This is a genomic window from Thiothrix nivea DSM 5205, assembly GCF_000260135.1.
Lineage (GTDB): Bacteria > Pseudomonadota > Gammaproteobacteria > Thiotrichales > Thiotrichaceae > Thiothrix > Thiothrix nivea.
Window position 1 is genome coordinate 464734 of the sequence record NZ_JH651384.1, and the last position, 114267, is coordinate 579000.

Consider the following 114267-nt stretch of genomic DNA (forward strand, 5'->3'; position numbering starts at 1 on the left):
GTCAGCAAGCCGATGATTACCCGCAGGCAGTCGCCAAAATCCGCCAGTCCGCCACCAACCCGGACGCCAAATTCTGGACTACCGTCTCTGGCGAAGTCGTCAAACTGCTCAAGGATGACCGCGAAGGTAGCCAACACCAACGCTTCCTGCTGAAAATCGCCCCCGACATTACCCTGTTGGTCGCCCATAACATTGATCTGGCTGAGCGCGTTCCGGTACAGATAGGTGGTGAAGTCATCATCAGCGGGGAATACGTGTGGAATAACCGTGGCGGTGTCATGCACTGGACGCACCATGACCCGCAAGGTCGTCGTGGTGGCTGGATTGAATACCACAACCAGCGTTACGAATAGCCCAAACAAACGGGGCGGCCAAATGACCGCCCCCACACGCCCGTGTCAGACCTGTGTTTATTAGAAGAATGTAAACGGAGCCACGAAGCCACGCACATTATCCATACCTTCCTTGACGCCAGAAGTGTGTACCTGGATCTTGTCACCAGCCATCACCATTGGATCAGGAATCCTCCCTTTGCTGATGTCGTCGAGGCGCACAGTGTAAGGCTTGCCATTGCGGAACAAGGTAATGTTGTCTTTGACCGCCAGACGATCCAGACCCTCGGCCAACGCAATTGCCTGAGTAACGGTTGTATCACCCGCCAGTGGGTATACTCCCGGTTTCCTGACTGAGCCGGAAACAGTCACAGTGCTACCAGTGGACTCTTTCACCAACACGTTGACCTGTGGATTATGCATGTAGTCTTTTTCCAGGCGGGAGGCAATTTGGCGCTCCAGTTGGCTGGCGGTCAGTCCTTTCGCACGGACAGTACCAATCAGGGCCAGGGTAATGTTGCCATTGTCATCTACGCGGACTTCCTTGGACAGGTCTGGTACCTTGAACACGTCGATTTCCAGCAAATCCTGCGGCGCGATGCGGTCACTGCCGGAGGTACCAGTTGGCAGGCTGCCACTGGAAGCTGCTAACGTAGAGCCTGGAAGCTCGGAATAAGTCGGTGCACTACCGCTTGAACAGGCAGTCAATGCAGCAGCAGCCAAGAGGGTAAGCAAAAATTTCCATGTAATTTTCATTGGGGGAGTCTCCCTGATAATAATTTTAACAATTGTGGGATAAGGGGTTAGCCTTGTTTTGTCCAGAATAATACGTTTTCCCGAAAAAGCTTGCGAACCGCTCTTGCCCGAACGTAATCAATCCGCAGACAACAGGATTATAGAGCAAGGCTATTACTAGCACCGGATATTTGTATCACCGAATATCAGGTATAGCCGGATGGGTTCCTGCTCTGCCAGTTCCAAGTATCGCTACACATGTCAGCCAGCGTTTTTTCGGCCTTCCAGTGAATCAGCTTTTCCGCCAATGCAGGGTCAGCATAACAACCGGCAATATCGCCTGCCCGTCTCGCCACGATGCGGTAGGGAATTTCACGTTCGCTGGCTTCCGCAAACGCTTTCACCATATCCAGCACGGAATAGCCTTGCCCGGTACCGAGATTGACCACCAGCAGGTTAGGCACGTCACCACGTTGGAATGCCTGCAAGGCTTTTACATGACCTTTGGCCAGATCGACTACGTGGATATAGTCACGCACGCCAGTGCCGTCATGGGTAGGGTAATCACCACCAAACACCGACAAATATTCATACTGCCCCACCGCCACGCGGGCAATATAAGGCATAAGGTTGTTGGGAATGCCGCGCGGGTCTTCACCGATCCTGCCGCTGGCGTGCGCCCCTACCGGATTGAAGTAGCGCAACAAGGCAACCTTCCACTCCGGGTCAGCCTTGTACAGGTCGCCCAGCATTTCCTCAATCATCAATTTGGAACGCCCGTAAGGGTTGGTGGCTGAGAGCGGAAAATGTTCCTGAATCGGCGTGGTGTGCGGGTCACCGTAGACAGTGGCAGAGGAACTGAAAACGATGTTTTTGACACCATTGCGTTGCATGGCCTGCAACAGGTTTACAGTGCCAGAGACATTGTTGTCGTAATATTCCAGTGGTTTCTCAACCGATTCACCAACAGCTTTCAGGCCAGCGAAATGAATCACGCTGTAAATACTGTTTTCCTGAAATATTTTGTCGAGTAATGCTGCATCGCGGATATCGCCCCGGTAGAAGGGAACCTGCTCCCGCCCGCTGATTTCAGCCACCCGGCGTAGTGACTCATCTGAACTGTTGCACAGATTGTCCAGCACTATCACCTGGAAGCCTGCCTCCAGCAGTTCGATACAGGTATGTGAACCGATATAACCTGCGCCACCTGTGACCAGAATCGTGTTGTCTGTTTTCATGTCAGCCCTCTAAAATTGGCAGGCACAGCCAATCCTGCGCCTGCCCTAGGGTAACAAAAACCGATCAGGATTTGTCTGCTTTTGTTGCCTGTTTCCCGTCAGCTTTTTCAGTTTTTGGGGTTGCGCCTGCTTCTTTGCCCTGCCCACCGGTTTCACCCGCCGCGCCTTTGGCCGTGTCATCGGCTTTCGGCTCAGCCTTGGCAGATTGTTCTTTGGCCGGTTCATCGGATACCGGAGTAGCGCCGTCAGTCAGGGAAATGCCTTGCTCGATCTTCTTGTAGATGCCTTCACCGATGCCCGGGACTTCCATCAGGTCTTCCAGGGTTTTGAACTCACCATGCTCGGAACGGTAGGCGACGATGGCTTCGGCTTTCTTTTCGCCAATACCGTCCAGCGTATCCAGCGTGGCAGCGTCGGCCTTGTTGATGTTAACCATTTCGGCCATAACGGCAGGGGCTGTGAACAGGGAAAAGATGACAGTGGCAGCAAATATGGCTTTTTTCATAATTATTCCTCTTTATTGGAAGTTTTTAGGGGTTTGTTCGAGCAGTGATTTTCCACGTAAGTTCCCTTTTACGCATCTTTTTCCAGACAATTGGCAGTGCCATTTTTCAATCCTTGCTTTGGCGGGGTTAAGTGGATTTTTCTGCCAGCCTTGTTTATCTTGCCGAAAACAGTTTTGAGCGGAGCAATCATGAACAAACCTTACATCAAACAAATCCTTTCCTATTCCATGGTCGGCAGCCTCGGCCTGACCATTGTCAGCAGCCTGCAAGGTTGTGGTGGCGACCAGCCCCCTTCCCCGCCGCCCCAAAACCAGACACCGGGCACGATCTCGGATGCAGCCAAAGGCGAAGGCATGTTTCTGGTCATCCAGCAGACTGGCGCCAACCCGGATACTTACGAACTGAAGGAAAAATACCCTTCCAGCGAAGGCACCCGCGCCATCCTCAAGGACATGAACGGCAACGAGCGTATCCTCAGCGAAGAAGAACTGAAGCAGCTTGCTGAAGCAGAAGCCAAAAAAGTGGAAGAAGGCACTTCCCAGCTAACCCAGCCTGTGGCTGAAAACCAGGGTCTGAGTCTGGGCGAAACCATCCTTGCCTCAGCAGCAGGCGCACTGATCGGTGGCATGATCGCCAACAAACTGATGGGCAACTCCAATTACCAACAGCATCAGCAGCAACAGGCCAGCCGTGCGCAAACCTCCATCAGCCGTCCGGCCAACGGTGGTACGGATACCCGCTCCGTCAATCAGAATCAGAAGCCTAAATCCGGTTTCTTTGGCAACAACAGCGGCTCCTCCAATCCCAGCAACCGCCCGGCTGGCAGTAGCTCCTTTGGCAGCGGCTCTGTAGGTGGCTAACTCATGATTCAACTGGAAAAAGTCAAACCCATCAGCCCAGCGTTGATGGAGGAAGTCGGCATGTCCTGGCACACTGATCCGGACGGCCAACCCTATGTTGCCGATGAAATCGTGCAGGTGACGGAAGCGGAAGTGGATGCTTATTACAACGCCGCCAACGAACTCTACGACATGTTCGTGGAAGCTGCCCAGCACGTCATCGATAACGACCGCTTTCTGGAACTCGACATTCCCTTCAATCTGGTTGACCAGATCAACCGCAGTTGGGAAAACGATCACCGACATCTTTATGGGCGTTTCGACTTTGCAGGCGGTGTGGATGGCCTGCCGATCAAACTGATCGAGTTCAATGCCGACACCCCCACCAGCCTGTTTGAAACCGCAGTGGTGCAATGGGCGCTGCTGAAAGCCAACGGCATGGATGAAGCTGCCCAGTTCAACACGGTATACGACAGCATCCGCAACAACTTCTGCCGCTTGGTCACGGGCGAGGAAGACCCGGAAACGTTCGGCCAGTATTACAACTATCAGAACATCCTGTTCTCCAGCATCCGCGACCTGCCGGAAGACGAACGCACCGTGCGTTTTCTCCAGCAAATGGCCAGCGATGCCGGGTTCCAGACCGATTTCTGCTATCTGGATGAAACGGGTTTTCTGGAAGAACAAGGTATTTTCAGCCCGGAAGACATCCGCTTCGACTACTGGTTCAAGCTGTATCCGTGGGAGGACATTGCCTTGCAAACCGATGGCATCAATGGCATCCTGGACGAAATTACCCGCAATACCGATACCGTTATCCTCAACCCCGCCTACACCCTGCTCTACCAAAGCAAGGGCATCATGAAGGTGTTGTACGAACTGTTCCCGGATTCGCCCTATCTGCTGGAAACCCGCTATGAACCCTTGCAAGGCAAGCAGCAGGTCTCCAAGACCATGTTTGGGCGCGAAGGCGCGAATACCACCATTTACGACGCGGCGGGCAAAATCCTGCACCAAACGCCGGGCGAATATAACCGCTACCGCAGTATCTATCAGGAATTTGCCGCCTACCCAAAGGACTCACAGGGGCGCAGCTATCAGGCCGGCGTATTTTTCGCCTGGGAAGCCTGTGGGCTAGGCTTCCGGCGTGGTGGCGACGTGCTCGACAACCTCAGCAAGTTCGTGGCGCATCGGGTGGTGTAGCGGATTTGGGTGGTTTGTGACGCCACAAGCCACCCTGCCCAAATGCCTGCCAACCCCAACGCAGCCATCCCAACGCCGCCAGCGCCAGCCACAATGCCCACGCCAGCATCAGCAAGCGGTAATACAGCAGAGGCACACTGATGACCACAGGATGTTCCAGCACATTGCCCGACCGATCCTGATACCACAGCAGGTTCTGCGCCGATGAACCATTCCCGGTAATCTGCATCTCCGGCAAACCTAGCAAACCTTTGGCTACTGCCCCAATCAGGGTAGAAAGCGCGAACAGGGTCAGCACCACCAACCCAACCTGCAACAGGTTGAACTGCCAATAAGGCTGCCCATCCAGCGGGGCTTTGCCACGCCATGCCAATACCACCAACCAGCCTGCCACCAGTACCATCAGGTACGGGCTGCTCTGGCTCAGGCCAATACCCAGCAGGAACCATTGCCAGCTTTTCAGCGGCGTCAGTCTGGAATGCCCCAGCAATACAGACAGTGCCAACAGCACCACCAGCATCCCCCAGAACAACACCGCAGGCCCCATTAAAGGCCCGTGCGCCCACAACACCCAGCGATCCTGGGGTAATTGTAGGCTGAATTGACTATTGACGCTTGGTAAGCCCAAATCCAGCATGGGGAAACGGTAACTGAGCGGCATTGTGCCGGTTTCCTGCCATTCCAGCACAGCTTCCTGTTTTTTGGGCAGCAGTGGCAGCACCAGCTTATTGCCCTGTTGCTGGATAGCCTGCTTTACCCCATCCACGGTCAGGCTTTTCAGCTCAATGCCTTCTGGCAAGGTGACAGTGTGCTGGGTTCCCCGGCTACTGTGCAGGTTGAGGCGCAAGTTCATGTCACGGGCGCGCTTGCCAACTTCCACTGCCAACTGGCTGTTCAGGATGGTAATGGTTTGCCCCTCTGCACCTTGCGGACGGTTAATAGCCAGGTTCAGGGTTTCATCTGGCCATGGCTTCCACAGCAATAAACCTTGTTTGGCATCTTCCACGTAAGTGCTGAGCGGCAAACCGCTGGCCTCTACGTGCCACACCGGGCTGGCGACCACCTGCCATTCTTCCAGCCAGGCATTGTTATTGCTGGCAGTGAGCTGGAGTTTTTCAGCCTGCGGCAGGCTCGAAGTCCACTCCAGTGTACCCTGCTGTGGTTTGAGATTGAGCTGAATGGCTTCGCCCTTGACGGTAAACTGTTCGCTGAGGGGTTGTTCACCTTCCAGCAGCGGAACCGTCAGCGTGATGGGCGCTGCACTGTCGGAGACGCGGGTAATGGTCGTGGTCACATACCAATCCAGCCCCAAGTCGAGTTGCCGCCGGATTTTGACGAAAGCAGGCAAGCTCGGCATTTCCTGTGCCGTGACATCTTCCACCGCAGCCGTGCGGTTGAGTTGCAACTGGTCTTCGGGTACACCGTTGTCACGCAAACCATCCACCTGCCAACCTTCGCCTTCCCAGGTCACGCGGTGCGGTTTGAGCTGCAAGGGCAAAGCCACGGTGCTACGGGCTGGCAATTCGCCTTGCAGTACCACATCATGCTGCCCCGGTTCCAGCACCAGCCACAATTGCTGTTCAGCATCACGGCGCAAGGTTTGGGTGACTGAACCATCCAGTAGCACCGTTTGTGGCAACCAGGTGCTTTGGCTGCCGGGCAAGGGCAATGCTACCTGCGTCGCAGCATGAACCCGCAAACGTGCCGATAGGCTGTTGGTTTGCAACTGCATCTCCATCGCATCGATTTGAGCACAGTGTGGCAGGCAGTCAGGCGCACGCAGCAGGCGTTCCTGCAAGGTTTGCAGCATTTCGATGGGGGGTGTGGACGGCTCAGCCGCATCAACAGGCGTAGGTAGCACCGTCAACATCAACAGCGGTAACGCCAGCAGCAAGCTTGCTGCCGCTTGCCCACCACGCCGCAACGGGCGCAGGCGTTGCCACCAACCACCACCGAAGCCGGATAGCAACGCCAGCCGCAGGGCAAACACCAACAACACAACTACCCCCAGCACTTTCAGCAGCGAATGCACCAGCGGTGACAACAACCACAGGTCAGCCCGCTCTTCCGGGATGATAACACCCGACCATCTCAGCACCACGGTATCGCCCTGCCACTGCGGTAGCCCTGGGCCAGTCTGAATCATGCTGTTGGGGTCGATATTGCGCAGGTTGGCTTCACGCTTGGCTCCCAGCCCTGCTTTATCCGCAGATGCAGCGGAACTATACCCATAGCCCTGTACTGGTTTTGCCAGTTTTGATAGGGAATCGGCCATTTTGCGCTCCATCCGTTGCGGGACAGCCTGTTCAACCATGTTCATGGCGTCATCGGCGGCGAATTCAGCTTCTGGCGCGGCGGCTGGCGTTGTTGCCATGGGCGCAGGGGCAGGCATTCCTTCCAGCATTCCACCCCTTTGCATGGCATGGCCATGCTCCAGCTGTGGGTATAGGGCAGTACGTACCGTACTAATGGTAAATGGCAACACCATCAGCACCAGCGCCAGCAAGCTCAGCCAGCGGTAACGTTCCAGCCATGTTCGCAAACTTGCATTCGCAGTCGGCAACGCACGCACCAGGGCAATCACCGCCAGCAGGTTGAGCCAGATGTATTGCGGCGCGGCTGGCAAATGCCAGGTCAACAGCAGGGCTATGCCTGCAACGGCTCCCCATTGCCAACCATACAGATAGCCGCTTGCCACCACAATCAGCAATACCAGGAACAGGTCAAGCAAATTCCACTGCTGTAGCCAGGTCGCGGCAAGATTGTCCGTACCCCAGGCGGCTAACAGCAACCAGCCCGGTGGTAGGTGGAAGGTCGTCGTCACTTGCTGCAACTCCTGCTGCCAGCCACTGACCGGTATGCCATTACTGGCTTCATAGCGGCTGTCGGCTTCCAGATTCAGGGAGCGGCTACGCACTTCCACGCCCTCGGCTTGCCCGTCAGCCTGACGGGTAATCAGTTGCGGTTCGCCATTCAAACTGACACGCCCCAGACGGATGTCGGGCAACGCTTCCAGACGCGATTCCTGCGCCAACGTACCCGTCAACTGGTCTTGCAGGGTGTAACCGCCACCATCGAAATCCAGCCACAACTGACGTTGCAGGCTCAGTTGCGCGGGGCTGGATGCCATACCCCGATGTTGCTCCACCAGCTCCATGTTGCTGCCACTGGTCATCAGGTAGGCGGGCAAACTGGCCCAATCGCCCGGCAGGCGGGTCTGGCTGGGGTCGATGCTGCTGACACCTTCCACCTGCACCTGATGTACGGATGGGTCAGCAGCAAACACCCAAACTTCTTCTGTCGGCCACGGCGCGATGCTGGCAGGCAGGGCTAGAGAGGTGAGGTTGGTAGGCGCGCGCCCGGTCAACTTGAGCATCCATTCACCGGGGCGCAGTTGCACTTGCAGTTTGCCATCCTGCCCCATGCGTGCAGGCAAGGGGCTATCCAGATGTAGGGGAATGAAACCATCCAGCAAGACTGGCGCAAGTTCAGCTTGCCGTTGCTTGCCTGCTACCCGTAGCTGAATGCTGGTGGTCACTTGTAGTGGATGGGTATCTTCAACCTTGCGGAAAACCTGCACATCAAGGTTGTCTTCACTAACTTCCTGGGTATTGCTGCTCAACCACAGGCTGCCAGCTGCGTTGAATTCAGGGGTGGTAACCGCAGTACCGTTCACCGACAGTTTGATTAACCCGGTTTCAGGGGCGGCAAACAGGGCTTCGGGCAGTTTATCCCAGAAGAATCGCCCACTAATGTCATGGCTGCCAGCGGGCAATGTCAATGTTGGATAACTGTTCTGTTCGGTGACGACAAGCGGGGTATTTTCGCCGCTTTGTACCTGTTGCGGCCAATGTTTCGCGTCACCGGGCAAGCGTATGGGTGCTTCGCCGTAAATTTCCCAATGCTGGGTAAAAGTACCACCTGTATCAGTCAGCTGTAATTCCAACGAACCCGGCCAAGCACATTGGCGCTGTTCGGCGTTGTAAAAGTAAGGGCAGTTGCGGTCTTCATGGCCATCGAGCACCCAGCCAACCCAAGGCTTTAACGGCTCGGGAACCTGCTCAGACGACAGTGGGCTGGCGTTAGCTGCTGAGAACAGAACACACAGCAGCAGCGATAGAATGCGCACCATAGTGATGTCCTAATAAGTATTATTATCAGGGCTATTATCGCCTGAAGGGGGCATGGAGTACATGCCCCCATTCGCTAAAATTTCCGTAACCGCCCGGGAATGCTATGCTTTAACACATAACAAATAGGAGGTTTATAGCATGTCGGCAGCATACGAATTATCACTATCATCTGATCACCACATCAGTGAAGCTGATTACCTGGAAGCTGAGAAATCCTCTGAAGAACGTCATGAGTATGTGGACGGGCAGATTTACCTGATGGCAGGCGCGAGCAAACGGCACAACCGCATTGCCAGAAATTTCATTACACAGATGGAAACAGCCGCCCAGGAAAAAAACTGCGAAGTGTTTTTTGGCTCTATGTGGAATACCGTGGGTAACTGAACTCCAGTTTGCCGCACAGGAAGTAAACCATGTTGATGAGGTTGTGGGTATTGCGGAACCCCCGCGCCCGCCGTTTGGCCAACTGTATTTTGTGGTTGATGCCTTCGAGGATGCCGTTGGAGATGTGTGATTCAACGAACCGGATGATCCCCGACCAGTGCGCCCGGACGGTGTTGGCAAACGTCTGGAAGGCCGGGATGCCAGCAGAATCCACCTCATCACACCATTGTTGCAGGAAGGCTTCCGCCGTTTTCCTGTCGGGCATTGTCCACAGGTCGTTGAACAGCACCTTGAGACGGTGGGCAGTACCCAGCGTGGGGTAGAGGGTGATGAACGCTGCCAGTGACTGCTCCTGCTGTTCTGACAGGTTATCGTAGTTTTTCAGGAAGGTGTACTTGTGGCCTTTGAGGTCGGCATGTTCCTTGCGCTCCAGCTTGCGCACCTTGTCCATGGCCTTGTTCAGCAACTGGGTGACGTGGAAATGGTCAAAGGTGATGGCGGCATCCGGGAAGGCTTCCCCTACCCCGGCAATGAATGCAGGCGACAGGTCAATGCTGACATCGGTGATTTGTGACGGTTTCACCTCATGGCTGGCTAGGTGTTTCTGGATCTGGGACAGCGTTTCCTTGCCCTTGCCTTCGGTGGCATGGACGACGCGGCGGGCATCCAGGTCAACCCCCACGGTGATGTAGTTGTGCCCTTTGCGGGTGGAGGTCTCGTCCACCCCCAGCCGGGTGATGCCGGACGGGTCATCCTGCTGGCGGCCTTCACAAACCCAGTGGTTGAACACCGTCCAGATGCGTTGCGGGTTGACCCGCATCAGTTCCGCCACCCGGTTGACCGGCATCTCCCGTTCGATCAGTGCCATGGCCAGCGCCTCAAACAGCAGCGTGAAGCCACTTCCGGGACGCGCCCAGGGGACGGCAACCGTCTCAACCTGACCCGATCCGGTGCGGATGCGCGGGACACGGCAATGCAGGTAACAGGTATGCTCAAAGAAGTTCAGGTGCTGCCAACGCCGCTCCACCGTGTCATGCACCGGGCAAGGTTCCCCGCTTTGGTCGGCAAAACGGCTGCCACGCGCGAAGCTGATACGGATGTGCAATTCCTGGCGTCCTTCCGTCCCGCTGAAGTCGATGCTGTCCACCTGCCAAGGTGAGGTCAGCCCCAAGGCCATTCCAAATAGTGTGTCGCTGTTCATACCCTTAGGATAATCTACCCACTACGATTCACATAGACAATACCTTCGCCACTAAGCCGCCATTTTACGTTCATGAACCCGCCCCAGGATGGGAACATTCCTGATCCAGTCCTCAAAATTAATCACTTTGGCGGTTTCAGGAAGTATTTTAAATGCCTCGCGGGCGTAACAGAGGCCGTGGTAGCGTGCCTTCAGGTCAAGGATGCCCGCCTCATCCGAGGCAGCCAATAATGTCTGGGAGACATTGACCATGAACAGGGACAAATTGGCGGAATTGAAGACCGCCTGTTGTCGTGTCACCATGAAATCTTCCAGCCCCCAGTGTTGTTTGGCGTCGCGGAAGTTGAACTCGATCTGGAATCTCAGGCGGTAGTCATCCACCAGGTCATCTGCTTCCAGTTCCAGGTCAGTGCTGAACAAGATGACCTTGGCCGTTTTGCCGGTTTTGAGGTTTTCCTTGTGGATGATGGCCACATTCAAAGGGTCGGCAAATTTTTTGTGGATGGCCTTGAACGGGTAGGTACGGGTGCGGATGTTGTGATGGGTTTGTTCGGACTTCAGGTGGGTGGCGGGCAGGTTGTCATAATCCACCCGCTCCCCATAGGTGCGCCGCCGCCCCTTGCCGGAATAAACGCCTTCCCATTGGAAGTGCAGCGCAGAGTTGCTGCGCAGCTTGGAAATAAGGTGCAAGCCGGTTTGCCGTGTCATCTGTACGGCGGCAGGGTTGCCAAACGCGCCATCGTAGACGAAGTAAGCCGGTTGCACGGTATCCCCGACCAGCCCAAGCAGTGTTTTCAGCATCGTCTGCACCTGGAGCATTTCTGCATTGGGTTGGACATCACGGCTGTTACGGTTTTTCGAGCCTTTGGGCCGTCCCCTGCGCTGGTGGGTTTTGGCTACCTTGGGTTGGGCTGGCGTTTCCGGTTTGGGTGGGGGTTGGATTTGCTCCATCAGGATGGGCCAGGACTTCCGTGTTGCGGTATCCACCAACGATAGTGTCTGGAACGCAATGCCGGGAACCGCGCGGGAGTAAATGGAAGAGAAAAAGCGTCCCAGGCCAAAGGTCTCCTTCCCGGATTTGGTGACGGTGGTGGCATCACCAGCTATCAGGATGGCTCCGGTTGAGGCTTTCACCGATGCCTTGGCCAACGTCCAGTTCAACTTGCCCCACGGCAGGGGCTTCACGAAAAAGCGCTGGATCGTCCGGTAGCTGCCACCTTTGCCTGTCCAGCGGCTGATCCCCAACAAGGTGATACGCCCTGTCATCGTGAGCAATGCCTCACTGATGGCAGTCAGTTGGCGCAGGGTGCTGCTATCCAGTAGGCAAGACAGGCAGCCAAGAAGCATGGTAAGTTCGTTCATGAGCAGTTGTTGTTATTCTTTGGACTTTGTTGTGATTGCCCATGGTAACAATGACTGCTCTCTTTTTAACCTATGAACTTACCACCGGTTTGGCGAAGGTATTGATAGAGCCTGTTTTTTTCGGATATCAAGATCCGGGCGGCGAAACACAAAACCTATTATTATCCCGACGTGGTAGGTAAGCGTTCAGTAAGCGCCGTTAAATCGCCCTACTTGCCCTTGTCAAAAAAAGGGACTTTTTTCGCACATTTCTCCAGCGGCACATTCCATGGCAGGAGGGCCTCCCATTTTTCCAGGGTGTCGGCCTGGGCGATATGCTCCAGCAGATAGCGGATATAGGCATACGGTTCGAGGCCGTTGGCCTTGGCGGTTTCAATCAGGGAATAACAGGCGGCGCTGGCGCGCGCGCCATGCGGGGTGTCGGCAAACAGCCAGGCTTTGCGGCCCACGGCAAAGGGGCGGATGGCGTTCTCCGCCAGCACATTGCTGATATGCAGGTCGCCGCGTTGGCAGTAGCCACTCAGGTATTCCCACTGGTTGAGGCAGTATTCCATCGCCTTGCGGGTGAGGCCGCCTTTCATCACCTTGCCGACCTGCGTTTCCAGCCAGGTTTTCAGTTCGTTGAGCAGGGGCACGCTCAACTGCTGGCGCAGGCGGTATTTCTCCGCCGTGTCCAGGCCCTTGATGTTGTCCTCGATGCGGTAGAGCCTGCGGATCATGCCCAGGGCAATATCCGCCAGGGTGGGTTTGCCACGGGCCTGTTTGCCGCCCGCCGCCTTGACGGCCTCCACGAACTTGCGGCGGGCATGGTCCCAGCAGCCAATGCGGGTGATGGCGTTGTTGCGGCACACGGCGGCGTAACCGGAATAGCCGTCGGCCTGGAAAATGCCGTGGAAGTCCATCAGTAGGCGTTCGGGGACGCTCCCCGCCCGGCTGGGGTCGTATTCAAACAAGACCGCCACCTGGTTCGGCGGGCCGCCCCGCACCACCCACATCCATTTGTCGGCCTGGGCGGTTTTGCCGTCCTCCTTCAGCACCTGGATGCGGGTTTCATCGCCTTGCAGGTAAGCGCCGCTGTTCTGGGTTTCGCGCAGCAGGTTGAGCAGGGGTTTGAAGCTGTCCTCCAGACGGATGATCCAGTGGGCCATGCTGCTGCGGCTGAGTTCCGCGCCGTGGCGTTTGAAAATGCCCTCCAGGCGGTACAGGGGCAGGCCATCGGCGTATTTGGCGATGATGACCTGCGTCAGCAGGTTGAGGCTGGCATGGCATTTGCCCAACGGATGGGGCGGACGGGCGGCGGCGACCAGCGTTGGCCCGCCATCTGCCGTTGCCGGGGCGGGATCCTGGCTGGCCCCGGCGGCAAACACGGCTTTTTCCTGCCAGTATTCCAGCACCACCAGTTGCGCCGGGATGTAGTCCAGCTCTTCCTTGACCTTGGTGAAAAACGTGCGGGTCGCCCCGGCTTTTTCCGCATCACCCAACAACAGCTCCACCCGTTGGCGCTTCAGCCCGGGCGGGAAGCCGCGCTGGCGTTGGCTGGGGCGGGGCCTGGCGGGTTCCGCCTCCGGCAGTCGTCCGGCGATGTCCTCCAGCGCGGTTGCCAACTCGGCTTCATCAAACAGGTCAATCTGGAAGGGGAGCTTTTCAGACTGGGCGCTAAACCGCTGTATTTTGGCCAGGCGCAGCATTTCTTCCAGGAGCTGGATATGGTGGTCACGCTGTTTCAGGACGGCGGCAAATTCCGCCTCTTGCTGCGCCAGCAACTGGCGCAGGCGGGCAGCGTCCAGGTCGCTATGGGATGTGGTTTTGGGGGCTGGCGGCGGTGCTAAATCCATGGGTTAAATGATGACAAAATCATCAGGATAAGTCGCTAAAACAGCGCCCCGTAGCACAACTTTTTATGCCCTTTGAGCAGGCTGATGTCATAACCGTCCAGCAGCCAGTTGATCTGCTGGGCCGTCAGCGCCATCACCCCGCCATCCCCCGTTTGCGGCCAATGGAACTTCTCTTCCGCCAGGGCTTTGTAATACAGCACAAAGCCATTGTCTTCCCAATACAGGCATTTGATTTTCGTGCGCTGGCGGTTGGTGAAGGCGTACAGCGCCCCGGCAAACGGGTCGTGGCCCAATTCCTGCGCCACGATCGCCGCCAGCCCCTGGGCGGCCTTGCGGAAATCAATGGGCGGGCGGTAAAGGTAAATGTCCGGCATCTCCCCGGCGGGGCGGAAATAACGGGCCATTACAACTGCCCCAGCAACCGGCGCAGCAAGGCCACATTGCCGGGGTGGATATTCCTGATCACCAGGCCATTCGGCAGGGACAGCTCCAGGCCATCGCCCGTCCGGGCGTCTGTCCCCGGCTGCGCCGGGCGGACAGTCACGAAACCGGAAGGCTCTGGCAATACCGGGCGTTTGCCATCCCCGGGCGGCTTGCCCGCCGTACCGCATAATTTGCGCCGCCAGTAGACAAAGCCGTGGTAACTCAACTGTTCCTGTTCACAATACTGGACTCCGGAAAGGCCGGAGGACTGGAAGCGTTGGAGCTGGGCTTGCCAGTACGCCAGACGCCCATCTTGACCTGGATTCATCGTGTTCTCCCATGCAATCTGTTGCTGATGGGCTGAGTGTCCGGGATTACGTGGGGCGCTGAAAGGAGGGGGATTTAGAAGCGCTTACTCTCGAATCGTTAAAGCCCTGAAAAATTGGGTGACACCAATTCTTGGCTTGTTGGGTTTGGCACGGCGCATTGTCAGACTCATGAACCATTGGGCTATCACCAATTCTTGATCTTTTGTTGGGTTGGCACGGTAAATTGTTAAAACCATGAATGATTAGGCATCCACCAATTCTTGATCTTTTATTGAATTAGAACGAAGGATTGTTAAGACCCTGAAAAATTAAATAGCCGCTGATATAAATATATACTCTCCGCTTGTGATTATTAATTTATTTTCTACTTGGTTCATATTCTTTATATTGGGGTAGTTTACCTTCAATATCTTCCCAATTTGCTTTTGAGCCTATAAAAATATGCCCTATTGGTTTCTCGATAATGTCAGTCTCTAATGTACCTAAGCGAATTCTAATATTTTTTGGGGCTAAGGTATTTTTGCTAAAAATTGGTGAGCCACAATATTTGCAGAAATACTTTGTTTCTTTTGGCGTTGATTGATAAGCGGCAAGTTCATGTTCACCTTGAATGAAACGAAATTCATCACTATCTACATTTCCATTTGTAGCATATGCGCTGCCTTGTGCTTTACGGCATTGTGAACAATGACAGCACACTATGTCTTTTATTTCTCCAGTTATTTTGAATTGAACTTTCCCGCAAAGACAACTGCCAATATAGTTTCTATCAGTCATGTTTTTTATCTTTCAATTTAATAGGGTTTTAGGTTTAGGTGGCTAACGCGTCGGAGTTGAGTGGCGCGTTTGTGGCTGCGAAGTGACTCCCGGGGGGAGTCGCTCGCGGGCGCAAATGCGTCCACTCGAACGGGTTGATAGCCAGAGCGCGGAGCGCGGCGGTTATCAAACCGGGCGAGCGAAGCTCAACTCCGACGCGATAGCGCAGGACCGCGCGAGCGGTTCTGCGCTATCGTCATGCATGACGGGCGCGGCTGGGAGTAAATTGTGCGAAGTCGCGGGCTGTCACCGCGTCCGTCGTCGATGTGCTTGTTATGCTTTTTTGTGACTTAGAAGATGGATAAACTTAATTTTAAGCCTTCATCAAGTGCTGATATTTTTTTGTCAGGCAATCTACCCACCTTCTCAACTAGAAAAGATTTATCAAGGGTCAGTATCTGTGACACATTGATAACAGATTCTTTTGAGAGTCCTGAATCTCTTTTAGCTATGGAAATATTGCCTGGGGCATTTGCCAACCGTAAATTTGAGGTCACTATGGCAACAATCACGGTTTGTATTTTGCTTTGGTTGAAAGCGTCAGATGAAATGATCACAACAGGTCTTTTGTAACCCGGCTCTGAGCCTCGGGGTTCTTCAAGAGAAGCCCACCATATTTCTCCTCTTTTCATCACCACTCCTCGTGAGGAATGGATTTGATCTGCATCGAATATAATTCATCATCTACGGTAGATGGCTCATCTTCATAGATTTTGTTGAGCGCCTCTGTAACATTTATGAATCTTCTTGACGCTATGTATTCTTCAATAGCCTTAGTGTAAAGCTCACTTCTTGATATGCCGAAATGATTGGCAAACAGCTCTGCTGCTTGGAATATTGGATCAGGTATTGATATGGCTGTCTTCATGATGCTTAGGGTATGACAATGGTTATACCAAAGTCAAGGAGGGGCTGAATTTTTGTTTTGGGCTCTATGTGAATCGTAGTGGGTAGATTATCCTAAGGGTATGAACAGCGACACACTATTTGGAATGGCCTTGGGGCTGACCTCACCTTGGCAGGTGGACAGCATCGACTTCAGCGGGACGGAAGGACGCCAGGAATTGCACATCCGTATCAGCTTCGCGCGTGGCAGCCGTTTTGCCGACCAAAGCGGGGAACCTTGCCCGGTGCATGACACGGTGGAGCGGCGTTGGCAGCACCTGAACTTCTTTGAGCATACCTGTTACCTGCATTGCCGTGTCCCGCGCATCCGCACCGGATCGGGTCAGGTTGAGACGGTTGCCGTCCCCTGGGCGCGTCCCGGAAGTGGCTTCACGCTGCTGTTTGAGGCGCTGGCCATGGCACTGATCGAACGGGAGATGCCGGTCAACCGGGTGGCGGAACTGATGCGGGTCAACCCGCAACGCATCTGGACGGTGTTCAACCACTGGGTTTGTGAAGGCCGCCAGCAGGATGACCCGTCCGGCATCACCCGGCTGGGGGTGGACGAGACCTCCACCCGCAAAGGGCACAACTACATCACCGTGGGGGTTGACCTGGATGCCCGCCGCGTCGTCCATGCCACCGAAGGCAAGGGCAAGGAAACGCTGTCCCAGATCCAGAAACACCTAGCCAGCCATGAGGTGAAACCGTCACAAATCACCGATGTCAGCATTGACCTGTCGCCTGCATTCATTGCCGGGGTAGGGGAAGCCTTCCCGGATGCCGCCATCACCTTTGACCATTTCCACGTCACCCAGTTGCTGAACAAGGCCATGGACAAGGTGCGCAAGCTGGAGCGCAAGGAACATGCCGACCTCAAAGGCCACAAGTACACCTTCCTGAAAAACTACGATAACCTGTCAGAACAGCAGGAGCAGTCACTGGCAGCGTTCATCACCCTCTACCCCACGCTGGGTACTGCCCACCGTCTCAAGGTGCTGTTCAACGACCTGTGGACAATGCCCGACAGGAAAACGGCGGAAGCCTTCCTGCAACAATGGTGTGATGAGGTGGATTCTGCTGGCATCCCGGCCTTCCAGACGTTTGCCAACACCGTCCGGGCGCACTGGTCGGGGATCATCCGGTTCGTTGAATCACACATCTCCAACGGCATCCTCGAAGGCATCAACCACAAAATACAGTTGGCCAAACGGCGGGCGCGGGGGTTCCGCAATACCCACAACCTCATCAACATGGTTTACTTCCTGTGCGGCAAACTGGAGTTCAGTTACCCACGGTATTCCACATAGAGCTAATTTTGTCACCTATTATCATGACAAAGAGCAAGCTAATATTTAACCATATCCTCTGTCAGCATTTTGCTTTTACAGGCTTGCAGGCCATGAAGAATTTGTTGTCGTGTTCTTGATCTTCTTTTATTTGGAAAGGGGACGATCATTTTTATAGGCATAACGCGTCGGAGTTGAGTGGCGCGTTTGTGGCTGCGAAGTGACTCCCGGGGGGAGTCGCTCGCGGGCGCAAATGCGTCCACTCGAACGGGTTGATAGCCAGAGCGCGGAGCGCGGCGGTTATCAAACCGGGCGAGCGAAGCTCAACTCCGACGCGATAGCGCAGGACCGCGCGAGCGGTTCTGCGCTATAGTCTTTTCATTTTAGTCGGCTACACTTTGTCTGTTGAATGCGTAATCAATCGCGTCGTCCAGGGTGCTACCTTTTCCCATGGCCAGACGCGCATAATGTTTCAAGGTTGCCCAGCATTGCCCCGATGGGGTTGAGATCAGGCGAATAAGCGGGTAACTGAATGATACGAATCTGGTATTTCATGGCAATCGCCTCCAGGTCACCGCCTAAATGGAAGCTCGCGTTGTCCCAGACAAGCACATAAGGTTTGGGCTTTTCCTGACCTTGCTGCAACGATTTTCCCAAGGCTTTCAACCATTGTTCAACAATCATCCGGTTAATGTTGCCGGTCACTACCCACGGCATTTGCCAGCTTTGATCAGAGGCGCGGATAGCGCTGATCCAGTTGCGTTTATGTCCCCGGCCTCCAGGGCTGGGGATGTCACAAGGCTCCCCTTTTTTTGCCCAGCCCCACTCATAGCGTTCGGTACTGTAGAATCCTGCCTCGTCCGCAAACAGGATATGATCCTGACCGTATTTTTTCTCCAGATGCCCAAGTAGCCACAGGAAAACCCAGCGGTCTAGCGGTTTGGCTTGCTGGTAGAAAGAACGTTTTTGGCTCAATATGCGTTTCAGGGTCTTATCCCAACAGCAGCGAAAGCAAGGACTGTAAGGCAGCTTGCCCCCGTTTCCTGATGTTGTGAAGAGACTCGAAGAATGCAAGGTAACACGGTAGCTTTTCTTGTGAGATCCCCCGATGAGGTCGTAACCATGAGCGTAACAGTGACCAAAAACCTTCCATCGTATTGACGTGGACTTCATGGAAACCGTCACCATCTTCGTCACGGGCATATTCGCCTGCGCCATGGTTGACGGTTTTGTGGGCATAGCCCCATTCTTCCAATCGGCTGTAAATGTTGTACTCATCGGTGTAGACCAGCGTGCCTGCTGCCACCGTTTCCACAATCAACGGCTTGATCGTCGTCTGTTTCACATTCGCCAGCATACGGATCACGACCTCCCCGGAACGCTGGATCATGCCGAAAATGGGTGGTTTGTCCTTTTCCAGTGTCCCCACGCCCCCGGCGCACCTTTCAGGGCGCGGCGGCGACCTTCACGCCCAGCATCCGCGACGGCTTCGGGGTTTCCCTTGTGTCCAGCCTTGACATAAACCTCATCAAATTCAACATTCCCAAACAGGTTTACTGGCGTTTTTTTTCTCGACACCACGCCGTAACTGTTCCGTCATCGCCTGAACATCATCCTTGTTCAACCCCAATTCGCGGGCGATTTGTTGGTTGGACAGGTTCAACGACATCAGGTACAGGCACAACACCCACACCTTCAGCGGCTGGTGGTGGCCTTCAAACACCGTTCCCGTCAGGTCATCAAAACGCTTTTGGCAATCCTTACACTGGTAACGCTGGCGTTCCTGCTGGGTGTCATCCTTGCCTCGACGGATAGTGTCCTGTGAACCGCAGTGCGGACAAATCACCCCATTAGGCCAACGCACGGAACGGACTTGCTCGAAACAGGCGGCATCACTGGTCAGGCTGGAAATACTGATGAGCGAGGTCATAAAGCCTCTCCTTGGCTATCGGAAATGACTAACTTTACCGCTATCCATCACGTTTGCAATGCCGGGGAAAACAAGACCCTGAAACGCATATTGAGCCACGTTTTTTTTATGGCTCCAGCCGATCCGTTGCAGCCATTTATGCAGGCCACGATAAGAAATGGCCTTGCCATAATGCGCTTCAAAGCGTGGCAGCAAATCCTCGATGCGTTCAAACGGGGTTTCGCTCTCCACCCATTGCCGAAAGGCTTCAACGTCTTTCACCTTATGGCTGTGCCCAGGGCGGGGATGCGTCCGGGGTTGGAGGCTGCCGGTTTCTGATCCGGCCCAGCACCTCCGGACACAGCAAGAAGTGAGTACACTACGTACTTGACCTTGAGGTGAACGATGAAAACTGCAAAAACCGACAAAAAGCCCTATACCCGCCACAGCGCCAGCTACAAGGCTGAAGCCCTGAAACTGGCAGAGCGGCTTGGTGTACCTGAAGCAGCGCGGCAATTGGGCTTGCGCGAACCGCAACTGTACCAATGGCGCAGCCAGCAACAGCACCAACAGACGGTCAGCCAACGTGAACAGGAACTGTCAACCGAAAACGCCCGCTTGCGCCGTGAACTGGCAGTAGCACAGGAAGAGGTGTCCATCCTAAAAAAAGCCAGCGCGTACTTTGCGAAACAGCTCAAGTGAAGTACGCCTTTATCCGGGAGCACCGCACCCAATTCAGGCTGAAAACCCTCTGCCACCTGTTGGCGGTGTCCCGCAGCGGTTACTACGAATGGCTGGTTCAAGTGGAGCGCAAGCAACGCCGCCAGCAACAAAAAGCTGAGTTTGATCAGGAGGTTGCCCGCTTGTTTACCAAACACAAAAGCCGTTCCGGCGCACGCCGGTTGCAACGTATATTGGTCAAACAAGGCCATGCCTGTAACCGCAAGACCGTTGCTGCCAGCCTGCGCCGCCAAGGGCTGGTTGCCAAGGCTGCCCGTAAGTTCAAGGCCACCACCAACAGTAACCACAACCTGCCGGTATTTGATAACCTGCTGGGGCAAGACTTCACCGCCGCAGCACCCAACCAAAAGTGGGTGGGTGACATCACCTACCTGGGGACGGACGAAGGCTGGCCCTATCTCGCCGTTGTGATTGACCTGTTTTCACGCCAGGTGATTGGCTGGGCTATGGGTGAGCGCATGGCCGCTGATTTGGTGTGTGATGCCCTGCAAATGGCCATTTTCAAGCGCAAACGCCCCAAAGGCGTGGTTGTGCATTCTGACCGTGGCAGCCAATACTGTTCACATGCCTACCGGGATTTGTTACAAAGTATCAACTGCTTGGCAGCATGAGTGCCAAAGGGAACTGTTATGACAATGCCTGTGCTGAAAGCTTCTTCCATTCCCTGAAAGTGGAGGCCATCCAGGGTGAACGCTTTGCCACCCGTGAACATATGAAGCAAACCGTGTTTGAATATATCGAAACGGACTACAACCGCAACCGCCTGCACAGTACACTTGGCTATCTCAGCCCGGTGGACTTTGAGGCTAAAGCCCTCACTTCTTGAGATGTCCGGAATTGCTGGGCCAGATCAAGCCTTGGGGATGCTGGATTGCGGTGCTTGCAACATGGCGTTGAGGATCGTGGCGGCGCGGACTTCGAGACGGCTGTCTCCCAAGTCAAGATCGTTAAGTTCGGTGGATGACCAGTTCATCGGCAAAAATGGCTAAGTTTACAGTAGCTTGGTGACTTGTGTATAAGGAGATGCATTCAAGGTTAAGTATTTCTCTGTCGGCTATCAAAAATAAACCTCCGGGTGTTGACGGCATCATTATATCTAAAACTTCAGGTTCAAGATATGAAGTCACATTGTAACTTTTATTCGCAGCCCCAATAAATAAGTCATCAATGAATAAATTATATGCTCTTGTTTTATGGGGGTAGTTTCGTGATAGCCAACTCTCGAAAAACTCATCATCTTCTGAAAAATTCAAGGAAAAATAAAGCTCTAAGTTATATGGATTGTTATTGATATATAATGCACATCCAGTGAGCTTGCCTGGATCGAAGTTTTTCAAAACATCAGAAACAAACTTTCTTTCTTCTTTTCTATTGCCATAGTCTAATGCAAATAAATAGTATTTTCCTTCCGCTAAACTACTCATTAATTTTACCTGTGGGTGGTGGTGGTTTTTAGCCTAACGTCATGTGTGACGGGCGCGGCGGGGAGTAAATTGTGCGAAGTCGCGGGCTGTCACCGCGTCCGTCGTCGAGAGCCTTGTTGGCTATTGAGCGGAAATCATCAAAGAAACCAATGAGTATAGGACTTACGCATTGACGGCGGCCTGAAATTGTGGGTTGAGGTGCTGCTTGCCTTGCATGAAGCGGCTGACAAAAGCAGCCACAGCATCCGTGTACAAGTCGCGTTGCCATTGGTAGGCGTTGCTGATGATGTCAACAAACTGCATCTGTTGCAGGTGGACATAGCTGCACAAGGCGGCAAAGATATGGTTACGTATCGGGACGTTGCCGCGTACCTGGAATTTCTCGATATGGCAGACCTGCTTGATCATGCGGTGGTATTGCTCAATCTGCCAATGCTGGTCATGCAGGGTCTGGAAATCCGCTTGCTGGAAGGTGTCATAGGCGTCAGCATTCGGGAGGAAAACCACGTAATGGCGCAGTTGGTCTTTTAACTGCGTCCGAAACAGCTTTACCTCGCCAAATTCGCGTAACCAGACCCTCAGCCCGTCAGCAGGGATGTCCAGTTTCTGTACCTGCACCCATGACCCCTTTTCGGTGGATACCCGGCGGTTGCTTTCCACAGCGAACAGGAACCCCATGCGGTGGTTTCTTACCGTTTTGAGGTTGCCCACACAGGAATACCAGCTATCCCCGGTCATGAAGGCGGGTTGCAGCCCCCATGCCAACACGTCCTCCAGCATGTCGAGGAAATAATCATTCTTGGTCTTGCCCTCTGCCTTGTCATACACCCGGTAGTTGACCGGCAGGCTGCGCCCTTGCGGGTCACTGTAATACAACGTGATCAGGTTCAGCCCCTTGACCACCCGGTGGTGCTTGCCTGACCAGAAGTGTCCAACCAGCTCCATATGCTGGCTGTAGGGTTTGTCCAGCGTACTGTCATCCACATTCAATGTCCCGCCCACCAGGTTCAGCAGCCGCGATGCTTCGTTGAACAGGTCTTTTGGCTCATAGGCTTCCCGCAACAGGAAGCGGTTTACACTGTCATGCGAGATGCCCATCACTTCCGACAGGCGGGTGCAGGTGCTTGATTTCGGTTCACTCATCAGAAACCCCATGTACATTGGCAGGGTGCAATTGGCTGTCGGTGGGCGTTTGGGCCTTCTTATCATTGGCTTTTATGTCGCGTGAAAAACTTATTCCTGACACAGACAGGGCTGCTTCGTCAATGCGTAAGTCCTATCATACTCCACCTCACTGTTTTATTTGCGCATCTTTGCCAGCGCTGCTGCCAATGCATCCCCCATTGCCGAGTTTGCCGCAGGCGCAGCTTCCTTGACAGGTTTTTTATTGGGCATGGGTTTGCCACCCATGGGTTTCGACCTGCTGTCCGTTGAGGATTTGACTGGCTTTTTCTCCGCTGGTTCCAGGCGCATGGTCAGGGAAATGCGTTTGCGTTGTACGTCGACCTCTTCCACCCGCACTTTGACCACATCGCCGGTGCGCACGACTTCGCGTGGATCCTTGATGAACTTGTTGGTCAGTTGCGAGATGTGTACCAAGCCATCCTGATGCACGCCAATGTCGACGAATGCACCAAAATTGGCGACGTTGGTTACCACGCCTTCGAGGATCATGCCAGCTTGCAAGTCTGCCAGCTCGTTGACGCCTTCGCGGAAGGTGGCGGTCACGAACTCGGGGCGTGGGTCACGGCCCGGCTTTTCCAGCTCGGCCAAAATGTCACGGATAGTCGGCAAACCGAACTGCTCGGTGACGTAATCAGTAGGTTTGAGCTGGCTGACGAATTCGCTGTTGCCAACCAGTTCCTGCAAGGGCTGGCGGTTGACGGCGGCAATCTGTTCCACCAGCGTGTAGGCTTCCGGATGCACGGCAGAAGCGTCCAGCGGGTGTTCACCATCGCGGATACGTAGGAAACCAGCCGCCTGTTCAAACGTTTTTGCGCCCAGCCGTGACACCTTTTTCAACTGGTTGCGGTTGCGGAAAGCGCCGTTCTCATTGCGAAAAGCGACAATATTCTCGGCAATACCCTGATTCAGGCCGGAAACCCGCGCCAGCAGTGGGGCGGATGCCATGTTCAAATCCACCCCGACCGCGTTCACGCAATCTTCCACCACCGCATCCAGGGAGCGCGCCAGTTCCGGCTGGTTCACGTCATGCTGGTACTGGCCGACGCCAATGGATTTGGGGTCGATTTTCACCAGTTCCGCCAGCGGGTCTTGCAAACGGCGGGCGATGGATACCGCGCCACGGATGGATACGTCCAGCCCCGGAAACTCTTTGGCCGCGAGTTCGGAGGCGGAATAGACCGATGCGCCCGCTTCCGACACCACGATTTTGGACAAGTCCAGTTCCGGGTGGCGCTTGATCAGGTCAGCGGCCAGATGGTCGGTTTCGCGCGAAGCCGTACCATTGCCAATGCTGATCAGGCCAACTTTGTGCTTGGAACAGAGCGCGGCGAGTACGGCAATCGACTGATCCCATTGCTTTTTCGGCACATGCGGGTAAATGGTGGCGAAATCCAGCAGTTTGCCGGTAGCGTCTACTACCGCGACTTTGACGCCGGTGCGCAGGCCGGGGTCAAGCCCCAGGGTGGCCCGCGCGCCTGCCGGGGCGGCCAGCAACAAATCCTTGAGGTTAGCGGCGAACACGCGGATGGCTTCGGCTTCAGCCTGTTCGCGCAGGCGCAGGTTGAGGTCGGTGCTGAGGCGGCTGTGCAGCTTCACTTTCCATGTCCAGCGCACGGTATCTAGCAGCCAGCGATCTGCCGCCCTGCCCTGGTCACAGATATGGAAGGCAGCAGCAATTTTATCTTCGCACGGGTGGCTTGCGCCTTCTGCAGTCGGCACATCCAGCTTGAGGTCAAGGATGCCTTCGTTTCGGCCACGGAACAACGCCAGCGCGCGGTGGGAGGGAATCTTGCCAATCGCTTCGGCATAGGCGAAGTAATCGCTGAACTTCTGCCCTTCCTCTTCCTTACCCGGAACCACATTGGATTCAAAACCGCCCTGCTCCCACAGGTATTCGCGCAATTGGCCGCTGAGTTCTGCGTTTTCGGCGAAATCTTCCATCAGGATTTGGCGTGCCCCATCCAGTACTGCCTTGGCGTCAGCGAATTCCATGTCCGGGTTGAGGTACTTCGTAGCTTCGCTTTCGGGGTTAAGCCGTGGGTCAGCCAGCAGTGCTTCCGCCAGTGGCTGGATGCCAGCTTCGCGCGCAATCATCGCCTTGGTGCGGCGCTTGGGCTTGTAGGGCAGGTAAATGTCTTCGAGTTCGGTACGGGTATCCGCGCCCAGCACTTGCTGTTCCAGCTCCGAGGTCAGCTTGCCCTGCTCACGGATGGAATTGAGCACGGTTTCGCGGCGCTTTTCCAGTTCGCGCAGACTACCCAGGCGTGTTTCGAGGAAACGTAGCTGGGTATCGTCGAGGCCTCCGGTCTTTTCCTTGCGGTAGCGGGCAATGAAGGGGACAGTGGAACCTTCGTCCAGTAACTCAACAGCAGCAGCCACCTGCTTTTCCTGCACCGCCAACTCGGTAGCAATGCGTGAGAGGATACTTTGCATACAAAACTCGTTGTTGTGATGGGTGCGGCGCATAATAGCAAAGCTCCCGATGACCGCAAAACAAAGTTGGCCAATGCAATTCTGACAATTTGCTCATTTTTTATAGATTGTACTTATGATATAGAATAATATAACTGATAGAATTTTATATGCAGTTAATTAAACGGTTTGGTGATTACTATCACAGCAAACCTGCCACCCTGTTGCAATAATGAGCCTACAAAGTGGTCAAATGATACGTAAAGACAACACTTCAGCTCAACCTACTGAATCTACAAAACACGGAACGTTGGGCAGTTCGCATCAATCTGGGCTGACTAACTTGAGTGTTGCTAATCAAAGGCTTGCATAACTTTACCAGTTTATTATAAAGGGTCTACTCATGGGTGTATGTTTACATCTAGCCGCCATTTCTGATGCCAATATCGAATGTTTGGGCGATAATCCGTCCCTCATTTGGACGCTTGTCCAGAATGAGCAGCCCGGCACGTCCAATACAAGCGAGCGTCAGCAGAGCACGCGCAAAACCTTATACCCTGAACCTATCCACTTGCGGGAAACGCTGGGGGAATACTGGCACGGCATCCACTACCTCCTGTGTGGTCAAGCCTGGAACGGGCAATTTCCAACGTCTTTCCTGCTGGATGGCGGCAGTTACGTGGGTGACGTTGACATCGGCTATGGGCCTGCACGCCTGTTTGATTCCTGCGAAACCCGCAAGATTGCCCGCAATATCAACCGTAAAACGCCTGCGGATTTGGCAAAACACTTTGATGCTTTGCAGATGCTGGATGAGGATGTTTATCCCGGCCTGTTGTGGGATGAAGATACAGGCGCACTGAACGCCTGCCTGGAACGCTTTACTGCCATGCAACATTTTCTGCGCCATGCGGCTGAAAACGAGCTGGGTTTTACCCTTTACCTGACAAATGCAGACATCTGAGGCGTAAAACCCCAGTCCGCACACGCGGAGCCGGGGATTACGTCAGATTGAACACGGTTTGTGGCAAAGCCTAGGCGGCCTCACCGATGATCCTACCCAGACGGTTGCGGGCATACATGTAGTACATCAGCGGAATCAGAACCAGCGTCAGCACGGTGGATACCAGAATTCCGAAGATCAGCGACACCGCCAACCCGCCAAAGATCGGGTCATCAATGATGAAGAATGCCCCCACCATGGCAGCTAGCGCTGTCAGCGCAATTGGCTTGGCACGCACCGCGCTGGAATTGATGACGGCATTTTTCAGCGCCATCCCGCCCCTTACCTGCTCATTGATGAAGTCCACCAGCAGAATCGAGTTACGCACAATGATACCCGCCAGCGCAATCATGCCGATCATGGAAGTTGCGGTGAACTGCGCCCCCAACAGCGCGTGACCCGGCATAACACCGATAATGGTCAGCGGAATTGGCGACATTATCACCAGCGGAACCATATACGACCTGAACTGCGCCACGATCAGCAGGAAAATCAGTATCATCCCCACTCCGTAGGCAATACCCATGTCACGGAAGGTTTCGTAAGTGACTTGCCACTCGCCATCCCACTTCATGCCGTACAGGTACGGGTCGTCCGGCTGGGCGATGAAATGCTGGTTGATCGGATTGTCATACACCGACAGTTCCTGGATACCAGAGAAAATGCTGAACATCCCGTACAAGGGGCTATCAGTTGAACCCGCCATGTCACCCATGACATAAACAACCGGCAGCAAGTCCTTGTGATAGATAGAATTCTCGCGGGTGGTTTCCTGCACGCTGACCAGTTCCGACATCGGCACCAGTTCGCCGGATTGGCTGCGCACACGTAAAGCCAGCACGGAATCCATCTTGTCCTTGAGCGCAACCGGGAATTCCACGCGGATAGGCACGGCATACTTGATGCCCTTACCGTGCAGGAATACCACATCCTCGCCCTTCAGCACCGTATCCACGGCAGAGGCAATAGCATCCTGCGACACGCCCAGCAAGGCTGCCTTGCGGCGGTCTACCTGTACCACCAGACGTTTTTGCGGGTATTCCACGCTGTCGTCGATGTCCACGATGTCATCGGTGTTTTCAAACACGCCGCGAATCTGTTTCGCAACACCAATCTGCCCAGCGTAATCCAGACCGTAGACCTCCGCCACAATTGGCGACATCACTGGCGGGCCGGGCGGCACTTCTACCACTTTGACGTTAGCGTTATACTTTTTGGCGATTTCCTGCAAGTGTGGGCGCACAACCAGCGCGATTTCGTGGCTCTGACGCTCACGGCCATGCGCATCTGTCAGGTTGACCTGAATATCACCGACATTGGAGCCTTCCCGCAGATAGTACTGGCGCACCAAACCGTTGAAGTTGATCGGCGCGGCAGTCCCTGCGTAAATCTGGTAATCGGTGACTTCATCCACCTTGCGCAGATAATCCGACATCTCATTGAGAACGCGGGAAGTCTGCTCCAGCGAGGTACCTTCCGGCATGTCCAGCACCACCTGGAATTCCGATTTGTTGTCGAACGGCAGCATTTTCAGCACTACCAGTTTGAACACCGCCAGCGAAGCCGACAGGAAGATCAGCAGGGTAATCACCGCAAACAGCGTAGTACGGCGCTTGCCACCCTTCTTGTCGTCCAGAAACGGCGACATGATGCGGCTGAAAAAGCCATGCAACTTGTTGTTGTCTTCGTGATGATGGCTGAAATCGACCTTACCGAGCATTTTGCCGGTCATCCACGGCGTCACCACGTAGGCAACCGCCAGTGAAATCAGCATCCCCATACTCGCATTGATCGGAATCGGCGACATGTACGGCCCCATGAGGCCGGAAACAAACGCCATCGGCAACAAGGCCGCAATTACGGTAAAGGTCGCGAGGATGGTTGGCCCGCCGACTTCATCCACCGCCAGCGGAATGACTTCCAACAGTTTCTTGCCGCCCTTCTGCATGTGCCGGTGAATGTTTTCCACCACCACGATAGCGTCGTCGACCAAAATCCCAATCGAGAAAATCAGCGCAAACAGCGACACCCGGTTGAGGGTGAAACCGTATGCCCAGGATGCAAACAGCGTGACCGCCAGTGTAATCACCACGGCTGCGCCCACGATCAGCGCTTCCCGCCAACCTAGCGCCAGCCAGATCAGGATCGCAACCGCAATGGTTTCGATGATCAGCTTGTGGATCAGCTTTTCGGATTTGGCCTGCGCCGTTTCGCCGTAGTTGCGGGTAACGGTGACGTTGACGCCTTCCGGCACGAAGGTTCCGCGCAGTTTCTCGAAACGGTCGATCACGTTGTTGGCAATGTCGACCGCGTTGGTTCCCGGCTGCTTGGCGACGGCAATCGTCACCGCTGGCGCATGGATGCCGGTTGTCATTGCCTTGTGTTCCGCCGCCGCGCCAGTACCGAAACTGACGTAGGCTTGCGGCGAATCAGAAGTACGTTTCACCTCGGCCACATCATTGAGAAACACCGGTTTGCCGTCAAACACACCAACCATCAATTCGCCCACTTCGGACGCATCCATCAGGAACGTACCGGCCTGCACCTGGATTTCTTCGTTATTATTGACGAGGGAAACCGCATCACGCGCCGAATTGCTGGCCTGCAAGGCATTGCGCAGGTCGGACAGCGAAATGCCGTGACCCGCCAGTTTTTCCGCATCCAGCAACACATGCACCACCTGTTGCGGGCCACCAATGGTGTAAATGTCGCGCGAACCGGGTACGCGCTTGAGTTCGGATTCAATCGCGTGTGCTACCTGATTGAGTTCGTAAGCGCCGCGCTTGTCATCTTCCGTCCACAACGTCAGCGCCACGATCGGTACATCGTCGATGCCTTTCGGCTTGATCAGCGGCGTGCCGACCCCGAGGTTTTGCGGCAACCAGTCCTGATTCGACGCCACCTTATTATACAGGCGCACCAAAGCAGCAGTCCGGTCTTCACCGACTTTGTACTGCACGGTCAGCACCGACATGCCCGGCATCGAAGTGGAATAGATATGCTCCAGCCCCTCGATTTCCGACAGAACCTGTTCGGCGGGCGTACTGACCAGGCTTTCCACCTGTTCGGCGCTCGCGCCGGGGAACGGGATGAAAACATTGGCGAAGGTTACGTTGATCTGTGGGTCTTCCTCACGCGGCGTCACCATCACCGCAAACAGCCCCAGCAGCAACCCGACCAGCGCCAGCAATGGTGTGATTTCCGTGGTCAGGAATTTTTTTGCAATCCTGCCGGAAATGCCCAGCTTTGGCTCATTCATCGTGCTTGGCCCCCGCCGTTTGCTGCTTCAGGAAAATGGCTGCCTGTACCGGGTCAAGCGCGATGGTTTCACCCGCATCCAACCCCGCCAGCACGCTGATATTCTTGTCATCCAGCTTGCGGCCCAGGCGGATTTGACGCAAGGATGGCAGGCCATCTTTATTAATGACGTAGACGCCAATCACTTCGCTACGGGTAACAACAGCGCTTTCCGGCACGCTGACCACGCCATCCTGCTGGCCAATCACAAACGCGACTTTGACGAACATGCCGGGGAACAGGTCTTGCGCGCCTTCCGCCAGATCAATCCGCACCTTGAAGGCGTTGGTTTTCGGGTCTGCGTAAGGAAAGAACGTCAGGTTTTTGACCGGCAGGGATTTGTTGGTGCCATCCTGGAAGACGAAGGCTTTCTTTTCCTTGCGCACCTGGGCAATCAGGCGTTGTGGCACTTCCACCACGATCCGCATCTGGTCAAGCGAGATACCGGTCATGATTGGTGTGCCGGGGTTGACGGCTTCGCCCCGCTCCACATGGCGTTTGGTGACAATACCGCCATACGGGGCAACCAAGGTGGTGTAACCGAGTTGTTCACCCGCTTGCGTTACCTGTGCCTTGGCGGCATTCAAGCGCGCTTCGGCGGCTTTCAGGCCAGCTTGAGCGGAATCAAAATCAGCCTTGGGAACCAGTTTCTTGGCGTAAATGTCGCTGATGCGCTGGAAATTCGTCTGCGCTTCCTTGTAACGGGCTTCTGCTTCTGCGAATGCAGCTTGCGCCTCTTGCACGCCTGCCTGCTGGCTTTTTGACTTGATGCGGGCAATGACTTTGCCTTGCTCGACAAAATCATCCACATCGTAGAACAGCTCTTCGATGACGCCGCTGGTCTGGGCAGAAATGGTGCTTTGGTTGACCGCTTCCACATGGCCATCCAAATAGTGCAGATCCGGCGAGCCGACCGCGCTGGCCTGGGCTGCCTGAAGCCCGGATTTGACCTGACCGCTGGCTGGTTCGGCTGTCTGCCCTTTGCCACCACAAGCAGCCAGCGTGGATAATCCGACGATCAGTACCCATTGTTGTAACATTTTCATGGCATACTTACCCTAAACAAAACTAGAAGTTGACGCATCCTAACAGAGAATATTAGAAAACACTAATATGTTGTCAAACATTAAGCGTAACAAGGTGACCCATGAAAAAAGCCATGCTAATGCCAGTTGCCGTGCTGATTACTGCATTTTTTGCCCAGAACGTTTCCGCCGAAATGTACAAATGGACGGACAAAGACGGTAAAACCCAGTACACCCAAACCCCCCCACCCGCTGATGTCAAAAGTCAAGACATTGAAGATGACATCCGCCTTTCCACCGGCAAACTGGGTAACACCATCCCGGTAGCGCCGGACAAAGGGAAAGCCAAAGACCCGATGGAACAGGCGCAAGAAGATGGCGCAAAAAGCGAACAAAAACACCGCGATTTTTGCGCCCAGCAAGCAGACGCCCTGAAACAGATGACCGCCAATTCCCTGATCAAGTGGAAGGATCAACAAGGCGAACGCTATCTGACCGCTGATGAAAAAAGCATAAAAATGAAGGAGCTGCAAAAGAATATTGATGCCATGTGCCGTCCGGAAATGTTCAGCCCCCAAGACAAGGGTGATGGCAAGGCCAGCCGCACGGAAAAGGCTGCGGATGCACGCTACGCCACCGATAACAGCGCCATCAAACAGGGCGGCGGCAGCGCAAGCACGCCGACTGGCAAGGATAACAATAGCGCCGCCTCCGGCAGTGGAACAGGCAATGCTCCGGCAGCCTCTGCCCAGCTTCCGGCAGCAAATTGACATAGGTCATGAAATGGTGAGCCGACCTAGCGGCTACCCTTGGAAAAACTCCTGTTTTCCCAGCAAATCGGACTTGGTTTATTAGAAAACTCTTATTAGACTCAATCCCGTACCTCGCAGAAACAACGCGCTTGACGCACAGCTAGGAGAGAAACAGCGGGTACGTTGTGGCACAACGTCGCAAGTCCAGAAGAGACCAAACTAGAAGAAACCTGTACGGGGAGCCAGACTTTTTCTGGCTCCCCAATTTTTTGGACTATTGTATTATTCGGGATAACAATAATCCGGAAAAACTGGGACTATCATGACGAGTGATAACGAACTGACCGAGCTTGCCAAACAAGATGAAGCCCCCCATCTGATCATCGTGGGGATTGGCGCGTCTGCCGGTGGGCTGGAAGCCCTGCGGGCGTTGGTGCCCAACCTGCCCATCAACGACCGGGTCGTTTACATCCTGGCGCAACACCTTGACCCCAAGCACAGCAGCATGTTGGTTCCTATCCTGGCGCGCGACACCAACCTGCCGGTCAAGGAACTGGAACATGACCAGCAGCTGGAAGCCGGGATGTTTTACATCATCCCACCCGCAATGGACGCTTTCTACGCAAAAGGCCGCATCCGCCTGGAAAAAGCCACCGGCATCGGCCCCAAGCCGTCGGTTGACCGCCTGTTTGCCTCGCTGGCTGAAAACCACGGGCGGCATGCCATCGGCATCGTCCTGTCTGGCACTGGTTTTGACGGCTCGCACGGCATCCGTGCCATCAAGGCGGAAGGCGGCATCACCATCGCACAACTGGAATCCACCGCGCGCTTTGAAAGTATGCCCCACGCCGCCATCAGCACCGGCCATGTGGATCTGGCCTTGCCACCCGAAGACATCGCCAAGCAAATCCACGACCTGCTGGAGGAACCGGACAGTTCCTTCCTGCTAGCCCGCAAAGCGGAACCCAGCGAAGATGACATTCAGGAAATCCTGCGCCTGTTGCTGGAACAGACTGGCAGCGACTTCCGTGATTACAAGCGCAATACCTTGCTGCGGCGTATTGAACGGCGCATGACTGTCCACAAGTACAAGCAACTGGGTGAATACTGCAAGTTCCTGAAGGACAAGCCGGAGGAACTGTACGAGCTGCACAATGACATCCTGATTTCGGTCACCAGCTTTTTCCGTGACCCGGACGCTTTCCAGGCATTACGCCGGGTGCTGGAAGATGTCGTGCCACAAAGCGGTAACGATATCCGCGTCTGGGTAGCCGGGTGTGCTACCGGCGAAGAAGCCTACTCCATTGCCATCCTGCTGGCGGAATACCTCGGTAACCGCATTGCCCGTTATAAGGTGATTTACCTCAAAGACATTACCCAAAAACAGGGCGAATCAGAATGTCCCATTTTGGTAAAGCAGCATTTCTTTCCAGCCTCGCCTCAACAGCCTCCATAGCTTTTTTGCTGAGGGTCACACCCTTCTCATAAACCTTGTGGCTGAATTCGACCATGGGGTTGATGCCTTTCCAGGTCATGGTTTTTGCCCATTCCAGCAGGGTTTCGGCATCCTTGAGCTGGGTGCCGTTCCAGTGTTGTTCCAGAATCCCCCAGCAGCGTTCAATCGGGTTGTACTTGCTGTGGTAAGGCGGGTAGTACAGCAGGTGGACTGTCTTACCGGTATGGTTGGCGAATTCCACCATGCGCTTGAGGAATTGCGTCCTGATCCCGCTGCTTTCCGGGCCATTGTCCGCTTTGATCTGGATGCACTGGCAGGCGTCCTTGTCAGCAGAAGGCATCTGTTCCCATACCCGGCACAGGGAATCCACGATGAAGTCACTGGTTTTGCTGGAACTGCCGAAGGTCAGGTAAACCTGCCCACTGTCCTCATCCAGTACGCCAAAAGGGATGTATTTCTCTTTGCAGCCCATCTCATGGTCTGCGGCTTTATTGTCACCCCGAGTTTTCCCGCCCCGTGAGTAGTCACCGATGTTGACGGTCGCCTTGCAGTCCATGCTCAGGCGTTTGACCGCCCCATCGGCAAACTGCCCATCGTTGGCCTGGATATTGGCGAAGATGGCGTCGGTTTCTGGAATTTTTTTTGCGGCTTGGCTTTCTCCACCTTGCGCAGGCGGTAGCCATTCCGGTTGAGTATCCGCGCCATGGTGCTGGGGGCGGGCACTTGTCCACCGCTGAAACCCATGGCCTGTAACTGCCGGATGGCTTCCGCCGCCGTCAGGCGGGTGTAGGCGATGCTGCTGCGGAATGTCGGGTCTTGCTGGCTATGTGCTTCCGCCAGCGCCAGCAAGGCGGCTGCCGCTTCCGGCTGGGTTTCCTCCCAGCGCTTCTGGCCACAATACGCCGCCTGCGCACCCACGCAAACCATGCCGCTGCGCTGTTCCTCCAAACCCAACTGCACCCCCTCCCGACCCCAGCCAAAACACCTTTCAGTCTGGCGGGCGTTGCCTGCACAATATTTCCGGCTCATGTCCGCCTGGAACGCACGGCGGGTGCTGCCAGACATTTTCGAGGCCGCCAGTTTCAGGTCGGCTATCTGGGATTCACTCAGGATCGGGTTAGCTGTTTGGGGTTCGGGGGGCATGGGGATAGGAACTCCGCTTGTCGATAAGACAAGTGTAGCCATTGCGGGGGAATCTTTCAGGGAAATCCCCTAAGGTGCAAATTTTCGGCACTGACCTGTACGACGGTGTACTGGCAATTGCCCGTCAGGCACGCTATTCCAAAGCAGCAGTCACCGGCATCGAGCAGCGCATTCTGGACAAATATTTCATCCAGAAAGACGGTGAATACCAGCTTACCCAGGCCATCCGCAACATGGTGCTATTCGCCCGACATGATCTGGTGCGTGACCCGCCATTTTCTCACCTGAACCTGGTTTCATGCCGCAACGTTCTGATTTACTTCAATCAAAATCTGCAACGCAATGTACTGGAATCCTTCCACTACGGGTTGGAGCAAAACGGCATCATGCTGCTGGGCAAATCCGAAACCATCAGCGGCAGTGACCGCCTGTTTGTCGCCGTCGACCGCAAGGCACGCATTTACCGGCGGCGTGGCGATGTTAAAGGTCACCTACCCTATTTGCTGCACAGCCGCCCGCTACGTGAGCAACGAAACCAGTACAACAATAACAACCGTGACAAACCACGCGCCAAATTAAATGACACCATCGACAAGCTGCTGGTCAATATGTACCAACCTGCTTGCGTCATGCTGGACGACCGGCAGGAAATCATCTTCGTGCGCGGCAATGTCGACCCCTTCCTAGGGTTCTCCGAAGGGCGCGCCGCCCTCAGCGTGCTGGAACTGATCAAGGCAGAACTGCGTCAGGATCTACGCGGTTTATTGTACAAGTCGCGGCGCAGCGATGAGGTGGTCAGCAGTCGCCGCATCAACTTCAAGCTGGATGGCGAAGCCGTGCGGATCGTGATGCGTACTCGCCACTTCTCCGCCGGTAAAATGACCGAACAAGAAGTCAGCGTAGTCATTTTTGACGTTTTGCCCGCCAGTGACATTCCCCTCAGCAGCGAACAGGATGCCATTCAGGTCAGCGACGCCCTGCGCATCAAGGAGCTGGAAGAAGAGTTGCGCGAAGTTCGCGAAAGCCTGCAAACCACTATCGAGGAGCTGGAAACGTCCAACGAGGAACTGCAATCCACCTACGAGGAGGCCCAGTCCACCAACGAAGAGCTGTACACCTCCAGCGAAGAATTGCAGACCTCCAATGAAGAGTTGCAATCCACCAACGAAGAGCTGCGCACCGTCAATCAGGAACTGAACGTCAAAAGCAGCGAGGTTGAGGCCACCAACCAGCAACTCAAGTCCTCTAACGACCGCCTGCTGCACGAAATCGAGGAACGCAAATGGGCGGAAGAGCGCTTGGAAATCGAGCGCGCCAAACTCGACACCATCTTCCAGAGCCAGCCCAACTGGATCAATATCTGCGGGTTGGACGGAACCATCCTGGAAGTCAACCCGGCTGGCCCGGAAATCATGGAGGCCTGCAGCACCCAGCAGTTGGTAGGCCGTTCCATGCGTGATTTTGTGTTCCCCGAATACCTGCCAGTGGTGGAGGAATGCATCAACAGCGTTAATACCACCGGTGAACTCAGCAGCCGCGAAATCAAGGTAAAGACCTTCAAGGGCAATACCCGCTGGCTGGAAAGCCGCCCGGTACTGATTCATCTGGACAACGATGAGCTGCGTATCATGTCGATCATCGTCGACCACACCGACCGTAAACTGGCACAAGAGTTATTGTCGGAACGCCAGCAGGAGCTAGCCCACATCATGCGCCTGAATACCTTGGGGGAAATGGCCTCCGGCATTGCGCACGAACTCAACCAGCCGCTGTCAGCCATTTCCAACTACATCCGTGGCTGCGAGTTGCGCATGAAAAACGATCAGTGCAGCATGGCTGAGATCACCGATGTCATGCAACTGGTCGGCACACAGGTGCGCCGCGCAGGCGAGATCCTCCGTTTCGCCAAGGATTTCACCCGCAAGGATCAGGATACCGAATGGCACGACTACGACATCAACACTATCGTGGAGGAAACCCTGCACCTGCTGGACACCACCGAGCAATTCAAGCAGGTCACGCTGGTCAGGAAACTGAGCCCTCTGCTGCCACCTGTCAATGTAAACAAAATCCAGATTGAACAGGTACTGGTCAACATGATCCTGAACGCGCTGGATGCCATGCAGGAAGCTTCTCCTGATGGGTTGGGTTCATTGCAAATAGTTACCGAAGCAGTTGACAAATATGCCGTCAGGGTATCAGTCATTGATGAAGGCCCTGGCCTTCCGCCTGATTACGCCCAGAACATTTTTCGCCCATTTTATACCAGCAAGAAAAACGGTATGGGCATGGGCTTGCCAATCAGCAGTTCCATTATCGAAGTCCATGGTGGTAAGCTTGAGGCACACAATAACGATACCAAAGGCGCAACGTTCAGTTTCACCTTACCACTCAGAGGAACCGTCCGGAAATGAATTACCAGCCGACTGTATTCATAGTTGATGATGACCCTGCTGTACGCGACTCCCTGCGCTGGCTACTGGAGTCAATGCGCCTGAACGTGGCGACTTTCGGGTCTGCCGAGGAATTCCTCAAGTTTTACACCATGCACATGGTCGGCTGCCTGATCCTGGATGTGCGGATGCCCGGCATGAGCGGCCTGCAACTACAACAGTTCCTGACCAAACAGAAGCACTCCCTGCCCATCATTTTCATCACCGGCCATGGCGACATCCCGATGGCGGTGCGGGCAATGCAGGCAGGCGCGATGTATTTTCTGGAAAAGCCGTTTGAGGATCAGGTGCTGCTCGATTATGTGCATGAAGCGCTGGCACTGGATAATTCCAATCAGCAGGCACGCATCCGTCTGGCGACTATCCAGGCGCGCATTGCCAATCTGACTGACCGTGAGCGTGAAGTCATGAACCTTGTTATTGACAACCATTCCAACAAGGAAATTGCCGCCAGACTCGGGGTCAGTATCAAGACGGTTGAATTCCACCGCAGCCACATGATGGAAAAGATGCACGCCAGTTCCCTGATCGAACTGGTCAGCATGGCAAAAGAAACGCTCGCTAACGGCGAGTAAGCTACCTCCCACCTACTCACCCAGCGCCCGCATTCGCGCCAGATGCCGGGTCAGAGGATACCCCAGTGCGCTGGTGAGCTGAAAGGCGTTTTCCTTCATCTCACTATTGGTATGCCAACTTGGCTTCCTGCCTGCCAATATCACCCAGTTGCGGCTACTGGTCAGGACAGTGCGGATGTCGGCGAAATGTTCCCGCAAGGCATTACGCAACGCAGCATCTTCGCGGTGTTCGTTCCAGCAGTTCAACACCAACCAGCCCTCCTCCTTGAGGCTCGCTGCACAGCGGGCGATGAAATCAGCTTTCAGTTGTACCTCATCCACGCCCGTGCCGTGATACAGGTCGGCAAACACCACATCCTGCGTGTGCGGCTGTTCGGCGCACAGGTACTGGTCTGCGTTTGCACACACCAGTTCTATCCGCTTGCCACGCGGCATCTGGAAGAAGCGGTAGGCGACATCAATTACGCTCTGGCGCAGTTCCACCGCCGTGATGCGGATGCCGGGGATCATGTGGTGCAGCGCGGTGACCAGACTGCCGCCACCTACGCCCAGAATCAGTACCCTTCTTGGCTGGCAGAACAGCAGCACCAGCAACATCGCTTGGGTGTACTCGAATTGCAGCACATACGGTACGGCTTTTAGGCAGCGACTCTGCTCGTCGTTGGGGGCGAACGACAAGATCCGGCACTCCCCATCGTCGGTGACGGTGATGGGGCCGAATTCGTCGGTACTGTCGTACAAGGTCTGGATGTCTGGCATGGGCTGGAATATAGCAGATCGCCTGTCACTTCGGTGCAGGCTGGTCGCTTTGCGGTTGACATATTTGCCATTGGTCTTCATCCTCTGTGGAAAATTATACAAACACATCCAAGCATAAAGGGTTTGGCACGCCTGCATGAGACTGGACACTACCTACACCGTCAATACGCCCGAGGGCATTGCTTTGCAGCTTTCCCCCGCCGGGCCGGTTCCGCGTCTGCTGGCGTGGATGGTGGATTTGCTGCTGCGTTCCCTGATCAGCGCGGGCCTGTTCGCAGCCCTGGGGGGGTTGGGGCGGATGGGCGTCGGCATTGCACTGATCCTCACGTTCCTGCTGGAATGGTTTTACCCGGTGTATTTCGAGCTGCGCCAACAGGGGCAGACGCCGGGCAAGAAGATGCTCGACATCTACGTGGCGCAATCGGATGCCAGCCCGGTAACGCCTTCCGCCTCCATCGTGCGCAACCTGCTGCGGGTGGTGGATTTCCTGCCGCTGTTCTACGGTTTTGGCTTCATCAGTATGTTGCTAAACCGCCGGTTCCAGCGTCTTGGCGATCTGGCAGCCGACACAGTGGTACTGCACAAGACCCGCCACAACGGCCATATCCCTATAGCCGAAGCCAACCCGATACGCCCGGAGGTAACGCTCACCCTGCCCGAGCAACAGGCCATCATGCTGTTTTCCCAGCGTAGCAACACGCTGGCGGCGGCACGGCAGGAAGAACTCGCCCGCATGACCGGCCCCTTGGTGGCGCAACAGGAAAACGCAACCCGCTGGCTGCACGGCATCGCCAGTTGGCTGAGCGGAGGCGGCAAGGCATGAAACAGGAACAGTTCATCCGCCAGTACCAACCGCTGTGGGATCAGCTCGCAGCCTGGCTGGACTATCAGCAAACCCCCAAACAGCAACGCAAACGCGAAGGCTTGCAGGAACCGCCACTGGACTTCCCGCGCACCTACCGCCAGCTCTGCCACCATCTGGCACTGGCACAGTCACGCATGTACAGCCCGCTACTGATCGGGCAACTGAATGAACTGGTGATGCGCGGGCATAACCGGCTGTATACCTCGCGGCTGCATTTTGCGCACCGTTTCGTCACGTTCTATCTGCGCGACCTGCCCCGGTTGGTGCGGCGGGAATGGGTGGCGATGTTGCTGGCCGGGGCGTTGTTCTTCGGTAGTTTCTTCACCATTCTGGCCGCTATCCAGATCGAGCCGGAGCTGGTGTATTCGGTGATCAGCGGCGAACAGGTGGCGGGCATGGAAGACATGTATGACCCGGAGCGTACTTCCCGCTTCGGGCGTGAACGCGAGGCTGACAGCGATGTGATGATGTTCGGGTATTACATCAAGAACAACACCGGAATTGGTTTTCAGGTATTCGCGGGCGGCCTACTATATGGGTTGGGCAGCCTGTTTTTCCTGCTCTACAACGGGCTGGCGATTGGTGCGGTGGCCGGGCATTTGACCCAGATCGGTTATATCGAAACCTTTTGGGGGTTTGTGGCCGGGCATAGTGCTTTCGAGCTGACCGCCATCATGCTATCGGGCGCGGCGGGCTTCAAGCTGGCGCAAGCGCTGATCATGCCGGGGCGCAAGTCACGCCTGCTGGCCTTGCGCGACAATGCGCAACAGGCTATTGGCATTGTCTACGGTTCCGCCACCCTGTTCATCATGGCGGCGTTTGTGGAAGCGTTCTGGTCATCACAGGCATGGATTCCGGTCACGGTGAAATACGTGGTCGGCATCGGCTTGTGGGTGCTGGTAATTGGCTATTTCACCCTGTTGGGGCGTGGTGAGCTGGCCGCTGAGCGGAGCCAAAGCGATGAAGCTTGACGACATCACCGCCAATATCCGCTTGCGTTCGCCGTGGGAAGCCGTCGACCTTGGCTTTGCGCTGGTACAGCATAACGCCCGCTGGATTTTTCCGGCCTGGAGCGTGGTATTGCTCAGCGTTGCCCTGCTGGCCTGGGTGCTGACCCCCGCCGATTACCACAATTTTGCCCCGCTGGTGGTGTGGTGGTTCAAGCCGCTGTATGACAGGGTACTATTACACATTCTCAGCCATCAGATGTTCAACCAGCACCTGGCCACCGCAGAAATTTTCAACGCCATACCGGGGCTGTTGCGTAATAGTGGCCTGTTCAGTGCACTGACCTGGCGGCGTTTTTCCCTGTCGCGCGGCTTCAACCTGCCCATCTGGCAACTGGAACAACTGCGCGGTAAACCGCGCAAGGAACGCCAGAACCTGTTGCACCTGCAAACCCATACGCAAGCGGTATGGCTGATGGTTGCCTGCGTGCATCTGGAATATGTGCTGATGTTCAGCCTGTATGCGCTGATCATTATTTTCGACCCTACCGACGGTGCCTGGAATTACATCCTCAGCAGTTTTATCGACCCCCTGGATCGTGATGCCCAATACTGGGGCAATCTCATTTACCTGCTGCTGTACACCCTGACCGTGTGGGTGGTGGAACCGCTCTATCTCGCGGCCAGTTTCAGCCTGTACCTGAACCGCCGCACCCAACTGGAAGCCTGGGACATCGAGCTCGCTTTCCGCAGCCTGGGGGAACGGCTCGGCAAGCTGGAGCGGACACTGCCCATACTGTTGCTGATCCTGGGACTGGGGATTTTCCTGATACATCCAGCCCCCGCGTTGGCAGTGGCAAAAACGGAGAGCGAATACCTGTCGCCGCAACGCCTGCCTGCCGGTGAATCTGCCAAACAGATCAACGAAGTCATGCAGGTTGAAGAACTTTCCAGCGTATACACGCGCAAGGCGTGGATGCCGCGCCAACAGCCTGAAATGGGGCAGGAACCCACCGCCGAATGGCTCGAATCCCTGCAAGTGCTGTTCGCCGGGTTCCTGAAAATACTGCTGTGGATCGCGCTCGTGGCACTGACATTCAGCGCTTTTTTCCACCGCCAGCGTATCTTTGCCCTGCTGAAACCGGTACGGCGCAAACTGCCAGGCACTGCCCCGCCTGACATCCTGTTTGGTATGGACATCCGCCCCGAATCGCTGCCGGATGACATTGCCGCAACCAGCCGCCACCTGTGGGAAAACGGCCAGCCGCGCGAAGCCCTCAGCCTGCTGTACCGGGGCGCACTGATGCGTCTGACCCGCCATGACCGCTTGCCGGTGCAAGCCAGCCACACCGAAGGTGACATCCTGCAACTGGCACGCGGGCATCTTGGTGGCGAACGCATGGCCTGGCTGGCCACCGTTACCCATGCCTGGCAGGAAATTGCCTACGCCCACCGCCCACCCGCCAATGCCCTGGCAGAATCCCTGTTCGATGGCTGGTCGCAACATTTCACTGCTCCGCCCATGATGGACGAGGTGGCTGCATGAAACTGCAAAACATCCTCCTCAGCGTCTTTACCGTGTTAGCCACCGCAGCAATAGCGCTGTGGTTCCTGCAAACCTTTGAATTGAAGGAGGTCGACGAGCATGTCGGTTTTCGCGGTGAAGCCAAAACCAACCAGCTATTCGCCGCCCGCCTTTTCCTCAAACACATGGGCATCCCTACCGAACGCAAGGATGGCCTACGTGAGCTGCCCACCGATACCGACACCGTGCTGCTCATCGACACCCAGCGCTACACCCTTTCACAGCAGAAAATCGACGAACTGCTGGCCTGGGTAGAACGCGGCGGTCACCTGATCACCCGCGCCCGTACCCCAAACGGCGAAACCCTGTATGACGATAGCAATGATGAAACCGCAGATGACGACGCTATCCCCGAACCCGTCAACGACGCCCTGCAAACCGCCCTGGGCATCACGCTGGGCAAACACATCATCCCGGAAGACGACGACCTGCCACTGGAGGCAGAACTCTCCAGCATGGGATACGCGCTGGAAGTCGAGCCGGAGTTTTTCTACACACTCGTAACCGATACAGACGCCTACCCGCAACGCTACCAGGATTCGGCATGGCTGCTGGAACTGGAACACGGCGCAGGTCTGGTGACACTGGTTGCCAACCTCGACTTCATCGAAAACCCCGCGCTGGAGGATTACGACCACGCCGAATTTCTCTGGCACATGATACACAGCCTACGCGATGCACCCCGCGCGGTGTGGCTGGTACACATGGACGACATGCCGCCGCTATGGCAACTACTCTGGCAACACGCCTGGGCTCTGGTGCTGACGCTGGCGGCTTTCATCCCGCTGACCATCCTCGCCTTCAGCCCGCGTTTTGGCCCCTTGATCCCCACCCCACCTGCAGGACGCCGCCGCATTCTGGAACACATCCACGCCAGCGGCCTGTTCATGTGGCGACGCCAGCAAAAACACGGCGATGCGCAATACGACGCTTTCGCCGCATCCGTCGAACAACTTTACCCCACCACAAGGAAACAACATGACAACCACAAGCCTGACGCTTGAACAGGCCAGCAGCCTGGCTGGCAGCATACGCCACGAAATCGGCAAAGCACTGATCGGGCAGAAACGGGTGGTGAATGAAACCCTGATCGCCCTGCTGGCGGGCGGGCACGTGCTGATCGAAGGCGTTCCCGGCCTCGGCAAGACCTTACTGGTGCGGGCGCTGGCCACAACCATCAGCGGGCAGTTTGCGCGCATCCAGTTCACCCCTGACCTGATGCCCGCCGACATCAGCGGCCATGTGCTGTTTGACATGCAGAACCAGAGTTTCAACGTGCGCAAGGGGCCGGTGTTCACCCACCTGTTGCTGGCGGATGAAATCAACCGCGCCCCGGCCAAAACCCAGTCCGCCCTGCTGGAAGTGATGCAGGAACAGCAGGTGACCATCGAAGGCAAATCCTTCCCGGTTCCCCTGCCCTTCATGACGCTGGCGACCCAGAACCCGATCGAGCAGGAAGGCACTTACCCCTTGCCGGAAGCCCAGCTGGACCGTTTCCTGCTGAAAATTTTCATCGGCTACCCGGAACTGGCGGAAGAGGCGGAAATGGTTACGGTTGTCACCGACCAACAAGTGGGCGACCGCTTCAAACTCGACAAACTGCAAGCGCTGGCATCACCCGAACAGGTACTGGCCATGCAGCAGGTCGCCGCCAGCATTGCTGTGGATGTGGCGGTGCTGGATTATGCCGTGCGCATCACCCGCGCTACCCGCCAGTGGCAAGGCTTGCGCTTCGGCGCGGGGCCACGTGGCAGTATCGCGCTAGTACGTGCTGCCCGCGCCAATGCGCTGCTGGCGGGGCGTGATTTCGTGCAGCCGGATGACATCAAGCAGGTGTGCCTGCCGGTATTGCGCCACCGGGTTTCGCTTGCGCCGGAAATGGAACTGGAAGGCTACACAGCCGACCACCTGCTGGCCAGCGTACTGGAAAAGACCGAAGCGCCACGCACATGATCCTGCCCGCCCGCCGCAGCTTCCAACTGGTTGGCGCGAACGCCGCTGTCGCACTGCTGGCCAGCTTGTTCCCCGACCTGATCGGCCTGTGGTATGTCACGGTCGGGGTAAGCCTGCTGCTGGCGTTCGCGGATATGTTGCTGGTAGCGACGGAACCAGCCCCACGTGCCGAACGTTTCGTGCCACATTCCCTGCCGCTGGGGGTAAAACGCACCGTGCGGCTGCGGCTGCACAATGACGGCAAGCGCCTGTTGAGCGTGCAGGTCTTTGACCATTTCCCGCAGCAATTGAGCGTCAGCGGTTTTCCGCTAAGGTTGGGGCTGGAAGCGGGCAAGTTTGCCGAGCCGCTTTACGAAGTCACCGCTACCGAACGCGGCAGGCTGCATTTCCCCTGCGTGCAAGTGCGGGTGCTGTCACCGTGGCAACTGTGGCTGCATGACCTGAAACTGCCGGTGGCATCTGAAACCCGCGTCTACCCCAATTTTGCCGCTGTAGCCCAGTACGCGCTGATGGCGACAGACCATCACCTCAGCCATATCGGCATCCTGAAAAAACGCCGCCGGGGTGAGGGGCAGGATTTCCACCAGCTACGTGAATACCGCGCGGGCGATAGCTTACGCCAGATCGACTGGAAAGCCACCGCGCGGATGCACAAACCCATTTCGCGCGAATACCAAGACGAACGCGACCAGGAGATTGTGTTCCTGCTGGACTGCGGCCACCGCATGATGGCGAAAGATGATGCGCTTTCCCACTTCGACCACACCCTGAATGCGATGCTGCTGTTGACCTACGTGGCGCTGCGGCAGGGTGACGCGGTAGGCATGGGCAGTTTCGGCGGCGCAAACCGCTGGCTACCGGCACACAAGGGGCAACACAATGTGCAGCACATGCTGAATGCGCTGTATGACTTGCAGCCAACCCCGCAAGCACCTGATTACGCGCAGGCCGCCACCGAATTGCTGGTGCGGCAGAAAAAGCGCGCGCTGGTGATCCTGCTGACCAACCTGCGGGATGAAGACCTCGACGACCTGTTACCCGCCCTGCACCTGTTGCGCAAGCGCCATCTGGTGTTGTTGGCGAGTATGCGGGAGCAAGCGATTGATCAGGCGCTGGAAGAGCCGGTGGATAATTTGGAAGATGCGCTACACAAAGCGGCGGTGCAGCATTATCTGGGAACGCGGGAAGCCACGCTGGAACGGATCAGGGCGGTGGGCATCCGCTGCCTGGACGTGCCACCGCCGGAACTGTCGGTTAACCTGATTAACCACTACCTCGACATCAAGCGCAGCGGCGTATTGTAAAAACCGCATTATAAGAAAATCGTCTACACTCGATAAAACACCGAGGGAGACAAAACAACATGCTAAAACCAACCGATCACAGCCGCCGCAAATTCCTGCTGGAATCCCTACTACTCGCCGCTGGTCTGCCCGCTTGTCAGGCTGACAATGTTTTCACATCTGCGCCAACTGCTACTTCAACACCTGGCACGTCACCTGCAAACAGTACTGTCAACACACCTCTTTCCACCAACAATGTGCACTTCCTGCTGCGTAACGATGCCGAATACGCCAAACACCGGCAGATTTTCAACAAGCGCATCACCGCCATGCCCAAGGTGATCGCGGTTTGCAGCAATGAAAAAGGTGTACAGGAAGCCGTTGCCTACGCCAGCAAAACCAAACTGCCCATCACGGTCAAAAGCGGCGGGCATAGTTTTGAGGGCTTTTCTGTCATGGAAGGCAGCCTGATGGTGGACATGTCGGGCATGAACAAACCGATTTACAACAAGACCAGCAAACTACTAACCATCCAGCCGGGCGCAAAACTGGGTGGGGTGTATGAATACCTCAACCGGTTCGGGCGTCTGATCCCGGCGGGTTCCTGCGCAGGGGTGGGGGTAGCCGGGCTAACGCTGGGCGGCGGTTACGGTTTCTTCGCCCGCCAGTTCGGCCTGACCTGCGACAGCCTGCAACGGGTACGGATGGTGGATGGCAAGGGACAAGTGCACGATTCCAGCAACGAACCTGACCTGCTGTGGGCGTGCAAAGGCGGCGGTAACGGCAATTTCGGCATCATCACCGAGCTGGAGTTCAAGACCCACCCTGCCCCACCGTTTTTCCACAGCGCCCGTTTCAAATACCGTAACCTCAGCCCGGAGCAAGCGACCCAACTGGCGGAACGCTGGTTTGGACTGATGCCGGGTTTGCCGAAAACCGCGTATTCTTCGTGGGTGCTGAACGGTAAACACCTGACAGTACTGGTGACGGATACGGCTCCCGGCACTGCACTGAACACTATCCTCGACAAACTCAAAACTGGCGCAACCGAGGTAACGCCCCTGCGCAAGGATGCCTTCCTGCCCGGTATCCAGCGTTTCCGGGGCGGGACAGACCCAATGTATTTCAAGAACGTTTCCGCCGGTTATTACACAGGGTTCAAGGATCTGAAAGCCATGCTGCCAGCCATTTGCCAAAAAATTGCCAACGCCAAAGTGAATACTATTTTGCAGATCAACACCTTGGGCGGGGAAATCAGCAACCCGGCATTGGAGGCGACAGCGGCCTACCCGCACCGCACCCTGGCTTATCTGGGTGAACTGCAAACCTATTACGACAAACCTGCCCAGACGGCGACTGCCGAGCAAACCGTGCGTGAGATTCAGGGAATGCTTACCAAGGGCGGCATCCGGGCGCACTACCGCAATTACCCGGATGTGGAAATTCCCAACTGGGAGACAGCCTATTACGGCAAAAGCTATGCGCGGTTACAAACGCTCAAGCGCAAGTATGACCCTGACAACCTGATCCGCCACCCACAAAGCGTGCGGGCATAGGCGCGTCAGACCTTGAGGATGTCGGCAAGCTGCCAGATACAGGCATCGGCATTGCGTTGCTGGATTTCCAGCCGTAAACCGGTTTCCTGGGTAGCCAGCAATTCCTCCAGCAGGCGGATATGCCGGACGCGCAGTTTCAGCAGTTCAACACTCTGCGCCATTGGGGAAATCAGTTCCTCGGCCTGCGCGGCATTGTCGTAGATACTACGCCGCACCTGCTCTGCGTAGGAAATGATGCTGCCACAGTCGTCGTGTTGCACGGCAACCTTGCTGGTGTGCAGATCCTGACTGTTGCTGTCGTCTTCCAGCCGGGGTTCACGCTTGGCTTCAGTGGAGAGGTCACGAATTTTCTGGCGGATGTCGGCCAGCTCATGCCTGCGGGTGTTCAGGGTTTGCTTGTTGATTTCGAGCTGGGATACCAGTTCACGATAGACTGTCAGTGCAGAAGAAAGGACGATGCTGTTGGAGGAGGCTGGCTTTTCTACCGGCTGAACAGGGGCATCCTGGGCATGGGCTTCTGCTTCATCATTATCGGGATAATGACTGGACTCTTCAGTCTCGTTAACTTCCGCAGCCACTTCTTCGCTATCGGGCAAGTACATTTCGGTATCGTCTGGCATGGTGGGCTTCCTCAAAAAACGATACTGCCATATTGCAGGGGTACACAGGCGTTGTCCTCTGTCGGCATCATAAGCTTCCATAATCTTCAGATAACCGGCAGCACCCGTAAAAAAAATCCCCCGCCAGGTTGCGTATCCGCTGACGGGGGAAAGGTGCTTGGAGTGTGCCAAGAAAACTTGTTGCGCTTACTATTTAGTGACAGCGAGGAAACGCATATGTTCCTCTTGCATCACCAGCATGGCCAAGGGTTTGTCCGCGGGGGCGGCCTGTACCACCGACTTGAGTTCTTCGGGCGTCCTGATCGCCTGGTTATTGACGGAAACGATGACGTCACCTGCCGCCAACCCGGCTTTTTCCGCCGCGCTACCCGTCAGCACCTCCTGGATCAGCACGCCGTTATCCAGCTTGCGATCTTTGAGGTTGCTGGCCGACAGGGTGCTGACCGCGAGGCCGAGCATCCCGCTTTCACCTTGCGCAGCGGCCAGTTTGGGGCTGTCGCCATCCTTGTCTTCCAGCTTGGCGATGGTGACATCTAGGGACTTTTCCGACCCGGCGCGCAAGACTTTGATTGGAACCTGAGTGCCAACCGGAGTATTGCCGACCAACAACGGCAGATCCGAGGCGGATTTCACTGCGCCGCTGCCAAATCCGGTAATAATGTCACCCGCCTGGACACCGGCCTTGTCCGCCGGGCTTCCCGGCTGCACACTGGCGACCAGCGCGCCATCCGGTTGGCCGAGGTTAAAGGAACTGGCCAACGCCTGATCCATGTCCTGGATTTCCACGCCCAGCCAGCCACGGCTGACCTGGCCGCTAGTCTTGAGCTGGTCGATTACGTTTTTGACCACATTAACCGGAATGGCGAAGGAAATGCCCATGTAGCCGCCGCTGCGGCTGTAAATCTGCGAATTCACGCCCACCACGCGCCCACCGAGGTCGAACAGGGGGCCACCGGAATTGCCGGGGTTAACCGCCACGTCAGTCTGGATGAAGGGTACATATGTGCCGTCCGGCAGGCTGCGCGACAGGGCGCTAACAATGCCTTGGGTAGCGCTGTGGTCGAGGCCGAACGGTGCGCCGATGGCAACTACCCACTGCCCCACTTCCAGCCTGTCGGAATCACCCAATTGCACCACCGGCAAGTTATCAGCCTTGATTTTCAGCAGGGCAATGTCGCTGAGCTTGTCGACGCCAACAACCTCCGCTGGCAGTTCACGCCGGTCATTCAGGCCGACCTTGATGGATTTGGCATCTTCCACTACATGCGCATTGGTGATCACGTAACCGTCAGGGGAAACGATGAAACCGGAACCGCTTGCCTGGGTTTCGTGCTCTTCCATGTCCGGCAGGCCACGGAAAAACCGTTCCAGTTCCGGCGGCAAACCACCCGGCAGACCGCCTAGCCCTTTGCTGCTTTTGCCTTCCACACTGATGTTCACCACTGCTGCGCTATTTTGCTTGATCAGGGTGGTCAATTCCGGCAGGGAACCCGCTGCCACAGCAGGGGCAGGCGCGGTGACCGGAGTAGCCGCTGTGGGCGCAGGCGGGGCTGACGCTGGCGGGGCAGGCGGCACAGGCACTTCAGCCATGGCTGAAAGGCTACCTAGTACCACGACGGAAGACATCAGCAAACCTGCTACCAGAGCCAGTTTCTTTTGACGCATCGGGAATCTCCTATGAAAAAGTTCACTCATGGCTGACATTGTGCCTGCGTTAACCTTACCGGGGGGTTGCAGGGAAGTTACGGAATGTTCATGTTGCGGTTTGCTTTTCAATATTAACAATCCGTCACTTCCCAAATCCGCAGACTGCATTATGCTTGTAAAGCATGAATATCCTGATTGTTGAAGATGACCAGCAAACCGCCAGTTTCATCCAGAAAGGCTTGATAGAAAGCGGCTATGTGGTTGACCATGCCGCCGATGGCGAGACCGGGCTGAACCTGGCGCAAGGCAGCCACTACGACGCCCTGATTGTCGACCGGATGCTGCCCCGGCGTGATGGCCTTTCCATCATCCAGACCCTGCGCCTACAAGGGATGCAGACGCCGGTGCTGATCCTCAGTGCGCTCGGCGATGTGGATAGCAGGGTGGAAGGCTTGCGTGCCGGTGGCGATGACTATCTGGTGAAACCCTACGCCTTCAGTGAACTGCTGGCGCGTTTGCAAGCCCTGTTGCGCCGCGCCCAACCCGCGCAGGAACAAACCACCCTCAAAGTACGCGACCTGGAAATGGATTTGTTGAAACGCCGCGTCACCCGTAACGGTGTCAACATCCCGCTGCAACCGCGCGAATTCAACCTGCTGGAATACCTGATGCGCCATGCCGGTCAGGTCGTGACCCGCACCATGCTGCTGGAAAAAGTCTGGGATTACCATTTCGACCCGCAAACCAACGTCATCGACGTGCATGTCAGCCGCCTGCGCAGCAAGATCGACAAGGACTTCGACACACCGCTGCTACACACCATCCGTGGCGCAGGGTACTTGCTGCATGACCCGGAAGCTGTTTAACACCTCGGCTTTCCGCCTGTCGCTGGTGTACGCGCTGATCTTCAGCATCGTCGCCGCCGGGGCGCTGGGTTTCATTTACCGCATGGCCAAGGGGCAAATGCAGCAGCAGACCGACGACCGCCTGCAACTGGAAACCGACGCCCTGCTCAACCTGTACCGCAACATGGCGGTGGAAGGGCTGATCGACGCCATCCGCGTGCGCAACAGCGAAAACGGTTCCCGCTACCTCATTTCCCGGCTGGTACACCGCAGCCAGCTGGACTTGACCAAGGACATCGACTTTGAAGCCATCAGCCAGAACCCCACCCAGGTGGTGACCACCCTGCCCCTCAGCCATGTCATTGGCGAAAAAGGCCACGACGAACCCGCCCGCCTGATGCTTACCATCCTGCCCGGCGGCTACCAGTTGCTGGTCGTTACTGACCTCAAGGAACAGCATACCCTGCTCGACCGCCTGTTGCAGACCGTGCTGGCAGCTAGCGCCATCATTTTCACCCTGGCGCTGGCGGGCGGCAGTTTCATGGGTTACAACGTGCAGCGCCGTATCAACGCCGTCAGCCAGACCGCCAACGACATCATCAGCGGCGACCTGTCACGGCGGATGCCCGTCACCAGCCGCAACGATGAATTCGACAGCCTCAGCCGTGTGCTCAACACCATGCTGGCACGTACCGAGCAACTGATGCAAAGTATGCGCGAAGTCACCGACAACCTTGCCCACGACCTGCGCAACCCGCTCAACCGCCTGCGCAACCGTCTGGAAGCCACCCAATACCACCCCAATGACCAGAACGACTACCCACAACTGGTGCAGGACACCATCGTGGAAGTGGATGACCTGATCCGCACCTTCAATGCCCTGCTCAGCATTGCGCAAATCGAATCCGCCCAGCAACGCAAGGACTGGGCGGAAGTGGATTTGGGCGCACTGGCAGAAGAGCTTGCCGATTTGTATACAGCGGTGGCGGAAGAAGAAGACATCACCCTGACCTATCACGCCGAACCGGGGCTGCACATCCACGGCCACCGCCAGTTACTGGCGCAAGCCATCACCAACCTGCTGGACAATGCGGTCAAATACACACCGGCAGGCGGCCATATCAACCTCAACGCCAGCGCACTGAACGGGCACATCCTCATCAGCGTCGCCGACAACGGCCCCGGCATCCCGCCAGATAAGCACGGGCAAGTCTTCAAGCGATTCACCCGGCTGGACAACGCCCGCAGCACGCCCGGCAACGGCCTCGGCCTGAGCCTGGTGAAAGCGGTGGCTGACCTGCACGGGGCGGAAGTCCAGTTACAGGACAACCACCCCGGCCTGACAGCCAGCATCACTTTTGCCCGTTGATCTTTTGCAGCACCTCCTGGCCAATTTCCTGCGCAGTGTTGGCCGTCGCGCGGTTGACCGCCTGCACCAGATCGTTGCTGGGGATCGCCTGCCCATTGATCAGCATCTGGTTGGGGGTGTTGGCGTATTCGCCCATCGCGTTGCGGTAATCCATATCCTGGCTGCTTAGGCCATAGATGCAAACCGCTTGGGAAACCTGCCCCTGCGGCTGGTCTGCCAGCGAGAAATCCAGCGTCACCTGTAACCGCACACCCTTCTGCTCGGTCTGCTGCTCGCCGTGCCAGACCACACTTTTATCCCCGGCCAGCACTGCCGTGACCGCCTTGCAGGTCTTGATGGGTGAATCCAGATTATGCCCGCCGGAACAGCCCGTCAGGATACTTACAATCGTTACCGCGACCAGTTTGCGCATTTAGCTTCCCTCCCTTTGCGCTACATCATGCCGGAATTCCGGCAATACGCTATGATAAACTCCTGACTATAGGCGATGAGAACAGAAACATGTACGAAGAAAAGCATCAACAGCTGACAGAACTGGAGAGAGTGTTGTCCAACCGGCTGGAAGGCGTCAGCTCCGACCTCAGCAGCCAGCACAGTGCCGATTCCGCCGAACAAGTAACCGAGCGTGAAAATGAAGACGTGTTACGGAACTTGCAGGAAGAAACCCGCCTCGAACTCAAACAGGTACGCGCTGCCCTCAAGCGCATTGAATCCGGCGAATACAGCGTTTGCGCCCAATGCGGCGAAGACATCAGCCCGGCGCGTCTGGAAGCCTTGCCTTATGCTACCCTATGCATCCGTTGCGCCAGTTGAACCACTTTACGGAGACTTACATGAAATTGACCATGGGCTTCATCATGACCGCCGCCCTGTTGCTGGGAGCCTGCACCAGCACCACCAAAACGCCGATGACTAACGACCCCAACGCCGCCCGCGCCGCCAACCCCGCTTCCCAGAATTGCCTCCAGAATAACGGCAGGCTGGAAGTACGGCAGACGCCCGAAGGGGAAAAGGCCGACTGTATCCTCCCCAGCGGCAAACGCTGTGACGAGTGGGAAATGTTCCGTGGTAACTGCCCTACCCGTACCGTTAACGCCAATCTGAGCATTTTTGGCTTTTAATTGCTGAAAACAACTTTCACAAAACTATTTTCACAGCATAAAATGCCAACATACATACCTGCACAAAAAACAGCGCAGGTGGGTAACAGGATAAATCAACACAGGGGCTAATATGCAGAACGTTACACAGGGGCAATTACGTTTTCCATTCCTGATGGCAGCGATGGCTACCTTGGCCTTGCTGGCAGGTTGTGGCGGTGGTGGCAGTAGCACCGACAATGGAACCAGCAGCAATAGCGGCAACAATACCGGTAATACTTACGCCAACAGTGGCCGTATGCTGTTACTCGACCCTACCCGCAGCAATGCTGAAACCCCCATCAGCGGCTTGCAATATGACGTGGCAGGCAACACCAGCGGCGCGGATGGCAGCTTCAACACTGCTAACGGCAGCCTGTCACTGCTGTTGGGCAGTAATACCCGCCTGGCGCTGGCCGCCAAAACCACCCTGACCCAGCAAGACATGGCCTCCGCCTTGTGCAGTGGCAACGCAGACCCGACCGCTTGCGCCTATAACACCAGCAAAAACCTGGAGCAGTATTTCCTCAGTATGGATAGCGACCGGAACAGCACCAACGCTATCCAGCTTTCCCCCAATGCCTATAACCTGAACCTGCAATGGACAGTTTCGCCCGACCAGTTTGAAAGTGCGCTCGCGCAGCAACTGGCGGCCTATGGGCAAACACCTGCCGCTACCTTCAGCCCCTCACTCGGCATCAACACCGAAGCGCCGCAATCGGAGCAGGACAGCATCTCAACGCCCATCGCTTTCGCGGACATTTTCCGGGTTGCCCGCCCGTTCAAGGAGTTTTCCTGCGTAACCACCACTTACGATGAGCATGGCTGGCCCACTAGCTCACCTTCCAGCACTTGCTTGGTGCGCACCTTTCTGCTGGACAGCGCCGTCAAGGGCAGCGTCCCCGATGGGCAATACACCGTTTTGTACGAAGGCGATGGAACCCTGGAATACTCAGGCTACGTCAACAAACTCGTGAGCCGTGCCCCCGGCAGGGATGTTGTTGATGTGACCCTGCCAGCCAAACTTGACACCTCCGCCAACGCAGCCAACCGCATCGCCTTGCGGGTCGTTTCGGGTACGGTCAAAAACATCCGCATCATCATGCCCGGCGGCATTTGCGAGGGTAACCCATCAGTACGGGTGGAAGATGCCAGCGGCTGCCCGGCAGGCCAGTTCCGCAGTTTTGAGGAAGCCTTGCGCAATGACCGCAACGCCATCGTCTTTAACCCCGACTACCTGCGCTTCATGAAAAATTTCCGGGTGGTGCGGATGATGAACATGATGGGTTCCAGCCCCAGCTACCTGGCCTGCGCCAAACCAGACCCTGCCAACCCCACCAACCCCAACGCTTTTGAGAAAGATGCGTCAGGCAATGTAGTCATCGACCAGGACTGTCTGGTGAGCGATCTGACTTGGGAGCAACGCAGCAAAATGGATGATGCCGTATGGGGCGCATCTGGCCGTGTACACCGGCTGGAACGCTATGCACGCGGCACACCGATCGAAGTGCAGGTAGAACTGGCCAACCAGTTGAATGCCCACCCGTGGTTCAACATCCCACACAACGCCACCGAATACTACAACCGGCAATTTGCCTACTACGTCGCTACTCACCTCAAACCCGGCCTGAAAGCCCATATCGAGTACAGTAACGAAACCTGGAACGGCATTTTCTGGGCTTACCACTACATGCTCAAAAAGGGCGAAGACCTGGGTAGCCCTACCGATGCATGGCGTGGCGCCAATTACTACGCCAAACAGGCCAGCAAGGTTTTCCAGTGGTGGGAAGACGAATTTGGCGGCACACAACGCCTCGTCCGCCTGCTGGGGACATATCAGAACGACGCCAACCGCACCAAAAGGATGCTGGATTACAGCGACACCCGGCAGTATGTGGATGCCATTGCCATGGGAGGATATTTCTATGCCTGTTGGGATCGCGCCCTTGCCGCCTGCCAGGACACCAGCAAAGTGCCCAAGCCCCTGGTTGAAGCCACCTCACTGGATGACATTTTTGCTGCCATGGACAACCCCAATGACCCGTTCGGCCTAGAAGGGGTCAAGAGCCAGTTCGCCAAGCAGGCCGCCGTCGCCCAGGAATACGGCAAGGCGCTGTATGCCTACGAAGGCGGGCAACACCTGACCATCGCTGGGACAATCGCCACTGACCGCAGGCAGAACATGATTGATTTGCTCCACGCCGCCAACCGCGACCCACGCATGGGCGAGCGTTACCAGCAATTGTTGAGCTCATGGAAATCAGCGGGCGGCCAGACCTTCATGCTGTTCAGCGTGCCGCATACCTTCAGCCAGTACGGCAGCTTTGGCATCAAGGAAAACCTTGCCCAGCCGCGCACCAGCGCACCCAAGTTTGATGGCGCGATGAAGTTTCAGGAAAACGTGGGGCAATGTTGGTGGGGCGGGTGTTAATGAACGGAGCCAGTTGTAATACCCATTTCGCGACACGCCCAACACCGACGCCATGCGGCCAAGGGAAAATTCATCCCGGTGCTTGAACATGAACGGGTAGCGTTCTGCTTTTGGTTTGGTGCGAAGTAGGCTACCGCCTTTTTTAAGATGGCCAGCTCCTCAGCCTGTTCGGCCAGTTGGCGTTTCAGGCGGGCATTCTCGGTGGCCAGCGTGGCCTCCCGTTCACTCTGGCTGGCTTTGCGGCTGGCCGCAGCACGCCAGTTGTAGAGTTGCGATTCCTGCAAGCCCAGTTGTTTGGCTGCTGATGGCACGCGGGTTTGTGAGGCCAGTTTCAAGGCTTCTGACTTGAATTCCGGGCTATGATGTCTACGGCTTATGGTTGTCTTCATGGTTCACCTCGATTGTGAGTTTACTCACTTAACCGGGTGTCCGAAATTACTGGGTCAGATCAGGGTACAAACTTTTACCCACAATATACCCTGGCTTCTAGGGGTACTTACCGGACAAACTCAGGCATAAAAAAACCCGCTGTTACGCGGGTTTCAGGATGTTTTGGAACTTCTCAGTTCAAATATATGGCGGAGAGCGAGGGATTCGAACCCCCGGAGGGTTTCCCCTCAACGGTTTTCAAGACCGCCGCTTTCGACCACTCAGCCAGCTCTCCGAAGGCTGCATAGAGTAATCAAAACCCCAATGGATTTCCAGCACTTTTTCAACCGCGGCCCTACCTTGCGTCTGTCAGGCGGGTAGCGGCTATGCTAGAATCCGCCCTTTGATAGCTGCCCAACGAGACAGGCTTTAATGGATTCAAACAAACCCTCCCTGACCTACCGCGATGCCGGTGTGGATATTGATGCTGGCAATACTCTGGTGGAACGCATCAAGCCCCTTGCCCAGCGCACCAAACGCCCGGAAATGCTGGGTGGTCTGGGCGGTTTCGGCGCATTGATGTCGATCCCGTCCCACTACAAGCACCCGATCCTGGTTTCCGGCACCGATGGCGTCGGCACCAAACTGAAACTGGCCATTGACAGCGGCATTTATGACACCATCGGTATCGACCTGGTAGCCATGTGCGTGAATGACATCGTGGTCAGCGGTGCAGAACCGCTGTTTTTCCTCGACTACTACGCCACCGGCAAACTGGATGTGGATATAGCCGAAAAGGTCATCAGCGGCATTGCCGAAGGCTGTTTGCAGGCTGGTGCTTCACTGTCAGGCGGGGAAACCGCCGAAATGCCCGGCATGTACCATGGCAACGATTTCGATTTGGCAGGTTTCTGTGTTGGCGTGGTTGACCGCGACAACATTGTGGATAACGCCCGCGTCCATCGCAATGACGTACTGATTGGCCTGGCTTCAACCGGCCCGCATTCCAACGGCTATTCACTGATCCGCAAAATTCTGGAAGTCAGCGGCGAATCGCTGGATACCCCGTTTGGCGACAACACATTGGGGCGCGCCCTGCTCGAGCCGACCCGCATTTACGTCAAAACCGTCCTCGGCCTGTTGCGCCGTTACAGCATCCACGCCCTCGCGCACATTACCGGCGGCGGCATTACTGAAAACCTGCCGCGTGTCTTGCCCCCGCGCACCAAGGCTAAAGTTACCCGTCACAGCTGGCAACGCCCGGAAATTTTCAACTGGTTACAAACAAACGGCGGCGTATCCGAAGAGGAAATGCTGCGCACCTTCAACTGTGGTATCGGCATGATAGTCGTGGCTCCCGCAGAGCAAGCTGAAGACATTATCGCCACCTGCCGCCTGGAAAACATCAAGGCGTGGCAGATCGGCGTCATGGATATTGCCGATACCGACGTCCCGTTTGTCCAGTATGTCGATTGATGAAAAGGCGGCGCTGCCAACCCTGGTGGTGCTGATTTCTGGCAACGGCAGCAACCTGCAAGCCATTATCGAGGCCATCCGTGCGGGGCGCATTGCTGCCCGCGTTGCTGCTGTCATCAGCAACCGCGTGGACGCCTATGGCCTGCAACGCGCGGCGGATGCGGGCATCCCTACGGAAACCCTAGACCATACCGCCTTTGCAAGCCGTGAAGCTTTCGATCAGGCATTACAGGAGCGGGTCGACAGTTTCCACCCCGACCTGGTAGTACTGGCCGGTTTCATGCGCATCTTCACCCCCGGTTTCGTACAACATTTCGCTGGCCGGATGCTGAACATCCACCCATCCTTGCTCCCCCTGTACAAAGGCATCCACACCCATCGGCGGGTGCTGGAAGATGGTGGCAACGAACACGGCGTCAGCGTACATTTCGTCACCCCAGAACTGGATGGTGGCCCGGTCATCATGCAGGCCAAAGTGCCGGTGTTACCCAGTGACACAGAAGAAAGGCTGGCGCAGCGCGTGCATGTACAGGAACATGTCATCTACCCGCGCGTGGTGAAATGGTTTGTGGAAGGCAGGCTGAAACTGGAAAACGGCCAAGCACTGCTGGACGGCAAGATTTTGCACCAGCCGGTATTGCATTTGGGCAGTTGAGCCACTACCCCAACAATTCCAGTTGCAGTTTCCCTATATCCAGCTCCTTTATCGCTGCCAGACTCGGCAGGTCGTCCAGCGATTTGAGGTTGAAGTAGTCGAGGAAATGCCGGGTAGTACCCAGCATTTCCGGGCGGCCCGGCAGCTCTTTATGGCCGATCACCCGCACCCAGTCACGCTCCAGCAAGGTCTTGATAATATTGGCATTAACCGCCACGCCACGGATTTCTTCGATTTCAGCACGGGTAATCGGCTGCCGCCACGCAATCAGCGCCAGGGTTTCGAGAAAGGCGCGGGAATATTTCTGCGGCTTTTCCTCGCTGTGACGCTGCACCCACTGCTGAAATGCTGCCCTAGTTTGCAAACGGAAGCCACTGGCTGTTTCCGTCAGTTCAAAACTCTGACCTTCACACAGGGCTTGCACGTCTTTCAGGGCTACGCGGATCGCAGTGCGGGAAATTTTTTCTTCCGGCTGGAAATAGCCTTCCAGCTGCTCGGCTGACAACGGTTTGTTGGCGGTCAGCAAAATGGCTTGCAGGATAGTTTTCAGTTCCACGTCACCCCTCCACGGCGATGCCTGCGGGGCGCACGTACAGCGGCGCATACGCTTGATCGCCCTGGGTCACATCGATCAGATGCGCCTTGAGCAACTCCAGGATCGCCATCAGTGTAACCACTGCCCCACGCCGTCCCTCTTCCAGCCGGAACAGGTTTTCAAACGGCACAAACCGGTGGGTCTGCAACACCGCCAGTACATGCGTCATGCGTTCGCGGATGGACAAGTGCTCGCGCTGAATCTGGTGGTTGCTGAACATGTCGGCGCGCTTGAGCACATCCTTAAACGCCAGCAGCAACTCGTGCAGGGCAACCTGCGGCTCCGGTCGTGGCGGTTTGGGGAAATCGGCAGCGGTTTGCGCAACCCAGTGCTCACGTTCCAGGCGAGACAGTTCGTCCAGATCGGATGCGGCCTGTTTGCACTGCTCGTATTCCTGCAACTGGCGCATCAGTTGGGCGCGTGGATCTTCTTCCTCTTCCACTTCGCTGTGACGTGGCAACAGCATCCGTGACTTGATTTCCGCCAGCATCGCCGCCATCAGCAGGTACTCCGCCGCCAGGTCGAGCTTGAAATCCTTCATCAGCTCGACGTAGGCGATGTATTGCTCAGTAATATGTGCAATCGGGATATCACAAATATCGAAGTTCTGCCGCCGGATCAGGTACAACAGCAAATCCAGCGGCCCCTCAAAAGCTTCCAGAAATACTTCCAGTGCATCCGGCGGGATGTACAAATCCTCCGGCATGGTGACGACCTGCTCGCCACGCACGATGGCCAGCGGGATTTCACGCTGTATGACGGTCACGGTTATAAATGGTGAGTGAAACGCATGGCTTCCATCACGTCATCCAGCGTTTCACGCGCCACCTGGCGGGCGGCTTCCGCGCCTTCCCGCAGGATGTCGCGCACCCTGCCCCGGTTTTCCTCAAACTCAGCGGCGCGGCGCTGGATGGGGGCAAGCTCGGCCTGTACCGCGTCGATGACAGGCTGTTTGCACTCCAGGCAACCAATGCCAGCGCTACGGCAACCTTCCTGCACCCACTGTTTGGTGGCATCGTCGGAATAAATTTCATGGAACGGCCATACCGGGCAACGTGCCGGGTCACCAGGGTCAGTTCGGCGCACACGGCTGGTGTCAGTCGGCATAGTGCGGATTTTCTTTTCTACATCCTCTGGCTTTTCTCGCAACGCGATGGTGTTACTGTAGGATTTGGACATTTTCTGTCCATCCAGCCCCGGCATTTTAGAAGCCTTGGTCAACGCTGCCTGCGGTTCGGGCAGGATAATCTTGCCAGATCCTTCCAGATAGCCAAACAGGCGTTCACGGTCACCCAGCGACAGGTTTTGCTGAGATTCCAGCAAGGCACGGCCTACATCCAATGCTTCAGCGTCACCTTGCTCCTGATATTTGCGGCGCAGTTCGCGATAAAGTTTTGCCTGTTTCTTACCCATCTTGTTGGCGGCCTGCTCGGCTTTCTGTTCGAAATCCGGCTCCCGCCCGTAGATGTGGTTGAAGCGGCGCGCCACCTCGCGGGTCAGCTCGATATGCGCGACCTGATCCTCTCCCACTGGCACTCGGTCTGCCTTGTAAATGAGGATGTCCGCCGATTGCAGCAGCGGGTAGCCGAGGAAACCGTAGGTGGAGAGGTCGCGTTCCTTGAGTTTTTCCTGCTGATCCTTGTAGGTAGGAACCCGTTCCAGCCAGCCCAGCGGCGTAATCATGGAAAGCAGCAAGTGCAACTCGGCATGTTCCGGCACATGCGACTGGGTGAAAATGGTGGCGGAACTGGGGCTGATGCCTGCCGCCAGCCAATCGATGGCCATATCTTCCACATGCTGGGCAATACCGCCCGGCGTTTCGTAATGGGTGGTCAGGGCGTGCCAGTCGGCCACGAAAAAGAAGCACTCGTAATTGAGCTGCATTTCCACCCAGTTTTTCAGGACGCCATGATAATGGCCCAAATGCAACAGGCCGGTCGGGCGCATTCCGGAAACGACGCGCTGGGTTTGCGAAGGCGAAGTGTTCACAGGGATACCTTGAGTTGAATAATGTGTTGTGTCGTCAGGATTCTACAGGAAAATATGTCCCAGTATCTGCGCCAGTGTGCTTACCAAAGGCATGACAACCTGGTTCAGTACCCCAAAATATAGCAAACCCAGCACAATAAACAGACCATACGGCTCAATTACGTCGAGATAGCGTGATAATGAGGGCGGTAACAGCCCGGAAAGCACCCTGCCCCCATCCAGTGGTGGAATCGGCAGCAAATTGAACACCAGCAGCACCAGATTGATGATAATGCCATTCTGGCTCATGGCCACGAAACCGCGCGCCACGTTTTCATCCGGAATGACATTGGCGAACAAAACCAGCAGCATGATCCACATCACCGCCATCAGCAGGTTTGCCCCCGGCCCTGCGGCTGCCACCAGTATCATGTCGCGCCGGTAGTTCTTCAGGTTACGAAAATTGACCGGCACCGGTTTCGCCCAACCAAACAGGAAGGGGGAACCAACCACCAGCAGAAAGGCGGGCACAGCCACCGTGCCGATCGGATCCACATGCCTAATCGGGTTAAGGGAAAGCCGCCCCAGCATCCTGGCCGTACTGTCACCCAGTTTGTTGGCAACCCAACCATGCGCCACTTCATGCAAGGTAATGGCGAACAGAACCGGAATAGCCCAGGTCGCCAGCCCATACATAAAGGCATTTATATCAAAATCCATGCTTAGTGCTCCACCAGCCAGTCTACCCCACCCTTGCCCTCACGCAGGATCACAGGCCGGTCTTCCATTAAATCCACTACCGTTGTCGGCTCATGCCCACAGAAACCGCCATCAATGATCAAATCAACTTGATGCTCCAGTGATAAGCGGATCTGGTAAGGGTCTATCATAGGCAAATCTTCACCCGGCAGGATCAGGGTACTCGACATTAACGGCTCGTTCAGCTCCTGTAAAAGTGCCTGGGTAACAATATGGTCAGGAATCCGGATTCCAATAGTCTTGCGCTTGGGGTTTTGCAAACGGCGCGGCACTTCACGGGTTGCGGGGAGGATAAACGTATACGGCCCAGGCGTCAGCGACTTGATCAACCGGTAGTTGATGTTGTCCACCTGCGCATACAGGGAGATCTCCGACAGGTCACGGCACACCAAGGTGAAATTGTGCTTGTTGTCGACCCGGCGGATGCGCTGGATACGTTCCATCGCCGACTTGTCGCCCAGATGACAGCCAATGGCATAGCTGGAATCGGTTGGGAATACAACAACCCCGCCATCCCGGATAATATTGAGGGCCTGGCGAACCAAACGTATCTGAGGGTTGTCTGGGTGAATTTGAAAATACTGACTCATTGTTCAATTATCGTTTAGAATGTTTAACTTTAACGGATTATACCAATACGTATGAAGTTCCTGTTTGATTTTTTCCCGGTCTTGCTGTTCTTCCTGGTCTACAAATTTTTTGGCGACCTGCCAGCATCCTGGATTGAGGCAGCCAACCGGCTTCCCCTGATGTCACTGAACCAAAACGAGTCGAAAGACGCCATCCTGCTGGCGACACTGGTCATCATTCTGGCGACTATCGTACAGAATGCCCTGTATTTCATCATGCATAAGCGCTTTGAGCGGATGCATCTGATCACCTTAGGCATCCTGCTGGTGTTTGGTACACTGACCCTATTCCTGAAAGACCCGGTCTTCATCAAGTGGAAAGTCAGCATCATCAACTGGGGTTTCGCGTTGGCTTTCGTGGTCAGCCAGTATATCGGTGCACGCAAGACCCTGGCCGAACGCATGATGTCGAGCGCCATCCAGGTTCCCACCAACATCTGGCAACAGGCCAATATGATGTGGGCAGCCTTCTTCGCCTTTGTGGGCATCCTTAACCTCATCATCGCCTACAACTTTAGCGAGGAAGTGTGGGTGGATTTCAAACTGTTCGGGGTACTGGGGCTGACCTTCGCCTTCATCATTGCCCAGGTGTTCTACCTGCAAAAACACGCAGTTGAAACCAACTGAGATCGTTACAAAACATTAAGGACACTACTCCCATGTTGTATGTCATTATCGGCGAAGATGTCGAAAACAGCCTCGCGCAACGGCTAGCGGCGCGCCCGGCACATCTGGAACGGCTGCATGCGCTGCGGGATGCAGGCCGCCTGTTCGTGGCAGGCCCCAATCCGGCGATAGATGCGGCTGACCCGGGCGAGGCAGGCTTCAGCGGCAGCATTATCATGGCCGAATTCGACTCACTGGAAGAGGCGCAAAGCTGGGCTAATGCCGACCCGTATGTGGCAGCAGGCGTGTACCAGCGCGTCACCGTCAAACCTTTCAAAAAAGTATTACCTTAAAAAACAAGAGGAACACCTGAAAATGCGATTTACAACCAACAAAATTATCGCAACCGGGCTGGTTGGACTAACACTGATTGCAACTACCCTGTATGCCGATGACAAAAAAGTGGTGGCCACCGTTAATGGCGTGGAAATTACTCAAGAAACGTTGGATGCCGTATCCGGCATGGTCAGCCGCTCCACCCAGGGGGAAAAAGTCGACAGCAAGGCGCTGCTCGACGACCTGATCGTCACAGAACTCGCCCGCCAGGAAGCCAACAAGGCCGGTCTGGCCGAGCGCGATGAGGTGAAAAACAAGGTCAAGGATTTCACCGACAAACTGGTACTGAATCTCTGGACGCAGGAACAGGCCGCCTCCTTCAAACCGTCTGACGACGAGCTGAAAAAAGCCTACGAAGAGCGCACCAGCGGCGACAACAAATATGAATACAAAGCACGCCACATCCTCATGAAAACCCAGGAAGAAGCCGCCGCCGTCATCAAGGAACTGGAAAGTGGCGTCGACTTTGCCGATCTGGCGAAAAAGAAATCCACCGGCCCATCCGGCCCAACGGGTGGCGACCTCGGCTGGTTCAAGGCCGAATCCATGGTCAAGCCATTTTCCGCAGCGGTCGCCAAAATGGAACCTGGCACCATCAGCAAGGAACCGGTACAAACCCAGTTCGGCTGGCACGTCATCAAGCTGGAAGAACGCCGTGATGTCAAACCGCCTTCATTTGACGACATGAAACCGCAATTGGAACGTGAGTTTGAGCAGAAAAAAATGCTCGAATACATGGACGGCCTGCGTTCCAAAGCTGACGTAAAAGTCATGCTGCCGGAAGACAAGGCAAGCGAAGCAAAACCTGCTGAAGAACAGAAAGCTGAAGAACCCAAGGCAGAAGAAAAAAAATAAGCTTCCATCCCCTGCCGCACCCCCGTTCCCACCGCTGGAACGGGGATTTCTCGACACCAATAACAACAATCGTTATCTTTTCATCATACCCACTAACGATCCGGACACAGCCAAGGGAGTCATCATGAAACCAGAATGGAAGAATTTTCTTATTGATTACGGCGCTGAGTTTGCAGGCGACTCACTCATCTCCTTTGGCAACCCTGGCCGTGAACGGCGCATCCCACCGCAAGGCGCAATCCTGTGTGACCTGTCACACTTTGGGCTGGTCGGCGTCAGTGGCGAAGATGCCGCCAGTTTCCTGCAAGGGCAATTAACCAATGACATCCAGCAGGTAACGGATTCTCGTTCCCAGCTCAGCGCCTACTGCACCCCACAGGGACGTGTACTGGCAACTTTTTTCATCACCAAACGGCAAGGCGTCTATTACTTGAGCGTGGCGCGCGATTTGCTGGAGCCGACCCTCAAGCGCCTGCGTATGTATGTCATGCGTTCCAAAGTTGCGCTGGAAGATGCCAGCGCCAGCCTGGTGCATTTCGGTTACGCCGCGCCAGAAGGTGACAGGCGACTGGCCGATATTTTAGGCAAGGTTCCAACTGACCCGTATGACACCGTGCAACTGGGCAACCTCACCATTATGCGCCAGCCTGCGCCTATCCCGCGCTTCAAGATTCTGGGCGAGCTGGATGAAGCCAAAAAACTGTGGCAAAACCTCAACGTCAATGCCGCCTGCGTGGGGCGCAGCAGTTGGGAATACTTCAATGTCATGTCTGGCGTACCGATGGTGACACTGGCCAGCAGCGAAGCCTGGGTTCCACAAATGATAAACATGCACCTGATTGATGGCGTCAGCTTCAACAAGGGCTGTTTCCCCGGCCAGGAAATCGTTGCCCGCCTGAAATACCTAGGCAAAAGCAAGCGTCAGATGTACCGTATCGGCATCCCGCATTGCGTAAAAGCCCCAGCAGTGGGCACGGCCATCAGCAGCGGCAATGACCCCGAGGCAGGCAGCATCCTCAATGCCACCCTGAATCCGGATGGCTATGTCGAAGCACTGGCGGTGATGAAAATTGCTGAAACCCAGCACAAGCTCAGCATGGGTGAATATGCCGTGCAGGTGCTGGATTTACCCTACACACTGGAAACAGGCGGCTAGCCGAACTCCAGCGCCATGCCATGCGCATCAACCCGCAGGAAACTGCCCCGGTCTGCGTGCCAATCCCCCAGCACTGCACGTTGGGCTGGCTGCCCGGCCAGCTGAAAGTCGTGGATTGCCGGGCGGTGGGTGTGCCCGTGGATCATGCGGAATACCCCGGCTTTGTGCATGGTTTTCTCCACCACTTGCTGATTGGCATCCAGAATCATATCTATCCTCCCTGTCGTGCTGGCGCGGCTTTGCGCCCGCATCTGCTCTGCCTGACGGATACGCTCTTCCAGCGGCAAGGCAAGGAACTGCTGCATCCACTGCGGGCTACGCAGCACCTTGCGCACCTGCTGGTATTCCACATCATCCGTGCACAAAGTATCACCATGCAGCAATACAGTCGGCTCCCCGTAGAGGTCGATGACTAGCTGCTCAGGCAACAGCTGGCAACCGGTCGCGGCGGCAAACGCTTCCCCGGCCAGAAAATCACGGTTGCCATGCATGAAATACAGCCGCACTCCGCTGGCACTGACTGCCCGCAGTTGATCAATGGCTGGCTGGAACGCAGCAGTGTAAGCAGTCCCGATAGCGTCATCCCCCACCCAATACTCAAAAAAATCACCCAGGATGTATAAAGCATCCGCCCTACCCTCAATATCTGCCAAAAACGCCAGCAAGCGACAACTGATGCCGCTACTGGACACATCCAGATGCAGATCGGAAATAAACCAGCTAGTCATATAGAAATTTATCCCAAAAACAGGCTTTCCTGTCACAAATTAAAAAACAGCCCCAATTGAACATTGACCTGTAGCACAGAGTCTAATAAGTTATCTTAACCTCAACCAACCCGGATCAACATGACTTACTGTATCGGCGTATCCCTTGACGCAGGGCTTGTCCTGACTTCTGATTCCCGCACCAATGCAGGTATTGATAACGTCAGTACCTACAGCAAAATGCACCGCTGCATTACCAACCAAGATCGTTGCCTGGTGATTATGAGTGCAGGTAACCTCGCCACCACGCAAGGTGTCATCCAGCAAGTCCGCCGCGATATACAGGAAGGCAAGCCCCACAATATTAACACCATGGGTTATCTCGCCGACGTAGCGGATTATCTGGGCGAAATCCTGGTCAACCTGATCCGCAAACACACTGAAACCACCGGCTTTGTCCCTGACGCCACCCTGATACTGGGTGGGCAAATCAGGGGGCGTGACCCTAACATCTACATGGTTTATCCACAGGGCAATTATATTACCACTTCGGAAGAAACCCCCTACCTGCAAATTGGCGAAAGCAAATACGGCAAGCCGGTGCTAGACCGTTTCCTGACCCGCTCCACCTCACTGGAAGATGCCGCCATCTGCTCGCTGATTTCGATGGATTCCACCATGAAGAGTAACGCCAGCGTAGGGCCACCCATTGAAGTGCTGATCTATCAGCGCGACCACTTCGACAGCCCCCGGCATTACAAATTTGAGGCGGAAGACCCATATCTCATCTCCATCCGCCACGAATGGGCTAACCACCTGAACAACGCCTTCCGCGCCATGCCACGCCTGGAAAGCCATGCCCACCCCAACGGCAGCCTGCACATATTCTGACGGTCAGCGCCGGGTACTGGCCGCGATTACTTGGTGGATGAAACGCAGTTTCACCACCACTTGCGGCGTCAGCCAGAAGGGATAGGCATCCGGCATACCCATGCTGCGGTTAAGTGAATTCATCAATACCGTCAGCTGTTCCCACTTCTGCATCAGCACCTGGAAATCGCTGGAATACACATCCGCCTGCGGCAAAACCCCGAAGGCATTGGCGGTTTCCAGCGTGCTCATGATATGCAGGTAATGCGCCCAGGTTTCCGCCCAGTCTTCCCACGGATGGGCGCTGGCGTAGGCGCTGATATGGCGGCTGACCCAGTTGGGGGGCGGGCCATAAGTGTAATAATAATCCAGCGCCTGACGATAGTTTTCCTCACTACCGAACAGACGGCGGAAACGCGGATGCCAGTCTGAATGACGGATCAGCCTGTCCCAGAAATAATGGCCGGATTCGTGCCGCATATGCCCGAGGACAGTACGGTAACGCTCATTCATCTGTTCACGCGCCTGAATGCGGTGGACATCATCCGCCTCGACTGCGTGCAAGGTAATCACGCCCTCCTTGTGGCCAGTAAACACGACCCGCTTTTTCACCAGCGGGTTGGTGCGCTGGTCTTCCAGAAAATCAAACACCAACCCCATGGCAGGATCCTGCTCCCGGTCAACAATCGGCAACCCTAGCCATAGCAGCGAATACACCAACCTGCGTTTGGCAGCTTCGAGAATCTTCCAGCGTTGGACATTGATGGGAACTGTCTGCGTCGGAATGGTACGAGTCAAGCGACAGGAACAGCATTGTTCGTGTTCATCATCTTCCCTAACCAACCAATTACAGGCAATAGGATGGTCACGCAAGGCGCAAGGCAGCCACCCTCCATCATTACCGAATCTGAGCGCCTGTTCGCCATCAGCAAAAACCGCCAGCATTTCCAGACCTTCCGGGTTAAACCCCAGCATCTGCCCGCACGCGGGGCAGACGCTATCCTCAAACATGACCTCTTGGCCGCAGGTGCAATAGAACCGCTTCATCTATCCGCTTTCTCCTCCCGTTCCGGCATGTCCGGCCTAGCTGTTTGCCGGAATGCTCAAGGATTAGTTTAGTGCATCAGCTTCCCCAAGCAATTTCCGGTAAGCGGCAACCACCGTATCCAGACTATAGTACTCTGTGACCCGCTGGCATGCGCGTTCTCCCAGCGCCTGGCGCTGTTCCTCCGTTTGTTGCAGCAAACCCACCCATGCCCCCGCCAAGGCCGGGGCATCGTCAACCGGCACAACCAATCCCGTATCGGCCACAAATTCTGCAATATCCCCCACATCCGTCGCCACGCAAGGTACGCCAACCGCCATTGCTTCGGCCAAAAACAGCGGGAATGCCTCGCGCCGGGATGACAAGGTGGCAATATCCAGCGCAGCGGTCAGGTGGGCGGCATCGGCACGCACCCCCAGCAAATGTACCCTGCCCGGCTCAGGCAGAGCCGCCAGCAAGGTTTGCAAGCCGGGATTCGTGGCCAGCATCCCCTCCCCGGCCAGCAGGAAATGAGCGCTATACCCCGCTGCCTGTAACAGGTGTATGGCTGCCAGCAGATTGGGAATGTCTTTCTCCGGTACGTAACGGGTCAAACTACCGACCAGGAAAGCATCAGCCGGGATACCCAGTTCCTGCCGGACGCCAAGACGGCGTTCCGTCCGATGATTAGCTTTTCCCAAGGGAATACCGTTAGCGATCACCAGCGCCCGACGACTGTCATAACCGAGTTCGTGGTGACGGTGTAAGCTGCGGCGCGATACGTACACAATATGCTGGGGGAAGCGTGACAGCCAGCGGCCAGCCTTGAGGACAACAGCGTGCTGGGCGCGTTCCAGAGTGGCTTTTTCAGGGGTATGGTGTATGCCCCATAGCAGTTTGGGGCGGCAGGCGGCCAGCCACCAGGCCAGGGTGGCGAACAGGTTGCCGTGGTGCATCCAGCCGTGGATGATATCCGGCTTCAGTTTCCACACCAACGCGGCCAAACGTGGCAGTAGCAACGGCAGACAGCGCGGACGGTTTAGCCCCAACACATGCAGCGGGATGCCTGCCTGGGCAAACTGCTGCTGCAAGCCATCCACATCCACCAGTGCCACCACGTGAGGCTCATAACTTGCGCTGAAACCTGATTCCACAAGATTCAGTAGTGCCTTTTGAGCACCGCCAACGCTTAAGGAAGTGATGACATAGAGAATCCTGGACATCCCGGTCTCCCCTTGCACCATTTGCGGACTTCACCAATATCCAGCAGCCAGCCCATACCCGCATAAAGCAATGCGCCCAGCAGGATTTTCATCATCAGCGATAGCGGCGCGGGAACCTCCAGTGGCGGCAATTGCACCAGTACCCCATACATACCTGCCGACGCCAGCAGGATTTTGCCGACATCCCACCAGGGGATGTGCAGCGCAAACTGTTGCCGCCCCAGGTAATAGCCATACATCAGGCAAATCAGGTAAGCTATAATTGAGGCCAGCGCCGCCCCCAATGCACCATACCCGGGAATCAACCACAGGTTAAGCAACAGATTGACAATGGCCGCTACCCCGACCACCTTGACCGAACCTGCCGTATGTTGCGCCAGTTGGAATGCCAGCGACACATGGAACAGGTAGAGGCAGTTGGCAAAAATGGCAATCCCGATCCAGGGCAGCAGGGCGAATACTGTTGGCACAAACTCCGCGCCCACCAGCAGCGGCACAAACACATCCGCAATCCCCAGCAACCCAAAGATGGCCGGAACTGCAACCGCCAACAGCAGTACCAGGTATTGCCTCAAGCGTTCTTCCGCCGCGGGCTTGCCTTCCTTTTCCAAAGTACGGATCACGACCGGGTAAGCCGCCAGATTTAACGAACTGGTCAGCATCATCAATATCTGGAACGGCAGGTTGTAAGCAACTGCATATTCCCCCGCCTCGGCATAACCCCGTAACCAGCCCAGCATGACCCGGTCGGAGGTATGGATAACTTCCAGCAATACCAGCGACAAACTGAGCGGCAAGCCATAAACCAGCAGCACGCGCAGCATTCCCATATCCAGTTCCCGCCAAGCTAGTCGGAAATGCCGCCAAAGTGCACCGGAAAAAACCAGCACCAGCATCACCCCCAATACAACACCAGCAATTGCCCCCAGCCAAGAGTATCCCGCCCACACCAGCAACAGGCCGCTGCCCATGGTCAACAGGGTGCGAGCGACCTCCGCCAGCAAATAGTGGTTGACCCGCAAGGTAATCGAGTTGATGCGTTGGTATGCCTCATAAAATGCCGAACTGAGAAAAACGGCGAAAAAACCTGCCGCTACCGCAACTTGCCCACTCAGCCAGCCGAATACAGCGGCGAACAAGCCCACCACCCCGGCAATGGCCAGCACTGAAGCGGTAATCAGGCGCTCAATGGCATCCACCCCCATTTCCTGCTTGTCCCAAAAACGCATGATACCGACATACAGCCAGCCGAATGCAAACAGGCTAACGCTGGAAGCCACCACCAGGACGGTGGTGAACATGCCATACTCAGCCGTTGTCATCCAGCGGGTATACGCCGCCAGTACCACAAAACTGGCCAGCGCCGGAGCCAGTTTCGCCAACAGATAGATCAGCCCATGTTTAATATACATACGCCACCGTCCTCATGCCGCCAACCAGGCGTCGGCAACCACCGTGATGTCATTGGCGCGCACCGATTCCACTGCCTGCTCACGCATCCGTGCGCGTTTCGGCTCGTCGAAAAACAGCGCGTCAATCCCGGCAGCCAGTGCATCCGGGTCACCTTTTGCCACCAACAGACCGTTTTCACCGTCGCGGACAATTTCACGTGGCCCGGTGGGGCAATCAGTGGAAACAATCGGACACCCCAGGGACAAAGCTTCGATCAGCACCAGAGGGTAACCCTCGTAATCACTGCTCATGACCTGAAACTCGGCTTTTGCCATGTATTTGTAGGGGTTGGGTTCAAAACCGGCCATCAACACCCTGCCTTCTAGGCCAAGCTCACCAATACGTTGTTCCAGTATTGGCTGCTGGCTGCCGCGCCCGAGGAGCACCAGTTTGCAATATGCCTGTGTTTTGCAGCGGGCAAAGGCTTCCAGCAACAGGTCAAACCGCTTCTGCCGCTCCAGCCTGCCGACTGCAAGGATGAACTTATCTTCAATGTCGAGGGTTGCACCTGCTTTTTCGCGGATCAGGGCAGTGTTGACCGGGTTATAAATGCAATTTACATTTTTCAGGCCAGCCCGCTGTTCCAGTACATCCTGCATCTGGCGGGAGACAGCGATGACCCGTTTGGCACGCGGGTACAGCCAGCGGAATGCCAGCCACTCGTTGCGTGTCATGGTGTCGGGGTCAAGGTGTACCGACAGCACGGAATCGGAACAGGCCAGCGCGCATGGCACATTGGCAGCCTCCAGAAAAGAAAATATATGGTCGAACTGTTCACGGTGGAACAAGCGGCGGAATTGCCACGCCCGTTGCAGCAGGATACTGACCTGGGTAAACAAGCCACCCGGACGTTCCGGGATTTGCAGGTTAATCACCCTCACCGGAATATCGTAGCGGGCAATGCCTGGCGGCAGGCAGGCAAACTTGATGACCGTGACATCGTACTGACGGCTTCTGAACTCTTCGGCAAGATCAACAGCCACCTTTTCCGCGCCGCCCGGAGCCGCCAGTTCTGCAATGACAATCGCTATCTTTTTCATGCCGTAATGGACACCTTATTTGGTATATTCCGCGCTGGGCGCGTTATTTTTAATATAAGTATTCAGGACAATCAGGCCATACGCCAACCAGACATACATCCTGTCCTGTAAGGTTAGCGACATCTGGCCTATCAACACGATCAACAGCATCAGCGCCATCAACCAGCGGTCATCGCCACGCAAGCGCCAAGCTGACACTGCTGAAATACAAATCACCGCCAGATACAGGAGTGTCCCGACCATTCCCTGTTCCGCTGTCACCGCCACAAAACTGTTATGGGCGGTATAGTCCACATTGTATGGGTTGATGATGCGCCGGAAAGAACCCAGGCCATGGCCATACAGCGGGCTTTCTTCCCATTCCTCATAAGCTTTCGCCCATATTACGCTACGTTCATTCAGGGTTCCGCTGGAAAGCTCTTTACCGGTTGAAAAGATACGCTCAATGGTTTTTTGCGGAACCACGCTGGCAATCCCGATCAACGCCACCATCAGCGCCACCACGCTGGCAGCCTTACCTAACCAGCCGGAACGCAAAATGGTCGGCAAAAAACCCGCCAACCCCAGCACCATGACGATTGCCCCAGTACGTGAACCGGTAATCAGTATGGTAAAAACAGCCGCCGGAATATAAGCCAGCGCCAGTAAACGCGACCACCACGCCCTGGCCTGGGTCAGGAGCAGGATCGCCAACGGTAACACCATCGCCAGCTTGACCGCCACCTCATTGGCATCAAATTGCTTGATTTCCTGCCTGACCGTGGCCGCTGTCACCTGATAATCCTTCACCATCAAGTACACCAGCCAGAACGACCCCAGGATCAGGGCAATGTACAGTTTCCGCAAATCTCCCGACGTGGCCACCAACTGGAACAACAGCAGGCTGACCATCAGGACATACAGATTGCTCTTGAGCGCCTGCCCACTGCTAACCGCCTGAGTGGTTTCATACGGAACCGGCATTTCCGACCAGGTGTAAGACAGCAGCACCCAGGCAACATACAACAGCACGGCAGTGTGAAACGCAGCAACCCCATGCAGGCCATTCCCCATCACTGCCAATACCACGGTCAGGCCAAAAGCCATCAGCCCGGCAATTTTCACCAGTGACATCCCGGCGACTTCAACCGCGCCATCCGTAGGCATGGCGAACACCAGCAACATCATGAAAACAACAGCAAGGTTACGGATCGTATTCATTTTCCCTGCCCTGCTTGCCGGTCATGCTGTAATTCAGACAGACGCCCACCCAACGCCTGCCGCACCTGCATGAGCAGCGCCGGGTCATTGTCCCAATCGCCAAAGCTACGGACGATGCGCGCAAGCTGCTGCCGGACAAAGACAGCTTCCCCTGCCTGCAACAGCAGGTCGATGTATATGTAATCCTCAACTGACTCGCGTATCCACTTCAGGCGCAGCGACGCCAATGGCCCGTCGAAACCGGTTTGCGCCTTGAAGCCGGGGTAAACCAGCAGGCCATCGCCATTGAAACGGATGCCGGGAGGGTTCTGGCTGACGAAACTGGCAGCATCATTCCAGACATCTGCGCCTTCAAACCACGCCAGCGTGTCCCAATAGCCCAACCCGGTCACGCCATAACGATGGAATAGCCAGGTCGGAATCCGGTAATTGATGGCCGGGAAATCCAGTTGCCAGACTGGCGGGTAGCTGCCTTTCAAGACGTCAGCCTTAGGGTTGAGTTTGCTGTATTCCGGAAAATCCAGCACCAGCGAGGTATAGGCCCAGACCTCCTCGCCCGCAGCCAGACGCTGGCCAGCAACATTCTTGCCGAGAAAATCCACGTCACGCCACAAGTCGTAAAATTTGGGAACCCACACCTCCACCTTACCCACCAGACTACCCAACCCAGGGTCTTCGTTCAGGGGCGGCTCACTAACCTGAAAATGGATGTTTTCCCCTTTGGGTAGAGAAATTTCGTCAAAAAACTCCCCCCAACGGCGGGCGTACTGATAGGCATCGCGGGTATCCGGCTCATCCACGAACGAGGGGTCTGTGTAACAGCGCTCCGCACCAGCATGTTTCCCGCACCAGTCGGCGTATGCGCGCATGAAACGCTGTGCCTGCTGGCGATCCTCGCCCAAGGGGTCGGCAAATGGGTAGCTGTCTGCGAACACATAGGTGTAGGCGGATGCATGTTTTTCCTGTGCGTAATACCGCATGTTGTCCGTCACCGTCCCCAGACCGGCAAACTGGCGTCCAAAATCAGGCAGGCCGTCAGCGTTGGCTTCCGGGGCTGCATCCCAAAAGCTTTCCGGCGACAGGTGGTGGTCAAGCAAGAAATCGTTATAGGCGCGGATCAAGCGGTTATCGGCGGCAGATTTGCCAGTGCGTTCAAAGCCATAAACCTCTGCTACCCGGTAGCCATTGGTGCCAAACACCGTGCGCAGCGGGGAGCGTTCCGGCAAGCTGAAGTCCCACACCGTCAGGGTAACGGGCAGTTCCAGCTGGCCTTCCCCAGTGGCGGTCACGCTTATCTTGCCAGTATAAACCCCCGGTCTGGCATCAGCCGGAATGTGGATATCCACCCACACCGGCAGGTTTTCCCCTGCCGTCAGGTTTTGCGGGAAAGCACGGTAGGCCGCCGCTTCCGCCCCCGCATTGTCGGCTGGCAGCAGGATGTCAGGCCAGTATTGCGGCGCATAGGGGGAATGGGGGGATGGCGTGCTCACCTTGACATAACGCTCACGGAAAACCTTTAAGCCATCAATGACTTGACCTTCCACGCTACGCAATACCGAGATGCTGGCCTGCACATCCACTGCCCCACGCTCACCAGCCGTCACCACAAACTGGAAGCCTTCATACTCATTGCGCGCGGCAAACAACTCCACCTTGTCACTGCCAGTCACCAGCTCAAAACGGCCAAACCGATCCAGCGCCCCAATGGACTTGACCTGTAAACCGGGAGATGGCTGCGGCTCGGGGGAGCACCCGCCCAAACCCAGCAGCATCAAGCCAAGGCATAGCCAGCGTTTCAGATAGCCAGCCATCGTTCCGCCACCTGCTCTATCTCCAGATGCCCGACCGAAGCCAGCGTGTGCTGCTGGAGCCGTGCGTACAATTCTTCATCCAAGCAAACGCGATCCAGCGCCGCTGTCATCGCTTGCCGGTCATTGGTTGGCGTCAGCAGGCCATTTTGCTCCTGCTGGATGATTTCAGTCGGGCCAGTTTCACAATTGGTGGAAATCACCGGACGCCCCAACCCCAGTGCCTCGATCAGGATCACCGGAAAACCCTCATGCAAACTGGACAGCACCAGGCAGCGCGCCTGGGCGATGTAGGGGTAAGGGTTGCGGATGAAACCAGGCAGCATGACCTGTTTTTCCAACCCCAGCTCCCTAACCCGGTTTTCCAGTAAGGGTCGCGCATCCCCCTCCCCCAAGATCAGCAGTTTGAAGTCTTGGCGAGCCTGCGAAGCCGCGTAGGCTTCGAGCAGCATGGTGAAGTTTTTTTCCGGACTAAGTCTGCCAGCTGCCACAATGTAGGAGCCGTCTATCTGGATCGCGGGGCGTTCCCGCGCCAGCTCACGGATTTGGCGCAAATTGACAGGATTATACAGGCAGTCAATGTTTTGCAGCCCCAGACGTTGTTGGAAAATCTTTACCCCTTCCTGCGAAACCGCCACCACCCGCTTGGCGCGGGGGTACAACCAGCGGGCAAACAGCCAGTCAAAGCGTGAGAAATTCCTGTCAGGGTTGCAATGGTTGGCGGCAATCGTTTGGCGGCTGGCCAGAATGGCGGGGAAATTGGCATGTTCCATCACGCTGATAATGGTATCGAAATGCCGCATCCGGAAAATTTGCCGTAACTGGCTGGCCCGATCCAGAAAATTCAGCACACGAGCAATGAAGCCTTGTTTGGAAGGGCACTGTATGTCAATTAATTCTCCCGCATACGGGTAATACATGCGGCTACCGTCAAACAGGATCAGGGTGACATCGTGCTGCTTCGCAAACTGGAAGGAAAGGTCAGACACTACTTTTTCCGCACCCCCCATGCCGAGCGAATAGACAACCAAAGCAATTTTTTTCCGCACAACTGTCATCGCTGCCTGTTAAAGTTCAAGCCAAAAAAGCCACGCCAACGGAATAACCGCCAGCACCACATGCTGGAAACGGACAGGCTGGCTAAAAAAACCTTTTGACTTGACCACCCAGCGATCCAGCACGCCCAAACGCCGCCGCACATGCACTGCATCAGAAACCGCAATGTTTGACCCAATCCCCAGCGTATGCACGCCATGCATGTCATGTTCACCGTCCGGCATACAGCGACTGACGGTTTCCTCCTGATAAACATAGGCATCCAGCCGCTGGATCAGGTTGATGTTCAGTCCCCTGCCGTAAGCACCGGCGCAATTCTGTGAAGGCCGGTACAACTGGCCACCTTCCGAGAAAATCCGCCCCGCCGGACGCGCCTGCGAAGCCCGAGCCACGACAGGGTTTTGGGGATGCGGCTGCCACTCACTGCTCAAAGGGCTATCGGCATGAAACAGGTAGAGCGCTTCGTTGGGGGAACAACTTGGGTGATGGCGCATACTGACAAACATCCACCAGCGCCCATCCTGTTCCAACAGGGTTGCATCATAAGCTTCCACATTTTCCATCAGGTTCTTTTCAAAGACCCAACGGTGCGGAAAAGCCGTGCAACGGTAAAGCTCGATGGTGCGGTTATCCCCTGTCTCCGGAATCAGGTAGTAGTTACCTTGATAATGAAAAATAAAGGGGTAGGACAAATGGTAAGGCTTGCTGAGGATTTTGGCCGGGTTGGAGTGGGTGCCATCCTCATTCAGCCGGATGCAGGCCAGATGTCCCTTGCCGCGCGAGTAAAGAAGCTCCTCAAAAAATACATAAGTCCCTTTCTCATGCTCAACCACAAAGGGGTCAGCCCAGAAACGGTCAGGGGGCGGAATCAATTTGCGAAAACGATCCAGCGTGCAAAGACTGCCGGCACCACCTGCATTCCGGGTCAGCAAAATCCACTGCTCGTTACGGAACAGGGTCTGGTAAAACTTTTTGATAAAATTACCTGCATAACGCCATAACACCAGCAAAACCAGTAATAAACCAGGCTCCGCACGCTCTATTTGCAGATCAGATGAAAACGCCTGCACCCGCACCCTGGCATTCCGGAAAAAATCATTTTCCCCCACTTGCGCCCATTCATTCAGACGCTGGGGAATGAAGTCCGCCATTTTCCACAGGCTGCGTTCGATACCCCGGTTAATGGAAACCGGGTCAGTGCTGGTAGTGGCGCAAAAAATCTGCTCGGGTTCGGCTCGCCCCGGTAAACAACGCTCCAGCCCGGAAAGGATTTCGGCCTGACTGCTGGTGTATGCGCCAACTCCCATATACCGGTCTGAATGAATGCCCAACGCGCCATAAAAATGCCGCCATACACCATAACGGGCCAACGCCATGACGGCTGGCAAGGGTTCCCACCCACTCAAATCAATGGCCAAATCTAAGGGCGACTCTGCCAGCAGCATCTGATAGCGCCTACTACCAACAGTACAGAACACCACATCCCCCAATAAATCGAGGAAGCTGGTTGGTTGCTGGGCACTCACAGGAGCCTTGAACAACTTGCCATCGACAAAATGGAGCATCCCCAACAGCATGGCATTGACCACATGAACCCAGCCCAGGGCAACATGGCGATGGGCAATGACAGCGACCAATTCCACGCTGCCTGAAGCCAACAGGCGCTCCAGCATCAAACGTTGCCAAGCGGATATGTATTCGCCATTAACAACAAGACCCACTCTGAAGACTCTGGTTGACATGTCACGCTCACCTGGTAGTTATTTAGTCATTATTATGGTGTGGCGTTACCCTGCGCGTATGCAGCAGCAGTAGAGTAAACCACCTGGAGGGTTCCCTTGTCCCGTACATCGGACACAATGACCCCGCATCCACTGTCAGCCAATTGATAAATAACGTGTTTGATGCGGCTTGTCTCCGCTTTCCGGATAACAACCGCAGCGATGCCGGGTTTTAACCGCACCAGCACTGGCTTCACTGCCCTCACAAACTTCAACGCCTGCGCCTCATCCGGCAAATGGTCAATTGCCAACCGTACCCTGACAGCCCTGAGTAACTTGATAACTTTCGCAAGCTGCCCAACGTGGGCAAGGCAATCTTCGTAGCGCAAGGCTATAACAACCCTGCTGGCGGCAGCAGGTGACACATTCAACAACCCGATCAATTGCTTCAGTTGGCTTTCATTATTCAGAATCGCCCCACCCACTGACACAAAAACCAGATAACCGGGCTTTTCGTTACCCCGAGATGACAGCTTCCGGATCACCTGCCCCAGGCTCCAGAAATCCAGCCGGAACCGACCTGCCCCTTTCCCCAGTTGCTCCAGCAAGGCGGCATACCCGAGCTTTTTGCCCCCGGGTTGCTGGAATTCGGGTTCAGCGATGTAAAGGGTTGGCTGGTTCTCCCGCAAGCGGTGCAATTTGTGGAGACGCATTTTCATACCACCAGGCAGCGGCATTTGCACGGTTGGCGGCATCCTGCCCGGCGAGGAAGAACGGCTGGCAGCAGTAAGCGCCGATGGGCTGCGTGGTTCCGCTGCCGCCTGAATGCGCTCCGCCGCCTCGCCCCAGGGGTTATCCTTTTTCCACAGCGGCGCGCCCTTGCCGACCCGCCGCTCAATCGGGTGGACGTGCAACTGGGTGCAACGCCTGCCTTTCAGGACGGCGGGAATCAGGCGGATTTCCGCCCGCATGTGTTCCCCGTCCAGCGTCCGCAAGGTCATCAGCAAACGGTTGGAGGGTTTGCTGCTTGTATCCGCCAGCTTGCACATGGCCTCAAAGGTTTTGCGTTCGGATGCATCAACCAGTTGGGGAACCGGCATGGAACGGACTTCGGCGCTGGATTCAAACCCAAGCAGGGTAATGTAGGCGTTATTGGCGTACAGGTGCATCCCCTGGGAAATGTAGGCAATCGCCTCCCATGAATAATCCACCAGCCAGTGACAGCGCAATTCCGCCACCCCCAACAGATTCTTGCACTGGCGAAAATCATGTTTGACACCGGAATAATGCAGCAGGAAATCAATGTACTGCCCGAAATAATCCACATCATTCAACGGCAGGGTGCAAGATTCCACCCCCATCAGCCAAGTGGTCAAACCTTGCCACTCATGGCGGGAAACCCACACCAGCAAGGTGTCTGGCGAATAACGTTGCAGGCTTTCCAGCAATTCCATCGACTCGCCGCCTTGGCGCGGACAGAACAACAGATGCGGCCTGAGTTCCTGCAACACGGGAACCAGCTGCTGCCAGGAGGCAACCTGTTTCAGATCCAACAGCACGCTGGAACTGCGTAGGGCAGCATCCAGCGACGCTGTTACTTCAACGTCCTGATCAAATACCACGCACTGGATCTTCTGCTTTCTCATGCCTCAGAAGATACTCAGTGCGCAAGGACAAACCTACATAAACACCGATTATCGAGTATTAAGGGTTGATGAACTGACAAGCCTTCAGGTTCTGATATGCCCGTCACCCAGCACGATGAACTTTTGAGTTGTCAGCCCTTCCAACCCGACCGGCCCACGCGCATGAATTTTGTCAGTGCTGATGCCAATTTCCGCGCCGAAACCGTACTCGAAACCATCCGCAAACCGGGTGGAGGCATTCACCATCACCGAACTGGAATCCACTTCACGCAGGAAAGCGCGCGCACGGGTGTAATTTTCGGTAATGATGCTGTCGGTATGGTGCGAACCGTAGGTATTGATGTGGGTAATCGCCGCTTCCATATCCGGCACGACGCGGATAGACAAGATGGGGGCCAGGTATTCCGTCGCCCAGTCCTCCTCCGTGGCAGCAATGCAGGCTGGCAGGATAGTGCGGGTCTGCTCGCAACCGCGCAGTTCCACGCCTTTGGCAGTATAGGCTTCCGCCAGGGGGGGCAACACTTCGGCGGCGATGGCTTCCGCCACCAGCAGGGTTTCCATGGCATTGCAGACGCCGTAGCGGTGGGTCTTGGCGTTTACCGCCACGTTGACGGCCTTGTCGATGTCAGCTTGGTCATCGATGTAGACATGGCAGATACCATCCAGATGCTTGATGACTGGAATGCGCGATTCGGCGCTGACCCGCTCGATCAGTCCTTTGCCACCGCGCGGCACGATCACGTCGACGTATTGTGCCATGCGCAGGAGTTCACCCACAGCAGCACGGTCAGTGGTTTCGACCACTTGCACGCATGATGCGGGCAAGCCTGCCGCTTCCAGCCCTTCGCGCACGCAAGCCGCAATCGCCTGGTTGGAATGGATGGCTTCGGAACCGCCGCGCAGGATGGTGGCGTTGCCGGATTTCAGGCACAAAGCCGCCGCATCCACGGTAACATTGGGGCGCGATTCATAAATGATACCGACTACGCCCAGCGGCACGCGCATCCGCCCGACCTGGATGCCGGATGGCCGGTAGTTGAGGTCGGTGATGGTGCCAACCGGATCAGCCAGCGTCGCCACCTGGCGCACGCCTTCCGCCATGCCTGCAATGGTCTTGTCACTCAGGGTCAGGCGATCAAGCATGGCTGCATCCAGCCCTTTTTCACGGCCTGCCGCCAGATCCCTGGCATTTTCGCTTTTGAGCCAATCGGCGCGTTCCAGCAATACATCCGCAATCCGCAGCAGTGCATTGTTTTTGACGTTGGTGTCAGTGTTGGCAAGGGTCTGGGCGGCTTGTTTCGCTTGCTGGCCAATCCCCTGCATGTAGGTGGTTACGTTGTCGATAGTATCCAAAGCAGATTCCTCGCGGTATGCAATTAGGGAATCATAATTCAATACCCACGTATATTGCCAATTGTGAGAAGCGGACAGCGTCCACATGGAACATGTAAGCTATCCCTGCCAATGCTTTCATCATTTACAAACAGTAACTAACCTTATCGTGATTGTTGAACGTAATCAGTTTACGTTGCTCCAGAACCTGAACCAGCCCTAGCACTTCACTTTCCGGCAATTGTTTGGCGAAGACAGCGTTGATGTAAGCAATCAGGCTGGTGCGTTTGGCCGGACGGTTCTTGGCATGTTTGGTAAAATACTCAGTTAATAGCTGAATTTTATCATTGGAAGAAACCGTCCTCTGATCCACGAACAACGGAATTTGCGCAAAGGCGTCGTGCCGCGCGGCAAAGATTTTCTGTTGTTTCAGGTGTGCAACCAGCGGATCAAAGCCCTTGTCTTTGGAAACAATGTGGTAGAACCCTGCCGGATCTTGCTGTGACAATTGCCCCACCTGACAAGCGAGAATGAAATCCAGCGCATTTTTACCTGAACCAGCAGACTCGATCAGGCGCACCTTGTCTGGAAACTCCAGTAGCTGCCTTACCAGCGTTACGGGTAAATGCTTTTGCTTTTCACCGATCAACAATATGACTACGACTGGCTTATTTTTGATCAAGGCAAGATCAATCGCCTGAGTGTTCTCGAAATCGACGAGGATGTAATTGGTGCGTTTTGGGGTTTCCATTGTTGTGCATTATTCCTTGCAACCAGATTACATGGTTGCGAAGGAGGCTAGCTGGGTCAACCAGTTTCCGACCAATGAAATGCACAAGCCCCTTCTTTCACTGAGCGGCAGAAGGGGCAGCAACTAATCTACCGGTATGAATCCACGCTCGGGCAAGAACAAACCAGATTCCGATCCCCATACACATTGTCAATCCGGTTCACAGTCGGCCAGTACTTTGCCGTCGGGCTGACACCTGCCGGGAACACCGCCTCAGCCTGACTATAAGGCCGTTCCCACGCCTGCGTCAGATCGTCCAGCGTATGCGGCGCATTCACCAGCGGATTGTTGTCGGCAGGCCATTCGCCATCCTGCACCTTGCGGATTTCCTCACGGATAGCAATCATCGCGTCACAGAAGCGGTCAAGCTCCTCTTTCGGCTCAGATTCGGTCGGCTCGATCATCAGCGTACCCGCCACCGGGAACGACATGGTAGGCGCATGGAAACCGTAATCCATCAGGCGCTTGGCAATGTCGGACTCGTCAATGCCGGAAGCCGCCTTGAGCGGACGGATGTCGATAATGCACTCGTGCGCCACCCGCCCGTTCGCGCCCCGGAACAACACCGGATAATGCGCCGACAACCGCTGCATCATGTAGTTGGCGTTGAGGATCGCCATCTCGGTCGCACGTTGCAGCCCTTCCGTGCCCATCAGCTTGATGTACGCCCACGAAATCGGCAGGATCGCCCCACTCCCGTAAGGCGCTGCGGAAACCGCGCTATTGCCCGGCGCGATGCCATCCGGCGGACTCACCACATGGCTGGACAGGAACGGAGCCAGATGCGCCTTCACCCCGATCGGCCCCATGCCAGGGCCACCGCCGCCGTGCGGAATCGCAAAGGTCTTGTGCAGGTTCAGGTGCGACACGTCGGAGCCGAACTTGCCCGGCTTGGAAATGCCCACCTGCGCGTTCATGTTCGCGCCATCCATGTACACTTGCCCGCCGAACTGATGCACGATTTCGCAGATTTCCACGATGTCCTGCTCGAACACGCCGTGGGTGGACGGGTAAGTCACCATCAGGCACGACAGGTTGTCTGCGTGCTTTTCCGCCTTCGCGCGCAAATCGGCCACATCCACGTTGCCGTTGTCATCGCACTCAACCACCACCACTTTCAAATTCACCATCGCGGCGGAGGCCGGGTTGGTGCCGTGCGCGGAACTGGGGATCAGGCACACATCGCGATGCCCCTGCCCCAGACTTTCGTGGTAACGGCGGATCGCTACCAGACCGGCGTATTCACCCTGTGCCCCCGAATTCGGCTGCATGGAAATCGCATCATAGCCGGTCACTTCCACCAACCAGTCTTCCAGCTCCTTGATCATCGCGCGGTAGCCCACGGTCTGCTCATTCGGCGCAAACGGGTGCATATTGGCAAACTCATTCCAAGTCACCGGGATCATTTCCGCCGTTGCATTCAGCTTCATGGTGCAGGAACCCAGCGGGATCATGCCGTGCGCCAGCGAGAAATCCTTGTTTTCCAAACGCTTGAGGTAGCGCAGCATCTCGGATTCGGAATGGTGGGTGTTGAATACCGGGTGGGTGAGGAAATCGGTATCGCGGGCGTAGCCAGATGGGATGCCGCCGAAGCCTTCCGCAGTCACAGCAGTATCCAGTTCGGCCATATCCAGCCCATGGCTTTCACCCAGCAATACGTTGAACAACTGGGCAATGTCCGCGCCGGTCTTGCGTTCATCCACGCTGATGCCGAGCTTGTCAGCATCCAGCTTGCGTAGATTGATACCTGCATCCACGGCGTATTGATACAGCACGCCTTGTTGCTGTTCACCGACATTCAGGGTCAGGGTGTCATACCATGTGTCATTCGCCAGTTCCACGCCCTTCTGCTGCAAGCCTTTCGCCAGAATGCTGGTCAGGCGATGAATGCGCCCGGCAATTTTCCTCAAGCCTTCCGGCCCATGGTATACGGCGTAGAAACCGGCCATATTTGCCAGCAGCGCCTGCGCGGTACAGATGTTGGAAGTCGCCTTCTCACGGCGGATGTGCTGCTCACGGGTCTGCATCGCCATACGCAACGCCTGCTTGCTGTGGCTATCGATGGAAACGCCGATTACGCGCCCCGGCATGGTGCGCTTGAAGGCATCCTTGGTGGCGAAGAACGCCGCGTGTGGCCCACCAAAGCCCATCGGCACGCCGAAACGCTGCGAGTTACCGAATACCACGTCCGCACCCAATGTGCCCGGTGCTTTCAGCATCACCAGCGCCATCAGGTCGGAGGCCACGCATACCAGCGCCTTCTTGTCATGCGCCTGCTTGATCAGCGCCGCAATATCGCCCACTGCACCGCTCGTGCCGGGGTATTGCAGCATTACGCCGAACACTTCGTGCTGCGCCAGATCGGTATGCGGGTTGCCAACGATCAGCTCGAAACCGAAATACTGGGCGCGGGTTTTCAGCACATCAATGGTCTGCGGATGCAGCTCGGCATCCACAAAGAATTTATCCGTTTTCAAACGGTTGGAACGCTTACATAAAGCCATTGCTTCGGCAGCAGCGGTGGCTTCGTCCAGCAGCGAAGCATTGGCAATGTCCATCCCGGTCAGGTCGGTAATCATCTGCTGATAATTGAGCAGACCTTCCAGACGCCCCTGGGAAATTTCCGGCTGATATGGCGTGTAAGCGGTGTACCAGCCCGGATTTTCCAGCACATTACGCAGAATGACCGGAGGCACGATGGTGTCGTAGTAACCCATGCCGATGTACGACTTGTTCACCTTGTTCTGCATCGCCAGTTGCTTGAGGTAATCCAGCACCTCGGTTTCGGTGCGGCTGCCATCCATTGCCAGCGGCGCGTTCAGCCGGATACTGGCCGGAACCGTGCTGTTGATCAGTGCATCCAGCGATTCCGCGCCCACGGTTTGCAGCATGGCCTGCGTATCGGCGTCGGATGGGCCGATGTGGCGGGCGATAAAATCGTCATGTTGTTCAAGTTCGTACAAGGTCGTCATTCAAATATCTGCCTGATGTGATTTGTAGGGGCAGACCCCCGTGTCTGCCCTCTTTCTACCAGCGACATGGGCAGACACGGGGGTCTGCCCCTACGGATTACTCTTCCGCTTCCGTCGTGTAGGCTTCGGCATCCATCAGCTCACCCAGCGCATCTTCGTCTTCCACACGCATGGTGAACAACCAGCCGTCACCATAGGGGTCGGAGTTGATCAGTTCGGGAGAATCTAGCACCGCTTCGTTGATTTCGGTAATAACGCCCGGTACTGGTGCGTAAATGTCGGAAGCAGCTTTTACGGATTCAGCCACCGCACAGCCATCTTCTGCGCCGTATTCCGCACCGACTTCCGGCAGGTCAACGTGAACCAGATCGCCCAGCAGCTCCTGGGCGTGGTCAGTAATGCCGACGGTGACCGTACCGTCGCCATTGTCACGCACCCATTCGTGGGATTTTGTGTATTTCAGGTCAGAAGGGATATTGCTCATGAGGGTCACTCCAAAAAAACTTGATTACAAAACAGATTTGCCATTACGTGCGAAGACCGGTTTCACCACCTTGGCCGGATGCAGTTTACCGCGAATATCGACCTCGCAAGTATCGCCGCAATCCGCCGGAACCCGCGCCAGCGCAATCGCTACGCCGAGTGTAGGCGAAAATGTGCCACTGGTGGTTTCGCCTTCGCCACTCTTACAGATAACTTTCATGTGGCTGCGTAAAACGCCCTTGCCCTCCAGCACCAACCCAACAAATTTTTGCGTAATTCCGGCAGCCCTCTGGGCTTCCAGCGCGCCACGACCCATAAAGTCGCGGTCTTCGGGTTGCCACGCAATCGTCCAGCCAAGGCCGGAAACGAGGGGGGAAGTGGTTTCATCCATGTCAATGCCATACAGGTTCATACCGGCTTCCAGACGCAGGGTATCGCGTGCGCCAAGGCCAATGGGCTTGATGTCGGCAGCCAGTAATGCATCCCACACTTTTTCGGCCTGTTGTGAAGGGAACATCATTTCAAAGCCGTCTTCGCCAGTGTAGCCAGTACGGGCAATGAACCAGTTGTTGACGAACGCACCATAGAAGGCTTTCAGCGGCTCAACAATGGCGACTTCGCTGGCGGGCATGATGCCCATGACCTTGGCGCGGGCATTGGGGCCTTGCACTGCGATCATGGAAAGGTCGTCGCGCTCGGTCAATTTGGCGTCGAATGCGGCAATTTGCTGTTGCATCCAGGCGATGTCTTTTTCGCGCGTACCGGCATTGACCACGATGCGCCATTGGGTATCGGTGATGAAATACACAATCAGGTCGTCGATGACTGTGCCTTCCGGCGTCAACATGCAGCTATACAGCGCTTTGCCGGATTCTTTCAGCTTGTCGACGTTGTTGGCCAGCAGGTGTTGCAGGAAGGCTTTGGAGCCAGCGCCCTCCAGATCAAGAATGACCATGTGTGACACATCGAACATGCCCGCGTCATTGCGCACCTGATGGTGTTCCTGCATTTGTGAGCCGTAGTGGATGGGCATTTCCCAACCCGCGAAATCGACCATTTTCGCGCCGGATTCAAGGTGCTTGTGGTAAAAGGCAGTACGTTGCATTGTGTTCTTCCCGGTTCAGACATAAAAAAAGGACGGCAGACCGCTTGATCTGCCGCCCCTCTGTCCTGTTACCTGAGAGATTCCCGGCACGTGTTTTTACTGCCGGTTACTACCCTTCGGTGAGCGCATCCGCGCTGCTCTCCAGAGTCAGATATAGCACTGCCAGTCCTTTTGCCTGAGCGTTTCCGGGCGGAATTGCGCCTTCGGCGGCTGCCACATGGGCAACACTCTTCTGCCAGCTTTTACTGAATCGGGCGATTGTAGCGGATGTGGTGCTGCAACAGAAGAGAATCAGGTGAAAACACGGCCTTTTGTCAAGAAAGGCTTAATAACTTTTATCAGAAGTTCAATTGAGGTGAGTCAAGGCATACAATCCCCCCAACCTAATAAAGTTAATTCCTGCCAGCCTGAAGGAGTCGCCTTGGCACTGGCGCAAAGGAGCATATAATGATGAGCAAGGTTATAAGCGAGGGTAGAAATGTCGCCATTCTGTTTGCGACGCTGATGCTGTTCTGGCTGATGCTGAGCAGCAGGCTGGATGCAGACATCCTCATCGTCGGTAGTATCATTTCCCTCGCTATCGCGCTGCTGTACCGGAATGGCCTGTCTTTCTTCACGGAATTTCACTTTACGCCCGAGGCTATCGTTGCGGGTTTCTGCTACTACGCCTATTTCTTCAAGGAACTGTTCAAGTCCAACGTCAAGCTGGCGGCCATCGTGCTGTCACCTTCCCTTCCGGTCAAACCGGCCATCGTCAAGGTGCGAACCAAACTGAAAACCCGCATGGGTCGCCTGATGCTGGCCAATTCCATCACCCTGACGCCGGGTACGCTGAGCGTGGAACTGGATGGCGAATGGCTGTACGTACACTGGGTGCGTATGGAAGCTGACGATATTGAGGAAGCCACCGCGTGCATTGTCAGCGGGTTCGAGTCTTATCTTGAGGTGATGTATGGTTGATGTGCTGATCATGCTAGCCGCCGGTTTGGCTGGCGCTGCGTTCCTGCTGGCTTTGATACGTTTTATTACCGGCCCGTCACGGCTGGATCGGGTAGTGGCGTTTGATGTGTTGACCGTCATTGCCATCACCTTCATTGTGCTGGCGGCATTACTGGAAGGCCGGGGCGTGTATCTGGATGCAGCTCTGGTGTACGCACTGCTATCGTTCCTTGGGGTGATCTCCGTTGCCCGTTATCTGGAGGGGCGTTTCTGATGGGTTTCATACTCGACATGATCGGCGGCGTGCTGCTGGTGGGTGGCGCAGCCTTCCTGCTGTTCGGAGGGCTGGGGCTGGTGCGGATGCCGGATATTTACAACCGTATTCAAGCCGGGGCGAAAACCACCACGCTGGGCACGTTGCTAACACTGGCTGGTGCGGCCTGTTTACAACCGGCATGGGGATGGAAATTGCTGCTGATCGGCGTGTTCCTGATCTTTACCAACCCGGTTTCCGCGCAGGTGCTAGCCAGAACTGCCCACCGGCATGGCGCGGCGAAATCCCCGTTAACCAAGGTTGACCGTTTGGCCGAAGACCGGGAGGGCGAAGCATGAATACAGTTTTATTTGGCATTGCCGCGCTGTTGATGATAGCGATGATCGGCGCGGCGTGGGTAACAATCCGTGCCAAACGGGTAGCGATTGCCATGCTGGCGGCGGGGTTGGTGAGCTTGTTTGCCTCGGTCATGTTCCTGTTCCTGGCTGCTCCTGATGTGGCGATGACCGAAGCCGCCATCGGCAGCGGCCTGACCACCTTCCTATTCTTCTTTGTACTCGGGCGGGTACGGGGAGGCAGCGATGATTAGGAATTTTGCCGTTATCCTGTTACTGCTGGGGCTGGGGGTCATTTTCCTGCATCTGCTGGATGGCTATGTTCCGGCCACTGAACTTAACCAAACCGCCCGTTATTACGCAGAACATACCGCGCAGGATTTGGGTGCTGCCAATATCGTCACTGCGATTATCGTCACCTACCGGGGTCTGGATACGCTCGGGGAGGTCACCGTTTTGTTTCTGGCCTCCACCATTATCGGCATGGTTTTGGCGCAAGGCGAAAAGCGGCAGCGGGCGCTGCAACGCAAGCTGCCACCCTCCGGCGAACTGCTGACGACCGGCAGCCGTTTGCTGGTGCCACTGATTTTGTTGTTCGGCGCTTACGTATTCGTGAACGGCCATCTGACGCCGGGGGGCGGCTTTCAGGGCGGGGCAATTTTGGCATCGGCGGCACTGTTGCTGCTGCTGACTGACCCGCTCAAGCGTTTCAGCCACGGCCTGATCTCACTGGTGGAATCCATTTCCGGGCTGATATTTGTCGGCATTGGCGCACTGGGGCTACTGCTGGCGGGTGGGTTTCTGGATAACCGTATCCTGCCGACCGGCGAATTCGGCACGTTGTTCTCTGCCGGGGCTATCCCGCTGATCTACAGTTTCGTCGGCCTGAAAGTGGGCGCGGAATTCACCTCAATGCTGTCCAACCTGGCAGAAACGGAGAAATCATAATGGACTGGATTGCAATGACCACCGGCTTCGTCCTGATTTTGATGGGGCTGTATGGCGCACTGACCAACCGTAACATCCTGCGCATCATCGTGTCGTTTACGGTCGCCAATACCGGGGTGAACCTGGTGCTGGTGGCGGTGGGCTACATGCACGGGCGCACCGCACCGATCCTGACCGAAGCTGTGCCAGCTGCCGAAGCGGTTGCCCGTATCATCGACCCGGTTCCGCAAGCGTTGGTGCTGACCGCGATTGTCATCGGCCTGGGCGTTACCGCCATGATGCTGACTTATGCCTACAAGCTGCATGAAGAAAAAGGCACGCTCGACATCTCCAAATGCAGGGATCTGAAATGGTAAGCCCGATCTACATCATTGCTGCCGGGCTGGGCGGTGCGTTCCTGCTCGGTTTGTTGCCGAACCAATGGCGCAAGCTGGCTTATGCCATCACTGTGGCGACCCTCGCGGGCATGGCCTGGATTGCCGGAAGCTGGTTGTATGCATTCGCTGTACAAGACATGGCCAGCGTGGAAATTTTCACTGCTGGAACCCAGCCACCGTTTGCAATCAACTTCCGGGTCGGACTGGCAGAAGCAGCACTGGCTCTGCTAACCAGTCTGATCGGGCTGCATTCCTCGCTTTATATGCAAAACAACCTGCTCAGGGAAGGCCGCAAGGCGATGGCGGTGCTGCTGATTTTCATCATGGCGCTGTGCGGAGTCATTTTTACCCGCGACGTATTCAACCTGTTTGTATTCATGGAACTGACGGTGATTGCCACCGGTGGTCTGGTGCTGCTGTCAGTTGACCGGCGGGCGCTGGGCGCTGGGCTGAAATACCTGATTGTGTCTCAATTGGTGTCCATCCTGATGCTGGTGGGGATTATCTTCCTGTATCACGTGACCGGCTCGCTGAATATCGACGACATGGCGACGGCGCAAATCAATTTGCTGCAAGGCGGCATGATGGCGTTTTTCCTGCTGTTCATTGCGGTGCTGGCTGAGTTGAAACCGTTCCCGGCGAATGGCTGGGCGCTGGATATTTACGAATCGGCGCACCCGGCATTTTCGGCGATTTTCTCAACCGCGACCGGCGGGGCGACCATCTATGCGGCGGACAAGCTGATGCAGATTGGTGGTGAAGCCTGGCTGCCTGCGGCTACCGCCATCGGCCTGATCACCTTTATCGCAGCGAACATTTTTGCGCTGGTGCAGAACAACGACAAACGTCTGCTGGGGTATTCTTCAGTGGCGCAAATTGGCCTGATCCTGACCGTGGTGGGTCAGCGCGATATTCTGGGTGAAGCTTACTACTACATTGTCGGCGGTATTTTGCTGGCACATGCGGTTTCCAAGGCCGGGTTGTTCTGGCTGTCCGGGTTGGTGGCGAAACGGGAACTGACCGACTGGGCGGCACTGCGCAGCCAGCCGGTATTGGTGTTTGCGTTTGCAACCTTCCTTGCGCTGCTGGTGGGATTGCCGCCCTTCCCCGGTTTCTATGCGAAATGGGATCTGGCGCATTATCTGGCGGCGGACGGACGGCTGTGGGTGCTCGGCCTGATCCTGTTCGGGGCGCTGGTGGAAGCGGCTTACCTGTTCCGCTGGTTTGGCTACGTGATCAAACGCGAAGCTGCCGAGGATGGCCTGACGTGGCAATCCATCAAAGCCGATGTGGCGTTCAGCGCGGTGATTGTGGCGTGGCTGCTAGCCTACTTGTGGGGATATTTATCCGGCCACAGTAATCTGTTGCACGCGATCCCGCTGCTGTTTGCGCTGGCGTTCCTGCCGCTGGACTGGCTGCCTGCGAAAATCAAGAACGTGCTGGCAATCGGCGGGCTGCTATACTGGTTTTACCTCAACTACCCGGCTTACGACCCGCTGAAGCTGATCTTTGCGGCGGTGATGCTGCCGGGTGGGGCGCTGATCCTGTTGGCGAGTTTCCAGACGCAGAAACGGCGGATTGGCTTCTATCCGGCAGCGATGTTGATGTTTGCTGGCTTGGCGATGCTGATCAACGCGCAGACTTCCTTTGACTTCTTTGCTGCGTGGGAATTGCTGACGGTGGGTTCCTACTTCCTGATCTTGCGCGGCAAGTATTCCGAACCTCATGCGCTGTCGTACCTGGTGTTTTCACTGGGTGGGGCGTTCCTTATTCTGGCCGGGTTTGCGCTTGCGGCTCAGGGTGCTCCTGAATTCCAGCTAACAGCGTTGGCGAACGTGGCGGCTCCGTATGCACCGTGGGTATTTGCCATGCTGGCGATTGGTTTCATGACCAAGACAGCGGCGGTCGGTGTGCATATCTGGCTGCCCGGCGCTCATGCCGAGGCGGAAACCGATGTGTCGCCGATGGTATCCGGCATCCTGCTGAAAGCGGGTTTGTTCGGCCTGTTCATGCTACTGATTACCATGGGCAAGCAGCAGCTTTACGGGGTGGAACTGACCCATGTGATGCTGTGGATTGGCGCACTGTCGGCATTGATTGGCAACCTGATGGCGATATTCCAGGAAGACGCCAAACGCCTGCTGGCCTATTCCTCCATCGGACAAATGGGCTATGCGGTGTTCGGTCTGGCGCTGATGAACCATCTGGGCTGGCTGATGGCGCTGATGTTCGTCATCAACCACTACATTTACAAATCCATGCTGTTTCTGTCTGTGGGCGGGATTGCCAAACGCACCGGCACGCGCCTGATGTACCGCATGGGTGGGCTGATTACGCTGATGCCGCTGTCCTTCATCGCGGTGATGATTGGCATTATTGCGATGTCGGGCGTGCCACCGCTGTCCGGTTTCGGCGGGCGCTGGATTTTCTACAACGCCATCATGACGGCGGAATACCGTTTGCCACTGGTGATTATTTTCCTCGCCGGGCCGATTGCGTTCCTGTACCTGTTCCGGCTGATCCACACCATTTTCCTCGGCCAGTTGAAGGATGAGATGCGCAAGATCAAGGAAGCGCCGTTCTGGATTGTATTGCCACAGATGATTTTTGTGGTGTTCCTGATAATCTTTGCTCTGGTGCCGGGTCTGGCACTGCGCAAGGTGGATGCCTACATGTCGCAGTTCTTTGCCGGAAATGGGCATCTGAACTGGGAAGGATTGACGATTACCAGCGACTACGGCTACTGGAGTCCGGTGTCGATCATGATCGTGATCGGGGTGATTTTCATGACGCTGTTCCTGTGGCTGCTGTTCGTCAACCGCAAGGCGCAGAAGGTGAAACAGTTCAATATCGTCTTCGCGGGTGAACGACCATACCGCCCGGAAACCACCCATGTTGCGTGGAATTTCTTTGCGCCGTACCGCAAGGCGCTGGGTTTCCTGACTGAGCCGCTGGTCGAGCGGTTCTGGGCAACCGTGACGGAACTGCTGCACTCGGCGGCGGACATCCTGCGGCGTTTCTACACCGGCAATGGCCAGACTTACGCGATTCATTTGTTGGGCTTTGTGATCATTGTCTACGTGCTGTGGATAGGGGGTAAGCCATGATGCAGGCAATCCTGGAATTCAACTGGATGCGTATCCCGTATGCCTTGCTGACGATTTTTATCGTCTTCAACTTCGGCTTTTTGATGAATGCGACGATCCAGAAAATTGCGGCACGGGTCGGGCGGCGGCATGGCATTCCGGTGTGGCAGAACTATGTCGACATGATCAAGAACTATGCTCTGCGCACCTCCATTACGCATGGGGTGATGTTTTATCTGGGGCCGGTGTTCCGGCTGTCGGGTGGGATCGGGCTGCTGATGTTTGTGCCGATCATTTACGGCTCAGATATGTTCAGCAATTTCTCATTTAGCGGCGACCTGATTCTGGCGCTGTACTTCGTGTTCTTCGGCACGCTGGGCATGGCGCTGGGTGCGGCGGAAAGCGGCCACCCCTATTCCGCCATCGGCATTACCCGTGGCCTGTCGCAGATGACGGCGGCGGAACTGCCGTTTGCGCTGGCGGTGTATTCGGTGGCACTGCAATACCAGACGCTTTCCATCACCGACATCGTGGCGGCGCAACAGGGCGGCGTGCTCAACTGGACGGTGTTTACCAACCCGTTCGCGGTGGCGGCGGCGATGTTGTCGTTCCTCGGCTCGATGATGCGCCCGCCGTTTGACGTAGTGCTGGCGCCGCAGGAAATCCCGATCGGCCCGCCGACTGAATACCATTCTTCGTTTCTGGCGCTGATGCAGACCAATCGGGCGCTGTTCCCGGTGGCCAAGATGGCGGTGTATACCAGCCTGTTCTTTGGTGGTGCGGCCAGTTGGCCAGTGTTTTTCCTCAAGGTATTCCTGCTGTATATGTGGTCGGCGTTCGTCGGCGTGGTGTTCCCACGTTTCCGGGTAGAGCAGTCGATCCGCTGGTTTTTAATCTGGGGCGTGCCGTTGGGCATTATCGCCGTGGTATTGGTGTAAGACTATGAAAGAAGAATTACTCAAGCGCGTCGTTAAAACGCCGGATGGTCAGGAGATCGAGGTTGAGCCGCTGCTGGATTATTACTGCCAGGAAGGGCCGACCGTACAGCCACCGGCTTACACTGCGATTATCGAGAAGCTGTTCAACTGGGCGCGTTCCGAATCGCTGTGGATTCTGGGCTTCGGCACCGGCTGCGGGGCGATCGAAATGCGCCCACTGATGACACCGCGTTTCGATGCTTACCGTTTCGGCATCCAGTGGCGACCTACCCCGCGTCAGTCCAATTTGTTCGTGATTTCCGGCTATCTGTCCACCAAAACGCTGAAGCGTGTGATCCGCTCCTACGAGCAGATGCAGGGGCCGAAATACGTGGTGGGACTGGGTTCCTGCACCATCAACGGCGGCATGTACTGGGATTCCTACAACACCATCAAGCGGCTGGACGATTACCTGCCGGTGGATGTGTACATCGCAGGCTGTATGCCGCGCCCGGAAGCTTTACTCGCCGGGTTTGAAGAACTGAAAAAAATCATCCGCGCAGGCAAGGCGGAAGGCGCAAACAAATATGCCGAGAACTTTGAGTGGTACAAGGCAAACCAGAAAAGCGTCATCCACGACTGGGATATGCCGGACTACAACTGGTGATGGGTATGCAGGCACTTTACGACACATTGAAACAACGCTTCCCGCTCGGCGAACTGACGGTGCAGCGTGGTAATCTGGCTTTCATTACGGTGGAAGCCGTGCGCTTGTACCCGTTACTGCGTTACCTGCGCGACCATGAAGGTTTCAGCCATCTGGTATTGCTGACTGCGGTTGACTGGATCGAGGCTGGGCAATTCCAGCTTACTTACCTTCTGAACAACCGCGCCCAATGCAAAGATGTCGGCTTGCGGGTGATGATCCCCCGCGACCAGCCGCAGATGGAAAGCATCCACGACCTCTGGCCTGCTGCCGCCACTTACCAGCGCGAACTGCACGAAATGTTCGGCATCGACTTCCCCGGCAGCCCGCGCCTTACCGAAGAATTCATTCTGGAAGGCTGGAACGACATTCCGCCCTACCGCCGTGATTTCGACACGCTGGAATACGCCCGGCAAGCCTTCCGTGACCGCCCTGGACGTGAAACCCGCGACCCGGCAACGCACATGAAACAGCAGCTATACGGGGACAAAGGCAATGTTTGAGCTAGACCGCAGCCAGTACCCACAAACCAAGCCTGACGGCACACTGGACATTGACCTCAGTTCCGGCAAATACCTGAAGCTGTGGCAAGGCCCGCAACACCCCGGTATTACCGGCAATATGGCAATCGAGCTGACCGTGTGCGGCGACGAAGTGGTGGAAGGCAAGACCCATGTCGGCTACCTGCATCGCGGCTTTGAAAAGCTGATGGAACGCCGCACCTTCATGCAGTGCTTCCCCATCGTCTGCCGTATCTGCGTACCGGAACCGGATTTCAACGAATACTGCTACGCTGCCGCCGTCGAGGAACTGGCCGGGTTGGAAGTACCGGAAATGGCGCACTGGATTCGCACCCTGATCTTGGAAATGGGGCGCGTCAACAGCTACATGATGTACCTCGGCGGGCAGGCAGGCGCACTCGGCCTCGGCGTAATCGGCCAATGGACAACCTACGTGCGCGACCTGATGCTCGACCGTTTCGAGGAACTGACCGGCGCGCGCATCTACCACATGTTCATCCTCCCCGGCGGGGTGCGCGACCGGCTGCCGGAAGGTTTCGCCAAACGCATGGAAGAAACCTTGCAGGAAATGGAAAGCACCCTGGCCGATGTCGAGCGCGTCATGTTCCACAATGCCGTGTTCAAGAAACGTACCGTTGGCGTTGGCGTAATCGAAACCGGTTGGGTGGACAGTTACGGCATCACCGGCCCCAACGCCCGCGCCGCCGGAGTCGCCAAGGATGTACGCAAGGATCAGCCATACCTGGTCTACCCCGAACTTGATTTCGAGATTGCCACCGGCAATGATTCCGACATTTACACCCGCGCCGATGTGCGCCGCCGCGATGCGCAGCTTTCTATCGACCTGATCCGGCAGATTCTGGCGAAAATGCCTAAGGAAGGCGAAGTGATGGCGGCACTGCCCAACGTGCTGCACTGGAAAATTCCGCGTGGTGAAACCTATGTGCGGGGCGAATGTTCGCGCGGCGAATACGGCTATTACCTCGTCACCGATGGCAGCGGCTACCCACGTCGGGTGAATGTGCGCGGGCCATCCTACACCCATTCCATCGCCCTGTTTGAACGCATGGTGGTCAACGCCAACATTGCCGATGTTGCCGCCCTGCTGGTGTCGCTGCACACCTATCCACCGGAGATTGAACGATGAGTATCCGTGACGTGCTTTCCCCATTTACTGCGTGGAAAAACCTGTTCCGCGAACCGGTGACGATCAAAGACCCGCTCAATGACCGCCCCGGTTCCGCCCGCTATCGCGGCTTTCACAAGAACGATCTGGAAAAATGTATCGGCTGCGGGACGTGCGAAACCATCTGCCAGAATGGTGCGATTGACATGCTGCCGGTGGACGGTATTCCAGCTGTGCAGGGCGATTCCGGCCTGCGTCCGCGCATCGACTACGGGCGCTGCTGTTGGTGTGCACTATGCGTGGATGTGTGCATGACCGGCTCACTCACCATGTCCAACGAATACAAATGGATCGAAAGCGACCCGGACAAATACCTGTACATGCCCGGCGTGGACAAGAAGCACTGGGACAATGCCGAACTGGGTTACAAGCGCCACGAAGAGCGCCATCTGTCCCCCGGTGAACGGGTGGAAATGCCGGAGCTAAAACCCTCAGCACGGATGGATTCCTTCGTCGAAATGGTCAAGGGTTACGACATTGCGCAGGCACAACTGGAAGCTGACCGCTGCGTATCCTGCGGGCTGTGTATTGCCACCTGCCCTGCCCACATGTCGATTCCGCAATATATCAAGGCGGTGCGCGACGGCGATTACGATCTTGGCGTGCAATTGCTGTATGAAACCAACCCGTTTTCGCAGGTATGTGGACGGGTTTGTACCCACCGTTGCGAAGATTCCTGCGCGGCACGGCACGAAGGCGACCCGATTGCCATCCGCTGGCTCAAGCGCCACATCATTGATCAGGTTCCGCAGGAACGGGTGCTGGAGCTGATTGGCAAACCGGCTGCGCCAACCGGCAAAAGCGCTGCCATTATTGGTGCCGGCCCGGCTGGTCTGACGGTTGCGTTCGATCTTGCCCGCATGGGACATTCCGTCACGGTATTTGAAGCACAGGCAGCAGGCGGCGGCATGACCCGCTATGGCATCCCCGAATACCGCCTGCCTTACGACGCACTGGATCGGGACATCGCCGTGATCACCGCAATGGGCGTTGACATCAAGTACAACCACCGCGTCGGCGTGGATATTTCCATGCAGCAACTGGAGGCAGACTACGACGCCGTAGTGCTGGCGATTGGCCTGCATCAGGGGCGTTCCACCCGTATCCCCGGTTCCGACCACCCGCAGGTACGCAAGGCAGTTGATTTGCTGCGCCAGATTACCAACGGTGAACAGATCGACGTACCCAAATCCATGGTCGTGATCGGCGGCGGTAACGTGGCAATGGACATTGCCCGCAGCATGGCTCGCCTGCAAACGCAGCAATACGGCAAGGTCAACATCACCCTGACCGCGCTGGAAGACCTCGACCATTTCCTGGCTGACCCGGTGGAAGTGAAGGAATCGTTCGAGGAATACATCAACATCCTCGACAGCCGTGGCCCGCGCGAATGTGTGTTTGACGACAAAGGTAATCTGGTCGGCCTGAAAACCTGGAAAGTGCTGTCAATTTTCGACGAAGAACGCCGCTTCGCCCCAAAATACGACGAGTCCGACGAACAAATCCATGAAGGCGAAATGGTGGTCGAAGCCATCGGCCAAATGGCGGATGTCAGCATCCTTGGCGACGCCCTCACCGAACGGCTGGAATGGAACCGTGGCCGCATCCAAATCGACCCTAACGGACGCACTTCCGAAAACTGGCTGTGGTCAGCAGGCGATTGCGTGAAAGGCCCAGATGTGATCAACGCCGTCGCCGACGGACACCGTGTCGCCAACAGCATCAACAGCGTATTTGCACAACAGGAGGCCAGTGCATGAGCAGCGAAGCCAATATCGAACGCCTGAAAAGCAAAACCACCCTGCAGGAAATTCTGGGAGTCGCCACCGAATTTGAACGTACCGCGCGGGATTTCTACACTGCCCTCACCCCCAAAGTGCGCAAAAATATCCGTTGGCTGGTGCAGGAACTGGCGGAAGAAGAACAGCGTCACTACGACCTGTTTACCGGACTGGCAGTCCGCGATGATATTGATGAGGAACTGAAAGCCGAGATCGAACGTCCGGCCAGTGACCACAAGTTTTCCGACTGCATCCAGACGCCCGATTTGGGAGAAAACCCGGATGATCAAGCCGTATTGCAATACGCGCTGATGCGGGAACATGCGGCGATGGAACAGTACCATTCACTGGCGCAGAGCACGCAGCCGGGGCCAATCCACGACCTGTTCCTTTACCTCGCCAACGAGGAAACCAAGCACAAGAATGAGTTGGAGAAGGTTTATTATGAGGTGGTGCATAGCGGCGGGGTGTAACCGCCATGCCCTGCGTTCATGCTACAAATGATTATGGTCTAGGCGGTGGGAACGTGGCTAATGCCGGTTTGCCGCCCATTCTTGTCATAGCTGTAGAGCAATGAACCTTTTTGAACGCTGATATTGTTCGGCGTATATGCCTTCAACCCATCTGTTGGCCAGCGACTGGGGGCAGAAATGGATGTTATCGCCGTGCCCTCCTGATCGTAGATATAAATCAATGTGCCACGCTGTACTGCTTTGCCAATCGCCATGCTCATACTCCCTATGTGGTAAAAATGCTTAAGTTAAAATTTTCTTTATCTATCGGAACAATTGTAATGTTACCGTGTAAACTTGTCTTGATATTTGACTTACATCAACTAGGGTTACCCCTAAACCAAATTGTCACAAACTTATAGGGGGTTATCCGACAAACGGTAAGGTACTTTCCCTCCACCCACCATTTGCCGGATGTATCATGCCTACTGGTTAGCGAAAGCGATAAACTTTTGCTGCTCCGTAGCCACCGGCCCACCCATGACCTCAGCGACAACCCCGCCAAACATTTTCCCCAACAAACCGGCATTCATAGTGCCAATATAGGTTTTACCGTCATTTTTCTGGTAGACGCTGATGGTACAAGGCATCATGACTGACACAATCTTGCTGTCATCCGGATGCAGGATTTTGAAGGCATGATGGGGTTGGCAAAGGTTTACAAGGCGCACAGGGGGCAAATCACCACCACCGTGTTTTTTCACCGAGTCGTTTAAGGGGGAAACACTCGACACGACCCAGCCTTCGGCAAGCGCATTCTGGCTGATCTTTTCGACAGTTTCTTCCACCCCAAATGGGCTTGGGTGTTCCTTCAACATCAGGCTTGGCATCATTAACCATCCCGCCACGCCGACAGCCACAGCTCCCAGCACAAAACCAGCCAACATGTTTGACACTCTCATGGGCAATTTCCTCCTTTGCCTTTGGTATGGGACTTACATACTTGCAATCAATTGTGGACGTGCCCTTTTACGCCCCGGAATTTTATTGTGATGGGTTGTATATGTCTCCAACTGTGTAAGTTGGGGGCTACTAACGTGACCCTCTGGGTTGCGCCCAAATAGTTATTGTGCAGGCGCTACTGGAGGGGTAGTCGTGGTACTTGCGGCGGTAGCAGGTGTTGCTGCTTCAGCGGGTTTTTCAGCAGGCGTTACGGCGGCTGGCGCTGCCATTGCTTTACGCCGCTCCTCCATCATTTTGAAGAATGCATTTGCCTGAGCAAGCTGGGCGGCCATTTGTTGCTGCATCTGTTCATAACCGGGGGCAGGCATTGTGTAGCCATATCCCGGCATCATCGGGGCTTGCCCTTGCACTGACGGCATTTGAGGTGCCGCCATTTGCTGCATACCGTAACCCCCCCATGGGTTGCCATAACCCCACGGGTTATTCTTGTAGGAATTACCGTAGCCATACAGGTTGTTGTAGCCACTACCGTAACCATCGCCATACCCGTAGAGGTTGGCAGCGGTATCGCCACGGCCACTGCCGTAGACATCTGAATTCATGTCGGTCTTGCCTTTGCCCTTGAAGGTAATGGTGAAATCGACTTCGCCATCAGCATCGCCCTTGCCACGCCCCCAACCACTCAGGTCGCCCGCACCAGTACCGTAGCCTTGGCCATAACCACTAGTAGAGCCTTGGCCGGAACCATACCCCTGACCGAGGCCACTACCATTATCAAAGCCATCAGACCAGTCCGCGACAGCCACGCCGGACAAGGCAAAACCTGCTACCAACAGTGCGATTTTAATCTTTGACATCTAATATTTCCTCTCTCATTTTCAATAACTTAGATTCGTTAGCTTTTCCATGCAACCAAAGCGAAATTACCTTTTTACCAGCTGTTTACGCCTTGATGAATGTCAAGTGGATAACACTCCTGAATTTTTCCAAGCAGGATTTTGATAAACATCAAAAACATGGAAGCTTTTACTACCCGACTGATGTGGTCTACACTGAAACTGCTTTAGGAGAGGAGGAACAAGAATGGCATCCCAATCAGCAGATGCTCCCGTCAAATTAAAAAACCGTGTTATCCAACTTTTACGGAAATCCCCGTTATTACAGGCATTTTCCCTCCAGCAATTCGATACCCTGATCCAGCAGGCCAAAATGCACCAGCTCGCGGAAGGTGAAATGCTGTTCCGGCAGGATCAGCCATTACAGGAAGTTTTCGTTTGTATTTCCGGCTGCATCAAACTGTTCCACCTGACAGCCGATGGACATGAAAAAATTATCAATATTGTCTCCCCCGGCCAAAACTTTGCCGAAGCCATGCTGTTTACCGAGGGCAATGTGTGCCACATGAATGCAGCAGCCCTGAAACAGGCGGAAGTCATTGGCATCAACGCTGACCAGTTCAAGGCATTCCTGGGGGAATCCCCATCCTTGTGTTTCAGTGTCATGAGCCTGCTAAGCAAGCGTATCCAGTGGCTACTGGACGAGGTTGACCGCCTGACCCTACATAATGCCACTTTCCGGTTGGTGTATTTCCTGTTGGAAACCCACCAGCACCCCAACTATTGCAACATCATTTCGCTGGATGTGCCGAAACATGTGATTGCCTCACGCCTGTCCGTCCGGCCTGAAACCCTGTCACGCATCCTGAAAAACCTGATTGAGCAAGGCTTGATTTCTGTCCATGACCACAAGATTGAGCTGGTTGATGTGGACGGGTTGAAAGCGATGCTCAGCCTCGGAATTTAGGCAATAATCAGATCCACCCAACAGAAAAAGGAAGATACGCACATGAAACAACGTTTGAAGCTTGCCGCCCAAATCCTGCTGCCTTTGCTCTTGCTTTCACAAGCGGTGGCTGCTGACTGGGTACTGGACAACGACAAATCCGCCCTGTATTTCGTTTCGATCAAAAAGGAAAACGTGGCGGAAACCCACACTTTCAAAAACCTTTCCGGCCTTATCACCGAAGCGGGTCAGGGTTCCCTGACCATCGATCTCGCCAGCCTCGAAACCAATATCGACATACGCAACACCCGGATGCGCGACCACCTGTTTGAAACCAGTAAATTCGCCACCGCCACTGTCAGCGTTGACCTGACCCAAACCGGCCTCAAACCCGGCATCCAGACCGTCAAGGTGATACTGGATTTGCATGGGGTGAAAAAGGAAATCCCGGCGGTGGTCGCCATTACCGAAGTGGGTAATACCGTGCAGGTTGCCAGCGTCGCCCCCGTCATACTGGACGCAGCAGAATTTGATCTGGCGGGCGGCCTCACCACCCTGCGGGAAATCGGCGCGGTTGCCAGCATCAGCAATGCCGTACCAGTTACCTTCTTCCTCAGCTTTGCGAAGCAGGACTAACGCGCCGCCAGCGCCCGAACCATCTGGTTGGCGAGATCAGCCACCAAGGTACTTTGCGCCTTGACGACACCTTCCACGCCCGCCTGGGTGGTTTTGCGTTCCAGCGCCACTGGTTCAGTGACGAGGATTTTACCGTCACTGCCAGCCTCCAGCTGCCACAAACCACGCAACACCGCCTTGCTGCCGGGCGTGCCGTCAAACTGGTCGAGTTTCACCACTACCTGATACTGGGGGGTCTGGCTGGCCTCCCAGGGAATGGTTTGCACTTGAGTGGCAGGCAAACGCCACTGCAATTGCTGGGAAAGGGCGCTGAGAAATTCGTCCTCCAGTTGCCCGCCCCACAGATGGGTATCAGAAACCTCCACCGTGGTGGCGTCCTGGCGGATGACCATACCTTCACGATCCAGCAGGGTCGGCAATTTGACGGGCCCCACGCCCAGGCTTTTGATGCGCTGGGAAACGGCAGCGGCGGCTTCAGCATTGCCGGTATCAGCCGCCAGGGTGTGGTACAGCGTTGGGGTACTGGAACAGGCGGTTAAAAGTAATGCCAAGAGAAAAGACACCCCTCCTAACCTCCCCTTATCAGGGGGGGAACAAGACACGGTTCCGGTTAAACTCCCTCCCCTGATAAGGGGAGGGTTGGGGAGGGGTTTCTTCATGCTCATTCTCCTGTCTTCCCACGCAACAACGAGGCTGGCTGGCGTTGCAGGGTTTCGGTCAGGCTACGCACCGAACGGGATGCAGCGGTCAGCTCTTCCAGCATTTCCTCCAGCTGGTGCTGGGTAGGTGAATTGCGCGCCGTTAATTGGTCAATATGCGTCATGGAACCCTGGATTTTTTGCAGGGTTTTGCCCAGATCCAGCGTAATCTTGTTCACATCCTGGGTCACGCTGGGCAGGGTAGCCTTGTCCACCTGCTGGATGGCCTGCTTGGCAGCCTTGACGGCCTGTTCCGCTTCGGCCAACACGCCATTCAGGTTATCCACGGCCTTGTCCAGCTTGCCGCTGTTAACCAGTTTGTTGATACCAACGAGGGTATCTTCCAGGCTGATCATCACATCGGTTGCCATCAACGGCAGGTCTTCAAACACGGAACCGGTCGTCGGGAACTCGCTGTAAAACTGGGTCTTGACGATTTGCGCCGGTTCCGGTTCCTTTTCCATGCTCAGCGTGATTAGCTTCTGACCGGTCAGCAAACTGGCGGTCTCCAGCTTGGCGCGCAGACCTTTGTTCACCAGCTTCCGCATCGCCTCTTCCGCTTCCGGCAAGGTGATGGCGCTATCAAAATGCTGCGGCTGGATGGATACCAGCACCGGAACCCGCACATCCAGGGATTCCCGGTTCATGCGGATGTCGATATTTTCCACCTGACCGACCGGGATGCCCTGGTATTCCAGCGGCGAACCTACGGTCAGGCCACGCACCGAGCCGTTGAAATACATCACGTAATACAGGCGTTGGCTGAATTGCTCTTTCTGGGTATCCGAGTAGCTGGCATACAGGGGGAAGGTGGCACCTTCTGCACTGATTTCCCCCGCCGTCAGGGATGTTGGGGTTTCAAACGCAACCCCCCCTATCAGCAGTGATGCCAGCGACTCCATGCGGAACTCAGCCCCTGCCGCACTCATCTTGAATTCTGCCCCGCTAGCGTTCCAGAAACGGCTGTTGCCGTGGACGAAATCGTAATAAGGGTCGCGGATAAACACTTCCAGCCGTACCTGGCTTCTGTCCTGCAACAACTGGTAGTCAATCACTTCGCCAACCTGCAATTGCTTGAAGAATACCGGCGCGCCAATATCCATCGACCCCAACGAATTCGACATGAGGAAAAAACGCCTGCCATTTTCCGTCGGCGCAATCACTGGCGGGCGTTCCTCGCCCTTATAAAAGCTCTGGTCATCAGTGTTGGTGCCTGGGTCCATGCCGATATACGTGCCGGAAAAGAAAGTGCTCAAACCAGACACACCAGAGCGGGTGACGCGTGGGCTGACCACCCAGAACTTGGCATCATTGCCCAGATGGCGGCCGATTTCCTTGTTCAGCTCCAGCACTGCCTCAATGGTTTTCAGGTCATCGCTGAGGCGCAGTTTACGCAACTTGCCAACCGTCACTGCCTTGTAGCGCACCTCAGTCGTGCCCGCTTCGATGCCTTCCGCGCTGGTGAATTGCACCGTGATGGTAGGGCCTTTCTGATACCATGCCTGCAACATCAGCCACAAGCCGATCACAATGGCGGCCAGTGGAATCAGCCATACCGGCGACGGCCAGCGCTGTTCGTGCAGCTCCACTTCCGGCAGGACATCAGGCTGCCCAATCCCGTTGCTCATGCAACATGCTCCTCTTGGTGGGAAATATCCCAGATCAAATGTTCATCCAGCGTGCGGGCGGCAAACATGGTCAGTACCACCACAGCCGCAAACGACAAGGTTCCGGCATTTGCCTCAATCCGCGCCAGCGTGCCGAATTGCACCAGACCAGTGAGGATGGCAATAACGAACACATCCACCATCGACCAGCGGCCAACGTATTCCGTCACCTTGTACAACTGCATCCGCTCATGCGGACGCCAGCGCGACTTGCGCTGGATGCTAATCAGCAGGAAACTGATCACAAACAGTTTCAGCAAGGGCACAACCACACTGGCCACGAATACGATCAGCGCCAATGGCCATTGCCCCGCTTCCAGCAGGTGCAACACCCCGCTGATGATGGTGTCAGGCTGCCCCTGCCCCAGCATGTAGACGCTCATCACCGGCAGCACATTAGCCGGAATGTAAAGCACGACGGAAGCAATCAGCAATGCCCAGGTCACCTCCACGCTGTTGTTGTGTTCATGGCGGCGGATGGTCGCGCCACAACGCGGGCACACCATGACCTCACGTTTGCCGATACGCACGGGCGGCTTGCTCAGGAAACCGCATACCCGGCACTGGATCAGCCCGGCGTCGCTGGCAGTCCGCACTTCACGCCCGTTGCCCATGTTCACCCTCCGCCCGGGTTTTATCCAGCTCGCGCCAGACAGTAAAGGGGTCGAGTACCGCAGTCGCCGCCGCCATCGTCACAATCAGACCGGCAAATGACCAGAATGAAGCGCCGATAATCAATGTCGCCAGATCACCTAGCTTCACCACTGCCACCAACACCCCCAGCATGAATACTTCCAGCATCCCCCAAGGCTTAAGCTCGCGCATCCAGCGGTACAGAAAAATGGCCAGCGATGATTCCCAGCGAAATTGCACCGTCAGGGTCACGATCAGCAACGACAGCAACTCAAATAGGGGAAAAACGATGATGTTGAGCACGATCAACCCCGCCAGCACCTGGTATTCCTGATCCCAGAACGCCAGGCTCGCGCCGAACAGGTGCAGTTCCTGCTCCACCCCTTGCGCCCGTAAGCCAATCAGGGGAAACAGGTTGGTCATGACAAACAGGATCAGCCCTGCCACAGTCAAGGCCAGCGCAGTTTCAAACATGTTTTTACGGTTACGGTAAAGCACTGCCCCACAGCGGATACAGATTGCCGTTTTGCCGGATGCAACCGGGCGGTAACGGTGCAGCTGGCCACATTCAAGGCAGGCAATGTCGGAACGCTCATGCATCGGCGCATAACCTTATGGAATAACCCGAGACAAACACGCGAGAAACCAAGCCGGACACCAACCCTAACCCCCTAGAAAAATTTTTGCCACTATAACACGTAAAAGCGGGGGAGCCGAAGCCCCCCTAGTCGACGGTGGTTTTATGACAGGAAAACCATTACGTCAGTCGAACAAAACAGGGTTATTTCAGGCGGTAAGTCACGCCCATGAACAGGGATTTGTCCACTTCGTCATTACCGTTGGCGTCAATGCCATCATCTACCTTGGTCAGTGCCGCCACGGTATCAAACGCCAGCTTATTACTGAGGTAGTAACGGTAGGTGGAACTGGCCGCATTGGTGGTCGTATCCTGACCAGTCTTGTCGTTGTGGTCATAGTCGATAGCCCAACTGTTCAACCAGTCCACACGGTCGGAAATTTCATGGGTCAGACTCATGTTGTTCCGTGCAGTGTAGCTGTTGTCATCATCCTGCAAGATAGCGGATGCAGACGCCTCATTGGAAAACTGGGTGCGGTTGCTCAACGGCTTGTGGTATTCACCCGCAATATCCAACGCTGGCTTACCGTCGCCACCATCATAGTCCTTGATCACTTCGCTCAGGCCAGCCTTGACCAGCCAGCCATGTTTACGGGTGGAAATGCGCTCGTTAACCAACACATCATAGGCTTTCAGGATGCCTGCCGCACCGAGTTCACCATTGGTCTTGCCGGATGCTTGCATGACCGCTTCCATATCGGCCACCCAGTTCTGACGGTAATCCGTTGCACCGTATTTGGAACGGTATTCCGACTCTTTGGCGATAACATTGGCCAACTGGTTGTATTCCGCCTTGGTCAGGTCGCCAGTCAGCTTGTTCTTGTCACGCAGGGCTTCCACCAAGCGGATAGCCTGTGCCATCGGGGTAACATTGACCACTCGGCCATAACCGACACCTGCGCCCACCTTGACGCGCGGGTCATCAGCACCTTTTTTCACGCCGACTTCACCATCCGTGTACCAGAATGCACCTTTACTGTCTGGCTGAAAGTACTTGTTCATACCAACCGAACCAGTACCGATGTAGTTTTCCTGGGTTTCATCACCGGAATTGGGGCCGCGTTTCGAGGAACCCTGCAAGTCACCGTTGATTTTCACATCACGGTCAGGGGAGCTGAATACGCGCTCGTAGTTCATGTCCAAGTTCAGGTCATGGCTGGTCTGATCCTGGTTACCGCTGTTGACGTTCAGGCGGCCTGAAACATAGGCGTCTTCATACGCGCTGGTTGGCTGCTCGTAGTCATACAGGGTAACGTCAGCCGACACCGGGGTAACAACACCGGCAATCGCGGAAGTGATACCCAATGCAAGAATGTGCTTTTTCATTGTATTAATCTCCATAATTTTCATAAAACTCACCATAAACATGTTCCACAGCGCCTGAGAGGGCAGGCATTTCTGTGTCACTTGTGGGTGAGATGTCTCAGGAAACAAGAAAGTCACAATTTTTTCGAAAATTTTTCGTTTGGCCGGGAAAGCACTACACTTGCGCGTCTTGTCGGTTTCCATTCAAAGAAACTTTGTGACTTTTTGACATTCAACGTCGTCATAAAAGACGACGGAGGTTTTTATGGAAGAAATTCTTCACAATCTGGATGAAGAAAGCCTGATTACGCGTTGCCGCACTGAGCTGCCCTATGTCATGGATGCCTTTAGCGAAGTGGTGCGGCGTTACGAACGTTATGTATTCAACTTGTGCCGCCGCTATTTGGGCGCGGAAGACGAGGCAGAAGATGTGACGCAGGATGTTTTCATGCGCGTATTCCATGCCTTGCCACAATTTGAAGGCCGTTCGCAGTTCAAAACCTGGCTGTACCGCATCGTCATGAACCAATGCCACAACGTGGCGGACAAGCGTAAACACTTCGTGCGCGACACTGACGATGAGGAAGGCGGTAGCCTGTTCGACAGCCTGCTGGTAGATGAACACACGCCTGCCGACAACTATGACGCCAGTGAAGAGGAAGATTGCGTACAAAAAACCCTCGGCAAGATGCGCCCCGGTGAAAGTGAAATCCTCAACCTGCGTTTCATGGGCGAACTGTCACTGGAAGACATCGCTAACACCCTGGACGCCAAACTGAGCGCCACCAAGATGCGCTTTTACCGCGCCATGGAACAATTCAAGAAACTTTACGAAAAACTGTGTATGTGACCGCCATGCCCGAACCACACGAACAACTCGAACAGGAACTGCAAACCATCTGGCGACACGCGGCCAACACCCGCAAGGCCAGTTCACAACGCCGGGTCGAACACATCCTGCGCCGCTCACGGGCGGAACTGTCGGCGCGCGACCTGTTGAAATTTACCAGCTACCTACTGAGCGCCTTTTTCCAGTTATACGGCGCTGTGCTGAATTCCCTGTTTGCCACGTCCTGCAAGCCTGATTCTGCCCCGGAGAAATACAACCATGAGTGACCCAATCAATTTCAAAGACCTGATCCAGCTTGATGAATTCGTCAACAAACGCTTGCTGGAACCCTTGTTTGGGCAATGGGACTTGCTGGTCGCATTCCTGCCCAAGGTCATTGCGGCTCTGATTGTACTGGTCATCGGCCTACTGATCGGGGTCATCCTGGCGATGGTCGCCCGCTCCATCCTACGCAAGATCGGCATCGACAAACTCAGCCGCCATGCGGGGGTTGACGCCATGATGTCCGAAGGTGGGCTGAAAAGCACCCCTTCCCAACTCATCGGCAAGATGGTGTTCTGGCTGGTGTTTTTCGCCACTTTGATGCCCGCCACCGAGTTGCTGGGCATACAGGAGCTGACCCGACTGACGGAAAGCTTCGTGGTGTTCCTGCCCAAGATCATCGCCGCCATCATTATTGTGGTATTTGGTTTTGTGATTGCCAATTTCCTGCGCCATACCGTGGTGGGCAGCAGCAGCAATATTGGCCTGACTTCCACCAAGACCATTGGCGGCATGGTCTACGGCCTGACCGTTGCCATCACTATCGTGGTGGCGCTGGGGCAAATGGGCATGGATACGCAACTGCTCTACACCGTGCTGATCACCATCATCGCCTCGATGAGCTTTGCGATCGCGTTGGCAGTAGGACTTGGCGGGCGGGAAATGGCGCATAATCTGGTGGCAGGGTTCTATGCGCGGGAAAGCTTCACGCCGGGGCAGGAAATCACCTTTGGTGATTACACCGGCATCCTCAAGGAAATCCAGGCACAGAATGCATTGGTGGAACTGTCTAAAGGCGAGGTGGTTTCCATCCCCAACAGCCTGTTATTTCAGCAGCCGGTACGCCGCAAAACAGCTGAAGGATAGGGAAGGTTGAAGATGTGGTAGGCTTGCTGAATTCAAGGCTTGCAGAGCCACCCCCAACCAAAACAACAGACGGGCAATCATTATGGCGGAACCAAAAGACCTGCTGGAATCCAGCAAGGAGGACATCCTTGAGACCGGCGACCTGGTACAGAACTGGGTCGTCGACAACCTGTTCAGCCCGGAACGGCTGATCCAGTATGCCGTCGCCATCATCGGGCTGGTGATCGCTTTTTACATCAGCCGCTGGGTACGCAGCCAGCTCCAGTTGCCCGCCGGGGAACACCGTTTGAAACGCCTGTTTTTCCGGCTGGTGCGGCGGCTGGCTTTTCCATTGGTGTTGGTTATCTGGACTAGCCTGGCGATACTGGTTTACGACAATTTGCACAAAGGCCATGTCATCATTGACACCATCAACGACCTGGCCTTCGCCTGGGCCTTGATACGGCTGGCATCCGCTTTCATCAGCAACCCAACGGTCAGCCGCTCCGTAGCGGTGTTAATCTGGGGCATTGCCGCCCTCGACATCCTTGGCTACCTGTCCAAAATAACAGACTGGATGGAAAGCATCAAACTCGGTTCCGGCAAAGGTTCCCTCACCCTCAATGACGCTGTTTCCTCCGGTTTGTCGGTAGCCTTGTTTGTGTGGCTGGCGCTCGTTGCCGCCAACCTGATTGAACGTGCCATCCAGAACAACCCCAACCTGAGCCTGTCCTCCCAGGCGCTGCTGGCGAAAATCTCCAAGTTTTTGTTGCTGACGCTAGCCTTCCTGATTGGCCTGAATACGGTCGGCATCGACCTGACTGCATTTGCCCTACTCGGCGGTGCCATCGGGGTCGGTATCGGTCTGGGCTTGCAGAAAGTTTTTTCCAACCTGATTGCGGGCATCATCCTGTTGATGGACAAATCCATCAAGCCGGGCGACACCATCGTCGTCAGCGGACGCTATGGCCGGGTTAACCGCCTGAGTGCGCGCTATGTTTCCATGATCACCCGTGATGGCACTGAACACCTGATCCCCAATGATGAGCTGATCAACAATCAGGTGGAAAACTGGTCATACAGCGACCCCAACGTGCGTTTGCGGATTCCGATCGGGGTGCATTACCAGTCGGATGTCAAAAAAGCGATGGAACTGTGCATTGAGGCCGCCCAGGAAACCCCACGGGTACTGAAATACCCAGCCCCGGTTTGCCTGCTGAAAGGTTTCGGCGACAACTCGGTCGACCTGGAACAGCGTATCTGGGTCAACGACCCCATGAACGGTTGTGCCAATGTCAAAAGCGCCGTGATGCTGCGTATATGGGAAAAATTCCGCGCCAACGGCATTGAAATTCCTTACCCACAGCGTGACCTGCACTTGCGTAGCGTAGATACTGCCGTTGTCGCCCAATTGGCACAGTCAGTAGGGGCTGTTACAACTGGTTCCGCAACATCAGCTCCCCCGGATGCGGGTTCAGGTAATGCTGCCGCCCGATATAAGGCTGCGGATGCCGCCGGAAATGGTGCTTCAGCAGCGTGACCGGTACAATCAGCGGCAGGTAGCCATTGCGGTACTGATGGATGGTTTCCAGCAATTCCTGACGGTCTTCACTATCCAGATCATTTTTCAGGTAACCCATCAGGTGCATCAGCACATTGGCGTGCTGCCCGCGTGACACCCACTTTTCCAATGCCGTCATCAGCAAATGGATGTAGGCATTTGCCAATGCCGCAAAATCAGGGGTGCTACCCACCTGCGCCACCATCTGCCCCAATTCACGGGCAATATCCTGGTCATGCGCCATCAGGATGTATTTGTGGTCAGAATGGAAATCCACTAGACCGGCAGGTTTCATGCCGCTTGCCTGCAACTGCTGCCAGCGGTGGTAAACAAACACGCGCCCGATGAAATTTTCCCGCAGTACCGGGTCACACAGACGCCCCTCTTCCTCTACCGGCAATAAGGGGAATGCCGTCTTCAAGCGGCTGGCAAAGATACCTACCCCATCGCGCTCTGGTGGCACGTTGCCCTTGTCCGGGTTATACACCTTGACCCGCTCCATCCCGCAACTGGGGGAATTCTTTTTCAGGATATACCCGTGGACTGCCTGCAATTGCGGCCTGACCCTATCCAGAAAACCTGCCAGCGCTTCGGTATTGTCAACCTCAGGCTGCTTGATGTTCACGGCGCGGATGTCCCCTGCCCGCCGTACCAGATGCATGGTCGGGCGCGGCACACCCAGCCCCGCGCCCATTTCCGGGCATAAGGGCACGAAATCAAAATACAGGCCAAGTGTGCCGGTAATATAACCATCCCGCTTGTGGCCACCGTCGTAACGCACTTCCTGTCCCAACAGGCAACTGCTGATGCCGATTTTTATTCTGTCACTGGGCTGCATTACGGCAAATTCGCTTCAATCAGGTTGACCAGTTTGCTGCTCTGCGGGGTAACGAAGCTGGAAAAGCTGCCAATCAGCTCACCCTTGGTGTTCAGCACGTATTTATGGAAATTCCAGCGCGGGTATTCACCTGCCATTTCCCCCAAGGTTTTGTAGATGGGGGAAGCGTTGTCCTTAGCGGCATGGGTTTTCTCGAACATGGGGAATTTGACGCCATAGGTCAGCTCACAGAACTCCTTGATTTCCTGTTCCGAACTGGGATCCTGACCGGCAAAATCATTGGAGGGGAAACCCAGCACCACCAGCCCGCGATCCTTGTAACCACTGTACAGTTTTTCCAGCCCCTCGAATTGCGGGGTGAAACCGCATTTGCTCGCAGTGTTGACGATGACCACGACCTTGCCCTTGTATTCCTGGCAGAGGTTAACCTCCTTGTCAGCGCCCAGCATACGCAAGGAGAAATTCAGCGCGGCAGGGCAACCATTGTCCGTGGCAGGCCCGGCCACCGCTTCCGCCAATACATTGGCTGAAGTCAATAGCCCTAACACCAATCCAAACAATTGCTTATACATGACCGGGAATCCTCCAGTGTTGAAATACAAGTATTGTCTCACCTTTGTCGTACTTCAGGTAAATAGCTACAAACAAACCGGGGAAATGGTAACAGAATTCCAGATGCCAGACGCCCACCCGCTTTGTATAATCGCCGCTTTGTTCCACAGCGGCAAACCAACATGAAAACACGCGAATTCGTCGCCGAATGGCATCCCCAATGGGGCGTCCTGCTGGCCTGGCCACACCCGGACACCGACTGGGCCGACAACCTGCAAGAGGCCGAAACCTGTTACGCGCAAATTGTCAGCGCCATCAGTCACCGCGAACACGTATTGCTGCTCTGCCATGATGCAGCACATCAAGCGCATATCGAAGCAGTATTGTCGCAAGAAACAGCGTGGAACCAAGGCAACGTCCATTGCGTGCAAATGCCTTACAACGACACCTGGGCGCGTGATTTCGGCTTCATCACCGTCATGCAGGACGGCAAGCCCATGTTGTTGGATTTCACCTTCAACGCCTGGGGCGGCAAGTTCGACGCCGCACTGGATAATGCCGTGAATGCGCAACTGACTGTCCTGCCATTACTGGCAGGTAATATGCTGGAAACCCACCCGCTGGTCATGGAAGGCGGTAGCCTGGAAACTGACGGGCAAGGCACGCTGCTGACCACCGAAATCTGCCTGCTCAACCCCAACCGCAACCCGGCGCTCGGCAGGACAGACATCGAAACCCAACTGCGGGCAGCGCTGGGCGTGGAACGCATCCTGTGGCTGGCAAACGGCCATCTGGAAGGCGACGACACCGATGCCCATATCGACACGCTGGCGCGCTTTGCCGACCCACAATCGATCATTTACATGATTTGCACCGACCCGGCGGACTCCCATTATGCGCCACTACAGGCAATGGAAACCGAGCTGAAGGCACTGCGTCAGCCCAATGGCGAAGCTTACCGCCTGTTCCCCATTCCAATGCCCGCCGCCATTTACGACGGGGACAGACGCCTGCCCGCCAGCTATGTCAACTTCCTGATCATTAACGGCGCGGTGTTACTGCCGGTGTATGCCGACGAATGCTTTGACCCGGTTGCCATCGAACAAATGCAGGCAGCCTTCCCTGCCCATGACATCATCCCGATTGATTGCCGCGCCCTGATTGCGCAGAATGGCAGCCTCCATTGCGTTACCATGCAGATTCCCCACGAGGTCGTAAGCGTATGAGCCGTAAACTGAAAGTCGCCGTCGTCCAGCACGGCAATTCCAGTGACTACCAGAGTAATCTGGACAAAAGCATGGCTGGCATCCGCCGCGCTGCCGCCCAGGGCGCGCAACTGGTGATGTTGCAGGAGCTGCATACCGGCCTGTATTTCTGTCAGGTGGAAGACACTGATTATTTCGACCTGGCCGAAACCATTCCCGGCCCCAGTACCGACACTCTCGGCAAACTGGCGGCGGAACTCAGCATCGTGATCGTTTGCTCCCTGTTCGAGAAACGCGCCACCGGCTTGTACCACAACACCGCTGTGGTACTGGATACCGACGGCAGCATGGCTGGCAAATACCGCAAGATGCACATCCCCGATGACCCAGGCTATTACGAAAAATTCTATTTCACTCCCGGAGACCTCGGGTTCACCCCAATCAAAACCAGTCTGGCAACGCTCGGCGTACTGGTCTGCTGGGATCAGTGGTATCCGGAAGCCGCCCGCCTGATGGCGCTGGCAGGTGCGGAACTGTTGCTCTACCCCACCGCCATCGGCTGGAACCCTCAGGATACGCACGAGGAACAAGCCCGCCAGCGTGACGCCTGGATCACCATCCAGCGTTCCCACGCCGTCGCCAACAATATCCCGGTGCTCAGCGCCAACCGGGTTGGCTTTGAAGGCGACCCCAGCGGGCAAACCGCAGGCAGCCAATTCTGGGGCAGCAGCATGATCGTCGGCTGGCAAGGCGAGTTGCTGGCTCAAGCGGATACCACCAGCGAAATCGAGCTGGTGGTGGAACTGGACATGAATCGCACCGAGCAAGTGCGCCGCTGGTGGCCTTACCTGCGTGACCGCCGTATTGACGCCTACACCGACCTTACCCGCCGCTACCGGGACTGATAAAAAATTTTAAGGAAATTTCCGCCTGGAATGTGAACCTTCTCACAGATTATTATTACTAATAGGCGTAATAGTTATAAATATGAAGGCTGATAAAAACTAGGTTCACCTGAATCTGGGAGGGAAATGACAATGACAGGCTTGCACAAGGTCATGGGCATGACCGTTATCCTGATGGCGTTTACGTCATCACCCGCTTACGCTTACCTGAAATACTATCCCATTGATAATGCGGGTGACGAGGGCAACAGCGAGGAATCCTGGGATTTTTACGGGCAACTGAAGAAGTTGCTGGGAGCCAACTTATACGGCCACCTATTGGGCAATGACGAATTCCTTCAATTGCAGGAAATCGTCATTGCCCATTTCGGGGACAAATACATGGTCGCTGCGCCACCCAAGTGAAGCCGGGCAGCTAATCAGACGGATGCAATCCGCCCCAGCGCGTTTTGCAGGTTTTCCATGCTGGTGGCGAAGGAAATGCGGATGTGCCCTTCCAGCCCAAACGCGGAACCGGGCACGACCGCCACACCTACCTTGTCCAGCAGGTAGCTGGCCAGCGCCGCATCGTTTTCCAGACCCAAACGCTTGATCATGCCTTCCACATTCGGGAAGCTGTAGAACGTGCCATCAGCAGGCAGGCATTCCACCCCATCCATGGCGTTGAAAGCATTTAGCACAAACTCGTGGCGCTGCTCAAACGCAGTAACCATGGTCTGGATAAAACGTTGGTCGCCATCCAGCGCTACGACCGCCGCATACTGGGAAATCGAAGTCGGGTTGGAGGTGCTCTGGGATTGCACCATACTCATCGCCTGAATCAGCTTTTCCGGGCCACCCGCATAACCAATCCGCCAGCCGGTCATGGAATACGCCTTGGAAACACCATTCAGCACAATGGTGCGCTCAAATAGATCCGGGCAGGCATCCAGGATATTGACGAACTTGCGTCCACCGAACATCACATGCTCGTACATGTCATCGGTCGCAATCAACACCTGCGGATGGCGGCGCAGCACTTCGCCCAGCGCTGCCAGTTCTTCCAGCGTATACGCAACGCCAGTCGGGTTGGATGGGCTGTTGATGACAAACAAGCGGGTTTTCGGGGTAATGGCTGCTTCCAGCTTGTCGGCAGACAGCTTGAAACCTTCGCCCTGCCCTGCCTCCGCAATTACCGGCACGCCATCCGCCAGTAGCACCATGTCCGGATAGGAAACCCAGTAAGGCGCTGGAATAATGACTTCGTCACCCGCATCCAGCAGCGCCTGACACAGGTTGTAAAAGCTCTGCTTGCCGCCGCAGGACACCAGAATCTGTTTCGGGGTGAAATCCAGTCCGTTGTCGCGCTTGAACTTGCGGATGATGGCCTGTTTCAGCGCCGGGGTTCCGTCCACTGCCGTGTAACGGGTTTCACCTTTCTGGATGGCCTCAATACCCGCCTGCTTGATGTGCTCCGGCGTATCGAAATCCGGCTCACCCGCGCCCAGGCCAATAATATCGCGGCCTGAGGCTTTAAGCTGCGCCGCCAGTGCGGTGATGGCAAGTGTAGGTGAAGGCTTGACGCGCCCAACGCGCCCTGAAAGTTGTATATCCACTGAAAACCAACCGTGTGTAATGTCTTCCATAAACCCGGCAACGCCCATGTTTGCCGTACCTGTTGCGCTCTTTTGCGGTGGGTAATGTTACTGCAAGATGAACTCACACATAAGCTACCAAGTCAATTTTTCGCGCTTTAAGTTTCTACAGCTTTCCCAGCAAGGCAGCATCCGGATAACCATCGGCTGGCAACCCCAGTTTCTGCTGTGCTTGCCGCACCGCATTGCGGGTTTCCTCACCAACAATGCCATCAACCTTGGTAATGGGGAAACCTTGCGCCTGCAAGTTCGCCTGTAGCTGCTTGGCCTGCGCCGTGCTTAGGCTGCGGACTGGCGCATTACCGGAACGCATGGGTGGCGCACCCGTCAGCCGGGTGGCGAAATAGGCAGCAGTTGCGGCATACACCGTGGATTCGTTCCATTGCAGGAACACATCAAAATTGGGGAAGGCCAGAAAAGCAGGGCCATTCCTGCCCATTGGCAGCAACAGGGCGGCGGAGCCACTACCATCCAAGGCGCTACCCTCTGCGTTCTTGACGCCTTGCGCAACCCAATCCGAGAGTGGCAGTTTGTTATCCAGACGCGCCTGTGACCAGTCCATGTCCGCCGGAACTTTCACCTCCTGCAACCACGGCTCCCCTGCCCGCCAGCCTTCCACCTGCAACATACGCGCACCAGAAGCCAATGCATCGGCACTGGAACGGATCAGGTTGCGGTGGCCATCGCCATCAAAATCCACCGCGTACTGGTCGTAGCGGGAAGCCAGCAATTGTAACTGGCCGATTTCCCCTGCCCATGCGCCACGCATCTGGGCAGGGGCCAGGTCACCCTTCTGCACCAGGTTCAGCGCCGCCAGCAATTCCTTGCGGAACATGTCCGGGCGACGGCAATCATGCGCCAACGTTACCAGCGAGCGTAAGGTGGGGAAATCGCCCGTCACTGCGCCGAAATCGGTTTCCAGCCCCCAGAACGCGGCCAATACTGGCGCTGGCACGCCGTATTCCGCTTCAATCCGTTTGAACAGACTGGCGTGTTTTTTCAGTAAGCTTTTCCCCTGCGTCAAGCGGCTGGAGTTGACTTTCTTGCTGGCAAAGGTCAGAAAATCTTGCGCGAAAACCTGCTGGGAACGGTCGCGCTTCACTACTGCGGGATCGGGCTTGACACCCGCAAGGGTGCTGTCCACGATGGAAGGTTTCAAGCCATTGGCAAGCGCTTCAGCCTTGAAATCCGCCAACCAGCGACCAAAATCAGGGGAACCACAGTCAGCAAAAACCGGTGCGCACCCCATACCTAAAAGACAGCAAAAAATCGTGTTTAAATACCGCATAGTCCCTTTCCCGACATGTATTGCCGATGAGTTTATAGGGTTTTCGCGCCACATGCTAAAATCAATGGCCTCACCGGGAGACACGCATGACCGAAACCGACAACTTCCAGCTACACACCAGCTACCAGCCCGCAGGCGACCAGCCTGATGCCATCCGCTCACTGGTGGGCGGGCTACATGATGGCTTGCTGCACCAAACTCTGCTGGGCGTGACCGGTTCGGGCAAAACGTTCACCATGGCCAATATCATCCAGCAGACCCAGCGCCCGGCCATTATCCTGGCGCATAACAAGACCTTGGCAGCGCAACTGTACGGGGAAATGAAAGAGTTTTTCCCGAAGAACGCGGTGGAATACTTTGTTTCCTATTACGATTATTATCAGCCAGAGGCTTACGTCCCGTCGAAAGACGTTTACATCGAAAAGGACGCCTCCATCAACGACCACATCGAGCAGATGCGTCTGTCCGCCACCCGTAACCTTTTCGAGCGCAAGGATGTCATCATCGTCGCCACGGTGTCTTCCATCTACGGTCTGGGCGACCCGGAATCCTACCTGAAAATGCTGTTGATCCTGGTGCGCGGCGACCGCATTGACCAGCGTACCGTCCTGCGGCGGCTGGCGGAAATGCAGTACACCCGCAACGACCTAGACCTGCAACGCGGCACCTTCCGGGTGCGCGGCGAAGTTATCGACATCCACCCGGCG

At 55.8% G+C, this 114267-nt stretch carries 109 protein-coding genes, 1 tRNA gene, 3 pseudogenes and 1 riboswitch (2 of these 114 cut by a window edge); of the genes and pseudogenes, 53 read left to right on the forward strand and 60 right to left on the reverse strand.

Annotated features, from left to right (window positions below; genetic code table 11):
- Positions 1-353: the 3' portion of a DUF3465 domain-containing protein gene (locus tag THINI_RS02425; RefSeq protein WP_002707084.1), read on the forward strand. 139 nt of this gene lie to the left of the window's left edge; only the last 353 of its 492 coding nucleotides appear in the window; its start codon lies beyond the left edge, outside the window; it ends in the stop codon at positions 351-353.
- 60 nt (positions 354-413) lie between these two features.
- Here the strand turns inward: THINI_RS02425 and THINI_RS02430 are convergent, their stop codons facing one another.
- The 3 genes from THINI_RS02430 to THINI_RS24010 form a co-directional block, all read right to left on the reverse strand.
- Positions 414-1088 (reverse strand): polysaccharide biosynthesis/export family protein, encoded by a 675-nt coding sequence (locus THINI_RS02430; protein ID WP_002707085.1) that lies wholly within the window; start codon positions 1086-1088, stop codon positions 414-416.
- 185 nt (positions 1089-1273) lie between these two features.
- The gene (gene galE, locus THINI_RS02435) at positions 1274-2305 is read right to left on the reverse strand and encodes a UDP-glucose 4-epimerase GalE (protein ID WP_002707086.1); all 1032 of its coding nucleotides are present in this window, start codon (positions 2303-2305) and stop codon (positions 1274-1276) included.
- Positions 2306-2369: 64 nt separating this feature from the next.
- A complete protein-coding gene (locus tag THINI_RS24010) occupies positions 2370-2810 on the reverse strand; it encodes a ComEA family DNA-binding protein (RefSeq protein ID WP_002707087.1) in 441 nt (146 codons plus the stop codon).
- Between the two features lie 189 nt (positions 2811-2999).
- On the opposite strand from THINI_RS24010, the gene THINI_RS02445 reads away from it, so the two are divergent.
- Positions 3000-3671 (forward strand): Cj0371 family chemotaxis-regulating polar lipoprotein, encoded by a 672-nt coding sequence (locus tag THINI_RS02445; RefSeq protein WP_002707088.1) that lies wholly within the window; start codon positions 3000-3002, stop codon positions 3669-3671.
- A gap of 3 nt (positions 3672-3674) precedes the next feature.
- The gene (locus tag THINI_RS02450; protein ID WP_002707089.1) at positions 3675-4853 is read left to right on the forward strand and encodes a glutathionylspermidine synthase family protein; all 1179 of its coding nucleotides are present in this window, start codon (positions 3675-3677) and stop codon (positions 4851-4853) included.
- On the opposite strand, the gene THINI_RS02455 is transcribed toward THINI_RS02450, so the two are convergent.
- A complete protein-coding gene (locus tag THINI_RS02455) occupies positions 4822-8985 on the reverse strand; it encodes a hypothetical protein (RefSeq protein WP_002707090.1) in 4164 nt (1387 codons plus the stop codon). The genes THINI_RS02450 and THINI_RS02455 overlap by 32 nt on opposite strands.
- A gap of 139 nt (positions 8986-9124) precedes the next feature.
- On the opposite strand from THINI_RS02455, the gene THINI_RS02460 reads away from it, so the two are divergent.
- Positions 9125-9370 (forward strand): Uma2 family endonuclease, encoded by a 246-nt coding sequence (locus THINI_RS02460; protein WP_002707091.1) that lies wholly within the window; start codon positions 9125-9127, stop codon positions 9368-9370.
- On the opposite strand, the gene THINI_RS02465 is transcribed toward THINI_RS02460, so the two are convergent.
- The 8 genes from THINI_RS02465 to THINI_RS02495 form a co-directional block, all read right to left on the reverse strand.
- On the reverse strand, positions 9345-10571 hold the full coding sequence (locus tag THINI_RS02465; protein WP_002707092.1) for an ISL3 family transposase: 1227 nt from the start codon (positions 10569-10571) through the stop codon (positions 9345-9347). The two genes, THINI_RS02460 and THINI_RS02465, sit on opposite strands and share 26 nt — an antisense overlap.
- A gap of 51 nt (positions 10572-10622) precedes the next feature.
- Complete coding sequence (locus THINI_RS02470) at positions 10623-11933, reverse strand: transposase (protein WP_002707093.1); 1311 nt, start codon at positions 11931-11933, stop codon at positions 10623-10625.
- Positions 11934-12142: 209 nt separating this feature from the next.
- A complete protein-coding gene (gene tnpC / locus THINI_RS02475) occupies positions 12143-13768 on the reverse strand; it encodes an IS66 family transposase (RefSeq protein WP_002707094.1) in 1626 nt (541 codons plus the stop codon).
- Between the two features lie 35 nt (positions 13769-13803).
- Positions 13804-14172, reverse strand: a complete 369-nt coding sequence (tnpB, locus tag THINI_RS25565; protein ID WP_002706841.1) for an IS66 family insertion sequence element accessory protein TnpB — start codon at positions 14170-14172, stop codon at positions 13804-13806.
- Positions 14172-14519, reverse strand: a complete 348-nt coding sequence (gene tnpA / locus THINI_RS25570) for an IS66 family insertion sequence element accessory protein TnpA (RefSeq protein ID WP_002706643.1) — start codon at positions 14517-14519, stop codon at positions 14172-14174. The genes tnpB and tnpA overlap by 1 nt, the downstream gene beginning before the upstream one ends.
- A 358-nt stretch (positions 14520-14877) precedes the next feature.
- A complete protein-coding gene (locus THINI_RS24015) occupies positions 14878-15297 on the reverse strand; it encodes a GFA family protein (RefSeq protein WP_002707095.1) in 420 nt (139 codons plus the stop codon).
- A gap of 329 nt (positions 15298-15626) precedes the next feature.
- Entirely contained in the window at positions 15627-15968 is a 342-nt protein-coding gene (locus tag THINI_RS02490) for a type II toxin-antitoxin system PemK/MazF family toxin (protein WP_002707096.1), read from the reverse strand.
- Positions 15968-16204: a hypothetical protein gene (locus THINI_RS02495; protein WP_002707097.1), complete on the reverse strand. Its 237-nt coding sequence runs from the start codon at positions 16202-16204 to the stop codon at positions 15968-15970. The genes THINI_RS02490 and THINI_RS02495 overlap by 1 nt, the downstream gene beginning before the upstream one ends.
- A 100-nt stretch (positions 16205-16304) precedes the next feature.
- Between THINI_RS02495 and THINI_RS02500 the strand changes: the two genes are divergently transcribed.
- Positions 16305-17531, forward strand: a complete 1227-nt coding sequence (locus THINI_RS02500; protein WP_002707092.1) for an ISL3 family transposase — start codon at positions 16305-16307, stop codon at positions 17529-17531.
- A gap of 417 nt (positions 17532-17948) precedes the next feature.
- Here the strand turns inward: THINI_RS02500 and THINI_RS02505 are convergent, their stop codons facing one another.
- The 3 genes and pseudogenes from THINI_RS02505 to THINI_RS26225 form a co-directional block, all read right to left on the reverse strand.
- Entirely contained in the window at positions 17949-18485 is a 537-nt protein-coding gene (locus THINI_RS02505; RefSeq protein ID WP_040839009.1) for a transposase, read from the reverse strand.
- Positions 18486-18501: 16 nt separating this feature from the next.
- Positions 18502-19440, reverse strand: a pseudogene (locus THINI_RS27140) (IS1595 family transposase).
- A gap of 15 nt (positions 19441-19455) precedes the next feature.
- Positions 19456-19701, reverse strand: coding sequence for a hypothetical protein (locus THINI_RS26225; protein WP_081485751.1), 246 nt, complete (start codon positions 19699-19701; stop codon positions 19456-19458).
- Positions 19702-19824: 123 nt separating this feature from the next.
- Here THINI_RS26225 and THINI_RS02530 point away from each other — a divergent pair.
- Positions 19825-20986 (forward strand): annotated as a pseudogene (locus tag THINI_RS02530) (IS3 family transposase).
- A gap of 24 nt (positions 20987-21010) precedes the next feature.
- Here THINI_RS02530 and THINI_RS24030 read toward each other — a convergent pair.
- From THINI_RS24030 to THINI_RS02545, 4 genes are all read right to left on the reverse strand, one after another.
- Entirely contained in the window at positions 21011-21133 is a 123-nt protein-coding gene (locus THINI_RS24030) for an IS4/Tn5 family transposase DNA-binding protein (RefSeq protein WP_081485752.1), read from the reverse strand.
- Complete coding sequence (locus THINI_RS02535; RefSeq protein WP_002707098.1) at positions 21108-21584, reverse strand: hypothetical protein; 477 nt, start codon at positions 21582-21584, stop codon at positions 21108-21110. Before THINI_RS02535 ends, THINI_RS24030 begins: the two co-directional genes overlap by 26 nt.
- Positions 21585-21746: 162 nt before the next feature.
- Positions 21747-22790, reverse strand: a complete 1044-nt coding sequence (locus THINI_RS02540; protein WP_081485941.1) for an IS701 family transposase — start codon at positions 22788-22790, stop codon at positions 21747-21749.
- A gap of 93 nt (positions 22791-22883) precedes the next feature.
- Positions 22884-25202, reverse strand: a complete 2319-nt coding sequence (locus tag THINI_RS02545) for a Tex family protein (protein WP_040839911.1) — start codon at positions 25200-25202, stop codon at positions 22884-22886.
- A 382-nt stretch (positions 25203-25584) separates the two neighbouring features.
- Between THINI_RS02545 and THINI_RS23070 the strand changes: the two genes are divergently transcribed.
- Positions 25585-26145: a YfbM family protein gene (locus THINI_RS23070; RefSeq protein ID WP_002707100.1), complete on the forward strand. Its 561-nt coding sequence runs from the start codon at positions 25585-25587 to the stop codon at positions 26143-26145.
- Between the two features lie 70 nt (positions 26146-26215).
- Here the strand turns inward: THINI_RS23070 and THINI_RS02555 are convergent, their stop codons facing one another.
- Complete coding sequence (locus THINI_RS02555; RefSeq protein ID WP_002707101.1) at positions 26216-29443, reverse strand: efflux RND transporter permease subunit; 3228 nt, start codon at positions 29441-29443, stop codon at positions 26216-26218.
- Entirely contained in the window at positions 29436-30527 is a 1092-nt protein-coding gene (locus tag THINI_RS02560; RefSeq protein ID WP_002707102.1) for an efflux RND transporter periplasmic adaptor subunit, read from the reverse strand. The genes THINI_RS02555 and THINI_RS02560 overlap by 8 nt, the downstream gene beginning before the upstream one ends.
- A gap of 101 nt (positions 30528-30628) precedes the next feature.
- Here THINI_RS02560 and THINI_RS02565 point away from each other — a divergent pair, with 101 nt between their 5' ends.
- Together THINI_RS02565 and THINI_RS02570 are read left to right on the forward strand one after the other, a co-directional pair.
- Positions 30629-31276, forward strand: coding sequence for a DUF4124 domain-containing protein (locus THINI_RS02565; RefSeq protein WP_002707103.1), 648 nt, complete (start codon positions 30629-30631; stop codon positions 31274-31276).
- Between the two features lie 304 nt (positions 31277-31580).
- Positions 31581-32714, forward strand: a complete 1134-nt coding sequence (locus tag THINI_RS02570; RefSeq protein WP_050987986.1) for a chemotaxis protein CheB — start codon at positions 31581-31583, stop codon at positions 32712-32714.
- Here THINI_RS02570 and THINI_RS27145 read toward each other — a convergent pair.
- A pseudogene (locus THINI_RS27145) lies at positions 32632-33899 on the reverse strand (ISAzo13 family transposase). The gene THINI_RS02570 and the pseudogene THINI_RS27145 overlap by 83 nt on opposite strands.
- 32 nt (positions 33900-33931) lie before the next feature.
- Between THINI_RS27145 and THINI_RS02585 the strand changes: the two are divergent.
- Positions 33932-36271, forward strand: coding sequence for a CheR family methyltransferase (locus THINI_RS02585; protein ID WP_040839020.1), 2340 nt, complete (start codon positions 33932-33934; stop codon positions 36269-36271).
- Entirely contained in the window at positions 36268-36885 is a 618-nt protein-coding gene (locus THINI_RS02590) for a response regulator transcription factor (protein ID WP_002707104.1), read from the forward strand. Before THINI_RS02585 ends, THINI_RS02590 begins: the two co-directional genes overlap by 4 nt.
- A 12-nt stretch (positions 36886-36897) precedes the next feature.
- On the opposite strand, the gene THINI_RS02595 is transcribed toward THINI_RS02590, so the two are convergent.
- Positions 36898-37644 carry a spermidine synthase gene (locus THINI_RS02595; protein ID WP_040839916.1) on the reverse strand — a complete coding sequence of 249 codons (747 nt, stop codon included), beginning with the start codon at positions 37642-37644 and terminating at the stop codon, positions 36898-36900.
- Between the two features lie 136 nt (positions 37645-37780).
- Here THINI_RS02595 and THINI_RS02600 point away from each other — a divergent pair, with 136 nt between their 5' ends.
- From THINI_RS02600 to THINI_RS02630, 7 genes are read left to right on the forward strand one after another with little or no spacing between them, the layout of a single operon-like run.
- Positions 37781-38467, forward strand: coding sequence for an RDD family protein (locus THINI_RS02600; RefSeq protein ID WP_002707106.1), 687 nt, complete (start codon positions 37781-37783; stop codon positions 38465-38467).
- Complete coding sequence (locus tag THINI_RS02605) at positions 38464-39480, forward strand: stage II sporulation protein M (RefSeq protein ID WP_002707107.1); 1017 nt, start codon at positions 38464-38466, stop codon at positions 39478-39480. Before THINI_RS02600 ends, THINI_RS02605 begins: the two co-directional genes overlap by 4 nt.
- On the forward strand, positions 39470-41002 hold the full coding sequence (locus THINI_RS02610; protein ID WP_002707108.1) for a DUF4129 domain-containing protein: 1533 nt from the start codon (positions 39470-39472) through the stop codon (positions 41000-41002). The genes THINI_RS02605 and THINI_RS02610 overlap by 11 nt, the downstream gene beginning before the upstream one ends.
- Complete coding sequence (locus THINI_RS02615) at positions 40999-42045, forward strand: DUF4350 domain-containing protein (RefSeq protein ID WP_002707109.1); 1047 nt, start codon at positions 40999-41001, stop codon at positions 42043-42045. The genes THINI_RS02610 and THINI_RS02615 overlap by 4 nt, the downstream gene beginning before the upstream one ends.
- Positions 42020-42994: an AAA family ATPase gene (locus tag THINI_RS02620; protein ID WP_002707110.1), complete on the forward strand. Its 975-nt coding sequence runs from the start codon at positions 42020-42022 to the stop codon at positions 42992-42994. The genes THINI_RS02615 and THINI_RS02620 overlap by 26 nt, the downstream gene beginning before the upstream one ends.
- On the forward strand, positions 42991-44298 hold the full coding sequence (locus THINI_RS02625; protein ID WP_002707111.1) for a DUF58 domain-containing protein: 1308 nt from the start codon (positions 42991-42993) through the stop codon (positions 44296-44298). Before THINI_RS02620 ends, THINI_RS02625 begins: the two co-directional genes overlap by 4 nt.
- A 59-nt stretch (positions 44299-44357) precedes the next feature.
- Positions 44358-45833 carry an FAD-binding oxidoreductase gene (locus THINI_RS02630; RefSeq protein ID WP_002707112.1) on the forward strand — a complete coding sequence of 492 codons (1476 nt, stop codon included), beginning with the start codon at positions 44358-44360 and terminating at the stop codon, positions 45831-45833.
- Between the two features lie 5 nt (positions 45834-45838).
- On the opposite strand, the gene THINI_RS02635 is transcribed toward THINI_RS02630, so the two are convergent.
- On the reverse strand, positions 45839-46453 hold the full coding sequence (locus tag THINI_RS02635) for a hypothetical protein (protein WP_002707113.1): 615 nt from the start codon (positions 46451-46453) through the stop codon (positions 45839-45841).
- 189 nt (positions 46454-46642) lie between these two features.
- The gene (locus THINI_RS02640; protein WP_002707114.1) at positions 46643-48118 is read right to left on the reverse strand and encodes a Do family serine endopeptidase; all 1476 of its coding nucleotides are present in this window, start codon (positions 48116-48118) and stop codon (positions 46643-46645) included.
- A gap of 164 nt (positions 48119-48282) precedes the next feature.
- Between THINI_RS02640 and THINI_RS02645 the strand changes: the two genes are divergently transcribed.
- Together THINI_RS02645 and THINI_RS02650 are read left to right on the forward strand one after the other, a co-directional pair.
- A complete protein-coding gene (locus THINI_RS02645; protein ID WP_002707115.1) occupies positions 48283-48966 on the forward strand; it encodes a response regulator transcription factor in 684 nt (227 codons plus the stop codon).
- Positions 48947-50314: a sensor histidine kinase gene (locus THINI_RS02650; RefSeq protein WP_002707116.1), complete on the forward strand. Its 1368-nt coding sequence runs from the start codon at positions 48947-48949 to the stop codon at positions 50312-50314. Before THINI_RS02645 ends, THINI_RS02650 begins: the two co-directional genes overlap by 20 nt.
- On the opposite strand, the gene THINI_RS02655 is transcribed toward THINI_RS02650, so the two are convergent.
- On the reverse strand, positions 50298-50726 hold the full coding sequence (locus tag THINI_RS02655) for a hypothetical protein (protein ID WP_002707117.1): 429 nt from the start codon (positions 50724-50726) through the stop codon (positions 50298-50300). The genes THINI_RS02650 and THINI_RS02655 overlap by 17 nt on opposite strands.
- Before the next feature lie 89 nt (positions 50727-50815).
- On the opposite strand from THINI_RS02655, the gene THINI_RS02660 reads away from it, so the two are divergent.
- The 3 genes from THINI_RS02660 (at position 50816) to THINI_RS23075 (ending at position 53884) form a co-directional block, all read left to right on the forward strand.
- Positions 50816-51127 (forward strand): TraR/DksA family transcriptional regulator, encoded by a 312-nt coding sequence (locus THINI_RS02660; RefSeq protein ID WP_002707118.1) that lies wholly within the window; start codon positions 50816-50818, stop codon positions 51125-51127.
- Between the two features lie 20 nt (positions 51128-51147).
- Positions 51148-51435 carry a putative hemolysin gene (locus THINI_RS02665; protein ID WP_002707119.1) on the forward strand — a complete coding sequence of 96 codons (288 nt, stop codon included), beginning with the start codon at positions 51148-51150 and terminating at the stop codon, positions 51433-51435.
- Between the two features lie 112 nt (positions 51436-51547).
- A complete protein-coding gene (locus THINI_RS23075) occupies positions 51548-53884 on the forward strand; it encodes a hypothetical protein (RefSeq protein ID WP_002707120.1) in 2337 nt (778 codons plus the stop codon).
- Here THINI_RS23075 and THINI_RS02675 read toward each other — a convergent pair.
- Together THINI_RS02675 and THINI_RS02680 are read right to left on the reverse strand one after the other, a co-directional pair.
- Complete coding sequence (locus THINI_RS02675) at positions 53881-54273, reverse strand: transposase (protein ID WP_002707121.1); 393 nt, start codon at positions 54271-54273, stop codon at positions 53881-53883. The genes THINI_RS23075 and THINI_RS02675 overlap by 4 nt on opposite strands.
- Before the next feature lie 187 nt (positions 54274-54460).
- A tRNA-Ser gene (locus tag THINI_RS02680) sits at positions 54461-54548 on the reverse strand.
- A 137-nt stretch (positions 54549-54685) separates the two neighbouring features.
- Here THINI_RS02680 and purM point away from each other — a divergent pair.
- Both purM and purN read left to right on the forward strand, forming a co-directional pair.
- Positions 54686-55729: a phosphoribosylformylglycinamidine cyclo-ligase gene (purM, locus tag THINI_RS02685; protein WP_002707122.1), complete on the forward strand. Its 1044-nt coding sequence runs from the start codon at positions 54686-54688 to the stop codon at positions 55727-55729.
- On the forward strand, positions 55719-56384 hold the full coding sequence (gene purN / locus THINI_RS02690) for a phosphoribosylglycinamide formyltransferase (RefSeq protein WP_002707123.1): 666 nt from the start codon (positions 55719-55721) through the stop codon (positions 56382-56384). Before purM ends, purN begins: the two co-directional genes overlap by 11 nt.
- A gap of 4 nt (positions 56385-56388) precedes the next feature.
- Here the strand turns inward: purN and scpB are convergent, their stop codons facing one another.
- Genes scpB through THINI_RS02715 form a run of 5 tightly spaced genes read right to left on the reverse strand, consistent with a single transcriptional unit; the run spans position 56389 to position 60296 of the window.
- Positions 56389-56940, reverse strand: a complete 552-nt coding sequence (scpB, locus tag THINI_RS02695) for an SMC-Scp complex subunit ScpB (RefSeq protein ID WP_002707124.1) — start codon at positions 56938-56940, stop codon at positions 56389-56391.
- Position 56941: 1 nt separating this feature from the next.
- Positions 56942-57745, reverse strand: a complete 804-nt coding sequence (locus THINI_RS02700; protein ID WP_002707125.1) for a segregation and condensation protein A — start codon at positions 57743-57745, stop codon at positions 56942-56944.
- Between the two features lie 2 nt (positions 57746-57747).
- Positions 57748-58968 carry a tryptophan--tRNA ligase gene (locus tag THINI_RS02705; RefSeq protein WP_002707126.1) on the reverse strand — a complete coding sequence of 407 codons (1221 nt, stop codon included), beginning with the start codon at positions 58966-58968 and terminating at the stop codon, positions 57748-57750.
- Between the two features lie 42 nt (positions 58969-59010).
- The gene (locus tag THINI_RS02710; RefSeq protein ID WP_002707127.1) at positions 59011-59667 is read right to left on the reverse strand and encodes a site-2 protease family protein; all 657 of its coding nucleotides are present in this window, start codon (positions 59665-59667) and stop codon (positions 59011-59013) included.
- Positions 59668-59669: 2 nt separating this feature from the next.
- The gene (locus THINI_RS02715) at positions 59670-60296 is read right to left on the reverse strand and encodes an L-threonylcarbamoyladenylate synthase (RefSeq protein WP_002707128.1); all 627 of its coding nucleotides are present in this window, start codon (positions 60294-60296) and stop codon (positions 59670-59672) included.
- A 51-nt stretch (positions 60297-60347) separates the two neighbouring features.
- On the opposite strand from THINI_RS02715, the gene THINI_RS02720 reads away from it, so the two are divergent.
- The 4 genes from THINI_RS02720 to ygfZ all read left to right on the forward strand — a co-directional run bounded on the left by THINI_RS02720 (position 60348) and on the right by ygfZ (position 63348).
- A complete protein-coding gene (locus THINI_RS02720) occupies positions 60348-60962 on the forward strand; it encodes a septation protein A (RefSeq protein WP_002707129.1) in 615 nt (204 codons plus the stop codon).
- A 32-nt stretch (positions 60963-60994) separates the two neighbouring features.
- Complete coding sequence (locus THINI_RS02725; RefSeq protein ID WP_002707130.1) at positions 60995-61294, forward strand: YciI family protein; 300 nt, start codon at positions 60995-60997, stop codon at positions 61292-61294.
- Positions 61295-61316: 22 nt separating this feature from the next.
- Entirely contained in the window at positions 61317-62192 is an 876-nt protein-coding gene (locus tag THINI_RS02730) for a peptidylprolyl isomerase (protein ID WP_002707131.1), read from the forward strand.
- Positions 62193-62316: 124 nt separating this feature from the next.
- Entirely contained in the window at positions 62317-63348 is a 1032-nt protein-coding gene (gene ygfZ, locus THINI_RS02735) for a CAF17-like 4Fe-4S cluster assembly/insertion protein YgfZ (protein WP_002707132.1), read from the forward strand.
- Here ygfZ and THINI_RS02740 read toward each other — a convergent pair.
- Complete coding sequence (locus THINI_RS02740; RefSeq protein ID WP_002707133.1) at positions 63345-64076, reverse strand: UDP-2,3-diacylglucosamine diphosphatase; 732 nt, start codon at positions 64074-64076, stop codon at positions 63345-63347. The genes ygfZ and THINI_RS02740 overlap by 4 nt on opposite strands.
- A 120-nt stretch (positions 64077-64196) precedes the next feature.
- Here THINI_RS02740 and THINI_RS02745 point away from each other — a divergent pair, with 120 nt between their 5' ends.
- Positions 64197-64946 carry a proteasome-type protease gene (locus tag THINI_RS02745; RefSeq protein ID WP_002707134.1) on the forward strand — a complete coding sequence of 250 codons (750 nt, stop codon included), beginning with the start codon at positions 64197-64199 and terminating at the stop codon, positions 64944-64946.
- Positions 64947-64949: 3 nt separating this feature from the next.
- On the opposite strand, the gene THINI_RS02750 is transcribed toward THINI_RS02745, so the two are convergent.
- The 14 genes from THINI_RS02750 to gcvT all read right to left on the reverse strand — a co-directional run bounded on the left by THINI_RS02750 (position 64950) and on the right by gcvT (position 83777).
- Positions 64950-65972, reverse strand: a complete 1023-nt coding sequence (locus tag THINI_RS02750) for a zinc-binding metallopeptidase family protein (RefSeq protein ID WP_002707135.1) — start codon at positions 65970-65972, stop codon at positions 64950-64952.
- Positions 65973-66035: 63 nt separating this feature from the next.
- Positions 66036-67172: a glycosyltransferase gene (locus THINI_RS02755; protein ID WP_002707136.1), complete on the reverse strand. Its 1137-nt coding sequence runs from the start codon at positions 67170-67172 to the stop codon at positions 66036-66038.
- Positions 67139-68584: a lipopolysaccharide biosynthesis protein gene (locus tag THINI_RS02760; protein WP_002707137.1), complete on the reverse strand. Its 1446-nt coding sequence runs from the start codon at positions 68582-68584 to the stop codon at positions 67139-67141. Before THINI_RS02760 ends, THINI_RS02755 begins: the two co-directional genes overlap by 34 nt.
- 12 nt (positions 68585-68596) lie before the next feature.
- Entirely contained in the window at positions 68597-69664 is a 1068-nt protein-coding gene (locus tag THINI_RS02765; RefSeq protein ID WP_002707138.1) for a glycosyltransferase, read from the reverse strand.
- A gap of 15 nt (positions 69665-69679) precedes the next feature.
- Complete coding sequence (locus tag THINI_RS02770) at positions 69680-70864, reverse strand: O-antigen ligase family protein (RefSeq protein WP_002707139.1); 1185 nt, start codon at positions 70862-70864, stop codon at positions 69680-69682.
- Positions 70861-72675: a DUF4091 domain-containing protein gene (locus tag THINI_RS02775; RefSeq protein WP_002707140.1), complete on the reverse strand. Its 1815-nt coding sequence runs from the start codon at positions 72673-72675 to the stop codon at positions 70861-70863. Before THINI_RS02775 ends, THINI_RS02770 begins: the two co-directional genes overlap by 4 nt.
- Positions 72660-73730, reverse strand: a complete 1071-nt coding sequence (locus THINI_RS23080; RefSeq protein ID WP_002707141.1) for a glycosyltransferase — start codon at positions 73728-73730, stop codon at positions 72660-72662. The genes THINI_RS02775 and THINI_RS23080 overlap by 16 nt, the downstream gene beginning before the upstream one ends.
- A gap of 9 nt (positions 73731-73739) precedes the next feature.
- The gene (locus THINI_RS23085) at positions 73740-75470 is read right to left on the reverse strand and encodes a glucosamine inositolphosphorylceramide transferase family protein (RefSeq protein ID WP_002707142.1); all 1731 of its coding nucleotides are present in this window, start codon (positions 75468-75470) and stop codon (positions 73740-73742) included.
- A gap of 32 nt (positions 75471-75502) precedes the next feature.
- Positions 75503-77095, reverse strand: coding sequence for an EAL domain-containing protein (locus THINI_RS02790; RefSeq protein WP_002707143.1), 1593 nt, complete (start codon positions 77093-77095; stop codon positions 75503-75505).
- 84 nt (positions 77096-77179) lie between these two features.
- Positions 77180-78418: a glutamate-5-semialdehyde dehydrogenase gene (locus THINI_RS02795; protein ID WP_040839929.1), complete on the reverse strand. Its 1239-nt coding sequence runs from the start codon at positions 78416-78418 to the stop codon at positions 77180-77182.
- 154 nt (positions 78419-78572) lie between these two features.
- Complete coding sequence (locus THINI_RS02800) at positions 78573-79178, reverse strand: PIN domain-containing protein (protein ID WP_002707145.1); 606 nt, start codon at positions 79176-79178, stop codon at positions 78573-78575.
- Positions 79179-79306: 128 nt separating this feature from the next.
- The gene (gene gcvP, locus THINI_RS02805) at positions 79307-82189 is read right to left on the reverse strand and encodes an aminomethyl-transferring glycine dehydrogenase (protein ID WP_002707146.1); all 2883 of its coding nucleotides are present in this window, start codon (positions 82187-82189) and stop codon (positions 79307-79309) included.
- A gap of 97 nt (positions 82190-82286) precedes the next feature.
- Positions 82287-82673 (reverse strand): glycine cleavage system protein GcvH, encoded by a 387-nt coding sequence (gene gcvH / locus THINI_RS02810; RefSeq protein WP_002707147.1) that lies wholly within the window; start codon positions 82671-82673, stop codon positions 82287-82289.
- A 24-nt stretch (positions 82674-82697) separates the two neighbouring features.
- Positions 82698-83777, reverse strand: a complete 1080-nt coding sequence (gene gcvT / locus THINI_RS02815; protein ID WP_002707148.1) for a glycine cleavage system aminomethyltransferase GcvT — start codon at positions 83775-83777, stop codon at positions 82698-82700.
- A 153-nt stretch (positions 83778-83930) separates the two neighbouring features.
- A riboswitch (glycine riboswitch) is annotated at positions 83931-84022 on the reverse strand.
- Positions 84023-84224: 202 nt separating this feature from the next.
- On the opposite strand from gcvT, the gene THINI_RS02820 reads away from it, so the two are divergent.
- From THINI_RS02820 to THINI_RS02880, 13 genes are read left to right on the forward strand one after another with little or no spacing between them, the layout of a single operon-like run.
- Positions 84225-84737: a Na+/H+ antiporter subunit E gene (locus THINI_RS02820; RefSeq protein WP_002707149.1), complete on the forward strand. Its 513-nt coding sequence runs from the start codon at positions 84225-84227 to the stop codon at positions 84735-84737.
- Entirely contained in the window at positions 84730-84990 is a 261-nt protein-coding gene (locus tag THINI_RS02825) for an MrpF/PhaF family protein (protein ID WP_002707150.1), read from the forward strand. The genes THINI_RS02820 and THINI_RS02825 overlap by 8 nt, the downstream gene beginning before the upstream one ends.
- A complete protein-coding gene (gene mnhG, locus THINI_RS02830; RefSeq protein ID WP_002707151.1) occupies positions 84990-85328 on the forward strand; it encodes a monovalent cation/H(+) antiporter subunit G in 339 nt (112 codons plus the stop codon). The genes THINI_RS02825 and mnhG overlap by 1 nt, the downstream gene beginning before the upstream one ends.
- Positions 85325-85579, forward strand: coding sequence for a hydrogenase subunit MbhD domain-containing protein (locus tag THINI_RS02835; protein WP_002707152.1), 255 nt, complete (start codon positions 85325-85327; stop codon positions 85577-85579). Before mnhG ends, THINI_RS02835 begins: the two co-directional genes overlap by 4 nt.
- Positions 85572-86273: a hydrogen gas-evolving membrane-bound hydrogenase subunit E gene (gene mbhE, locus THINI_RS02840; protein ID WP_002707153.1), complete on the forward strand. Its 702-nt coding sequence runs from the start codon at positions 85572-85574 to the stop codon at positions 86271-86273. Before THINI_RS02835 ends, mbhE begins: the two co-directional genes overlap by 8 nt.
- Positions 86273-86629 (forward strand): sodium:proton antiporter, encoded by a 357-nt coding sequence (locus THINI_RS02845; RefSeq protein WP_002707154.1) that lies wholly within the window; start codon positions 86273-86275, stop codon positions 86627-86629. Before mbhE ends, THINI_RS02845 begins: the two co-directional genes overlap by 1 nt.
- Complete coding sequence (locus THINI_RS02850; RefSeq protein WP_002707155.1) at positions 86623-89757, forward strand: proton-conducting transporter transmembrane domain-containing protein; 3135 nt, start codon at positions 86623-86625, stop codon at positions 89755-89757. The genes THINI_RS02845 and THINI_RS02850 overlap by 7 nt, the downstream gene beginning before the upstream one ends.
- Positions 89754-90674, forward strand: a complete 921-nt coding sequence (locus THINI_RS02855; RefSeq protein WP_002707156.1) for a respiratory chain complex I subunit 1 family protein — start codon at positions 89754-89756, stop codon at positions 90672-90674. The genes THINI_RS02850 and THINI_RS02855 overlap by 4 nt, the downstream gene beginning before the upstream one ends.
- 4 nt (positions 90675-90678) lie before the next feature.
- Positions 90679-91320, forward strand: coding sequence for a NuoB/complex I 20 kDa subunit family protein (locus THINI_RS02860; protein WP_002707157.1), 642 nt, complete (start codon positions 90679-90681; stop codon positions 91318-91320).
- Positions 91321-91325: 5 nt separating this feature from the next.
- A complete protein-coding gene (locus THINI_RS02865) occupies positions 91326-91862 on the forward strand; it encodes an NADH-quinone oxidoreductase subunit C (protein WP_211206957.1) in 537 nt (178 codons plus the stop codon).
- Positions 91855-93027 (forward strand): NADH-quinone oxidoreductase subunit D-related protein, encoded by a 1173-nt coding sequence (locus tag THINI_RS02870; protein WP_002707159.1) that lies wholly within the window; start codon positions 91855-91857, stop codon positions 93025-93027. The genes THINI_RS02865 and THINI_RS02870 overlap by 8 nt, the downstream gene beginning before the upstream one ends.
- A complete protein-coding gene (locus tag THINI_RS02875; protein WP_002707160.1) occupies positions 93024-94826 on the forward strand; it encodes an FAD-dependent oxidoreductase in 1803 nt (600 codons plus the stop codon). The genes THINI_RS02870 and THINI_RS02875 overlap by 4 nt, the downstream gene beginning before the upstream one ends.
- Positions 94823-95320, forward strand: a complete 498-nt coding sequence (locus THINI_RS02880; RefSeq protein WP_002707161.1) for a ferritin family protein — start codon at positions 94823-94825, stop codon at positions 95318-95320. The genes THINI_RS02875 and THINI_RS02880 overlap by 4 nt, the downstream gene beginning before the upstream one ends.
- 38 nt (positions 95321-95358) lie before the next feature.
- On the opposite strand, the gene THINI_RS02885 is transcribed toward THINI_RS02880, so the two are convergent.
- The 3 genes from THINI_RS02885 to THINI_RS23090 form a co-directional block, all read right to left on the reverse strand.
- The gene (locus THINI_RS02885; protein ID WP_002707162.1) at positions 95359-95574 is read right to left on the reverse strand and encodes a hypothetical protein; all 216 of its coding nucleotides are present in this window, start codon (positions 95572-95574) and stop codon (positions 95359-95361) included.
- Between the two features lie 210 nt (positions 95575-95784).
- On the reverse strand, positions 95785-96261 hold the full coding sequence (locus THINI_RS02890; RefSeq protein WP_002707163.1) for a DUF302 domain-containing protein: 477 nt from the start codon (positions 96259-96261) through the stop codon (positions 95785-95787).
- A gap of 162 nt (positions 96262-96423) precedes the next feature.
- Positions 96424-97119: a hypothetical protein gene (locus THINI_RS23090; RefSeq protein WP_050987988.1), complete on the reverse strand. Its 696-nt coding sequence runs from the start codon at positions 97117-97119 to the stop codon at positions 96424-96426.
- A gap of 226 nt (positions 97120-97345) precedes the next feature.
- Here THINI_RS23090 and THINI_RS02900 point away from each other — a divergent pair, with 226 nt between their 5' ends.
- Complete coding sequence (locus THINI_RS02900) at positions 97346-98065, forward strand: Crp/Fnr family transcriptional regulator (protein WP_002707164.1); 720 nt, start codon at positions 97346-97348, stop codon at positions 98063-98065.
- 42 nt (positions 98066-98107) lie between these two features.
- Positions 98108-98680: a YceI family protein gene (locus tag THINI_RS02905; RefSeq protein WP_002707165.1), complete on the forward strand. Its 573-nt coding sequence runs from the start codon at positions 98108-98110 to the stop codon at positions 98678-98680.
- On the opposite strand, the gene THINI_RS02910 is transcribed toward THINI_RS02905, so the two are convergent.
- The 5 genes from THINI_RS02910 to THINI_RS02930 form a co-directional block, all read right to left on the reverse strand.
- A complete protein-coding gene (locus tag THINI_RS02910; RefSeq protein ID WP_040839030.1) occupies positions 98677-99231 on the reverse strand; it encodes a PqiC family protein in 555 nt (184 codons plus the stop codon). The genes THINI_RS02905 and THINI_RS02910 overlap by 4 nt on opposite strands.
- Positions 99232-99341: 110 nt before the next feature.
- Positions 99342-101006 (reverse strand): PqiB family protein, encoded by a 1665-nt coding sequence (locus tag THINI_RS02915; RefSeq protein WP_002707167.1) that lies wholly within the window; start codon positions 101004-101006, stop codon positions 99342-99344.
- Positions 101003-101659, reverse strand: coding sequence for a paraquat-inducible protein A (locus THINI_RS02920; protein WP_002707168.1), 657 nt, complete (start codon positions 101657-101659; stop codon positions 101003-101005). The genes THINI_RS02915 and THINI_RS02920 overlap by 4 nt, the downstream gene beginning before the upstream one ends.
- Positions 101643-102278 (reverse strand): paraquat-inducible protein A, encoded by a 636-nt coding sequence (locus THINI_RS02925; RefSeq protein WP_002707169.1) that lies wholly within the window; start codon positions 102276-102278, stop codon positions 101643-101645. The genes THINI_RS02920 and THINI_RS02925 overlap by 17 nt, the downstream gene beginning before the upstream one ends.
- Before the next feature lie 181 nt (positions 102279-102459).
- Positions 102460-103641, reverse strand: a complete 1182-nt coding sequence (locus THINI_RS02930) for a DUF481 domain-containing protein (RefSeq protein WP_040839034.1) — start codon at positions 103639-103641, stop codon at positions 102460-102462.
- A gap of 244 nt (positions 103642-103885) precedes the next feature.
- On the opposite strand from THINI_RS02930, the gene THINI_RS02935 reads away from it, so the two are divergent.
- The 4 genes from THINI_RS02935 (at position 103886) to THINI_RS02950 (ending at position 107117) form a co-directional block, all read left to right on the forward strand.
- Positions 103886-104470: an RNA polymerase sigma factor gene (locus tag THINI_RS02935; RefSeq protein ID WP_002707171.1), complete on the forward strand. Its 585-nt coding sequence runs from the start codon at positions 103886-103888 to the stop codon at positions 104468-104470.
- Positions 104471-104475: 5 nt separating this feature from the next.
- Entirely contained in the window at positions 104476-104736 is a 261-nt protein-coding gene (locus THINI_RS02940) for a hypothetical protein (RefSeq protein ID WP_002707172.1), read from the forward strand.
- Entirely contained in the window at positions 104729-105598 is an 870-nt protein-coding gene (locus tag THINI_RS02945) for a mechanosensitive ion channel family protein (RefSeq protein ID WP_002707173.1), read from the forward strand. Before THINI_RS02940 ends, THINI_RS02945 begins: the two co-directional genes overlap by 8 nt.
- A gap of 82 nt (positions 105599-105680) precedes the next feature.
- Positions 105681-107117, forward strand: coding sequence for a mechanosensitive ion channel family protein (locus tag THINI_RS02950; protein WP_002707174.1), 1437 nt, complete (start codon positions 105681-105683; stop codon positions 107115-107117).
- On the opposite strand, the gene THINI_RS02955 is transcribed toward THINI_RS02950, so the two are convergent.
- Together THINI_RS02955 and THINI_RS02960 are read right to left on the reverse strand one after the other, a co-directional pair.
- The gene (locus tag THINI_RS02955) at positions 107011-107976 is read right to left on the reverse strand and encodes a YbgA family protein (protein ID WP_002707175.1); all 966 of its coding nucleotides are present in this window, start codon (positions 107974-107976) and stop codon (positions 107011-107013) included. The genes THINI_RS02950 and THINI_RS02955 overlap by 107 nt on opposite strands.
- A complete protein-coding gene (locus THINI_RS02960) occupies positions 107976-108548 on the reverse strand; it encodes a glutathione peroxidase (protein WP_002707176.1) in 573 nt (190 codons plus the stop codon). Before THINI_RS02960 ends, THINI_RS02955 begins: the two co-directional genes overlap by 1 nt.
- Positions 108549-108710: 162 nt before the next feature.
- Between THINI_RS02960 and THINI_RS02965 the strand changes: the two genes are divergently transcribed.
- From THINI_RS02965 to THINI_RS02975, 3 genes are all read left to right on the forward strand, one after another.
- Complete coding sequence (locus tag THINI_RS02965) at positions 108711-109754, forward strand: agmatine deiminase family protein (protein WP_002707177.1); 1044 nt, start codon at positions 108711-108713, stop codon at positions 109752-109754.
- On the forward strand, positions 109751-110638 hold the full coding sequence (locus THINI_RS02970; protein ID WP_002707178.1) for a carbon-nitrogen hydrolase: 888 nt from the start codon (positions 109751-109753) through the stop codon (positions 110636-110638). The genes THINI_RS02965 and THINI_RS02970 overlap by 4 nt, the downstream gene beginning before the upstream one ends.
- A 132-nt stretch (positions 110639-110770) precedes the next feature.
- The gene (locus tag THINI_RS02975; RefSeq protein ID WP_002707179.1) at positions 110771-111043 is read left to right on the forward strand and encodes a hypothetical protein; all 273 of its coding nucleotides are present in this window, start codon (positions 110771-110773) and stop codon (positions 111041-111043) included.
- A gap of 14 nt (positions 111044-111057) precedes the next feature.
- Here the strand turns inward: THINI_RS02975 and THINI_RS02980 are convergent, their stop codons facing one another.
- Positions 111058-112263: a pyridoxal phosphate-dependent aminotransferase gene (locus tag THINI_RS02980; protein WP_425358279.1), complete on the reverse strand. Its 1206-nt coding sequence runs from the start codon at positions 112261-112263 to the stop codon at positions 111058-111060.
- 115 nt (positions 112264-112378) lie between these two features.
- On the reverse strand, positions 112379-113521 hold the full coding sequence (locus tag THINI_RS02985; RefSeq protein WP_154724332.1) for a lytic murein transglycosylase: 1143 nt from the start codon (positions 113519-113521) through the stop codon (positions 112379-112381).
- A gap of 125 nt (positions 113522-113646) precedes the next feature.
- Between THINI_RS02985 and uvrB the strand changes: the two genes are divergently transcribed.
- Positions 113647-114267 carry the beginning of an excinuclease ABC subunit UvrB gene (uvrB, locus tag THINI_RS02990; protein WP_002707182.1) on the forward strand. The gene runs 1404 nt beyond the window's last position, so 621 of the gene's 2025 nt are visible here — the first part of the coding sequence; it begins with the start codon at positions 113647-113649; its stop codon lies off the right edge, out of view.

What these genes read in the sequence shown, in the direction of transcription:
- gcvT (WP_002707148.1), bottom strand. Translation starts at nt 83,777, where the DNA reads ATGCAACGTACTGCCTTTTACCACAAGCACCTTGAATCCGGCGCGAAA.
- THINI_RS02595 (WP_040839916.1), bottom strand. Translation starts at nt 37,644, where the DNA reads ATGCCAGACATCCAGACCTTGTACGACAGTACCGACGAATTCGGCCCC.
- THINI_RS02560 (WP_002707102.1), bottom strand. Translation starts at nt 30,527, where the DNA reads ATGAAAATGTTACAACAATGGGTACTGATCGTCGGATTATCCACGCTG.
- THINI_RS02945 (WP_002707173.1), top strand. Translation starts at nt 104,729, where the DNA reads ATGAGTGACCCAATCAATTTCAAAGACCTGATCCAGCTTGATGAATTC.
- purN (WP_002707123.1), top strand. Translation starts at nt 55,719, where the DNA reads ATGTCGATTGATGAAAAGGCGGCGCTGCCAACCCTGGTGGTGCTGATT.
- THINI_RS24010 (WP_002707087.1), bottom strand. Translation starts at nt 2,810, where the DNA reads ATGAAAAAAGCCATATTTGCTGCCACTGTCATCTTTTCCCTGTTCACA.
- THINI_RS02975 (WP_002707179.1), top strand. Translation starts at nt 110,771, where the DNA reads ATGACAGGCTTGCACAAGGTCATGGGCATGACCGTTATCCTGATGGCG.
- THINI_RS02985 (WP_154724332.1), bottom strand. Translation starts at nt 113,521, where the DNA reads ATGGGGTGCGCACCGGTTTTTGCTGACTGTGGTTCCCCTGATTTTGGT.
- THINI_RS02980 (WP_425358279.1), bottom strand. Translation starts at nt 112,263, where the DNA reads ATGGAAGACATTACACACGGTTGGTTTTCAGTGGATATACAACTTTCA.
- THINI_RS02715 (WP_002707128.1), bottom strand. Translation starts at nt 60,296, where the DNA reads ATGAGTCAGTATTTTCAAATTCACCCAGACAACCCTCAGATACGTTTG.
- THINI_RS02615 (WP_002707109.1), top strand. Translation starts at nt 40,999, where the DNA reads ATGAAACTGCAAAACATCCTCCTCAGCGTCTTTACCGTGTTAGCCACC.
- THINI_RS02655 (WP_002707117.1), bottom strand. Translation starts at nt 50,726, where the DNA reads ATGCGCAAACTGGTCGCGGTAACGATTGTAAGTATCCTGACGGGCTGT.
- THINI_RS02630 (WP_002707112.1), top strand. Translation starts at nt 44,358, where the DNA reads ATGCTAAAACCAACCGATCACAGCCGCCGCAAATTCCTGCTGGAATCC.
- THINI_RS02865 (WP_211206957.1), top strand. Translation starts at nt 91,326, where the DNA reads ATGCAGGCACTTTACGACACATTGAAACAACGCTTCCCGCTCGGCGAA.
- THINI_RS02850 (WP_002707155.1), top strand. Translation starts at nt 86,623, where the DNA reads ATGGTAAGCCCGATCTACATCATTGCTGCCGGGCTGGGCGGTGCGTTC.
- THINI_RS02730 (WP_002707131.1), top strand. Translation starts at nt 61,317, where the DNA reads ATGCGATTTACAACCAACAAAATTATCGCAACCGGGCTGGTTGGACTA.
- THINI_RS23085 (WP_002707142.1), bottom strand. Translation starts at nt 75,470, where the DNA reads ATGTCAACCAGAGTCTTCAGAGTGGGTCTTGTTGTTAATGGCGAATAC.
- THINI_RS02465 (WP_002707092.1), bottom strand. Translation starts at nt 10,571, where the DNA reads ATGAACAGCGACACACTATTTGGAATGGCCTTGGGGCTGACCTCACCT.
- THINI_RS02645 (WP_002707115.1), top strand. Translation starts at nt 48,283, where the DNA reads ATGAATATCCTGATTGTTGAAGATGACCAGCAAACCGCCAGTTTCATC.
- THINI_RS02565 (WP_002707103.1), top strand. Translation starts at nt 30,629, where the DNA reads ATGAAAAAAGCCATGCTAATGCCAGTTGCCGTGCTGATTACTGCATTT.
- THINI_RS02535 (WP_002707098.1), bottom strand. Translation starts at nt 21,584, where the DNA reads ATGAGTAGTTTAGCGGAAGGAAAATACTATTTATTTGCATTAGACTAT.
- THINI_RS02775 (WP_002707140.1), bottom strand. Translation starts at nt 72,675, where the DNA reads ATGGCTGGCTATCTGAAACGCTGGCTATGCCTTGGCTTGATGCTGCTG.
- THINI_RS02610 (WP_002707108.1), top strand. Translation starts at nt 39,470, where the DNA reads ATGAAGCTTGACGACATCACCGCCAATATCCGCTTGCGTTCGCCGTGG.
- gcvP (WP_002707146.1), bottom strand. Translation starts at nt 82,189, where the DNA reads ATGACGACCTTGTACGAACTTGAACAACATGACGATTTTATCGCCCGC.
- THINI_RS02795 (WP_040839929.1), bottom strand. Translation starts at nt 78,418, where the DNA reads ATGCAGGGGATTGGCCAGCAAGCGAAACAAGCCGCCCAGACCCTTGCC.
- THINI_RS02860 (WP_002707157.1), top strand. Translation starts at nt 90,679, where the DNA reads ATGAAAGAAGAATTACTCAAGCGCGTCGTTAAAACGCCGGATGGTCAG.
- THINI_RS02885 (WP_002707162.1), bottom strand. Translation starts at nt 95,574, where the DNA reads ATGGCGATTGGCAAAGCAGTACAGCGTGGCACATTGATTTATATCTAC.
- THINI_RS02940 (WP_002707172.1), top strand. Translation starts at nt 104,476, where the DNA reads ATGCCCGAACCACACGAACAACTCGAACAGGAACTGCAAACCATCTGG.
- THINI_RS02875 (WP_002707160.1), top strand. Translation starts at nt 93,024, where the DNA reads ATGAGTATCCGTGACGTGCTTTCCCCATTTACTGCGTGGAAAAACCTG.
- THINI_RS02500 (WP_002707092.1), top strand. Translation starts at nt 16,305, where the DNA reads ATGAACAGCGACACACTATTTGGAATGGCCTTGGGGCTGACCTCACCT.
- THINI_RS02960 (WP_002707176.1), bottom strand. Translation starts at nt 108,548, where the DNA reads ATGTATAAGCAATTGTTTGGATTGGTGTTAGGGCTATTGACTTCAGCC.
- THINI_RS24030 (WP_081485752.1), bottom strand. Translation starts at nt 21,133, where the DNA reads ATGAACTGGTCATCCACCGAACTTAACGATCTTGACTTGGGAGACAGC.
- THINI_RS02600 (WP_002707106.1), top strand. Translation starts at nt 37,781, where the DNA reads ATGAGACTGGACACTACCTACACCGTCAATACGCCCGAGGGCATTGCT.
- THINI_RS02490 (WP_002707096.1), bottom strand. Translation starts at nt 15,968, where the DNA reads ATGAAAAGAGGAGAAATATGGTGGGCTTCTCTTGAAGAACCCCGAGGC.
- THINI_RS02625 (WP_002707111.1), top strand. Translation starts at nt 42,991, where the DNA reads ATGATCCTGCCCGCCCGCCGCAGCTTCCAACTGGTTGGCGCGAACGCC.
- THINI_RS02605 (WP_002707107.1), top strand. Translation starts at nt 38,464, where the DNA reads ATGAAACAGGAACAGTTCATCCGCCAGTACCAACCGCTGTGGGATCAG.
- THINI_RS02545 (WP_040839911.1), bottom strand. Translation starts at nt 25,202, where the DNA reads ATGCAAAGTATCCTCTCACGCATTGCTACCGAGTTGGCGGTGCAGGAA.
- THINI_RS02650 (WP_002707116.1), top strand. Translation starts at nt 48,947, where the DNA reads ATGACCCGGAAGCTGTTTAACACCTCGGCTTTCCGCCTGTCGCTGGTG.
- THINI_RS02765 (WP_002707138.1), bottom strand. Translation starts at nt 69,664, where the DNA reads ATGAAAAAGATAGCGATTGTCATTGCAGAACTGGCGGCTCCGGGCGGC.
- THINI_RS02820 (WP_002707149.1), top strand. Translation starts at nt 84,225, where the DNA reads ATGATGAGCAAGGTTATAAGCGAGGGTAGAAATGTCGCCATTCTGTTT.
- THINI_RS02570 (WP_050987986.1), top strand. Translation starts at nt 31,581, where the DNA reads ATGACGAGTGATAACGAACTGACCGAGCTTGCCAAACAAGATGAAGCC.
- THINI_RS02720 (WP_002707129.1), top strand. Translation starts at nt 60,348, where the DNA reads ATGAAGTTCCTGTTTGATTTTTTCCCGGTCTTGCTGTTCTTCCTGGTC.
- THINI_RS02930 (WP_040839034.1), bottom strand. Translation starts at nt 103,641, where the DNA reads ATGAAAAAGCACATTCTTGCATTGGGTATCACTTCCGCGATTGCCGGT.
- THINI_RS02955 (WP_002707175.1), bottom strand. Translation starts at nt 107,976, where the DNA reads ATGCAGCCCAGTGACAGAATAAAAATCGGCATCAGCAGTTGCCTGTTG.
- THINI_RS02460 (WP_002707091.1), top strand. Translation starts at nt 9,125, where the DNA reads ATGTCGGCAGCATACGAATTATCACTATCATCTGATCACCACATCAGT.
- tnpC (WP_002707094.1), bottom strand. Translation starts at nt 13,768, where the DNA reads ATGGATTTAGCACCGCCGCCAGCCCCCAAAACCACATCCCATAGCGAC.
- THINI_RS02935 (WP_002707171.1), top strand. Translation starts at nt 103,886, where the DNA reads ATGGAAGAAATTCTTCACAATCTGGATGAAGAAAGCCTGATTACGCGT.
- galE (WP_002707086.1), bottom strand. Translation starts at nt 2,305, where the DNA reads ATGAAAACAGACAACACGATTCTGGTCACAGGTGGCGCAGGTTATATC.
- THINI_RS02450 (WP_002707089.1), top strand. Translation starts at nt 3,675, where the DNA reads ATGATTCAACTGGAAAAAGTCAAACCCATCAGCCCAGCGTTGATGGAG.
- THINI_RS02925 (WP_002707169.1), bottom strand. Translation starts at nt 102,278, where the DNA reads ATGCATGAGCGTTCCGACATTGCCTGCCTTGAATGTGGCCAGCTGCAC.
- THINI_RS02880 (WP_002707161.1), top strand. Translation starts at nt 94,823, where the DNA reads ATGAGCAGCGAAGCCAATATCGAACGCCTGAAAAGCAAAACCACCCTG.
- THINI_RS02845 (WP_002707154.1), top strand. Translation starts at nt 86,273, where the DNA reads ATGGACTGGATTGCAATGACCACCGGCTTCGTCCTGATTTTGATGGGG.
- THINI_RS02590 (WP_002707104.1), top strand. Translation starts at nt 36,268, where the DNA reads ATGAATTACCAGCCGACTGTATTCATAGTTGATGATGACCCTGCTGTA.
- THINI_RS02620 (WP_002707110.1), top strand. Translation starts at nt 42,020, where the DNA reads ATGACAACCACAAGCCTGACGCTTGAACAGGCCAGCAGCCTGGCTGGC.
- THINI_RS02835 (WP_002707152.1), top strand. Translation starts at nt 85,325, where the DNA reads ATGAATACAGTTTTATTTGGCATTGCCGCGCTGTTGATGATAGCGATG.
- THINI_RS02745 (WP_002707134.1), top strand. Translation starts at nt 64,197, where the DNA reads ATGACTTACTGTATCGGCGTATCCCTTGACGCAGGGCTTGTCCTGACT.
- THINI_RS02800 (WP_002707145.1), bottom strand. Translation starts at nt 79,178, where the DNA reads ATGGAAACCCCAAAACGCACCAATTACATCCTCGTCGATTTCGAGAAC.
- THINI_RS02760 (WP_002707137.1), bottom strand. Translation starts at nt 68,584, where the DNA reads ATGTATATTAAACATGGGCTGATCTATCTGTTGGCGAAACTGGCTCCG.
- THINI_RS02665 (WP_002707119.1), top strand. Translation starts at nt 51,148, where the DNA reads ATGAAATTGACCATGGGCTTCATCATGACCGCCGCCCTGTTGCTGGGA.
- THINI_RS02950 (WP_002707174.1), top strand. Translation starts at nt 105,681, where the DNA reads ATGGCGGAACCAAAAGACCTGCTGGAATCCAGCAAGGAGGACATCCTT.
- THINI_RS23070 (WP_002707100.1), top strand. Translation starts at nt 25,585, where the DNA reads ATGGGTGTATGTTTACATCTAGCCGCCATTTCTGATGCCAATATCGAA.
- mbhE (WP_002707153.1), top strand. Translation starts at nt 85,572, where the DNA reads ATGATTAGGAATTTTGCCGTTATCCTGTTACTGCTGGGGCTGGGGGTC.
- THINI_RS02825 (WP_002707150.1), top strand. Translation starts at nt 84,730, where the DNA reads ATGGTTGATGTGCTGATCATGCTAGCCGCCGGTTTGGCTGGCGCTGCG.
- THINI_RS02755 (WP_002707136.1), bottom strand. Translation starts at nt 67,172, where the DNA reads ATGTCCAGGATTCTCTATGTCATCACTTCCTTAAGCGTTGGCGGTGCT.
- mnhG (WP_002707151.1), top strand. Translation starts at nt 84,990, where the DNA reads ATGGGTTTCATACTCGACATGATCGGCGGCGTGCTGCTGGTGGGTGGC.
- ygfZ (WP_002707132.1), top strand. Translation starts at nt 62,317, where the DNA reads ATGAAACCAGAATGGAAGAATTTTCTTATTGATTACGGCGCTGAGTTT.
- THINI_RS02555 (WP_002707101.1), bottom strand. Translation starts at nt 29,443, where the DNA reads ATGAATGAGCCAAAGCTGGGCATTTCCGGCAGGATTGCAAAAAAATTC.
- THINI_RS02430 (WP_002707085.1), bottom strand. Translation starts at nt 1,088, where the DNA reads ATGAAAATTACATGGAAATTTTTGCTTACCCTCTTGGCTGCTGCTGCA.
- THINI_RS02970 (WP_002707178.1), top strand. Translation starts at nt 109,751, where the DNA reads ATGAGCCGTAAACTGAAAGTCGCCGTCGTCCAGCACGGCAATTCCAGT.
- THINI_RS02675 (WP_002707121.1), bottom strand. Translation starts at nt 54,273, where the DNA reads ATGAAGACAACCATAAGCCGTAGACATCATAGCCCGGAATTCAAGTCA.
- THINI_RS02710 (WP_002707127.1), bottom strand. Translation starts at nt 59,667, where the DNA reads ATGGATTTTGATATAAATGCCTTTATGTATGGGCTGGCGACCTGGGCT.
- tnpA (WP_002706643.1), bottom strand. Translation starts at nt 14,519, where the DNA reads ATGAATCCAGGTCAAGATGGGCGTCTGGCGTACTGGCAAGCCCAGCTC.
- THINI_RS02790 (WP_002707143.1), bottom strand. Translation starts at nt 77,095, where the DNA reads ATGAGAAAGCAGAAGATCCAGTGCGTGGTATTTGATCAGGACGTTGAA.
- THINI_RS02750 (WP_002707135.1), bottom strand. Translation starts at nt 65,972, where the DNA reads ATGAAGCGGTTCTATTGCACCTGCGGCCAAGAGGTCATGTTTGAGGAT.
- THINI_RS02905 (WP_002707165.1), top strand. Translation starts at nt 98,108, where the DNA reads ATGAAACAACGTTTGAAGCTTGCCGCCCAAATCCTGCTGCCTTTGCTC.
- THINI_RS02890 (WP_002707163.1), bottom strand. Translation starts at nt 96,261, where the DNA reads ATGAGAGTGTCAAACATGTTGGCTGGTTTTGTGCTGGGAGCTGTGGCT.
- THINI_RS02445 (WP_002707088.1), top strand. Translation starts at nt 3,000, where the DNA reads ATGAACAAACCTTACATCAAACAAATCCTTTCCTATTCCATGGTCGGC.
- THINI_RS02770 (WP_002707139.1), bottom strand. Translation starts at nt 70,864, where the DNA reads ATGAATACGATCCGTAACCTTGCTGTTGTTTTCATGATGTTGCTGGTG.
- THINI_RS02725 (WP_002707130.1), top strand. Translation starts at nt 60,995, where the DNA reads ATGTTGTATGTCATTATCGGCGAAGATGTCGAAAACAGCCTCGCGCAA.
- THINI_RS02455 (WP_002707090.1), bottom strand. Translation starts at nt 8,985, where the DNA reads ATGGTGCGCATTCTATCGCTGCTGCTGTGTGTTCTGTTCTCAGCAGCT.
- tnpB (WP_002706841.1), bottom strand. Translation starts at nt 14,172, where the DNA reads ATGGCCCGTTATTTCCGCCCCGCCGGGGAGATGCCGGACATTTACCTT.
- THINI_RS02920 (WP_002707168.1), bottom strand. Translation starts at nt 101,659, where the DNA reads ATGGGCAACGGGCGTGAAGTGCGGACTGCCAGCGACGCCGGGCTGATC.
- purM (WP_002707122.1), top strand. Translation starts at nt 54,686, where the DNA reads ATGGATTCAAACAAACCCTCCCTGACCTACCGCGATGCCGGTGTGGAT.
- THINI_RS23080 (WP_002707141.1), bottom strand. Translation starts at nt 73,730, where the DNA reads ATGACAGTTGTGCGGAAAAAAATTGCTTTGGTTGTCTATTCGCTCGGC.
- THINI_RS02855 (WP_002707156.1), top strand. Translation starts at nt 89,754, where the DNA reads ATGATGCAGGCAATCCTGGAATTCAACTGGATGCGTATCCCGTATGCC.
- THINI_RS02870 (WP_002707159.1), top strand. Translation starts at nt 91,855, where the DNA reads ATGTTTGAGCTAGACCGCAGCCAGTACCCACAAACCAAGCCTGACGGC.
- THINI_RS02900 (WP_002707164.1), top strand. Translation starts at nt 97,346, where the DNA reads ATGGCATCCCAATCAGCAGATGCTCCCGTCAAATTAAAAAACCGTGTT.
- THINI_RS24015 (WP_002707095.1), bottom strand. Translation starts at nt 15,297, where the DNA reads ATGACTGATAGAAACTATATTGGCAGTTGTCTTTGCGGGAAAGTTCAA.
- gcvH (WP_002707147.1), bottom strand. Translation starts at nt 82,673, where the DNA reads ATGAGCAATATCCCTTCTGACCTGAAATACACAAAATCCCACGAATGG.
- THINI_RS23090 (WP_050987988.1), bottom strand. Translation starts at nt 97,119, where the DNA reads ATGTCAAAGATTAAAATCGCACTGTTGGTAGCAGGTTTTGCCTTGTCC.
- THINI_RS02635 (WP_002707113.1), bottom strand. Translation starts at nt 46,453, where the DNA reads ATGCCAGACGATACCGAAATGTACTTGCCCGATAGCGAAGAAGTGGCT.
- THINI_RS02640 (WP_002707114.1), bottom strand. Translation starts at nt 48,118, where the DNA reads ATGCGTCAAAAGAAACTGGCTCTGGTAGCAGGTTTGCTGATGTCTTCC.
- THINI_RS02915 (WP_002707167.1), bottom strand. Translation starts at nt 101,006, where the DNA reads ATGAGCAACGGGATTGGGCAGCCTGATGTCCTGCCGGAAGTGGAGCTG.
- THINI_RS02495 (WP_002707097.1), bottom strand. Translation starts at nt 16,204, where the DNA reads ATGAAGACAGCCATATCAATACCTGATCCAATATTCCAAGCAGCAGAG.
- THINI_RS02740 (WP_002707133.1), bottom strand. Translation starts at nt 64,076, where the DNA reads ATGACTAGCTGGTTTATTTCCGATCTGCATCTGGATGTGTCCAGTAGC.
- THINI_RS02965 (WP_002707177.1), top strand. Translation starts at nt 108,711, where the DNA reads ATGAAAACACGCGAATTCGTCGCCGAATGGCATCCCCAATGGGGCGTC.
- THINI_RS02470 (WP_002707093.1), bottom strand. Translation starts at nt 11,933, where the DNA reads ATGAACGAACTTACCATGCTTCTTGGCTGCCTGTCTTGCCTACTGGAT.
- THINI_RS23075 (WP_002707120.1), top strand. Translation starts at nt 51,548, where the DNA reads ATGCAGAACGTTACACAGGGGCAATTACGTTTTCCATTCCTGATGGCA.
- THINI_RS02660 (WP_002707118.1), top strand. Translation starts at nt 50,816, where the DNA reads ATGTACGAAGAAAAGCATCAACAGCTGACAGAACTGGAGAGAGTGTTG.